A 112,350-nucleotide genomic window follows, 5' to 3' on the forward strand; every position below is an offset into this window, starting at 1 on the left:
GCGCTGCTCCCCTGTGGACATAGTTCGATCCAAAATCCCCGCGATATAGATGGGATTCGGTGTGGGATCTGTGAGATGGAATTTGCGAAAGACGAGGTACGACAATGAGCGACGACGAGAACAACATCGACATTAGCTTGAACAATCTGGTAGCAATGGGGCTGACCCCGGCACGAGCATATCACTATCACCGAGTCGTCGTAAAGGGACAAAGTCCGGAACAGGTAGCCGAGCTACGGGATTGTACCCCCGAGAACGTCACGCGAAGCCTCGAATACGTTCACGACTATTTGCAAGATCTAATCGAACCACTCGAGGACGACGATGAGTAGTGCCGGCGAGCCGAGCAGACAGACCGAGATTGATGGCCATCGTGATGATCTCGAGGCGCTGGCTAAGTCGGATAATCCAGCGGCAGAAATAGCGAAGGCGATTCTCCGAACGGCCGACAAGAGCTAGGAAACACTCTTGTTTTTGGTTCTGTATGCTATATCAGTTATACAGGCATGACTCTCGACGTAGATCCACCGAACCCACCTGAGCTATCGTTCGTAGATCCGAACGAGTACGAGGATGCAACAGTCAGCGCGGATGATCCGAACGAGATCGATTACCGACGCGAGGAGTTGCAGGACTTTTTAGAACAAGGAGCATGGAAGAAAGCGTTCGAGGAATGGCGTGTGGACTCCGATCTCAGCGAGGAAGAGTTTAGAATTTCTACCGATCTCGGTTTGTTTAGCGAGTTTGACTTCTTTTGGGATTCGTTTGCTGATCGTGTTGGCTATCATGCGCCCGGTATACCAGAGGATTGGCAAGAGCGAGACTATCACGATAATCTCGATTCGTGGGGGAAGGTATCTTCGATCAATGCAGAAATAACCGAGTTAGGCCAGATAGTTTGCGACATTTTGAAAGAAGAATATATCGAGTGGGAATCCGATTACGAACCACCGGACGATCTACCTGATTTCTAACGACAGCTAGCAGTAGATAGCAGGTGTTTCTTCATCCGAGATTTTCCTAAAACTCGCGACAAGTACAGGCCAAGCAGGTAACGAAAAAGAATCAATATTATTAGTCCAGTCGCAAAGTCTGCTGCCTGATTGGGTGTGTCACCAATATCATTACACCAACGATATATTGCGAAATAGCTTATGGATACTGGAGTAGTGCATTATAGCGTGAAAACCCAAGAACTCATCCACCTTCATTCGTTGCTCCTCGAAACACGTGAGTACCTTGAACGAGAGGGCAATGTGCCATACGGTGCATTTGATTCCTACGATGCACAACCGATTCGTCCGTCCCATATTCATCGCCAGAAAGACGCACACATGAACGCAATTCACCTACTATTGGACGGGTTCAACCAATCCCTTCAGACGCACCCTCCACCAGCCACGTAACACCTCCCTGAATATGCTATATTCCTATAATATGACACCTACTGTTGAAGAGGCATCTGGCCGTGGTGAATTGAACGCTGTTGTAATAGATAATCCAAGTTCCGTCGATGAATGCATTCTTTACCCATCGAACGCGACTGACAAAGAACTCGAAACGATGTGGATTCTCGCCAAGGAGGGTGATTATACCTCACTGAAGGATAGTCAATGAGAATCAACATAGAAGGGAAGAAGAGTCGGTGAGATACAAAATTGGCACCGTACTGTTTCCAAAGTACCTATCAATTTCACCAAAAGGGAGTGGGATTTAGACAATTATAGTGAAAAATCAGTATATCACTCGCATTTTATCTTATTTATATCGGATTGGTAATATGTCTCATTAAGACCATCAGTCATAGTCTGTTGAGTGAAGAGCGTTTGTCAGTACAAGCAGTAGCAGCGAGAAACACAAAAGTGAGTTCCTACTAATCGTGTCCATGGCAATTGAAGCGTCATTTACTGTCTCGCAACCCGAGTTCCCTTTGAGTGCAGTTTTTGAACAGTTGCCAGACGCAACTATTGAACTGGATCGCGTTGTCCCAACGGACGATGCTGTCATACCGTACTTCTGGATTCACGCGGAGAATGTTGGGGACCTCACAACGGACTTGAGTGGTGACAAGGGGGTTGAGGAGTTCAAAATAATCGACGAATTAGAGGAAGAGATGCTCATCCGTATTAAATGGAACCTCAACTACGAAAGTATTCTAATCGCAATCGTCAACACTAATGTCACACTTCTCTCTGGACTGGGAGAACAGGAGAACTGGACATTTGAAGTTAGGAGTAGCGATCAAGAGAGTATCTCCGAATTTCAATCGTACTGCCGGGAGAATGATATCCCCATTGAACTCACCCAACTCCATGCACTCTCGCCACTCAAATCAGATCGGGCGTTCGATTTGACCGATGGACAACGATCAGCGTTGATACTTGCCTACTCACGAGGGTACTTTGACTCGCCGCGAAAGGCCACTCAAGACGATATCGCCAACGAACTTGATATCAGCCGGCAGGCGGTTTCATCGCGTTTGCAGCGCGGTCTTCGACGGCTTGTAGCAAGCACTCTGATAACGACTCAAGAGTAAGTCGTAGACCTCATTTAAACAAATTGCGCGAGCAAAACTCAGCGTCATCCGAGTGGGCCCTCTCTATTCGGGTGATGAATCCCTCCCAAGAAGAAATCGGTGCTGTCGAGGTTGTAGACTCAATGAACAACGTGGAGTTCGATGTAGATGCGAATATCTTCCGAGCAGAATACGACAGCAGTCGTGATCAGCCGAGTCTTGCAATAGTTGCTGTGGTAGCGGCTGCTTCCAATAGAGATGCCATTGAACTGTCCCCTCTTCATTCCGCGATTGATACAGAGACTCTCGATAATCTTCTGTCGAAGACAACTACTGACGACGAGAAAAATACCTGTCTCTCTTTTTCGTATGAGGGATTTGCTGTGACCGCATTTAGTGAGGGAACGATTGAGGCCAGCCCGATAGAGAACACGTAATCGGAAGTGCGTATAAGTGATTTACAGGTGGTCGCGGAACGGTTCCAGTTGGCTAAGTTTCTCCGTCGGCTCAACGATTTTCCGGTTCGAGTCATAGTTGACGACTCCTTTCTCCTCTAATTTTGGAATGTGAACGTGATGCAATGATATCTGAACCTGTTTCACCCGTTCGCTGGGGATTTCGGTTATTTCTGCGTCCTGCTCCTTTTCGACAACCTCGTTACGAAGATCAGTGATAGTTAATGGCCGGTCGTGAGTGAAGAGGAGATCAAGAATTGCACGGCGACGTTGGTGAGAGATCAATTTAAGGAGTTCATCTACCGAAGTCTCCTCTACTGGCAGGGGCATTTCCTCACTTTGAGATTCCCCATTCTCTCTGGTTTTGTCTCTCATTGTAGTCCGTGGACAAAGTACAGGCATCAGTGCGTATAAAGTTCCTGCCCGCATAGCTTGAAAACATATTTTGATTATGTGGGTGAATGTACTTTTCGTTCGGTTCGCACACGTAGTTACAGTCACCTCTTCCAGTTTCATATCCTGTTCTGGATAAAATATAATATTATTAACCACTATTAGAATAATGCTCGAGTAGCGGGGGACTTGTCCCAGAAGAAGTCAAAGCCAGCGAAGAGATCGAGGTCCCGCGCGATCCCGTACTCCCGGTCCTCGAGATCGGTGTCGGCGCGCCACTCGTCGAACGCCTCCGTCCAGGCTCCCTCCTCGAGGAAGGCCTGTAGCTCCTCGCGGCGGTAGTCGATCTCCTCGCCGTCGGCGCTGATGGTCGCGTCCTCGTACTCGTTGGGGTCGACGAACTCCAGTTCCGGCGGCTCGGGGGGCTCGACCTCGAGTGTCATATCCGGCCGTAGGTCGGGTTCCCGGATAAGAATTCCCACCGCGGTCGGTTTCGAACCGGGAAGCGACCGAGCCCGCGGCCACGCGGTCGGTCGCTACTCCCAGGTATAGCCGAACTCCTCGCCGTCGCGGTGGATGTAGTCGGTCTCCAGTACCTCGCTGACGATCCACCCCAGCGACTCCAGTTCCTCCTCGATGGTCTCGATGTCCACGTCGTCGAGATCGTCGTGAGCAGCGACCGCGTCCGTCGGCACCGACGGAACTCGGTAGCCGACGTCTTCCGCCGACTGGTTCCAGTAGAAGTCGAACGCGTCGAACAGCCCGTACTCTCGGACGAGCCGGAACTCCCGGTCGGTCAGGGACGTCTCCCGCGCCCACTGGCTGAAGGCGTCCTCCCAGGCGCCTCCCTCGAGGAAGTCGGCAAGCGCCTCGCGGCGGACGTTGTCCCCGGTTCGCTCGTCGGGTTCCTCGACGGCGTCGTAGTCGCCGAGGTGCTGGGAGCCGTGAAGCGACGGGGGATCGGGAACCTCGACATCGAGTGACATACTGGGCTTACGTCGAGTATCCGGATAAGGATTCCCCGCCGTCGACTACCCCCAGAGCGTTCCGAGCAGTCGACCGGTTCCCCAGCCGAGTAGCCCGACCGCGAGGCCGACGGCGACGGTCGCGACGAGCCACGTCCGGGGGTCCGAATCGAACCGGGAGACGCCGACGGCCGCCGACGCCAGAAGGGCCAGCACCGCGCCGACGGGGGCGGCGAGACCGAACAGCATCCCCTGCGGCAGGCACTGGCCCGCATATCCCGTTCCGGCTGCAACGAGGAATCCGAGGGCGGGAATCGCGTACAGAGCGAGTTCCGACAGCGCGTGGTACCCGCTCGCGTCGACGGTTCCGGTCACGTAGGCCAGACGCAGTCCGCCGGCGATCGTGCCGCCGGCGAGTGCGAGCAGCGTCCAGCGGAGCGCGACGAACTGGAAGCGATCGCCACCGAGTAGTACCGAGGGGACGGCCGATGTCACGGGGCGGACGACGGCCGCTAGCCCGATAATCCTACCTCAATACTCCTCTGTGAGAGACGCTGACAGTCGATCCGGTACGGAGCGATATTATAAAATTACGTTACAGTCCCAGATGGAAGATGATCCGGATCATGGACGCGAAAGATCCGACACGATTCGGGCGGCGCGGATTCCTCGCATCGATCGCGAGCAGCGGCCTGCTCGCTGGACTCGTCGGCGTGGGAAGCGCCGCGAGCGACGACGACGCGGGGCCGGTGACCGTCTCCGGTCGCCGCATCCACAAGTACCGACCGGACGGCGACTTCTTCGAACACGAACAGCGGTTCGTCAGCCCCGAGCTTCGGGACTACTACGGGAAAGCGACGCTGGTCTACGACGAGGGAACGATCCACCGACGTGCCGTCCCCGACGAGTACACCGACCCCGATCGCGCGTTCACCCTGAACTATCGCGACACGGCAGTGATCGGCCGGTTCCGGGAGTTCGATCGACTCGAGACAAAACAGCGGGACGCGGGAAGCGCGGACGCGGCGGTCGGGACGGCGTCGATCCCGGACTACACCGGACCGCTGTACGTCTACAACTCCGACGTGGACAACCCACAGGAGGAGGACCTGGGCGAGGCGACCGGCCCGATCAATGTCGGCTGGAACCGCGACCTCGATCGCGACGCCGCGTCGATCAACTCGCAGATGGAGTCGTGGGGGTGGACGTCGCTGTACGCCGGCAGCCCCGGCGACAGATACGTCATCATGGACGAGGACGCCTCCCTGCCCTACGTCACGAAACAGGACGAACACATCGTCAAGGGGCTGTCGACGCCGACGACTCAGTACCACGTCCGCGCGTACGACCTCCCCCAGTACGAGGAGGAGAACATCGCGGTCGCCGGCCAGGCGCACAAGGATCCCGTCCTCCACGACGGCCCGCCCTGGAACTTCGCCGAGGCCCGCGACGCCGCCTCGAGCGCCTGGGACGACAACGGGTACTCGACCGTTTTCCACTACGTCGAGAACGGCGAGGGATACGACACCAGCGACGGGTTCTTCGATCAGGTCCGGGCGGACTGATCGCGGGCTGTCTGCCGGTCGCGGCCGACCTGCGATCGCGGTCCCGTACAGTTATTTCAGCCGCCACACAACTAGCGCGTATGGCCAGCGGAAACGCCGGCGGCCGGGAGTATTCCCTCGTCGAACTGTTCGCCATGAAGTTCGTCCTGGCCGACGTCCTCATCATCGCTTTACTGCTGTTGGCTGGACCGATCTACGCCATTCTAGCTACTGCCGTGATCGTCCTCGGGGGACTGCTCCTGTGGTATCTCGCCGAGGGTGGGGGCGACGAGCCCGCCGTTTCCGAATCGTCCGCCTCGGCCGCCGAGTCCGATGCGGCCGCCGCTGAAACCGACCCCGTGACGACCTTACAGGAGCGATACGCCGCCGGCGAACTCTCCGACGCCGAGTTCGAGGCGAAGCTGGACCGACTGCTCGAGGCCGACGAACGGGCTGCTGATGCCGACGTCGAGACGGCGGACCTCTCACTCGAGCGCGAGCGCTGAGGCCATCCCAACACTCAATCGCCGGCCGGTCCTAGGGACGGCCGATGACCGACTACGAGGCGGCGATCCTCGACGTCGACGGGACGATCGTCCGAGGCGAGGAGTTGCTCCCCGGCGCGACCGACGGCTTACGCACGCTCGAGGCCGCGGGCTGTTCGCGACTGCTCTTCTCGAACAACCCGACGCGGGGAAGCGATCACTACCGCGAAACGCTTGCGCCCCACGGAATCGATGTCGATCCCGAGACCGTCCTCACCTCCGCGACGGTGTCTGCCGAGTACCTCGCCGCCACCCACCCCGGCGAGCGCGTCTATCTCGTCGGCAGCGACCGTCTCGAGTCGATTCTCGAGGACGCGGCCGTCGAGTTGACGACCGAGCCCGACGAGGCCGAGGTCGTGTTGGGTTCGTTCGACGATACCTTCTCGTATGGCACGCTCTGGTCGGCCCTGCAGGCGCTCGAGGGAGACGTGCCGTTCTACGGCACCGACCCGGACGCGACGGTTCCGATCGACGACGGCGAGATTCCGGGTTCGGGCGCGATGATCGCCGCGATGGAGGCCGTCGCCGGCCGCGAGCCCGACGCGATCCTCGGGAAGCCCTCGTCGGTCGCGGCCACGGCCGCGATGGACCGGCTCGCGGCCGACCCCCGGAACACGCTGGTCGTCGGCGACCGGCTCGATACCGACATCGCGCTGGGGAATCGAGCGGGGATGGAAACTGCACTCGTCCTCACTGGCGTCACCGATCGGGCGGACCTCGCCGACGTCGGGGCCGACGCCGAACCCGATCACGTCCTCGAGTCGCTGGCCGCCGTCGACACGCTTCTCTGAGACGATCTGTCCCAATTTGCCGGTCCAACCGCAGGGTGGTCGCGGTTGCGCGGGAGCGACTTCCGGCGGGCCGTCTGCGACGCCTCGGGAGGTATATTTATCCGTGACTGTATCCATGTACGACACATGAAAGAACGAATCACAGCAGTGTTGTTGCGCGCTCGATACGCGGCCATCGGTGCAGCCGTCGGTGCAGCGATCGGCGGACTGTTCAGCCGCAACGCCGCGAGTACGGGCGGTGCGATCGGCGGGCTCGTCGGCGCGACCGTCGCCGACACCCGCGGCACGCTCGAGGGAACCCTCGAGGACCTCGGCGAACTCGACCCGCGGTCGACCGACGGCAGCGAGGAGTAACGCGACCGGGACGGTCCTCGTTTCGGGGACCCACGGACCCGTTTTTCGTTCGCGCCGGATAGCGAACGGCGTTGTCACCGCGTGATAGACGAGTGTGGAGAACCGAAACCGGAACTGGTTTCGGCCGCCCGGCTCAGTCCGCCCGGCCCAGATCGTCCGCCAGCGCTTCCTGTCGGAGCTGTTCGCCCTCCTCGGTACTGACGGTCAGTTCGGGGACGGTCGTCGGCGTGTTGTCGTCGTCGATCGCGACGTAGACGAAGTACGACTCGGTAGTCCGTTCGCGCTTGCGGGTCTGGAGGTTCTCGCGCTCGGCGATCAGCCGGACCTTCACGCTCGAGGTCCCGGCGTCGTAGACGTAGGCGGTGATGTAGGCGGTATCGCCGACCGGGATCGGTCGCTCGAAGTTCATCTGGTTGACGCGGGCGGTGACACACATCTCGCCGGCAAACCGCATCGCCGACATCGCGCCGACTTCGTCCATCCACTTCATCACGTTGCCCCCGTGAGCGACATCCAACATATTGGCGTGGTTCGGCTGGACCATCTCCCGGTTCTCGATTACCGTCTCCATGAGGTCCGTCATCGGCGGACGTTTTCCCACGGCGACAATCAGTCTTACTCTCGGCGGACCGCGGACGACTCGAGCGACGTGTCGCCGGTTCCGGAGCGCTCATCGTAGATATTTTACAGGGGTTCGTGGTCCGATACTGGTAAAAGTCGCCGCCGAGTTGGGGCGAGTAATGAGCGATGCAGGCGAGGCCGACGTGCCGGAGCCGCCCGAGCCACCCGACCGCGAGCGTGGCTCCGTCCAGGTTCTCGGGACGGCACACGTCTCGCAGGCGAGCGTCGACGAGGTACGGGACACCATCGAGCGCGAGCGACCGGACGTGGTCGCGGTCGAACTCGACGAGGGCCGGTACAACCAGATGCAGGGCGGCACGCCCGACGACGTCGAGGCCGAAGACCTGCTCTCGGGCAACACCGTCTTCCAGTTTCTGGCCTACTGGATGCTGTCGTACGTCCAGTCGCGGCTGGGCGACCAGTTCGACATCGAGCCCGGGGCCGACATGCGTGCCGCGATCGAGGCCGCCGAGGAACACGGCAGCGGCGTCGCCCTGGTCGATCGCGACATTCAGGTGACGATCCAGCGGTTCTGGAGTCGGCTCACGTTCACGGAGAAGCTAAAGATGGTCGGCGGCCTCGCGCTCGGCATCACCGATCCCCGGACGCTCGGGCTGACGTTCGGCGCGATCGGCGGCCTGCTCGTCGGCTTTCTGGTCGCCGCGTTTATCGCCCCGCTGCTCGGGGTCGGTGACGTCTTGCTGCTCGGGATCACCGACGCCGCGACGCTGCAGTACGCCGGCGGTGCCGCCATCGGCGCGCTGGTCGGTGCCGTCGCCGGCCTGCTCGTCCTCCCGCCGCTCGAGTCGGCCGAAGCGTACACCGGCGGTCTCCTCTCGGGGTTCTCGATACGAGTCCTCGGGGGGATCGCCCTCGGCGTCGTCGCCTGTCTCGGGCTGGTCGCGACCGACACTTTCGTCGGCCCCTTCTCGGCGGCAAGTGTCGAGAGCGCCGGCATCTATGCGGTCCGCGGGAGTTCCGGAATGCTGGCGGGGCTCGGCGTCGGCGTCACGATCGGGGCGGTCGTCGGCCTCTTCCTCGACGCGGCCGGTGCCGACGTCGAGGAGATCGACGAGATCGATATCGAGGAGATGACCGACGGCGACGTGGTCGCCGCCATGATGGAGGAGTTCCGGCAGTTCAGCCCCAGCGGCGCGAACGCCCTGATCGACGAGCGCGACGCCTACATCGCATCGCATCTCAATGACCTTCGCGAGCAGGGGTACGACGTCCTCGCGGTCGTCGGGGCCGGCCACAGAGCCGGCATCGAACGCCACCTCGCGAACCCGGCGGAGATCCCCTCACGGGAGTCGATCTCGGGGACTGCCTCGAGTCGCCGGTTCTCCCCGCTGAAGATCCTGGGCTATCTCGTCATGGTCGGCTTCCTCGCGTTCTTCTTCCTGCTCATCATGGCCGGCGTCAGGAACGTCTTCCTGCTGAAGGTGTTCGCCGCCTGGTTCCTCTTTAACGGGATCTTCGCCTTTACGCTGGCGCGGTTGGCCGGCGCACGCTGGACCAGCGCGGGCGTCGGCGGCGCGGTCGCGTGGCTGACGAGCATCAACCCCCTGCTCGCGCCGGGCTGGTTCGCGGGCTACGTCGAACTCAGACACCGGCCGGTCAACGTCCGCGACATCCAGACGCTCAACGAGATCGTCGACGACACCGAGCGGCCGATCGACGAGGCCATGTCGGCGATGTTCGACGTGCCGCTGTTCCGGCTGATCATGATCGTCGCGCTGACGAACGTCGGGAGCATGATCGCGACCTTCCTGTTCCCCTTCGTCGTGTTGCCGTGGCTGGCCGGCCCCGAGATCGGCGGCGTCGACGCGCTGATGGGCGAACTGTTCGAGGGGGCGAAGAACAGTCTCGAGCTGCTCCGGGGGCTGCTATGAGCCACCGAACGCGGGCCAGTTCCGAGCCCGAACTCACGTTCAGCGACCGGGAGCAACGCGATCTCGCGATCGCATGGGTCACCCTCAGCGTCGCCTTCGCCCTGATCTTCGCGCCCGTCCACCGGGGCGAGGCGGTCGGCCTCTTCCTCACGATGGTCGTGTTGAGCCTCGTCACGGTCGGCGTCGCCTTCCTGCTTCACGAGATCGCCCACAAGGTCGTCGCGGTCGAATTCGGGCAGGTCGCCGAGTTCCGGGCCGACTATCAGATGCTGTTTCTGGCGCTTATGGGCGCGCTCGTCGGCTTCCTCTTTGCCGCGCCCGGGGCCGTCTACCACCGGGGCCGGATCACCCAGCGGGAGAACGGACTGATCTCGCTCGCGGGACCGGTGACGAACCTCCTGCTTGCGCTACTCTTTCTCCCGCTGATGGTCTTCCCGACCTACCTCGGGACGATCGGCCAGATGGGCGTCGGGATCAACATCGTACTCGCCGCGTTCAACATGATCCCCTTCGGTCCACTCGACGGAAAGTCCGTCCTCGAGTGGCACAAAGGCGTCTTTGCGCTGGTGTTCGTTCCCAGCGTGTTGTTGGCGGCGATCATCATCTTCTACGTCGGACTGTTCTGAGCTGCCGACGGCTCGCTCGAGCGGACCGGTGATCTTTTGCTCGCCCCGGGAGGTCGTTGAGACATGACCGACTCAGCCGACGACGCGGACGACGAGGGGCTCACCTACGCGGAGACGGGCGTCGACATCGAGGCCAGCGAGGACGCGACCGCGGCCTTGCTCGAGGCCTTCGGGAGCGGCCTGCGGACCGAGTACGCTGGGATGATCGACATCGGTGACCGGTATCTGGCGCTGGCGACCGACGGCGTCGGGACCAAGCTGTTAGTCGCCGAAGCCGTCGAGGACTTCTCGACGATCGGGATCGACTGCATCGCGATGAACGTCAACGACCTCGTGGCCGCGGGCGTCGAGCCCGTCGCGTTCGTCGACTACCTGGCGATCGACGAACCCGACGAGGACCTGACCAACGGGATCGGCGAGGGGCTCGCGGTGGGGCTCGAGCAGGCGGATCTCACGATGCTCGGCGGTGAAACGGCAGTCATGCCGGAGGTCGTCAAGGGGTTCGATCTGGCGGGCACCTGTGCCGGCCTCGCGGCCAAAGACGAGATCTTCGCCGGGGAGGCCGCGGCCGGCGACGCGCTCGTCGGGTTCCCCTCGAACGGCATCCACTCGAACGGGTTGACGCTGGCCCGCGAAGCCGTCACCCGCGACCACGAGTACACCGACGCGTTCCCGCTGGACCCCGAGACGACGATCGGCGAGGAACTACTGCGGCCGACCCGGATCTACACCGATCTGCTCGAGCCGATGCGCGAGTGCGGTGTTCGGGCGGCGGCCCACGTCACCGGCGGCGGCTGGACGAACCTGCTGCGGATGGGCGAGTACGAGTACGTCGTCGACGATCCGCTGCCGGCCCAGCCGATCTTCGAGTTCGTTCAGGAGGAGGGCAACGTCTCCGACGAGGAGATGCACCGTACGTTCAACATGGGCACCGGCTTTGTCGTCGCGGTTCCTGAAGACCGGGCCGCCGACCTCGTCGCCGAGACCGACGGACGGATCATCGGCCGCGTTACGGACGGCGACGGCGTCGAGATCCGCGGCTGCTCGCTGTCCTGAACTCGGGCGGACCGTTCGAAAAGCGCGGCGGTGTCTCCGGATGGGCGGGAAGACGCGGCACGGACGACACGAAATCAGGGGACCGACGGACGGCCGTGACGGTCAGACCGCCTGAACGGGGATGTCGGTGTGTCGCATCACCCGGTCGGCGACGCTTCCGAGCGGCGTTCGTCGGTCGTCAGTCGCCCCGCGTCGCCCCATCACGATCAGATCGGTGTCACGTTGTTCCGCGAGTGACGTGATCTCCTCCCAGGGGAGCCCCCGGTGACACTCGCGGTCGACGTCGAGTCCCCGACCGCGGGCCCGGTCCGCGATCTCCTCGAGCATTTCGATGGCCTCGTCCTCGACTTTCACGTGTTCGATCTCGGTACTACCCAGTGCCGGCGGCCGTCCGTGCCGGCGTTCGTCGACGACGTAGAGCAGCACGACGTCTGCGCCGTAGTTCTCGGCGAGGCTTAACCCCTGCTCGACCCCGCGGTTCGCCTGTTCGCTTCCGTCGGTCGGAATGAGGATCGTATCGTACATCAGCTATCACTCATCTGATGGTTCGACGGCAGCGGTGGTAAAACTAGCAGCCGTTCTCAGTACGTCGAAACCATCCTCGACGTTCCTACCCCCGACAGCCGTCGTTCACTCTGTGGCAGTCCGACCGAGCGGGACTCCCCGGCGCGGTCGGAATCCCCGTCAGCCGAGTGTTCCTGTCACCGGTCCGCGTCGCTCCCCGTGGCCGTCGCCGCACGAACCGTCTCGTACTCCGCGTCGCTGTAGGCGATGAACCGGACATCCGCGAGTGAGTCGGGGTCGTAGCGCTCGAGTGCCGCACCGATGATCGCGGCCCCGTCTGCGAGGTCGAAGCCGGCGACGCCACAGCCAAGCGCCGGGATCACGAGCGAGCGACAGCCCAGTTCGTCGGCCGTCTCGAGGCTGTTGTACGTCGCGTCTCGAATGCTCTCGGCGGTCGCCCGTCCGTCCCCGCCGTGGGGCATCGCGGCGGCGTGGATAACGTAGTCGGCATCGAGGTCGTAGGCGTCGGTGACCGCGACGGCACCGAGGTCGACCGGCCCCTTCGCCATGGCCGCCTCGTTGATCTCCTCGCCCGCCCCGCGCCGGAGCGCGCCGGCGACGCCCGATCCCATCCGGAGGGTCGTCCCAGCGGCGTTGACCACGGCGTCGGCTGACTGTGCGGCGATGTCTCCCTGAACGACCTCGTACTCCATATTCGGGCGTTCCGGATCGAGCGCAATGAAACTGACCGTGGGTGCGAGGTGGGCTCGACTCAGTCGGTCCGGCCCCACTCCGGGCCCGCCGGCTCGGTCGGGAGGTCGGCGTCCGCGATCCCGTAGAACTTCTCGCGGCCGACCGGGGAGCGCAGTCGGACGACGCAGGTGTAGTCCGTGACCGAGAACGCCGTTACCGTTCGTGCGGACCGGCGGTGTTCGAGCGCGAAGAGCCGCTCAGCGTCGGCCTCGACGGTGACGCGGTTGCCGAGCGACCAACTCAACGACTCGATGCGGCCGGTATCAACATCGAACAGGTGAGCGATCAGTTCGCGACCGCGCCGGTCCCGTGCCCCCTGTGATCGATCCCCGTGTAAGCTCATGAGAACAACGTTTCACTCGAGCATGAAAAAGGACACTATATTCGCGTGACGGTACTGTGGTCGTCCAGAAACGCTACGATAGGCCGCCACAGCGTCGAATTCTCGATCGCGTTCGAGACCGGGAACCGATCGCTCCGCTCCCGAGATCTTAGGCCGACCAAAACCTTTTTAGATTTAGGCTCACCTAACTCCTCGTGATGGACGTACCCGCCCGCAGGGAGGAGCCCGAACTCGACGAGGACCAGGAGGAACCGGCGGCGGTCGTGACGAGCCACGAGACCCGCCCCGGAAAGACCGTCTTTACCGAACGCGACAACAGCGACGGCTGGATCGCGACCGATCTGACCGTCGACCTCGAGCGGTGAGATCGGCGACGCCCGGAACCGACCGAGGCATCACCTGCTGATCGCTCTCCGCCGTTTTCCTCTCCGAAAAAACCGGTTCGCAGTCCGATAACCGCCGCCACGATGTGCCGCCGTCAGTGCGTCGCTTCCTCGAGGACCAGCGTATCGTCTTCGAGGTAGTGTTCGAAGTGGTGGCCGTCCTCCTCGAGGTCGACGAGGATCTCCCGGAGGATCTCGGCGGTGGCGTGGTCGCCGAGGTTCTCCGCGAGTTCGATGCTATCGCGCATCGACTCGATGATGTCGCCGTACATCTCGAGGTCGTTCTCGAACATCGTGCGGACGTCGTAGACGTCCTCGCCCTCGAACTCGACGGTGGCGCGCTCCTCCTGGTTCGCCGGCCCGGAGACGGGGACGCCACCAAGCGCCTGCGCGCGCTCGGCGATGATGTCCGCACCCTCCTCGACGTGTTCGTAGGCCTCCTCGAGGAACTCATGGAGCGGGAGGAACTCCGCGCCTTCGACGGTCCAGTGGTGCTTTTTGAGCTGGTGGTAGAGGACGTAGGCGTTAGCCAGTTCCGTGTTCAGTGCGTCGACGATCTGTTCGGCCTTCTCCTGCTCGAGGCGAAGCTCGTTCTCCTCGACGGTGTCGGCCGACTGGCGAACGGTCTTTTGGGTACTCATCCTACTCCCAGGTACGGACGCGTTCCACTTAAAGACTTCCCTTGAGAAAACATTTCTTTGGTATACCTAAAGATCTGTTTTTGATTAGGGCACTACGATTCCCTCAGTAGCTACGAAACGTATCATCGAACGACACCGTCAAGCGAATCTCTATTTTTTCGAGCCTGAGTAAACATTTTCAGTGGGGAGGGCGAATGGACGCGTATGGCAACCGGAATCGCACAGCGGCGGGAGCGGCTCTACGTCGACGGCGAGTGGATCGAAACCGAGAACGCACTGTCGGTCTCGGACCTCGCCGACGGCGGGGCCTTCGCACAGGTAGCTGCCGCGGGGCCGGACCACGTACGCACCGCACTCGAGGCCGCCCACGAGATCAAACCGCGCATGCGGGAGACGACCGTCGTCGAGCGCGCCGAGTGGTGCGAGACGATCGCCGACCGGCTCCGCGAGCGCGAGGAGGAACTCGCAGAAGTGATCGTCCGCGAGGCGGGCAAGCCGATCTCGTCGGCCCGCGGCGAGGTCGGGCAGGCGGCCGAGCGGTTCGACCGGGCGGCCGAGGAGGCGCGCACCATCGTCAGCAAGGGCGAGTACCGCGAGGGCTCGACGGCGGGCCACGAGGGCTGGCAGGCGATCGTCAAACACGAGCCGATCGGTACGGTGCTGTGTATCACCCCCTACAACTATCCGCTGGCGACGACGGCCTTGCAGGTCGCGCCCGCGATCGCAGCCGGTAACAGCGTCCTGCTCAAGCCCGCGAGCAAGACGCCGGTCTCGGCCGCGATCCTCGCCGACGTCATCGCCGACGTCGACGGGATCCCCGACGGCGCGTTCAACTTCGTCCCCGGCGAGGCGAGCGAGATCGGCGACCTGCTGGCCGGCGACGACCGCGTCAACGCGATCGCGATGACCGGCTCCTCGGGCGCGGGCAAACACGTCGCCCGCGAGAGCGGGATGGTCAACCTCCACATGGAACTGGGCGGCAACGCCCCGGCGATCGTCTTCGATGACGCCGACCTGACCGACGTGGCGGGGGACTGCGCCAAGGGCTCGTTCAAGTACGCCGGCCAGCGCTGCTCGGCGATCTCGCGAGTGCTGGCCCACGAGTCGGTCCACGACGAACTGGTCGACCTGATCGACGGCCAGATGGACGCCTGGCAGGCCGGCGACCTCTTCGACGAGGACACCGCCGTCGGCCCGCTCATCAGCGAGGACCAGGCCGACTGGGTCGCGGAACTCGTCGAGGACGCCGTCGAAAAGGGCGCGGAGATCGTCCGCGGGGGAAGCCGTCGCGCTCCCGAGGGCGTCCCGGACGAACTCGCCGACCAGTTCTTCGAGCCGACGCTGCTGGCGAACGTGCCCCACGACGCCCGCATCGTCGACGAGGAACAGTTCGGCCCCATCGCCGCGATCACCACCTTCGAGGACGAGGCCGAGGCCCTCGAGATCGCGAACGGGTCAGACCTCGCGCTCGACGCCGCGGTCTTCACCAGCGACTACAAGCGCGCGATGCGGATGGCCGAGCGCATCGACGCCGGCGCGGTCCGAATCAACGGTGCGCCGAGCCACGGGCTGGGGGACGTGCCCTTCGGCGGCAACAAGGACTCTGGCATCGGCCGCGAGGGACTGGACGCCTCCATCCACGCGATGATGCGCGAGAAGAGCATCGTCCTCTGAAACGCGGTCGGTCGCGCTCGAGGGCCGATACCACCGCCGCCGGTCCCGCTCAGAAGGCGTACTCGTACGACGCGACGACGGCTTCGGCGTCCTCGTTGACGCCGACGACGATCAGTTCGCCCGACGCACCGGCCTCGTACTCGAACGTCACCTGCTCGCCGACCGCGGTCAGTTCGGCGCTGTTCCCGTGATCGTCGCTGAGTTCGAGCCGATCGACGTCGTCGCTCGAGTTGTAGGTCACGGACACCGTTCGGTCGGACCGATCAGAATCGAACGCTACGCCCGCCCGGGGCTTGGACGGCTCGCTCCCGTAGCCGGCGAACAGATTGGTGTATTCGTACTCCGCAGTCGGAACGGTCCGCGTCGCCACGACCATGTTGCCAGCGGTTTCGACCGTTGCGTCCTCCACGCCTTCCCACTCGCTTTCGAACGCGTCCCTCTCCGCAACGTCGGCAGAGACAGCGACCTCCGCATAGGTCGTCGTCTCCGTGCCGAGCGACCACGAGAAGGCGACCCCCCGCCCGTCGTCGGTCCCCTCGTACTGGCCCCAGCAGAACGTCGCGTCGGCGATGCGCTCGACCAACGAGGCGACGTTCTCGCTCGCCTCGACCCGCCGATCGGTTCCCTCGACACCGGCCGCGAGGATCGACTCGAGATCCGCGCCGTCGGCCGGACTCACGACGAGTGTCTCCTCGGAGACAGCTACCGAAACCCCGTCGCGCTCGAGGGTCTCGAACGCGCCGACCGAGGCGTCACCGTCCGTCTCGAGCGCGTCGGGGTCGAACGAGCCGCTGACGACCACGTTACCGACGACGCCCTTCGAACCGAACCGGAGGACGGCGTCGATCGCGTCCGTCCCGTCGGCGGCGTCCTCGACGATCCCGGCGCTGTCGCCGTCCGGCAACGTCGGGACGCTCTCGATGACGGACGCCTGCAGGGCGTCCTCGTAGGTCTCGAGCGCGGTGAGATCGCGGTAGTGAAAGAGGAGCGGATCGGTCCCTCCGGCGGGAATCCACCGCTCGAGCGGTGTCGACGCGGACGAGTCGCCGGCCTCGGCCGGTGAGTCGGCGTCGTCGTCCGTTCCCTCGTCATCGTCGTCTATGCCGAGACAGCCGGCACCGAGCGCCGCAATCCCCGTTCCCGTCGTCACGAGTAGTTCCCGTCGGTGAGTGTGTTTCATACTGATTATATTTGGTTGAAACCTCCGGCATATATAGCTGTTCGATCGCCCTGCCTCGAGCGCAATCGGGCCAAACGGGGACGCCGAAGGAGTTACCGGTACCGGTGGTGGAGAGTCGGCCATGTCCCGTGACATCCTCGTGGCCGGCGAAACGCTGATTGACTGGATTCCCGAGCGGTCGGGCCCGCTCGAGGAGGTCCCCGGCTTCGAGCGCCGACCCGGCGGTGCGCCGGCGAACGTCGCCGTCGCGCTCGCCCGCCTCGAGGACCCGCCGCTGTTCTGGACCCGGGTCGGCGATGACCCGTTCGGTCGGTATCTCGAGCGGACGCTGGTCGACCACGGTCTCCCCGACCAGTTCCTCGAGCGCGACCCCGCGGCGAAGACGACCCTCGCGTTCGTGACCCACGACGAGACCGGCGAGCGCGAGTTTACCTTCTACCGGGACGGGACCGCGGACACCCGCCTCGAGCCCGGGCGGGTCGACGATGCGACGCTCGCGAACTGCGAGTGGGTCCACGCCGGGGGCGTGACGCTTTCGAGCGGTTCCGCGCGTGAGGCGACGCTCGACCTGCTCGAGCGGGCCGCGGCCGCCGACTGTACCGTCTCCTTCGATCCAAACCTGCGGAGCGAACTGTGGCCCGACGAGGGGGCGTTCGCAAGCGTGGTCGGCGATGCGCTCGCTTACGTCGACGTCTGTCTCGCGACGGGGCCGGAACTGGCGGCGCTGGGATACGAGGGCGAGTCCGCGACGGCGATCGCGCGGGCGGCGGTCGAGCGGGGGCTGGTCCACACGGCGGTCGTCACTCGGGGCGCGGCGGGGGCTGTCGCCGTCGCGAGCGCGGACGCACCGTGGCCGGCGGCGACGGTCGAGCATCTGGGATTCGCAGTCGAGACGGTCGACACCACGGGTGCGGGCGACGCCTTCGTCGCCGGCGCGATCGCCGCCCTGCGAGACGGCGACGACCTCGAGGCCGCGGTAACCGTCGCGAACGCAGTCGGGGCGCGGGCGACTACCGCTGCCGGTGGGATGACGGCGTTGCCGACCCGCGCCGAGGTCGCCGCGCTGCTCGAGGCGGAGTGAGCGCCGGCGCCGTGTGGTTGCAAGCCGGAGTGGTATCCGAGTTTGCGTCGGACAACGAGTATGGGTATCAACGTCCGCGGTGCGGTCCCGTTCGCGAAGTCGGTTGTGACGGGGATCAGCGAGAAGAACGTGACGTTCATGGCCGCCGGTATCGCGTATCAGGCATTCATCTCGCTGATCCCGTTGCTCGTCCTCGTGTTCTTCCTCGTCGCCTTCGTCGGGGACGAGGCGCTGGCCCAGCAGGTGTCGTCGATCACCGAGGGCTTTCTCCCCGAGAGCGGACAGGTGATGCTCGAGCAGGGGATCGAGGGCGACACCGGCAGCGTCGGGACGTCGATCATCGGACTCGTCGCGCTCCTGTGGGGGTCGCTGAAGATCTTCCGGGGGCTGGACACCGCCTTCTCGGAGATCTACGCGACGACCGACGAGAACTCGCTGGTCGATCAGCTCCAGGACGGGGCCGTCGTCTTCGGGGCGATCGGGATCGCGCTGGTCGCCGCGGCGCTGACGACCATCGTCTTCGCCGTCTTCCCGACGATCCCCTTCCTCGGGCTGTTGAACCCGCTGTTGCTCGTCGTCGGGCTGACGCTCGCGTTCCTGCCGATGTACTACCGCTTTCCCGACGCCGACCTCTCCGTCCGGCAGGTGCTGCCGGGCGTCGTCGTCGCCGCGGTCGGCTGGGCGCTCCTCCAGTCGCTCTTTCAGGTCTACGTCGCCATCTCGAGCAGTTCCGACTCGGCCGGCCCGATCGGCGCGATCCTGCTCTTGCTCACGTGGCTGTACTTCGGCGGGCTGATCCTGCTGGTCGGGGCCGTCGTCAACGCGACGCGCTCGGGACACCTCGAGATTGCCCCCGATGGGATCGAGGCCGAATCCCGCGAGGGCATCCCCGAGGACGCCGAGCGCGAGCCGTTCGTCGACGACGGCCGACGCGAACGCGAGCGCCTCGAGGCGCGACTGGCCGCCCTCCGGCGGGAACGGGACCAACTTCGGAACGATCGAAAGGCCCAGCGCAGTCGTCGCTACCGGCTCGAGGACCGCGTCGACGCCCTCGAGGCGAGAATCGAGAGTCTCGAGACCGAAAACCGCGACCTCGACGCGGAGAACGAACGGCTGCGGCGCGAACTCGCGGCCAGCCGCGGCTCGTCGTGGCGGGGGCGGCTGCGGGGCGTGCTTTCGCGAGTCCGAACGCTGAACGTCGGCGTTCTCGAGGACCGGGGCAAATAGGGCCGACGGCTGGGGCCACAGTTCGAAAGTGACCGCCGTCTCGGTCCGGACTGACCGATCCATATTGCGGTGGCGCGCGCTGTCGGCCGTCCGAACGATAGTGAGGGTGGCCGATGACACTGCGCGAGGGATGAGCGAGTGAGCGAAGCGAACGAGCGAATCGGCTGGGGAGGGTGTGGTCTCTCCCCACTGCCACGATAGCAGGATACCGGTTCCGACGTTCGCGGTCCAAAACACCACTCAGCCAGTCGTATCGGAGATTCGAAGGCGGAGTCGAGACGCATTAGTGGCTCCCCGCCCCACCGCAACCCGTGTCCCATCCAGTCCGGGCCGCTCGCCGCTACGTCCAGCGCGACCACGCGTCGATCGTCAGCGGGATCGACGCCTGTGCCGACGCGGTCGCCGAGCCCTGGGATACCGCCCGCACCACCGACGCCGACGCCGTCGCCGACGGACTCCACCGGGCGCTCGAGGAGACCGGCATCCTCGAGTCCCTGCCCGGCGTTCTCGCCGGTGCCGTCGACGCGACCGGCCACGAACTGCAAGCCCGCCCCGTCGCGGGGCCGCCCTACGTCGTCGTGACGAGCCGCGGCCCCGTCCTCCGGGCGACCATCGATCCCGGGCGACTGGTGATCCGCTTCGACGCCTTCGAGGTCGTTCGCGATTCCGAACCGGGTCACCCGCCCGCCTACCGCCGCCGCGACGGGGTCGAACTCGCCGTCTCGCTCGAGTGAGACGGTTCGCTGTACCGATGTACCGGTGCGACCGCGACACGGCTTGCGGTGGCACCGGAAATGACGTACAGCGGACCGTCTGACCGACGCGACGCTCACCGCCCTCGATTCGCACCGTCCGCGACTCGACGCTAGTAACTCAGATCGCTATTCCACCACGATTTGTTAACAGACGTCGTCACCGACGCCGCCTGTTAATAACTTTGGCCAGTGGGATAATAACTCTTATACCCCGACGGACCGACGTTCGGGTATGAAGCTGACACGACGCGCGCTGGTGAAAGCGGGAGCCGGTGCGGTCGCGACGGGTGCTGTTGCCGGCTGTCTCGACGATATCGACCCGGCGAGCGCCGAGACCGACGACGGCTACGCCGCCTTCTTCACGCTCTGGGACTGGGCCGAACAGGTCAGCGGCGACGCGATCGACTTCGAGAACCCGGTCGGCACGGGCGAGGCCGGCCACGGCTGGCAACCGAGCGGGGACCTCACCCGGAACGTCGCCGACACCGGGGCCTTCGTCTACCTCGATACGCCCGAGTTCTCGTGGGCGCAGGACCTCGCGGCGACCCTCGAGGCCGACTACGACACCGTCGCCGTGATCGACGGCCTCGAGGGACTGGAAGACCGACTCCTCAGGTGGGGCCACGAGGTCGACACCGGAGGTCACGACGGGAACGATCACGACGAGACCGAAAGCGACGACCACGAGGGCCACGATCACGACGAGACCGACTACGACCCCCACGTCTGGCTCGATCCCGTCATCGCGGGGGAGATCGTCGACACGATCGCGACCGGGCTGGCCGACGCCGATCCGGACAACGCCGACACCTACGAGGAAAACGCCGCGGCGTACGTCGCCGACCTCGAGTCGCTGGACGAGCGACTGCAGGATCTCTTCGAGTCGGCCGATCGTCGGACCGCCGTCTTCGCCGGCCACGACTCCTTTACCTATCTGCAGGAGCGATACGGGTTCGAACTGCACACGCCCGTCGGCGTCTCGCCACAGGAGACGCCGTCGTCTGGGGAGATCTCCGAGACGATCTCGCTCATCGACGACGAGGGGATCGAGACGATCCTTTACGATCCGTTCGAAGCGCCCACCGACGAGTACCCACAACTCGTCGAGACGCTGCTGCGGGACAGCACGGCGACCGACGCGATGCCGTTGAGTCACCTCTCGGGGACCCTCTCGGCGTGGGAAGACGAGGGGTGGGGGTACCGCGAGCAAATGGAAGAGATAAACCTCCCCGCGCTCAGAGAGGTATTAGACGCACAGTGACCGTCGTCGACCTCGAGAACGTGACCTTCGCCTACGGCGAGCAGCCGGCCGTTCGCGACGTCTCGCTGACCGTCGCGGAGGGCGATTTCCTGGGACTGATCGGCCCGAACGGCTCGGGCAAGACGACGCTGCTCCATCTCATGCTCGGGCTGCGCAGCCCCGATAGCGGCTCGATCGAGCTGTTCGGCGAGCCGGTGTCGTCGTTCGAGGAGGGCGAGCGGATCGGCTACGTCTCCCAGCAGGCGACCAGCGGCGGCGGCTCGATGCCGGTCACCGTCCGCGAGGTCGTCACCATGGGCCGGTTCGCCCACGCGGGCCACGGCCGACTGACCGACGCGGATCACGCGGCCGTCGACGACGCCCTCGAGACGGTCGGCATCACCGACCTCGCGGACCGACAGATCAACGCGCTCTCGGGCGGCCAGCGCCAGCGGGCCTACATCGCGCGGGCGCTGGCCTCCGAGGCCGACCTGCTGGCGCTTGACGAGCCCACCGTCGGCGTCGACGCCGAGTCCCGCGACGCCTTCTACCAGCTGCTCGAGTCGCTCAACGAGGACGGAATCACGATCATCCTGATCGAACACGACATCGGCGTGGTCACCGACCGGGCGAGTCGGATCGCCTGTATCAACACCGAACTCTACCACCACGGTGACACGGAATCGTTCGTCGAAAGCGACGCGTTGACCGAGGCCTACGGCGCGAGCGGCCAGGTCGTTCACCACCACCACTGACGATGTCGACTCGCTCTTCCCTTCGCCGACGGCTCGAGCGTATCGGGATCGGTCTGACCGCGGTTCTGGCGGTGGCGATGGTCGGCCTGCTGGCGATCGATGCGCTCCGTTCGTATCCGGTCGTGGACGTGATCTACGAGCAGGCCCGGATCGCGGGCTGGTGGCTCGATCACTACCTGGAGACGAACGTCTTCTACCATCCCTTCATGTGGCGCTCGATCGCGACGGGGATCCTGATCGGCGTCGTCGCGCCGCTTGTCGGGACCTATCTCGTCCACCGCGAGATGGCCCTGATCGGCGAGACGCTGGCACATACTGCGTTCGCCGGCGTTGCCGTCGGGCTCGTGGTGAGTTCGATGACCGGCTGGAGCGGCTCACTGATGCTCGTCGCACTGGTCGTCGGCATCCTCGGGGCGCTGGGCGTCCAGTGGCTGGCCGAGCGGACCGACACCTACGGTGACGTCCCGATCGCGATCATGCTGACCGGGAGCTTCGCCGTCGGCACGCTCATCATCAGCTACGGCCGCGGGATGACCGGGTTCAACGTCGAGGGCTATCTCTTCGGGAACATCTCGGTCGTCACCCCCTCGGGGGCGCGGCTGATGGCCGTCATCAGCGTCGTCGTCGTCCTCGTCACCGTCGCGACCTACAAGCAACTGCTTTTCATCACCTTCGACGAGCAGGCCGCCCGCGTCGCGCGACTCAACGTCACCTGGTACAACACCTTACTGATCGTGATGACGGCCGTCGTCGTCGTCGGCGCGATGCAGATCCTCGGCGTGATCCTCGTCGCCGCGATGCTGGTCGTTCCCGTCGCGACCGCGACGCAGGTCGCCCACAGCTTTCGCGAGACGCTGACCCTGTCGATTCTCGTCGGCCAGGTCGCAGTCATCGGCGGCTTCGCCCTCTCGATCTCGCAGGGGCTGCCCACCGGCGGCTCGATCGTCGTCGTCGCGATCGCCTGCTACCTGCTCGCAATCTTCGCCTCGAGTCGCTCGACGGCCGCGATCTCGACGCACTGAGCCCGTTCACGAACCGGATTTCGCGCGCACCTCGTCGACGAGCTGTGCGAGCGCGCCGACGCCGGAACAGAGGATGCCGATCGGAACGAGCAAGAGCCCGATCCCGAGCCCGTATCCGGGAACGAAGACGTCGAACACGTGCGCGATCAGCATGGGGACGATCAGCACGACGACCGAGAGGCTCCCGACGACGGCCCCGGTCGTGAGCAACTGTCGCGACCGTTCCGTCGGTTCACGGACGCGGTCGACGAGGAACAACAGCCCCGCCTCCGCGAGCGCGAGGACGCCGACGACGACACACAGTAGCACGAAGAGTCCGGTGAGGCCCGCCGCGAACCCGTCACCGGGCGGGTTTTCCGGGATCGTTTCGACGTACAGTACCGCGGTCACGAAACTGAGGACGGCCAGCAATGCGGTGATGGCGGCGATCGGTCGGGAACGTGGCTGAGACATCGGAGAGACATAAGTCTATTCGACATATCGAACTGATAACTGTACCGACCCGGTCGGTCTCGATGTATCGCCCGCTCGAGACACGGCATCGATTCCGACTCGGGAGACCGGCCCGAACACGGTCCGTCACCAGGACTCGAGTCGGCTTCGACCCCGGTAATTACGTCGTCCTGTGCCGATACGTTCGTATGCGCAGTCGATCGACCGGCGTCCTCACGAGCGCGGTCCTCGCGTTCGCCGTCGGCTACGTTCTCTGGCCGCCCGGGTACGTCTACTGGACTCGAGTCGCGGACGTACTGGGTGAGCCGCTGTCCCTCGCGCTCGTCGCGTTACTCGCCGCGGCCGGCGGCGCGGTCGCCACCCTCCGTCTGGCGGTCCCACTCGCCGAACTCGTCGCCGGCAGTGTACTCGCCTACGCGGTCGGACGGTCACCCCACGACGATGAGCCACCAGTTCCGGCCGCCCCGAGTGAGGGTCGCCTCTCGAGCGCGGCGTTCCGACGCCCGGTACCGGATGGCGGGAACACGCCATATGCTTAACACGCTACCCGGACAACCATCGAGCGATGGGACGGTTATCCGCACTCTTCGATCCCGAGACCGTCGCCGTGGTCGGCGCGACCGACCGCGAGGGCGCGGTCGGCCGGGCGATCCTCGAGAACCTGCGAGACGGGTTCGATGGCGAGGTCGTTCCGATCAACCCCTCGCGCGAGACGGTTCTCGGACTCGAGTGTTACGAGGACGCGACGAGCGCGCCGCCGATCGATCTGGCGGTGGTCGTAGTACCGCCCGACATCGTCATCGAGGCGATTCGGGACGTGGCCGACGCCGGTACCGAGAATGTCGTCGTCATCACGGCCGGCTTCTCGGAGACGGGCGGCGAGGGTGCCGAACGCGAACGGCGACTGCGCGAGATCGCCGCCGAACACGACCTCAACGTCGTCGGCCCGAACAGCCTCGGTATCATGGCCACCGAAAACGGGATGAACGCCACTTTCGGCCCCGAAGACGCCCGGGAGGGCTCGATCTCCTTTATGAGTCAGTCCGGGGCGTTCATCACCGCCGTGCTGGACTGGGCCAACGAACAGGGGATCGGCTTTCGAGACGTCGTCTCGCTGGGCAACAAGACCGTTCTCGACGAGACGGACTTCGTCCGCGAGTGGGGGTCGGATCCGAACACCGACGTCATCATCGGCTACCTAGAGGACATCGACGACGGGCAGGGCTTTCTCGAGGCCGCCCGCGAGGTCACCGCCGACACCCCGATCGTCCTCGTCAAGTCCGGCCGCACCGATGCCGGCGCGCAGGCGGCCTCCTCACACACCGGCGCGATCGCCGGCAGCGAGCGGGCCTACGAGGCCGGCCTCGAGCAGGCCGGCGTCCTCCGGGCACGGTCGGTCCAAGAACTATTCGACTCCGCGCGGGCGCTGGCCGGCCTGCCCGAACCCGAGTCCGATGGCGTCGCCGTCGTCACCAACGCCGGCGGCCCCGGCGTCCTCACGACCGACGCCGTCGGCGACTCGACCCTCGAGATGGCCAGCTTTGCCGACGAGACGATCGATCGACTCGCCGCGGCGATGCCCGACGAGGCCAACGTCTACAACCCGATCGACGCGATCGGTGACGCCGACGTCGAACGGTTCGGCGAGGCCTTGGAGATCGCCCTCGAGGACCCCAACGTCGGTAGCGCGGTCGTCGTCGCCGCGCCGACCGCCGTTCTTTCCTACGACGACCTGGCCGAGACGGTCATCGAGAAGCTCGAGACCCACGATACGCCGGTCGTCACCTGCCTGATGGGCGGCAAGCGGGCCCGCGACGCCGAGGCGACGCTGCGCGAGTCGGGGATCCCGAACTACTTCGATCCCTCGCGGGCGGTCTCTGGACTCGACGCGCTCGCGCGGTTCCGGGATATCCGCGAGCGGACGGTCGACGAACCGGCGACGTTCGACGTCGACCGCGAGCGCGCCCGCGAGATCCTCGCCCGGACGAAACGCCGCGACGACAACCGCCTCGGCGTCGAGTCGATGGAGTTGCTCGAGGCCTACGGGATCCCGACGCCGCGGAGCGAGATCGTCGACGATCCGGACCGCGCCCGCGAGGTCGCCGAATCGATCGAGGGTGATGTCGTCATGAAGATCGTCAGCCCCGACATCTCCCACAAATCCGATATCGGCGGCGTCAGAGTCGGCGTCAGCGACGCGGACGTCGCCGACACCTACGAGGACGTGGTCGCACGGGCGCGAAACTACCAGCCCGACGCGACGATCGTCGGCGTCCAGATCCAGGAGATGCTCGATCTCGAGGCGTCGACCGAGACGATCGTCGGGATGAACCGCGACCCGCAGTTCGGTCCGCTCGTCCTGTTCGGGCTCGGCGGTATCTTCGTCGAGATCCTCGAGGACACGTCGGTTCGGGTCGCCCCGTTCGGCGAGGCCGAGGCCCGCGAGATGGTCGACGAGATCCAGGCCGCGCCGCTGTTGCGCGGCGCACGCGGCCGCGAGCCGGCCGATATCGACGGCGTCGTCGAGACGATCCAGCGGCTTTCACAGCTGGTGACCGACTTCCCGTCGATCCTCGAACTCGACATCAACCCGCTCGTGGCGGGCCCCGATGGCGTACAGGCGATCGACCTGCGGCTCACGGTCGATCCGGACGACCTCGACACGACAGACCCATGACCGATCCAGACTCCGTTCCCACGACCGCTGACAGCGAGACGACCACCGACACCGACGACGCGACCACCGCCGTTCGCGGCGACCCCGACACGCTGCTCGTCAGTTCGCTCGAGGCGAGCGCCGGCAAGACGGCGATCACGCTCGCGCTGGCCCGCCTCGCGGCGGCCGACGAGGGCGACAGCGTTGGCTACATGAAACCCAAGGGGACCCGCCTCCAGAGCAACGTCGGGAAGACCTTAGACGAGGACCCGCTGCTCGCCCGCGACCTGCTCGAGTTGGCGGCCGAACTCCACGACCTCGAGCCGGTCGTCTACTCGCCGACGTTCATCGAGCAGGCGATCCGCGGCCGCGAGGACCCCGACGAACTCCGCGAGCGGGTCCAAGAGGCGTTCGAGACGCTTGCGGCCGACCGCGACCGCATGTTCGTCGAGGGCGGCGGCCGCTACGACGTCGGCGGCATCGTCGACCTCGCGGACCCCGACGTGGCGGAACTGCTCGACGCCCGCGTCCTGCTGGTCGCCCCCTACGAGATCCCCGCGGACGTCGACGATATCATCGCCGCCGCCGACCGGTTCGGCGACCGGCTCGCCGGCGTCGTCTTCAACGGCGTCTCCGACGCGGCCTACGACGGGCTCGAGACCGACGTCGTCCCGTTCCTCGAGGGACGGGGGATTCCGGTCCACGGCGTCCTCCCGAGCGAGCGGGAGCTATCGGGCGTGACCGTCGCGGACCTGGCCGACGAACTCGGGGCCGAGACCCTCGTCGCGGACGGGGCCGAAAGCTACGTCGAGCGCTTTACCGTCGGCGCGATGGGGGCCGACAGCGCCCTGCGACACTTCCGCCGGACGCGAGACGCCGCCGTCATCACCGGCGGCGATCGAGCCGAGATCCACACCGCGGCGCTCGAGGCCCCCGGCGTCCGCTGTCTCATCCTCACCGGCGGTCACCGGCCCTCGAGCGCGATCACCGGGAAAGCCCGGGAGAAGGGCGTCCCGATCCTGTCGGTCCGGACGGACACGCTGACCACCGTCGAGCGCGCGGAAGACGTCGTCCGGAGCGGCCGGACCCACACCGCCGACACCGTCGACCGCATGCAGCGGCTGCTGTCGGACCATGCCGACGTCGACTCGGTTCTCGAGTAGAGCCGGGGAACCGAGCCGTTTCCCGCCACTGGTCGCGACTGCTCGGCGATTCGCTTTTGTCGCTGGCTGAAGTCGCCCCCGTACGGATGACTGACGTTACCGTTTCTCACGCTGAGGCGGAGCAGTACGCGACCGTCGCGATCGACCGACCCGATACGGGCAACGCGATGTCGCCGGCCGTTATCGCTGATCTCGGAGACCGCATCGAGGCGACCGCGGCGGACGACGCCGTTCGATCGATCGTCGTTACCGGCACGGGCGGGACGTTCTCGGCGGGGGCCGACGTCGACGTCTTCGCCGCTCGAGCCGACGACCCCGATGCCGTGATCGATTACCTGGACTCCTTCTCGGCGCTGTACGCCCGCATGGAGGCTGTGTCCGTCCCGATTATCGGGCGGGTGAACGGTCCTGCCTACGGTGGCGGCTACGAACTCGCGATGGCCTGTGATCTCAGGATCGCCGCGACCGACGCGACGCTCTGTCCGGCCGAGATCAGGATGGGGGTCGTCCCGCCGTTCGAGCGACTCTGTCAGGAACTCGGCGAGGGACTCGCCCGGGAACTGTGTTTCACCGGTGGTGTCCTCGAGACCGAGGCGGTCGCCGACACCGATCTCTTCAGCCGCGTCGTCGCCCCCGACCGCCTCGACGACGCGGTCCGCGACGTGGCCAGTCGAATCGCCCGGCGGAGTCCGAACGCGGTCGCGCAGACGAAGCGGGCGATGGTGCGACACCGGGCCGACGAGATCGCCCGCGGACGGGCGTATCGGCACGCGCTCGACGAACAGTGCGTGCGCCATCCGGACTTCGTCGAATCGATCGCCGCCTTCCGCGAGGGCCGGGAACCCGACTACGAGTGACGACGGACTCGAGTCGTCGCCGTCGGGTTCGCTGCGGTGACTGTCACGTCTGACCAAGAATTAAGAGTCCGCCACGCATGCACCCTGACATGGACGACACACCCCAAGAGATCACCTCCCTCGTCGGCCGCGAGGTCTACTCGAACAACGGCGTCTTCGTGGGCGAGGTCGAGGATCTCCGACTGAACATCGACGGCGAGGCCGTCTCCGGCCTCGCACTCGCGAACCTGAACAGCGAACTGTTCGCCGAGGAAGCCCGGACCGGACAGGGCATCATCGTCCCCTACCGCTGGGTCCGCTCGGTCGGCGATATCATCCTGATCAACGACGTCGTCGAACGGGTTCGCGAACCGGACGAGGAAGAAGACGAACTGCTGGCCTGATCGGATTCCGTTTCGCGGCGCTTAGCTCCCGTTCGAGCCTTCGCTCCCGCCGCCCTCGACGCCCATCGCGTCGAACAGCGTCCGTTTGACTGCTTCTTCGGTCAGCTCGAGTAGGGTATCTCGCGTGTCCTCCGAGATCTCGATCCCGGTGAAGATACCAAGCGGGATCTCCGCGCTGGCTTGCGTCGAGTGGCCCGCGGTCTCGCCCATCTCGCCGTAGGCGTCCTCGAGTACCTTCCCGATGTTGATGCGGATGTCCTTCGAGCGGCCGGCGAGGAAGATCGTCTCGTCGGCGATCCCGAAGACCGCGGTCGTGGTCACGCCCTCGAGGTTCAGCAGGTGGCTGGCGGCCTGGGTCAGTGCCTCGCGATCGCGGACGATGCCGGCGTTGGAGATGAGGTGACTCCCCTGAACGTCGCGGTTGGTGATCGCCTCCGCGAGGACGTCGAGGGTTTCGGGTGACATCGACGGCGACTCGACCTGTTCTAGGGTGTCGTGGTTCGCGAAGGGGTAGAGATAGGCCGCGGCGGTCAGGTCGGCAGGGGTGGTGTCGCGTTTGAAATCCAGGGTCTCCGCGCGGATGCCGTAGAGCAAGGCGGTGGCGACCTCCTCGGAGACGTTCATGTCGAACTCCTGGATGTACTTCGTCATGATCGTCGACGTCGAGGACATGTTCGGCCGAATGTCGACGAACTCGGGTTCGGACTCGGATTCGGACTCGTTGTGGTCGATGACGATGTCGACGGGCAGTTCCATCTCGCCCGCGGTGCCGTGATCGACCAGGGCGACGGTGTCGTAGACCGATTGGTCCTCGATCTCGTCCCACTGGACCAGATCGATCCCCAGCAGGTTGACGAACGCGCGGTTCTCCTGGTGGCCCACGTCACCCAGATAGATGATGTCCGACTCGATGCCGAGGTGGTCGGCGATCGCCTGCAGGGCCGCCGCCGACGCGATCGAGTCCGGATCGGGGCTGTCCTGTGTGACGATCGCCAGCCGCGTCGCCGTCTCCTCGACGAGATCCGCCAGCTTGCCCGCGTTGTACTCGAGTTCGCCCGATTCCAGCGCCCGCAGGGCGGATTCGGCGATCACCGAGGAGGGGTTGATGACGATGTCGGCCCCGAGTTCGGAGAGTTCGTCGCCGGAGACGGGGTCGCTCGCGCGTGCGACGACGAACTGACTGTCGTCGGCCGCGCGGATGTGTTCGACGGCGCGTTTGTTCGATTCGACGTCGGAGGCCAGAATGAGGACCACGTCTCGATCGGCCACCAGTTCCGCGGCCTCCGGCTCGCGGATGTCGGCCCGCCGGGCGTCTAAGTCCTGATCGCGCAGCGACTCGACGCGGCTCTCGTCGCGGTCGATGATCCGCACGTCCTTACCCTGTTCGACGAGTTCCTCCGCCACGGCGTATCCCACGCTCCCGCAACCCAAGATAGCGTAATCGGAGATGGACGAAATCGTAACCCCCGTACTCATTGCCCGAGTGGTCGGACCCACCGCACTTAACCCTCCCGAAGAGTGGTACGTCCTGAGAGCCGACCTGCACGACTCGAGGGATGTACGCTCGTGGATCACTGCCACGGCACCGACCAAGGGAAACGTATTTGAAGGACCGACGGAAAGTCGGAGGTACAGGGCCGGTAGCTCAGTCCGGCAGAGCGTCTGACTCTTAATCAGACGGTCGCGTGTTCAAATCGCGCCCGGCCCGCTTTTGCGACGAACACTTTCGTGAGGAGCAAAGCGGCCAGAGCGATTTGAACTAGACGAGTCGCAGCCCGTAAGCGAGCGCAGCGAGCGAACTGGAACGTCTCGGCGTAGTTCATAATCGCGCCCGGCGACAGCGACTCGAATCCGTGTACGCCGATCGAGCGGGAATCACAACTCCGCGTAGACGGCCGGCTCGTCGCCGGAACGGAGTTCGTACACCTGCCACGTGCCGCGTTTCTCGCCGCCCATTCCCGGAGACCCCGACGGCATTCCCGGCAACGCGATCCCGGCGATCTCGGGTTCGTCCTCGAGCAGCGTGGCGACGGTCGCGGCCGGGACGTGACCCTCGACGAGGTAGCCGTCCAGTTCCACCGTGTGACAGCTCCGAAGGTCGGCGTCGATCCCGCGGTCGTCTTTCACCGCCGTGAGATCGTTCGCGACGACGGTCTCGAGGTCGGTCTCGAGGGACGCGTCGAGATGCTCTCCGTACGAATCACAGCAGCGACAGTTCGGGCCCTTGTACATCGTCGCGGTAGTGGCCGGAATCGGTTCGTCCGGCGTCCGTTCACCGGCACCGTCGGTGAGACACCCAGCGAGGGCGAGCCCGATCGTACTCGCACCGGCCGTCAGCAGCGTCCGTCTCGACGTATGAGTCACGGGTACTCGGACCGTCGCGCCGCGGGTTCGTTTCCGTAGTGGTCGTTCCAGACTGGTGGGAACCGGTCTATAAGACGACCCGCACCGTACTCTCGAGCCACGATGACCGTCACCTACGAGGGACTCGAGTTCGAGCGACCCGGCCACGCGAGCGTCCGCATCGAAACTGACGACGGGACCGTGATCTACGTCGATCCGTGGGGCGAGGTCCTCGCGGGCGAACCCGCGGACGGCGACGTGGTCTTTGTCACACACGACGACATGGACCACTACGACGCGGCCGCGATCGAGGCCGTCGCGGGGCCGGACGTGACCGTCGCGGCCTACGAGGAGATCGACACTAGTGACCTCGCGTTCGACGTCGTCGACCTGCCCTACGAGGGCGAGGCGACCGTCGACGGGATCGACGTGCGGACGGTGCCGGCGTACAACGACCCCACGGGCGACCACGTCGACGAGGACGGGAAGCCGTTCCACGCAGATGGGGAGGTGATCGGGGTAGTGCTTGCCCTCGAGGGGACGACGGTGTTTTTCCCCTCGGACACGGACTTCCTGCCCCATCACGAGTCGGTTACGGCCGACGTGTTCGTCCCGCCGATCGGTGGGCACTTCACGATGGATCGCCACGAGGCCGCCGCCTTCGCCCGGAGCGTCGAGCCCGAGTTGGTCCTGCCCGAACACTACGACACGTTCGACCCGATCGAGACCGATGCCGAGACCTTCGCCGACGACCTCGAGGCCGACGGGATCCGGGTCGAACTGTTCTGATCGGCCGTCGTCTCACTCGGTCGCGTCGGACGGATCAGGCGCGGGTTCGTCGGCCATCGCCCGGAGATGCTCGAGCAGGAGGCCGAACCCGTCCGGTTTGATCCAGGTGGTGACGGCACCCTCGTCCTCGAGTTCGGCCAGGAGTCGGTCCTCGTCGCGGACCGGCACCGAGAACTCGACGGGCTGGTCGAACCGATCGTCGTTGCCCTCGATCAGGCGCTGTGCCTCCGCGAGTTCCCGTCGGACGTACTCGTAGGCGTGCATCGACTCGGTGTCGTCGCCGACGACGAACCGGCGGGTTCGCCCGTCGTCCAGCCGGAGTCTGACGACGCCCGACTCGATCCGGCCGTCCGCGAGGTACTCGGTCAGGACGTCCTCGAAGAAGCCGGTGGTCATTCGATCGCCGCGGGGTTTCGACTCGGAACTGTCAGACGTCATGGTCTCAACTATCTATTACCTTATAAATGGCTGTACCGACGAATCCTACGGGCTGGGAACCGAAATCGAACGCTACCGATCAAAATGGAGTTTAGAGGGCATAAGGAGCAGGTTTTCGCCGGGAGTTCGACATGCTTTCACGACTGAAAAAACCCGCTACGAACATCTTCCCGTGACCTCTCGCGAACTCGAAACGTTGCTGCCGGGTTATAGGTGTGGGTCCCAGACGTTCGACCGGAGAGGTGCCCAGTATGTCACGATCCGAGTCACCGGCCGAGTCGGTTGCGGAACACGAGGAACGAATCAAGCGTCACTTGAGCGCTTCGAGGGAGATCGCGGAGACCTTGGAGTTCGATGACGACCTCAGTTTCGAAATGGGGTTGCCCAGTCCGGGCCGCCGGACGTTCATCAAGACCAGCGGCGTCGTCGCGGCGTCGGCTGCGCTGGCGGGCTGTGCCGGCGACGATGACGATGACGATGACTCGTCGGACGACGGGGAGTCCGACGGAGAGACGCCGTCGGCCGAGCGGAGCGAAACCGTCCAGTTGGCCGCCAAGCAATACGAGTTCGATCCCCAGGAGATCCGGGTCCCACCGAACACGGAACTCACGATCGAGTTCACGCAGTCGACCTTCGAGGAGAACGAGGACTTCGCGATGCACACGTTCTACCTCGAGGACCCCTACGACGTCGGGCCGGTCGAACTGCCCGAGAGTACGGACGACGAAGTCATCGATTCGGTAACGTTCGTGACCGACGAGGAGGGGACCTTCGACTTCGAGTGTTCGGTCTACTGCGGGGACGGCCACGCCCAGATGAACGGGCAGCTGTACGTCGTCCCCGAGGGTGAGTCCGTCGACGAGGTGGACTTTACCGACATGGAGACGCTGACGGAGCGCCACGAAATCCTCAAAGAGGAGAGCGAACTGGCCCAGGAGCCCAGCCACGACCTCGACCTGCGCGATATCATGGTCGTTACCGAGCGCAACAACGGCTCGGTCGCGATGATCGATACGGTCAACGACGAGTTCATGGAGCGGGTCGAGAACGTCGGGAAGGCGATCCACGTCCACGACTTCCACCCCGACCTGCCGGAGCAAACGCGCGAGGGCGCGTACGTCTACACCCAATCTAGACAGGGTGAGATGTACAAGATCGATCTGTTCGATTTCGAGCGGGTCGCCGTCGCCGACGCCGGGACGGACGCCCGGGACATCGCCGTCTCTCGGGACGGGGACTACGTGATCGGCGGGTTCTACAACCCGAACCATCTGGTCATCTGTGACGCCGAGACGATGGAGCCGATCAAGCGGATCCCGACCCACACCGTCAACCCGGACGGTGAGAGTCTGGGGAGCCGCGTCTGCTCGCTGTACGACGTCCCCGAGGAGGGACTCTTCCTCGCGGGGCTGAAAGAGGGCGGCGAGGTGTGGCTCATCGACTACACGCAAGACGAGTTCCCGGTCGTCGCGACCATCGAGTGCGGGCGTACCCTCCACGACGGCTTCTTCACGGAGGACGGTCGCTACTTCATGATCGCCTCGCAGACGGACAACCAGATGGACATCATCGACACGCAAGAACGGAGCCACGTCGCCGCGATCCCGATGGACGGGGTTCCCCACCCCGGCCCGGGCGCACTGTATCCCGACGAAGACCTCGCCTTTACCACCCACGCCGGTGCGCCGAGCGTCGGCGTCTGGAACACCGAAACCTGGGAAACGGAGGAGATGATCGACGTCAGGGGCTCCGGGCTGTTCATCCGGAAACACGAGAACAGCGACTACGTCTGGGCCGACGTCATCCTTACCGACAGCGAGGACGACGCCTACGTCTATACCATCGATCCCGAGACCCTCGAGGTCGATCAGGAGATCGACTGTAGCCAGTGGGGTGCCGCGGCCGCGATCCACCCCGAGTTCAGCCGCGACGGCGAGAAGGTCTACATTAGCGTCTGGCAGGGCGAGAACGAATCGATCCTCGTGTTCGATCCGAACACGGGCGAGCTGCTGACCCAGATCGAGGGCCTGCTGGCACCGACCGGCAAGTTCCTCGGCGTCCGCGCGGAGGGGCACTGACTGCGATCGACCGTTCCCACAGGCACATGTCCGATACCAGTAACGCGACCCCGCGAACGCGGACGGACCGACGACCGGCGGGACCGCTCGCACTCGTCAAGCACCTCCGCGGGGAGGGGCTGACGGTGATCGACGCGGCTACCCACGAGCCGCTCGGCCGGATCGGCGACGGCCGCCAGCCACACGCGCTGGCCGTCCGTCCCGGCGGCCGCTGGGCGTACGTCCCCTACATGGGGTCGAACGCGCTCGAGATCCTCGATTGCTGGACGCTCTCCGTCGCGGACCGCGTCGACGCGGTCGGGACTGCGCCCGTGGGAGCGGTGCTGAGTCGGACGGGACGGTACCTGTTCGTCAGTACCTACGGCGGGCTCCCGGGCGACGACCGCCCGGGGCTGGCCGTCTTTCGGACGGCGGGCGAGCGGATCGAACCGGTCGCCGAACTCCCGATCGGGAAGGCCGCTGGCCTCGCCGTCGGCGCCGGCAACGACGTGTGGGTCGCGCTACGAGACGACGACGAATTGCTCCGGATCGGCGCAACGCCCCCGTTCGACGTCCTGGATCGGTTCGCGGTCGGTGCCGGGCCACAGGACCTGGCCCACGAACCGACCCGGGGATTGCTTGGCGTGAACAACGCCGACGGGGACAGCGTGACCTTCGTCGACACGCTCGAGGCGACGGTCCTCGGGACGGTCCCGGCCCCGAACCCGAGGGGCGGGACCGCCGTCCCGGGCAGCGACCGCTGGGTCGTCGGAGACACGGAGGACGACGGCCTCACGGTCGTCGACCTCGAGTCGGTCCGCCGCGGCGAGACCGATGCGACAGCCACGGATCGCGTCTCGCTGGGAACGCCCACGGCCTTTCCCGACGTTACCCCCGATGGGTCCCTGCTCGCCGTCGACGCGTACGACGACGACCGCGTCGCGTTCCTCGACCCCGCGAGCCTGGACGTCGTCGCGCGCGTCGAGACCGGGTCGACGCCGCGTCACCCGCGATTCAGCGCGGACGGCCGGGTCTGTTACGTCCCCAGCGTCGACGCCGACACCGTGACCGTCGTCGACGTCGACGGCGTTCGAGCCGGCGACTCCAACCCGATCGCGGCGACCATCGACGTGCCCGACGGGGCGGCCCCTGCGGGCTGTTTTCGTACCGATAGAGGGAGCTACCAATGACACCAGACACCGACACCGCGAGCGCCCGCTCGTCCGGTGTGCCGACGATCGTCAAAAACGCCGCCAGCAGCCACTTCAGCGCGGTCGATCTCGCCGCGGGCGAGGTCGTCGCGGACCTCGGAGAGGGCCGATACCCGCACACGGCGCTGTTTCACCCGACCGAGCCGGTCGCGTACCTGTTGTACATCGCCAGCGCCCACCTCGAGGTGGTCGACCTCGACCGGCTCGAGACCGTCCAGCGCATCGATCGGCTCGGGACGATGCCCGTCGGGAGCGCGCTCGGTCCGGACGGCGACGTGCTGTTCGTCGGGACCGCAGTCGACCTGCCGGCGTCGTCGGATCCCGGCGTCCTCGCGTTCGCGATCGGCGAGGACGGCCGGCTCGAGCCCGCGGGAACACGGCCGCTCTCACGGAGTTCCGGGATGCGAATCGGGCCGGACGATCGGCTCTACGTGGGCCAGAAGACGGAAAACGAGATCGCCGTCCTCGGTGCCGATCCCGGGCTCGACCTCGAGGCCGAGATTCCGGTCGGCGCGGAGCCACACGACCTGTACGTCCTCGCGGAGGGGCTGGTGGTCGCCAACCACGCCGGCGGGTCGTCAGCCTCGTTCGTCGACCCGGCCACGGAGCGGGTTCGCTGTACCGCCGAGACGGGAGTGGACCCTCACGGGTTCGCCGTCGCCGACGGGCCGGACTACCGGTACGGCCTGTTCCCGGCCCGCGAGGACGACCGCGTCGCCGTCGTCGACCTCGAGGCGGTCGCGGCCGGCGACGACTCGCCGACCGAACGGCTGCTCGAGGTCGGGACGACGACCGGCTTCGCCGCGACGACGCCGGACGGCCGCTACGCCGTCGTCGACTCCTACGAGGAACCGTTCGTGACGATGCTGGACCTGACCGACCTCACCGTCGCCGGCCGCGTGGAAGTCGGTGGCGAACCGCTCCACGTCGTCTTTGGGCCCGACGGCCAGGAGTGTTACGTCGGGAACATGGAACGGACCGATCTCGCAGTACTCGACACGCGGCCGCTGGCCGACGATCGGCCGACGGACGTTACCGTCGGCCGCCGGATCGACGGACTCGGCGCGAAACCGAGCGGCATCTTCCGCCCGGAGGTGGACCAATGATCGATCTCACACGACTCATCAGAGGACTCGACAACCGACCGGAACAGATCCGATACGAGAAGCGCCACGCGAGCGACGCGCTCGTTCCGCTGGTCGTCTGGAACACGACCCCCGCCTGTAACCTACAGTGTAAGCACTGCTACTTCGGGGCCTGCGACGAGCGCGACAGCGAGGAACTGTCGACGGCCGAGGCCAAATCGTTCATCGACTCGCTGGCCGCGGTGAACGTCCCGGTACTCGTGTTCAGCGGCGGCGAGCCGTTCTTCCGGGACGACATCGCCGAACTGACCCGATACGCGTCCGAGCAGGGGATTCGGCCGATCGCCTCGAGCAACGGGACCTTCCTCACCGAGGAGCGCGCACAAGCGGTCGCCGACGCGGGGATGCAGTACGTCGGCGTCTCGCTTGACGGCGTCGGGGCGACCAACGACGAGTTCCGCGGCGTCGACGGCGCGTTCGAGCGGGCCCGGAACGGGCTCCGCAACGCTCGCGACGCCGGGATGGGGACCGGCATCCGGTGTACGATGACCGAGGGGACTGTCGACGACGTCCCCGACGTGATCGACCTCGCCGTCGAGGAGGGGATCGACCGGGTGAACGTCTTCCACCTGATCTACTCCGGGCGCGGCGGGGACATCACCGACGCCGACCTGTCGTTCGAACGCACGCGGGCGGTCGTCGACGCCCTCTACGAGCGCACCAAAGCCCTCGCCGACACCCACCCGGATATGCAGATTCTGACCGCCGGCAACTACGCCGACGCGGTCTATCTCTACCACCGGATTCGGGAGGACATGCCGGCCCACGCGGACCGGGCTCGAAAGCTCCTGTTCGACGACGGCCCCGGTCGCGTGGTCAAGAACGGCGACGCCGGCCCCAAGGTCGTCAACGTCGACCACCGCGGCGACGTCCACCCGAGCATGTTCCTCTCGCAGTACACGCTCGGGAACGTCCGCGAGCGCCGACTCGACGAGATCCTCGCCGACAGCGACCTCTGGGACGAACTGGCCGAACCGACCGACCACCTGAAGGGGAAATGCGGCCGCTGTCCGTGGAAGGAGGTCTGTGGCGGGAACTCCCGAGCCCGCGCCGCGGCGGTCCACGACGACCTCTGGGCCGAGGATCCCCGGTGTTATCTCACCGAGGCCGAGTACAGCACCGACGAACTGCCGACCGATCACGCGCCACCGGTCGACGCGACCGCAGCGCTCGAGTAGGCCCATGTACGCCCCCGATTTAGCGCCCCCGGATGCGCGGACCGAGCCCGAGCCGTCGCCGGCCGCGGCGGTGCCGAAGAGCGTCCGCCGACTCGCGTGTTACCGGCTCGACCACGAGAGCCGCTCGGCCAGGGAACTGGGTGCGGTCGCTCCGGACGACCCCGTCGCCGCCGCCCGGCGGATCGCGGCCCACGACCGCGTCACCGAGGCGGTCGTCCTCTCGACGTGCAACCGCGTCGAGGCGTATCTCAGCACGCGGACGCCCGCCGACCGGGACGCGGGGCTCGAGGCCGCACGCGAGGCACTGGGCGATCCCGACGGCGCACGGACCGAGACCGGACTCGCAGTCGTCGAACACCTGTTCCGGGTCGCCTGCGGCCTCGAGAGCGCTGTCGTCGGTGAGGCACACGTCCTCGGCCAACTCCGGCGGACGTTCGATGCGGCGCTCGAGGCGGACCTCGCCGGCGGCGTGGTGACCCGGGCCGCGGACGCGGCCGTCTCGGTGGGGCGGCGCTGCCGCGACGAGACCGACATCGACGAGGGGACGGTCGGCTACGGGAGCGCGACCTGCGAGGCCATCGCCGACGCGGGTGGGGTCCCGGACCGGCTCGTCGTCGTCGGTGCCGGCGAGATGGCGACCGAAGTGGCCAGCGCCGCCGGCCACCGCTGGGACTGCCGCGTCGACGCCGTCAACCGCTCGGCCGCGTCCCAACTGCCGACCGACGACGGCCGGTACTGGCCGCTCGATGCTCTCGAAGCCGCACTTTCCGACGCCGACGCGATCGTAACGGCGACGGGCGCGCCGGACCCGGTGGTGACGCTCGAGGCAATACAGGGGGTCGCGTCCGAGACGCCGGTCGTGGACCTGGCGACCCCGCCGGACGTCGCCAAACCCGTCCGCCGATCGGCCGTGCCGGTCGTGTCCCTCGACGCGATCCAGCGCCGGATCGCGGCCGCCGTCGCGGGTCGGCGGGCGGCGGTGCCGGCGGTCGAGGACGCGATCACTGACGCGGTCGCGGCCTTCGTCGATCGGGAACGCGAGAACCGTGCCGAAGACACGCTTCGCGAACTCCACCGGACGGCGGCCGCGATCCGCGAGAGCGAACTCGAGCGGGCCCGTGACCGGCTCGCGAGCGGGGCCGACGCCGAGGCGGTCCTCGAGGACTTCGCGAGCGCACTGACCGGATCGCTGCTTGGCACGCCGACTGAGCGCCTCCGGGCGGCCGCCCGCGACGGCGACGACGCGGTCATCGAGGCCACCCATCGGTTGTTCGACCTCGACTGCGAGGGGTCGGAGTGACTGCGGGCGCTGGTGTTCGCGGCCGCCGGTTACCGCGGGCGGGTCGTCGGAAGGGTGGGCCACGCATTCTCGCCCCCACTTGAAGACCCCTCATTAGCGGGATTCTGGCGGTAGCGTCCCCAACGCGTGGGAACAGGCGGACCGGGTTAAAGAATCGAGTAGCAACGCCGTCATGTATGCTATCGAAACGCTCCGCCACACGAGGTGGTCGACGATGAGTCTCTCGCGTCGCGATTTCCTGGCGGCTGCCGGGACGGGGACGGTCGGTGCCCTGCTCGGCTCCGCGTGGGGAGCGACCCAATCCGTCGACTCCATCACACAGGTCGACAACCCGCTCAAGGCCTATCCCAACCGTGACTGGGAGGAGGTCTACCACGACATCTACGAGTACGATTCGGTCGATTGGACCGTCTGCCACCCCAACTGTACGCAGTCGTGTGCCCTGAACTTCTACATGAAAAACGGGGTCCCGATCAGGGCCGAACAGATCTATCACGAGGAGGAGGGCAGCCCCGGTCCGGGCGGCCCCGGCGGCTACGAGGAGGCGGGGGTCACCCGCCACTGGAACCCGCGCGGTTGCATGAAGGGGCTGACGTTGCACCGTCGGACGTTCGAGCCCAGCCGGATCAAGTATCCCATGGTCCGCAAGGGGTGGAGCCCCGACGACCCCAACCCCGAGGGCCGCGGCGAGGACGAGTTCGAGCGCGTCTCCTGGGACGAAGCGATCGACCTGATCGCCGAGAAGATGGCGAGTCTCGAGGACGAGAAGCGGTTCCACATCTTCAACGCGATCAAGTCCGACGGGCTGATCACCCGCCACGGGGCCGGCCGGCGGCTGGCCTCGATCTTCGGCGGCTGCGAGTGGACCGAATACGACTGGTACGCCGACCTGCCGCCGGGTCACGTCATCACGACGGGCTATCAGACCAGCGACGCCGACGCGTCGGCCTGGCGGGCCGCCGACTACACGATCATGCAGGGGAAGAACCTGATCCACAACAAGCTCGCGGACAACCACTTCCTCCAGGAGACCCGCGAGCGCGGCGGCAAGATGGTTGGCGTCTACCCCGACTACTCGCCGACGGTCCAGAAGTGCGACCGCTGGCTCCCCGTCCGCCCGGGCAGCGACCCCGCCTTTGCCCTGGGCGTCGCCCACGTCATCATCGACGAGGAACTCTACGACAAGGAGTTCATGCGGAAGTTCACGACCCTGCCGCTGTTGATCCGGCAGGACGACGGGAAGTACCTCCGCGCCCACGAGGTCTTCGAGGACCACGAGCCGCCCGCCGAGGACAGCGAGCAACGCCACGAGGAAAACGACTGGGGCGACTTCGTCGCCCTCGACGAGAACGGCGATCCCGTCTCCGTCACCCGCGAGGAGGTCGGCGAGGAGACGCCCGCGACTCCCCAACTCGAGGTCGACACCGAACTCGAGCTGGCAAACGGCGAGTCGGTCGGCGTCCACACCGACTTCGTCCGCCAGAAGTCGAACATCCTCGAGAACTACGATCCGGAGACGGTCGAGGAGATCACGACGATCCCGGCCGACGGGCTCCGGACGACCGCCCGCGAGTTCGCCGACGCCGAGAAGGCCCAGTGGTTCACCGGTGAGGGGATCAACCACTGGTTCCACTCCAACGACTCGCTCCAGCGGACGATCTTCTTCATCCAGTCGATGCTTGGCAACATCGGCGAGCGCGGGGCCGGCTACTACAACTACTCCGGCCAGTACAAGATCGAGCTGCTGGACGGCTACCCCGAGTACGTCAACCCCGACGGCAATGCAGCCCACGGGATGTATCCCGGCTACGCGTTCGCGTTCTTCGGGGGCGAACAGCTCGACGCCCACGAGATCCGCGGGGACTTCGACCGCGAACTCGACCTCGTGCCACAGGGCGACGCCGAGGAGCCGGTGATGCCGACCAACGCCGAGTCGTACACGATGTCGAAGCCCACGATCCTGTGGACGATGAACTGCAACCTCCTGAACCAGACCAAACATCAGGAGCACGTCATCGAGAACTTCGTCAAACATCCGGACACGAGCAACGAACTCTCGATCGTCTCGGACATGCACATGACCTACTCCGCGCGCCACGCGGACATCGTGCTCCCGGTCCCCTCCTGGCTCGAGTGCGAGTATCCCGACATCACGGTCGGCCCGGAGAACCCCTTCATCCACATGGATCACGGGGTCATGGACCCGATCTACGACACGAAACAGGACGGCGAGGCCGTCGCGATGGTCGCGGAGAAGTTAGATGAGAAGATCCCGCCGGAGGAACGGAACGTCGACTCCTACCGAGCGTACTTCGAGAAGTTCCTCGACGACGACAAGGACGTCCGCGACTACATCCAGCAGACGCTCGACGCGGGGATGACGACCCGCGACATCGACGTCGAGGACATCGAGGACGGTCCCGAGCGGCTCCAGCTGAAGACGTATCCGCGGATCCCGTTCTACTCCCAGATCAACGAGGACCGGCCGTTCTACACCAAGACCGGCCGGATGGAGTTCCACAAGGAGGAGGACCGGTTCCTCGAGCTGGGCCGGGACGATCTCGACCACATCGAGAGCCCCGAAGGGACGCCCTACGGGGTGAACAAGAAGTGGGACGAGGCGAAAGACGAGGAGAACCCGCTGTATCACGACGAGGAGTACCAGTTCTACTACAACACGCCCCACCCGAAGTACCGGACCCACTCCTCGTGGGGGATGACCGACTGGAACCTGATCTGGTCGTCGCGTGACTTCGGCTCGACGAACGCCGATCCCGAGGGGACCGAGCGGCTAGTTGATGACTTCTCGTTCCCGCAGGGCGAGGGCGAGACCGAGGAGACCCCGCCGCTTGGCGAGGCGTTCGTCGAGATGCACCCCGAGGACGCCGCGGACATCGACGTCGAGAACGGCGACTACGTCCGGATCACCGGCAAGCGCGGCGACCTCGTCGTGCGCGTGATGGTCAGCGAGCGCCAGCGCCCCCGCTCGGCCGGCGACATGGGCCAGCTGACCATCTGGCACGGCTGGTGGCCCCAGCACTTCCCCGACGACGAGGAGCAAGGCGACGGCGTCAAGGGATACAACGTCACGACGAACATCTGGCTCGACCCGGCCCAGGAGACCGACGACCTCGTCCACAAGTCCGTCTTCGGCGATCCGAACATCTCCGAACACGTCGAAGACGACATCGTCTGGAAGGGAGCCGAACTCGAGCACGGCTACGAGGAGACCGTCTGGGCACCGACGGGAACGAACCGCGACGACCTCGTGGAAGTCGAGAAATACGAGGAGGCGGACTGGTGGCCCGGCGACGCGCGGAAAGACGAACTGTTCCAGGACTACGTGAGCGGATCGCTGCAGGGAGGTGACAGCTGATGCCGGAGACCTACAACCCACAACTCGGCCGCGAGCACAGCTACCCCTACGAACACCGCGAAGAGGAACGCGACTGGCACTGGGGGATGATCATCAACATCAACCGGTGTATCAACTGCAACACCTGCTCCTTTGCCTGCAAGTCCACCTGGACGAGCGGGGAGGGCGAGGAGTACATGTGGTGGATGAACGTCGAGACCGAGCCCTACGGCGGCTACCCGATGGGCTGGGACATGCGCCTGCTCGACGACTTAGGCGAGAACGAGACCATCTTCGAAGCCGCCGAGGACGGCGAGGCGGCCAAGGGCTACATCGCCCAGAAGGAAGAATGGGAGTACCCCGCCCTGGGCGACGACCAGGTCCACGGCGAGTACCCCACCGGCGACGTCGTCGAGAGCGACCTCGAGGAAGACGAGTACCACGACATGTGGCAGTTCTACCTGCCGCGGCTCTGTAACCACTGCAAGAACCCCGCCTGTCTGGCTGCGTGTCCGCGCAAGGCGATCTACAAGCGCGAGGAGGACGGGATCGTCCTGCTCGACCAGGAGCGGTGTCGGGGCTACCGCAAGTGCGTGAAGTCCTGTCCGTACCACAAGCCGATGTACAACCCCGAGACGGGCGTTTCGGAGAAGCCGGTCGGCTGTTTCCCCCGTATCGAGGAGGGCAACGTCCCCCGCTGTGTCTCCTCGTGTATCGGGAAGACGCGCCTGCACGGCAACATCAACCGCGGTCCCGACGCCGGCCACCCAGGCGGAAACACGTCGGCGGCGGCCGGCCGGAGCCCGGTCAACTACCTCGCGAAGAGCGACGAGAAGATCGCGCTCCCGCTGTACCCGCAGTTCGGGACCCGGCCGCAGGTGTTCTACATGCCGCCCTACCACGTGCCGCCGGAGTTCCTCACCCAGATGTTCACGCCCAACACCGAGGACAAGCAAAACGAGTGGCCAGGCAGCACCTTCGAAGAATCGGTCAAGATCGTCCAGGATCGGGTCCGCAACCCGAGCCACCACACCCTCGGCATCCTCCAACTGTTCGGCGCGACCACCCGCCTCATCGAGACCTACACCGTCAAAGAACACCGCGTGAAGGGGTGGGACCGCAAGGGGAACAAGGTCGTCGACATCCCCTTCGAGGAGGAGATGGAGGTCCGCGAGGGCGAGATGTGGACTAATCAGCCATAGATCAATGACACCGAACGACACACCCGATTCCGAGTACCACGCCGCGCGGGCCACCCTCTACTGTGGCGCTGCCGCGGCGTTTACCTATCCGAGCGAGGAGACAGTCAGCGAACTACTCGATCCCGCGGCCCGCGAGGGGATCGAACGCGCCGCCGAGACCGTCGGCGTCACCGAGGAGGCGATCACGCTGCTCGAGGCCCTCGAGGAAACCCCGGCGGAGGACCTGCAGGTGGCCTACAACAACCTGTTCGGCCTCCCGAGCGACGACGGCACGTACGCGGTGATCCCCTACGAAGCCCACTACACGACCCGCGACGAGATCAGCAGCGAGCAGCGCCGGATCGCGACTGTCGTCGGGCTGCTGGAGGAGTTCGGACTCGAACCCAGCGACGACTTCGCCGAGCGACAGGACCACGTCGCCGCCGAACTCGAGTTAGCGCAAGTTCTGGCTGGCCAGCGAGCGGTGGCACTCGAGTCGGACGAGCCGGTCGCGGCCGAGCGGGTCGCGAAGGCCGAGGCGACGGTGCTTGCCGATCACCTCGTCGAGTTCGTCCCGGCGCTGGCACATGACCTGCGGCAGGCGACCGACGAGGACGCCTACGTCGCCGCGGCGGACCTCGTCGAGGAGTTGGTGACCTACGACAACGGGCAACATCCCGAGCCGACCGTCTCGGCGGAGGCGGCGAGCGGAGGTGAGGCTCCGTGAGCGCCCGCACCGAGATCGGGCCGATCTCGATCGAACACGACGCTGCACGCGGCGCAACGAAGCTGGCCGCGGTCGTGCTGTGTCTCGTGCTGGTCGTTCAGGTCGCGGTCGTCGCGGTCCTGACGATCGGCCCGCAGCCGATGGACTCGGTGGACTCGGTGCCCGCGGAGCCCGACGCCGACGCGTGGGACGATGCTGACACCGAGACGCTGTCGCTCGACGCCCAGCAGATGGCGACCCCCTACGGCGGCGGGAGCATCGACGAAGTAGACGTCCAGGCCGTCACGAACGACACGCACGTCGCCTTCCGTCTGGAGTGGGAGGACCCGACCGAGGACACCGAGATCAACGAGCCCAACGCCTACAGCGACGCCGCGGCGGTCATGCTCCGCAGCGGGAGCGAGCCGCCGATCGTCATGGGCGCGAACGGCGACCCGGTCAACATCTGGTACTGGCGCTCGAGCTGGCAGTTCTCGGAGTCCGATCCGGGCGGCGACATGTACGCGTATCCGCATCCGGACGACCGGACGAAGCCGGGACAGGCGGCGGGGAACCCGCTCTCACAGTCGAGCTACACCCGATACGGGCAAAACTACTACGCGACCGGGTACGGCTCGCTGACCCACGCGGAGACCCAGCCCGTCTCGGCCAACGGCGAGCGGACCGACGACGGCTGGGCGGTCGTGTTCCAGCGCGAACACGACGCCAGCGGTGAGTACGACGCCGAGTTCGAGGACAGCGAACAGATGTATCTCACCTACGCCGTCTGGAACGGCAGCGCGGATGAGGCGAACGGCCAGAAGTCGCTGTCGTACCAGTATCTGACGCTGGATACCGACGACGGCACGCTCAGTGCGGCCGACGACGAGAGCGACGACGGCGACACCGACGCGAGCGACGGCGGTGCGGTGGCCAGCGTGACCGAGACGGCCGGCTGGCTTGCCAGTTCCGCGACTAACTGGCCCGCCGTGACGCTGCTCGCGACGGTCGCCGCGTGGCTCGTCAGCTACTGGAGGCTCCGAGAATGACCGACTACGCGAACCGAAGTGCCCGCGGCCGGGCACCCGACGACGACGAGGCAACGCTTCGAAACCGGCTCGAGTCCGATCGGGAACGCGATCGCCGACGCGGGGCGCTCGGGCTGGTCGATCCGGCCGCCGACGACGGGCTGGAACCGGCGACCATCGGAGCGCTGGCCGAGCGGGCGACCGGCGACAGCTCCGAGGACGTCCGACAGTTCGCCGTCGAAGCCCTCGGACTCGCCGCCAGTTCGGGCGACGCCGAGCCGGCCCACGAGGCGATCCGGGCGGCGCTTTCCGACGACCACGAGTGGGTCCGTTCCGAGGCCGTCGTAGCACAGTCGCGGGCCGAACCCGGCAACGAAGAGCCGCTTCGGGCGGCCCTCGAGGACGACAGCGGCTGGGTACGGCGCAACGCCGTCATCGCCCTCTCGAAGACCGGGGCGGCCTCCCAGGAGCTGTTGATCGAACGGATCAAGAACGATCCCCACTCCGGCGTCCGGGAGTACGCGGCCGACTACCTGCGGGAGTACGCCGACGAGATCGAAGACGCGGTCCGGATCCTCGCGGCCGTCCTGGCCCGCGATCCGGAGGCGTTCGTCCGCGCCAAGGCCGCGACCAGCCTCGGGGATCTCGGCACCGACCGCGCCGAGGCAGTCCTCGAGCGCCACGGACTGAACGACCGCAGCGACGACGTCCGTCGGTCGGCAAAGCGGGCGCTCGCGACGGCCCGCGGCGTCGACCCCGACCAGATCGATGCCGGACTCGAGGACGGCGCCGCGCCCGGCGGCGGGCCGGGCTCCCGACGGGAGCAACAGGGCCCCGGCCCGAGTCGGGGGCCGGCCGGCTCGATCGACGGCCTGACACAGGGACAGCGTGATCGACGATGACCTACGAACTCGACAGCACACCCACGGGCGAGGAACCGCACGCGACCACCGACTCGGAGTCGGCCCACGATGACGACGGCTGTACGACCGACGGCAGCGCCGCCGGCGGTCTCGAGGAGTCACTCGGCGTGACGATCCCCGACGATCACGTCGGCGCGTTCGTCGCGCAGGCGTTCGAAGACGTCGAGCGCTCGACCGAGTGGGAGGAAGCGATCGATGCCGTCGTCGCCGACGAGGCCCGCGACGCCTGGAACCGACTCGAGCCGCGGAAACAGGTGATCGAGCTGTTGAAGATGGCCGATCAGTTCGATCGGAAAGCGACCGCGCTGCTCGAGGAGATCCCGCTGGACCGGGGTGGCCTCGACGACGACCTGCGCGAGCAGTTCGACGACGCAAAGCGGCTCCGTCGCAACGCCGACGTCGTCCGGGACGGCATCGCGGCGGGCTACGCGGAGGGCCGAGTGAGCGACGACGAGTTGGTCGACGCCGTCGAGACCTTCGAGTTCGATACGGCGGCGATCGCCGAGCGCGAGGACGCGTTGGACGACGTTGCGAACGCGTACAACCTCGATTTCCGCCCCTACGGCGGGACCCTGATGAACGAGCGCGACCCCGACGACGACGCAGAAGAATTCGAGGCCTGGTAACATGGCAAAAGACGATATCGTTCCCGACGAGGTACCGACCGACGACCTCGCGGCCCGCGTCCGCGAGGGGCTGCGCGCCGTCGACGACCCGGATCTGGGGACCGACGTCCTCGAGTCCGGGCTGGTGACCGACGTCTCGGCCGAGGGCGGGGCCGTCCGGATCGCCGCCGATCTCGCGGGGTTCGACGAGCCGACGGCCGAGGACGTGACCGAGGCAATGCGCCGGCGGGCGCTGTCGACGCCCGGCGTCGAGCGGGCGACCGTCGAGGGTGAGTCGACTGGCGCGGCAGACGATGACATCGACGGCGCGGCCGGCGTCGACACCGTGATCGCCGTCGCCAGCGCCAAGGGCGGCGTCGGCAAGACGACGGTCTCGACCCAGCTCGCCCGGGCACTGGCCGCCGATCCCGACCGCGACGTCGGGATCTTCGACGCCGATCTCTACGGGCCGAACGTCCCGGAACTACTGGACCTCGAGGGGCCGGTGTCGGCCAACGCGGACGGCGACGCCGAGCCGATCGAGGCCGGTGACCTCACCGCGATGAGCGTCGGGCTGATCGCCAACGACGAGCCGCTGGCCTGGCGGGGCGCGATGGCCCACGAGGCCGTCAGCGAACTGTTCGAGGACACCGCGTGGGGCGACCTCGATACGCTCGTGATCGACCTGCCGCCGGGGACCGGCGACATCGTCCTGACGGCGCTGCAGTCGCTGCCGATCGACGGCGCAGTGCTTGTGAGTACGCCACATCCGACGAGCGTCGGCGACACGTCCCGCAGCGCCACGCTGTTCGAGGAGAACGGCGTCCCGCTGCTGGGTACGGTCGTCAACATGCGCGGGTTCAGCTGCGAGTGTGGCCGCGAACACGACCTCTTCCCAGAGACTGACATCGAGGCCGAACTCGATCAACCCGTCCTCTGTGAGTTCCCCTTCGACGAGCGCGTTCGGGACTTCGACGACGTGCCGCCAGAGGCCCGCGAGTTGGCTGGGGCCGTCGACGAGCGACTCGAGGCGGTCGGTGACCTTTCGGTGCCCGACCACGCACTGGACCTGCGCGGGCTGCCAAAGCGGATCCGCCACGAGCAGGCCACCGAGGAGTTCCGCGCGACCGAGCCGGGCGAGACGTTCTACCTGATCAACGACCACGACCCGTCGCCGCTCGCGAACGAACTCGTCTCGGCGGTCGACCGGGAGGGCGCGCCCGGCGACGCCTTCGCGGAGTATCAGGTCCGCAGGCAGGCACCCGACGAGTGGGTGATGGCCGTCGCCCGGTAGCCGAGTCTGGCGTCGCTTCGGCGGCGGTCCGAACGGGGCTTGTATCCACGTCCGAAACGAACTCGTATGAATCAGGACTCGAGACTACGGGTCGTCTGTCTGGCGGGCCCGAGCGACGCGGGGAAGACCTCGCTCGTCGAGCGACTGGTCCCGCGACTGGCCGCTGACGGCCGCGTCGCGACGGTCAAGTCGATCCACCACGACATCGAGATCGATACCCCGGGAACCGACACCCACCGCCACCGGAGCGCCGGTGCCGAAACCGTCGTCGGGGTCACGCCCGAACTCACCTTCGACATCACGGCCCGCGGGAAGCGGAACCCGCCCGAGCCGACCGTCGACGAACCGCTGCTCGAGACCGACGACCCCGAACTGCGGGCGCTCTCGCGGACCCTCGAGCGCCTCGCCGGTCGGGGCTACGACACCGTGATCGTGGAGGGCTTCGCCGACGCATCGGTCCCGACGATCCTCGTCGGCGATCGCGACCCGGAAGCGGTCGGCGGGACCGTCATCGGTCGCGGCGACGACCCGATCGACGACCTCCTCGAGTCGATCCGCTCGCTCGAGGGGCTCGCAGTCCCGGCGGGCGGCGGACGAACGGACGAGCCGGTTGACTGACCGGGAGACGGCGGTCGGCTCGCCGACTCGATGGAGCGGTCAGAGCCGGCGGGTTCGTAGTCGCCGTCCGCCCCGCCGGCATCGCGTAACCATATTCAATTGTTTTCCCACGGAATAGGAATGGAAACCAGTTTTCTTTGTACGGCCGTTCGAAGGGAACGCATGCGCAGTCACGACGGCAACGGGACGGACCCGACGAGCCGTCGGGAGCTACTCGCTACGGCCGGCGGCCTGACGGCGGGACTGGTCGGGACGGCGGGCTGTCTCGGTGCCACCGACGAGGTCCGCGTCCTCGCCGCCGGCAGCCTGGCCAGCGCGTTCGAGAACGGGGTCGGTCCGGCCTTCGAGTCCGACGCCGAGTTCGGCTACGCGGGCGAGTACTACGGGACCAACGCCGTGTTGCGACTGGTCGTTGATGGAACGAAGCACCCCGACGTCGTGATCGGGGCCGACGCCGCCCTCCTCCGGGATCGGCTCTATCCCGATCACGCCGACTGGGACGTGACGTTCGCGGCCAACGAAGTCGTCATCGCGTACGCCCCGGAGACCGCGCTGGGCGAGCGCCTCGCGGCCGGCGAGCCGTGGTACGACGTCTTCGCCGACGCTGACGAGGGCGAGATCGCGATCAGCGACCCCGACGTCGACCCGCTTGGCTACCGGGCGCTGCTCCTGTTCGAACTCGCCGAGCGCGAACACGGCCTCGAGGGGTTCCGGACGGCGATGGCCGACCGCGTCGCCCACGTCGCCGACGAACCCAGACTGCTCGCCGGACTCGAGAACGGCGACCGGGCCTGTGTCGTCGCCTACCGCAACATGGCGGTCGAGCGCAACGCGGCCGTGCGGCGGCTGGATGACGCCTACAACTTCGGGAGCCGCGCGAACGCCGACCGGTACGCGCGGGCGAGTTACACCACCGAACGCGGCCACACCGTCACGGGGTCGCCCGTCGTCTACAACGCGACGATCCCGGCCGATGCCGACGATCCGGACGCCGGTCGGGCGTTCGTCTCCTTCCTGCTCGAAAACGAGGGCCTGCTGACCGATCACGGGCTGCGGGTGGATGATGCCATCCCCCAGTTCCACGGCGATCCACCGGAGGAGATCGCGCCGTGACCCCCCCGAACCGCGAGCCCGAACAGGTGTCGGGCCCCGATCGCAGTCACGAGGACACCTCGGACCGCGGGCCCGAGCGCGCGTCGGACGCCGACCGCGAGCGCCGGACCGCCTCGAGCGGCGGCCGCGGCTGGTTCGGCGTCGATCGACCGTGGACTTCCGGCGGTCTGGCCGTCCCCACGTTGCTCGGGACGGTGTTGCTCGCGTACTTCGTCGTCCCCTTCGCGGCCTTTCTGTTCCGGAGCCGGCGAGTCGACGTCGTCGCCGGGCTCGCCGATCCCGCGGTCCGCGATGCGATCGCGACGTCGCTGCTGACGGCACCGGTCTCGACGGCCGTCGCGACCGTCTTCGGCGTGCCGCTGGCCTACGTCCTCTCGCGGGCCTCGTTCCGCGGGAAGCGACTGGTCGAGGCGCTGGTCCTGTTGCCGCTGGTCGTCCCGCCGATCGTCGGCGGCGTCATGCTGTTGACCGTCGTCGGCCGCTATACGCCGATCGGCGCTGCGGCGGCGGCGATCGGAGTGCCACTGACCGGCAGCGCCGCCGGCGTCGTCCTCGCCCAGACGTTCGTCGCCGCGCCGTTTCTGGTCGTCACCGCCCGTGCCGGCTTCGACGGGGTCGACCCCCGCCTCGAGGAGGCCTCGCGGACGATGGGCTACGGCCGACTGCGGACGATACGACTGGTTTCCCTGCCGCTTGCCCGCAACGCCATCGCCGCCGGGATCGTCCTGACGTTCGTCCGGGCGATCGGCGAGTTCGGCGCGACGATGATGGTCGCGTACACGCCGCGGACGATGCCGACCCGGATCCGCGTCGCCTTCATCGCTCGCGGGATCGACGCCATCGTCCCGATCGCGATCGCCTTGCTCGCGATCGCCGTGGTCGTCGTCGTGGCCGTTCAGTTGCTGGTCGGCACCCCTCGTCGGGGCTGATCGGCGGCGGTGGCGGCGCTCTCGACGAATCCGAACGAAAACAAATCAGATCGCGTGTCATTCGCTCTAACCGCTTCTAAGTGCTTTGGAAGTGCGGTTATGGACATCGTCGCTGTACGGAGAAACGAGACTCATGACATCCATCGCAGACATCGAGATCCCGGCTGACGGCACCGGAACCGGTCAGCTGTTCGAGGCCGTCCCCTCCCTGACGTGTGAGATGGAGCGGGTAATCGCCTCGAGCGGGCACGGCCTCTGGCTGGCGGGGCCCTCCCAGTCCGAGATCGAAGCGGCGCTCGACGAGGCCGACGCGATCGGAACGTACTCCCAGATCAGCAGCGACGAGGACCGCTGGCTCTACGACATCGAGTTCGAGCCGGACACGGTCGACCCCTTCGAGATCGTCCTCGAGGAGGGGGGGACCGTCCTGAGCGCCTCGGCCTCGGACGGCACGTGGCTGCTCAGCATTCGCGTCGTCGACCGCGAGAGCGTGAGTTCGCTCTACGACCGACTCGACGACAACGACGTGACGCCGACGATCGTTCGCCTGTTCGACCTCGCGGAGGAGAGCCACTCCCAGTGTGGCCTGACGGCTCGCCAGTACGAAACGTTGGTCGCGGCCATCGATCACGGCTACTTCGAGATTCCCCGCGAGGTCTCGATGCAGGAGCTCTCCGAGGAACTCGGTATCTCCCACCAGGCGCTGTCCGAACGGCTACGCCGGGCCTACCGCGCGCTCGTCACCGCCGAACTCAACGTGACCGAGGAAGACGCCGCCGCGCCGCCGATCCCTACGAACTGATTCCACTCCGACCGCGTCGTCCCGTGACGGCCGACTCGATGTTTTCAACCGCCAGCAGCAGCGAGATCGCCGTTCGAGTGGCGACCTCGAGCGCGCGACCACCGATCCGTGCGCCTCGAGTGACGCTACACGACCGCGAACCGCCCACAGTTACTATCCGGGGGGCCCATGTGTGGCGCATGCGAATCACTGACGATGACGGCGTGTTGCGACTCACGTTCGACCGACCGGACGCGCTCAACGCGATCACCGGAGAGGCGGCCGTCGAACTGGCCGACGCGATCGAGGACGCGACCCCCGCGGAGTACGACGCGATCGTCCTCACGGGCGCGGGCGATGCGTTCAGTGCCGGCGGCGACCTCGAGATGCTGGCGGAGACGCCCGACACCTCACAGGACGCCTACGAGGAAGTCACCGCGAGCTTCGGCCGCGCCGTCGAGGCGATGCTCGAGTGTCGAGTGCCGATCGTCGCGAAGGTAAACGGCGACGCGATCGGTGCCGGGCTCTCGCTCGTCGCCGTCTCCGACATCGCCTACGCGGCCGAGGACGCGACCTTCTCCTGTGCGTTCGTCAGAGTCGGGCTCGTCCCCGACACCGGTGGCACGGTCATGCTGCCCCACATCGTCGGCCTGCGGGCGGCCAAGGAACTGGCCTTCACCGGCGAGTTCTTCGACGCCGAGCGAGCGGCCGACCTCGAACTGGTCAACGAGACGGTGCCCGCCGACGAACTGGACGCTCGCGTCGCCGACACCGTCGACGCGCTCGCGGCCGGCCCGACGGAGACGATCGGGCTGATGAAACAGGCCATGCACGAGAACCTCGGGCGCTCCTGGGACGAGGCGCTTGACTACGAGAACCTACTGCAGGCCCAGGCCCGGACGTCCGAGGCCCACGAGGAGGGTGTCGCCGCCCTTCTCGAGGACAGGGAGCCGGAGTTCTAACCCGCCCGAAGGCGGCTGCGGACCGGTTCCGTGCCTCGAACCGACCGCAAGCACCCGCAAGCACCACCGCCTTGCCCGAATCGACCGTCAATCGAACCGCAATGTCCCCACAGTTTACCGACGACGACGTCGGCAAAGATGTCGTCAACGACGCGGGCGACGAGGTCGGCATGGTCGTCGACGTCGACCACGGCACGGCCCACGTCGAACCCGACCCCGGCATCACGGACTCGATCAAGGCGACGCTCGGTTGGACCGACAGCGGCGAGGATACCTACCCGCTGCAGGAAGCCGCGGTCGGTCACGTCACCGACGACGCGATCCACCTCGAGGGCGACCGCTCGAGCGGTCGCTCGGCCGGGACGGGCGGCACCACCGACACGGACCCCGACGTCGGGATGACGGATACCGGAACGGGCGATGCCGACACGGAGCTGACCGGCTCCGACACGGACACCGGGACAGGCGAAACCGAACCCCACTCGAGAACCGGTGGTTCCGGGACGGAGAGCGACCGCGGCATCGATCGGGACGAGGACGACATCAGCGGGGCCGACGACGAAGGGGCGGTCCGTCGCGACGAGGACGACCCGCTCATGGACGACGATGACGATGACGGGCTGATCGACGACGACGATGACGACCGCACCAGCAGCACCCGCTAATATCGGTCCGCGTTCCGCCCGCCCACGAAGCCGGCCGTCTATCGGACGGTAATGACGACGAGCGTTTTCTCTTCAGTCGTTCGACAGCGTCGCTCTCGAGTATGACTCACCACTGCCGGGTGCCCGCGGCCGTTTCGCGAGCCACGAGCCGCGAGTTCTCACGCCGGCGGGGAACTCACTCCTCTTCCGGCGGCTCGTCGGTAGCCGCCCGCTCGGTCGGCGGCCGGGGCTGGTCGGGCGGCACGTCCGTGTCCGCCATCCCGCGTCGCTCCGACGACCGATCCGGTTCGGTCCCCTCGCCGCGATCGATACCGCCCTGCTCACGCTCGCCCCGATCGGTGTCGGCCCGTCGTGCGTACTGATCCCGAATCCGACCCTGCTCGGTCCGTCCCGGTCCCGGCCCCGACTGTCCGCCCTCCGTCGGTCGGTCGCCCGCTCGAGCGGCGTGTGATCGATCGCCGCCCGCCATCGACTCGCCGGACTGGCCGTGTCCCCGCTGTGAGTCGGCCGTCGGTCGTCGCTGCGGTTCTCGCGGCTGTCCCTGCGGTCCCCGGTCGGTCCCGGTCGACGACGGACCCCGCTGGGACTCCTGTGGGTCCCCGGTTTCGCCCCCCTGTGGCCGCCCCTCGGTCACTCGAGAGCCCTCCGACGGCGACGGATTCGGCGCGGCCGACAGGGGCCGCTGCTGGTACTCGGCCGTCCCCGTCGATTCGCCGCCGTATTCCTGTGGCGTGACCCATTCCCCGGTCTCGGGATATGCCTCGCCGGGTCGGGCGGACTGCTGGGGCCACTGTGACTGGGAGCGACCGCTTGAGGCTTGTCGGCCGCGTTGCTGTTGGTTCGATTGCTGTCCGGCCATCGACTGGAACGGGCGTTGCTGGCCGCTCATGGGCTGTTGGGGCGACCGTTGCCCGCCGGTGGGCTGCCGGTCGGTCGGCGGTCGGTTGCCTCCCATCGACTGCTGACTCGGCTGTGGCTGCTCGCCTATCGACTGGTTGGTCGGCCGCTGGCGTCGCTCCATCGTCCCGCCGCGTTCGCCGCCTCCCTGCTGGCCCTGATACGCCTGCCCGCTCGAGTACCCCGTGCCGGCGACGCCGGGGGTTCCGGGATGGGTGACCGCCCGGGTTCCCGCTTCCATTGCGTCTTCCATCTCCGGCACGATCGCCTCCATCCCCTCGAGATAGCGCTCCATCATCGAGGCGGTGAACTGCGGCCCCGGCGCGCTCTCGAACATCGACTGGGTCATCTCCATCCCCTGTCGCTGGGCGCTTTCACCCCACTCGAGGGCACTCAGTGTCATCTCCGCCATGTTCCGCTGGAGGTCGATCAACCGCTCCATGGTCTGTTGACTCCGTTCGATCGTCGACTCCGCCATCCGCTCCCTATCCGTGGAGTGCTGGCTCTGGTGGTCTCTCATCGTATGCACCTGAGGACGCGGTTACCGTCGGCGCTCCTCGGTCACGGGAGAGCGCGACCGAGACGCAAATAAAGGGCGGCGTCAGTTCCGATCCGAAGCCCGACCCCAATCGTTCGTAACTCCGAAACTCCGGCGACTGGCGACGTAATCGCGAACGGCCGGGAGACGCGACTAGTGTGGCGTAATAGCGTCCAACGGTGCTGTACAAACGCGTAATAGTTCGTTAGGAGTGGCGGGCCGAGCGTCGTCGCCCCTCTGACTCGAGCGGAGTCGCCGGTTACGCGTCCGGATCGCCGGGTTCGCCGTGGGTCACGCCCTCACGTTCGTCGGCCTGCATCCGGCGCAACGCGGCGCGGCCCTTGCTCGCGTCGTAGCCGAAGAAGACTCCCTCGGCGTACTCCTCGGCGACCTCGAGGGCGTGAATCAGGTTCTCGACGTCGACGTTTACCGCGTACAACTCGATATTAAAGGGCGTCTCGAGGGCGCTCTCGAACCCCTTCGCGATCGTCTCGAGCCAGTAGGTCGTCCCGTAGGCGGTGTCGTACAGCGGGACGACGAACTCGTCGACGTGTTCGGCGACGGCCTCGAGGTCGATGCCGGCGCGCTCGTAGAGGTGGCCGGGATAGGGATCGGGATACAGCGTCATGTAGACGGTCCCGGGGATGCGGTCGGCGGCTTCGGCGACGAAATCCGTGATGACGCTCGCCCGCCAGTCCATGCGGTCGTCGTACTCGCTTTCGGCGAATGCCTGCTCGCAGACGCCACACCGGCAGTATTCCGCGCGGGGAAAGCCGATGTCGTCGAGGCGAACGTCCTCGTTTTCGGCGACGCAGTCGTCGATGACCTCGAACAGGCCCTGCCGGTAGTCCTTACGGGAGGGACAGATATACGCCCAGTCGAAATAGGACCGTTCGCGGTCGGCCGGCCGACCCATGTCGTCGACGGGGACCAGCGACGGGTCGGCGTCGGCGGCGGCGTTGTCGCCGAAACACGAGACCATGTTCACCCCGTCTTCGATCGGTTCGGCGGACCGGCCGGTCACGTCCTTGACTTCGTAGAAGCCGCGGTCGAACTCCGGCCACCGTACTTCCTCGGCGTTACGGGTGACGACGCCGTACATACCTCAGTGTCCGGCCCCGCACCCGTAAGCCGTTCGGAATCGAGCGCTATTCTTCGGTCGGTTCGTAGTCGACTTCGACCTCCGAGGAGCCGCCGAAGGCGACCTTGTAGAGGACGGCGATGACGAACAGGGCGAGTACGACTTTGACGGTACGTGACATGTACGGGGGAGAATACGCCCGGCGAATACTTAGGTATTCTGGATAGTGATCCGGACGTGAAAATCCGACGCCGAGCGGGCAGCGGTTACGTCTCGATCAGCGAGGCGATTTCCTCGCGGACGATCGTCTCGCAGTACGAACAGCGGACGCCGTCCTCGAGGACGGTAAACCGTGAGGTAACGGGCTCGTCGCCGGTCGTAATACAGCCGGCGTTGGGACACGAGAGGACACCTTCGACGACGTCGGGGCGTTCGACACGGTGTTTCTCGACGACATCGTAGTCGCGGACGATGTTGATCGTCGCGTCGGGCGCGATCAGCGAGAGGACGTCGACCTCGTCCTGGCTGAGTTCGCGACCCTCGACCTTGACGATGTCCTTGCGTGCGAACCGGTTGGAGGGAACGTTCATCCCGACCGAGACCTCCTCGCCGTTGGTCCCATCGATGCCGAGTATCGCGAGGACGTTTAGTGCCTGTCCGCCACGGACGTGATCGATGACGGTCCCGTCACGGATCTTGCTGACCCGCAGTTCGTGGTCGTCGTTGCCGTCGTGGTGGTCGTGATCGTCACTCATCGGTCTCACCTCGAATCCCCCGGTCGTCGCTCAACAATAGGTCCAACAGCGCCATTCGGACCGGGACGCCGTTGTGCGCCTGGTCGAAGTAGGCCGCGTAGTCGGTGTCGTCGATCTCCGGGGCGATCTCGTCGACCCGTGGCAGCGGATGCATCACGGTCAGGTCGTCGCTTGCGGCCTCGAGGGTCTCGGCGTCGATCTGGTACTCGCCGGCGACCTTCTGGTACTCGTTCTCGTCGGGGAACCGCTCGCGCTGGATCCGGGTCACGTAGAGGACGTCCAGCGAGGGCAGGACCCCCTCGAGCGACTCGTGTTCTTTGATCCCCGTTCCGTCCTGTCGCTGGTGGAGGTCGTAGACGACCTCGCGGGGCAACTGCAGACTCTCCGGGCTAATGAAGTGTTGCTGGGTCTCGAAGTTCGTCAGCGCGTGGGCCAGCGAGTGGACGGTCCGGCCGTATTTGAGATCGCCCATGATGCCGATCGTCAGGTCGTCCAGGCCGGCGTTTTCCCGGATGGTGTAGAGATCGAGCATCGTCTGGGTCGGGTGATGACCCGCGCCGTCGCCCGCGTTCAGCAGCGGGACGTCGACGAACTCGCTGGCCATCGTCGCCGCCCCCTGCTTGGGATGGCGCAGGACCAAGGCGTCGGTATAGCCCTCGATGACACGGACGGTGTCGGCCAGCGTCTCCCCTTTCTTCACGCTCGAGGATTCGACCGAACCCATGTCGACGACGTCGCCGCCGAGCCGTTTCATCGCAGTCTCGAAGCTCATCTTCGTCCGCGTACTCGGCTCGAAAAAGAGCAATCCAAGCAGCGTGTTCGCGTGGCGATCGGCGACCGCCGACGGGTCGGCGTCGATCTCGGCCGCGCGGTCGAGTACCGTCTCGATGTCCGGCCGCGAGAGTTGTTTGCTCGTGATGAGGTGATCGTGGCGCATTCGTTCGTGTAGGCTGTGGCGTGCCCCTTGAATCTCTCCATTCGACGACGGGCCCCGAACCGGTCGGGAGACGCCCGCGTCGGCGGTTGTTTTCGAGTCAGTAACCTAAGGAAAAGTGTTATACAGATACTACAGCAATTGGTCACAACTGTATGGTCGGCCGGCTAGACACTGGGATCGACGTCCTCGACCGGAAACTCGACGGTGGGCTCCCCCCGGGGTGTATCGTCGCGTACACCGCCGAGCCGGCCAGCCAGTCCGAACTCCTCCTCTACGAACTCACGGCCGCCCGCGGCACGCTGTATCTCACCACTGAGCGCGACGACGACGCCGTCCGTCACGCCATCGAGACCTCGCCCTCCTCGGTCGGCAGCCCGACGGTCAGACACGTCAGCGGCGAGGACACCCTCGAGGAGGCGACCCGACTCATCGGTGCCTTGCCCGACGGCGCGAACCTCATCATCGACACGATGGACGTCCTCGAGCGCTGCGACACCGACGAGTACATCGAATTCCTCAACGAACTCAAGTCGCATATGCTGGAGACGGGCAGCATCGCCGTCCTCCACTGTCTGAAAGGAGAGGACGAGCCGCCGAACCGATCCCGGACCTACCACGCCGCCGACGCCGTCTTCGACCTGCGGACCGAGATTTCGGGGACCGAACTCGAGAACCACCTCACGATCCCGAAGTTCCGCGGCGGGAGCCAGCCGACCGACGCGATCAAGCTCGAGTTGACGGAGGAAGTGGCGATCGACACGAGCCGCGATATCGCCTGAGTCCAGCTGCCCGGCCGATTCCGTTACCCCTCCTGTGTGGGCATCGTACTGTACCTCGGCTTCGCTCGTCGATTCGACACGCCGCCCTCTCTTCGGCGGTTACGCGCGCAAAAAAGTCGATCCGCACATGCTCGTTGTCCGTCGGTAACGACCGGTGAGCGGTCGGGTCCGCAGCGTCGGCTTACTCTTCCGCGCCTTCGAGTTCGTCGACGATCTCGTCGGCGTCGACGTCGGCGTCCTCGAGGGCTTCCTCGATGTCGCCGCCGCCCATGCCGCCCATGCCGCCCATCATACCGCCCATGCCCATGCCACCCATGCCGTCGATGACTTCCTGGACGATGACGCGGTCGACGCCGACCTTCTCGATGATGTCCTGCCCGATCTGCTGTTTGCCCATCATCCACTGCTGGTTCATGGTCATCTGGGGCGTGGCCTCGAGGTAGAGCGTCTCCTTCTCGACGGTTTCGGTCTCGAACTCGGGCTCTGCGTCCTCGTCGTCGTCATCGGGTTCGACGGGGACCTCTTCCTCGACCTCGTCGGTCTCGATCCAGAGTTCGGGCTCCATCCCGAGGTACATCTCGAACAGGCCGGCGGCCTGCTGTTCGCGGTCGTCGACTTCCTCGACGATCGTGTACTCGTACTCGACGTCCTCGCCGGCAAGCGGGTGGTTGAAGTCGACGCGGGCGCGGCCGCCGATGATCGTGCTGATGTAGCCCTGCTGGCCCTCGATCTGCACGTTGGCACCGGGGTAGCGGTCGTCCTCGTCGATCTTCTCGGCGCTGACCGTCTGGACGTCGTCGGGGTCGTATTCGCCGAAGGCGTCCTCGGCGGGGACGGTCACGGTGCCAGAGTCGCCGGGCTCGGAGCCGACGATGTCGTCCTCGACGGCCTCGAAGATGTGGCCCTCGCCGACGACGATCGTTCGGGGCTTGAACTCCTGGCCCTGCTCGTCGACGCCCTCTTCCTCGGCGACCTCGGGGTCGGTCGTGTCGACCAACTGGTCGTCCTCGACGGTGTAGGCGGTGTACTCGAGTTCGACGAAGTCGCCGGTCTGGAGTCCGTCGGCGGCTTCGTCGGCTACTTCTTCGTCGACGTCATCGGCCTGCTCGTCTAGCTCGGCCTCTTGTTCCTCGGTCATACGTTGTACGTCCGGCCGTCTACATTTAAGTACGACGTTTTCGGGCGAGAGCGACCGATACTTACGATCCCCCCGCGTCGACTCGAGCATGTACGAGGTCGAAGCAAAGGTCCCCGCCGACCTCGCGGCCGTCCGTGAGCGGCTCGTGGCCCTCGAGGCGACGCCCGAGGGTGCGGTCGTGCAGGTCGATACCTACTACGACGCGCCCCATCGGGCGTTCGTCGAGACCGACGAGGCGTTGCGGATCCGGTCGGAGCGACCCGAAGACGGCGAGGCGGAGACCCACATTACCTACAAGGGGCCGCTCGTCGACGACGAGTCCAAGACCCGCGAGGAGGTCGAGACCGCCGTCGCGGACGGCGAGAAGGTCGATGCGATCCTGACGAACCTCGGCTTCGAGCCCGCCGCGACGGTCCGGAAAGAGCGCGAGCGGTTCTCGCTCGAGGGGTATACCGTCACCCTCGATTCGGTCGCCGACGTCGGCGACTACGTCGAGGTCGAGACCGAACTCGAGTCCGAAGCCGAACTCGAGGCCGCCCGCGAGGGGGCCTACGACGTCCTCGAGCGGCTGGGGCTGGATCCCGACGAGCAGCTCCGAACGTCGTATCTCGGCCTGTTGCTCGAGTCCTGAGAGAGTGCGAAAGCGACGCCGGCGAATCCATAACTTACAGGCATTTTACGGCCCGTATCTGTTTCCGCAAGTTATACGAACGCGGTCCGTCAAGAACCGCCAATGAGCGAGCGGAACATCCGTATCGAATCCATCGACCGGCAGGCGGTCGAGGATCAGGAGGTCGAAATCGTCGAACGAAAGGGAATCGGTCACCCCGACTCCATCTGTGATGGCATCGCCGAGAGCGTCGCCGGGGCGCTTGCCCGCGAGTATCTGGACCGCGTCGGCGAAGTGCTGCACTTCAACACCGACGAGACCCAGCTCGTCGCGGGCGAGGCCGCGCCCGCCTTCGGCGGCGGCGAGGTCGTCGACCCGATCTATCTACTGATCGTCGGCCGCGCGACCAAACACTACGAGGGCCAAACGATCCCCGCCGAGACGATCGCCCTGCGAGCCGCACGGGAGTACCTCGAGGAGAACATCCCCCAGCTGACCGTCGGCGAGGACGTCGTCGTCGACGTCAAACTCGGGGAGGGCAGCGGCGACCTGCAGGAGGTCTTCGGCGAGGACGAAGTCAGCGTCCCGATGGCAAACGACACCAGCTTCGGCGTCGGCCACGCGCCGCTGACCGAGACGGAGCGGATCGTCCTCGAGGCCGAGCGACGGCTGAACGGCGAGTACTCCGACGAACACCCCGAACTCGGGCCGGACGTGAAGATCATGGGCAAACGCGAGGGCGACGAGATCGACGTCACCGTCGCGGCCGCGATGGTCGACGAGTACGTCGCCGACCTCGACGAGTACGTCGAGGCCGTCGAATCGGTTCGCGAGTTCGTCGACGGCGTCGCGCGCGACCACACCGACCGCGCGGTCGACGTCCACGTCAACACAGCCGACGACTACGACGAGGGCTCGATCTATCTCACGGTGACGGGCACCTCCGCCGAACAGGGCGACGACGGCTCCGTCGGTCGCGGCAACCGCGCCAACGGACTCATCACGCCGAACCGCTCGATGTCGATGGAAGCGACCAGCGGCAAGAACCCGGTCAATCACATCGGGAAGATCTACAACCTGCTCTCGACGGCGATCGCCGAGGAGGTCGTCGGCGAGGTCGACGGCATCCGCGACCTGCGCGTGCGACTGCTCTCCCAGATCGGCCGGCCGATCGATCAGCCCCACGTCGCCGACGTCCAGGTCGTCACCGACGACGGCGTCTCGGTCGCGGACGTGGAGGACGACGTCGCGGCCATCGTCGACGCCGAACTCGCCGACGTCACCGGAATCACGCGCAGCGTGATCGACGGCGAACTCTCGACGTTCTGATCGGGCCTCGATCCGAACTGCGACCCAGTCCCGGAACCGATAGCGCCACGTCGGATGGGTGACGTTTTGTCCACGGATCGCGTGCCGTCCGGTAATGGCCCTCCGCAAGCCGTTCGACGAGCGCGCGGCAACCCACCGGGTCATCACGCGGCAACCGTCCGGCGTCGCCGATGACGACGAGACCGGCTGGATCACCGTCGAGAACCGCGTCGTCGACGCCGTGGCGTCCTTGGGGACCGCAGTCCATCTGCGTCTCGAGGACGGGGCGGCTTCCCGATTGGACCCCGACGGGCGATTGGAGCGCGTCCGCGGACCCGATCGGGTTCTCACGGGTTCTGGACCGGAGTATCGGGCGACGCTCCCCGGCGACGCCGGCGTCGTCCGGTCGGTGCTGGCCGTCGATCCGGACGATACCGACGTGTGGGTCGATCGCGTGTTCTCCCTCGAGGAGTTCGTCGTCCGTACCGACGCCACGTGGTATTATCGGTCGGTTCCCCATCACGCCCATATTCGAGAACTGCACGCGGACGGCTGTGACGCGCTCCTGCAAGCCGTCACCGACGCACTCGAATCGATTCCTCGCTCGACCGTCGTTCCGGTCGACGGACTCGTTACGTGGCGATCGAACGGCGACCGGTACGAACTGTCGTGGGACGTACTGCGCCGGCGTGAGAGAGACGCCGATCGAGACCGCTGGTCGGCGTTCGAACTAGATCGACTCCAACGCGTTCGTCCCGTCCCGAACCGCGAGGAACTCGTCCTCCGGTGGGCTCCGTCGGCCGCGGATACGTGGCCGCGCCGGATTCTGCGGTACCTGCTCGATCCCGAATCGGTGGCTCCCCCGACCCGAATCGCGTTCCCCGACCGAGACACGATGCGCGCGGCTACCGACGCCCTGAGGAAGCTGCGGGAACGTCTCGAGTATTCGTACGTGATCGCCGACTCCGAGAGCGAGCAGGGCTGACCGCTCGGTGCTACCGGCCGAGAGCCGCCACGTCGGGTGATCACCGGGTTCGACAGACCCTTTGGCGACGACAGTGTGTAACACTGATAGCACGTTACGAATCGGCATCCCTCGAGAACGATCATCCGTGAACCTCCCCTCAAGCGGTTCGAATCGCGTGGTCTACGCCGTCGTCGCGAGTACCTTCTTCGTCGGCTTCGGTGGCGGCGTCGTCTTTCCCATCCTGCCGAACCTCGGCGAGGTACTCGGCATCTCGGCGTTTATGGTCGGCGTCATCCTCTCGGCCAACCGCTGGACGCGGCTGGTGGCGAACGGGCCGGCCGGCGCGCTCGTCGACCGGATCGGGACCCGGAAACCGTTCGTCGCGGGGCTGGCGATCGAGGGGGCCGCGACTGCGGGCTACGTCGTCGCGATCACGTCGTCGGTGCCCGAGTTCTGGTTCGTCCTCGCGCGAGTCTGCTGGGGCGTCGGCAGCGCCCTCGTGTTCGCGACGGCCTACACCATCACCGCCGACGTCAGCGACGCCGGATCGCGGGGCGAGAGCATGGGGATCGTCCGCGCCGGGATCACGTTCGGCTTCCCCGCGGGCATGGTACTTGGCGGGATCGTCAGCGAGGTCTACAGCAACGCGACGGCCTTCGTCCTCGCTGCCTGCTTCGCCGGGCTGGCGAGCGTCATCGCCTACTTCATCGTCCCCGAGACCCACGTCGACAGCCCCGACGCCTCGATCAAGCCGTGGGACCTCGAGACCACCCTCCCCGCGCTGACCGTCGGCCTGGTCAACTTCGGGCTCTACTTCGCGTACTTCGGCGTCCTCTTCTCGACGCTCGTCTTGTATCTCGACGCGGAGTCGACGGTCCTCACCCTCGAGTTCGCCGGCGTCGGCCTCGAGTACGGCGAGCAGGGGACCTCCGGGCTGCTGATGGCCGTCTCGGCGCTGTCGGGCGCGCTCTTTACCATCCTCGGCGGAAAGATCAGCGACGCCGTCGGGGCTCGCGTCCCGGTGTTGCTCGTTTTCCTCGTGACGAGTTGTCTCGGATTCGCCGTCCTGACGCTCGCGCCGTCGCTCTCGATCGTCGTCGGGGCCTGCGCCCTGATCGGTGCGGGACAGGGTGGCGTCGGCGGTCCGCTGACCGCACTCTTGGCCGATCTCACGCCCGAGGACCGAATGGGGCGGGCGATGGGGACCAACAACGTCTTCGGCGACGTCGGCGGCGCGGTCGGCCCGCTGATCTCGCTGCCCTTCGCCGAGGCGATCGGCTTCGACGTGCTGTACGCGCTCAGCGCGACCATCCCGCTGCTGGCCGGTGCGATCCTCGTTGTCGGGATCTACACCTACACCGGCAGCCTGAGCCCGACGGTCGAGGAATCCATCGTCTGAGACCGTCCGCGACTCGTCGGGATCGCTCGAGGCCGAGACGTACCTCGCAACCCCCTTATAGCTCCGATCATCTATCACAGTCCATGCACCCCCCGGGAGCCGACACCGTCCTCGTCCGTCACGGGGACGTCAACACCAAGAGCAACACCGTCAAGCGGTACATGGAGGACCTCCTCGCGGAGAACCTCGAGGCCCTCCTGTCCGCGCGGTCGATTCCCGGCGAGGTCGAGCGCCGGTGGAGCCGGCCGCTGATCCACACCGAGAGCGACGCCGTCGAGGCCGCCACCGACGCCGCGACCGACACCTTCGGTGTCGTCTCCGCCAGCCCTGCCCTGACCACCAGTACGGAGAAAGCACGGATCCTCGAGGCCCTCGCGGAGACGGCCCGCGAACACTACGACGGCGGGACGTTCGCCGTCGAGGCCCGCCGAGCGGACAAGAGCCTGCCCTACGACAGCGAGGACCTCGCCCGCGAGGCGGGCAACGCCATCTGGGCGGCCGTCGAGGACGAGTTCGAACCCGACGTCGATCTCGACGATCCCGACCTGACCTTCGGCGTCGAGGTCCGCGAGGACGCGGCCTTCCACTACCTTGAGCAGCGCGATGGCCCGGGCGGGCTCCCGCTGGGTTCCCAGGAGCCGGTCATCGCCCTGGTCAGCGGCGGCATCGACTCGCCGGTCGCGGCCTACGAGATGATGCGCCGCGGCAGCCCGATCGTCCCGGCCTACGTCGACCTCGGTGACTACGGCGGGATCGACCACGAGGCCCGCGCCATGGAGACGGTCCGGCTCCTCTCGGACTACGCGCCGAACTTCGATATGCAGGTCTACCGGATCCCTGGCGGCGACACGGTCGACCTGCTCGTCCGGCAGATGGAACAGGGCCGGATGCTTTCCCTGCGGCGTTTTTTCTACCGGGCCGCCGAGACGCTGGCCGAACGCGTCAACGCCGACGGCATCGTCACCGGAGAAGCCGCCGGCCAGAAGTCCAGCCAGACCGTCCGCAACCTCGGGGTCACTAGCCGCGCAACCCGGCTCCCGATCCACCGCCCGCTCCTGACGTGGGACAAGCAGGACATCGTCGCCCGCGCCCGCGAGATCGGTACCTTCAGCGACTCGACGATCGACGCCGGCTGCAACCGCGTCACCCCCGATCAGGTCGAGACCAACGCCCGCCTGAAGCCCCTGCTCGAGCACGAACCGGACGACCTGCTCGAGCGGGCCGAAGAAGCGGCGAAAAACGCGACTCTGGTCGAACCCTGAGTCGGCTTCGAACCGCCCGTTTTCCCGCCGCTCGTAGACACCTCACCTACCCACGGCCGGGTGGGACTGGAATGGGCTGGCGCGCTTTCGTAGTCGTGGCGTCTCCGACAGCAGATTTACTCGTGTCTTCATCGCAGAGAAGCCGAAACCCCCATTACGCCGTCGGACACACCACGAACCAGTGACCCGCGTCTGTCTCATCGGCGAGGCCGGGAGCGACCTCCAGTACGAACTCCTCTCGCGGGAGACGGCCCGCGAGGCGCTCGCGACCTACGACTTGGAGCGGCCGTTCGAGAACTCGCTGGCCCTGCGGACGGTCAGCGTCGGGGCCGCCGTCTCGCTGCTGAACGACCTGAACTGGTACTGCACGCGGTTCGTTGACGAGGCGTTCGTCCAGGAACCGAGCATCAGCGACGACGAGTGGCTCTCGCGAGCGCTCGCGACGCAACTCCGGAACGGCGAGGCAGACGCCGACGAGACCGGCGAGTTCTGCAAGATCTACGGCCTCGAGCGAGTCGCCCCTGCCGTCGAGGACGAGGGCACCGAACCCGATGCGGCGGCCTCGAGCGGGGACGACGAGTCAGCGGCCGCGAGCGAAGGTGAAGAAAACGGAGCCGCTGCAGCCTCGAGCGGAGCCGGCGGGGAACCAACCTATCGGCTCGTCGAGCCGCTGTACGTCCGGCGAACGGACGGTGATCTTCCGGAGTACGACCTCCGGGACGTCGCGGAGACGCTGGTCGTTCGTCTGACCGAGACGGAATATACGCCGTAGCGGGGCCGTCGTTCGCTCGAGCGGTTACGAGCCGTCCTCGGCCGTCCCGTCGTCCGACTCGACGCTCGTACTCTCCGACGCGCTGGCGCTGTCGCTGCGCATCGAGGCACCGCTGGTATTGCCCTCGTGATCGACGACCGTCGCGGAAAGCGCCGTCAGCGGCTTCGATTCGAAGGTCACCCGAACGAGCCGGCCGACGGTCGTGATCACCGGGGTACAGGCCTCGTTCTCGTCCGCCGTGTCCCGTACACCTGCCTCGAGGACGAGTTCCTTGTCGGCGCTTCCGTCCGTCCCATCGCTACCGGTCTCGCCGTCGCCGCCGGTACTGCTGCTACTGGGTTCGTCGTCGCCGTCGGTCTCGCTCCCGTCGTCGGTTTCGTTCCCCTCGTCGGTCTCGTCGTCCTCGATCGGTTGGACATCGATCGACTCGAGGACCAACTCGTAACAGGGGTTCGGTGCCTCGGACTCGAGCGAGACCAGGATCGACGTCTCGAAGTCGGTGTCGTCGACGAAGCTGGCGAGGGGGTCGACGTTGGAGAGCGTACGCGTCTCGAGCCACTCGGTCGCGTCGTCGGCGTCCCGGACGAGGTCGACAGATGACGTCTCCGTATCCGTGGAGAACTGGTAGTTTTGTGTCTCGTAGCCGGTCACCTCCTCGGGGAGGTCCTCGCTTCCGTCGTCCGATCCGGGGTCGTCTTCGCTGGGATCGTCACTCTCGTCGTTGTCGTCGGGCGAGTCGTCGGTCCCGTCGGCGATACAGCCGGCCGAGAGCGCGAGCAATCCTGCAGTGCTACTCAGTAGCGTCCGCCTGGAGGGGCGTGTCATTGTACCTGACCGTACGAAGGGGTACCTAAAGGCGGTTCGGCTAGGTCAAAGAATCATTTTTACCAGACCGATTCGGGGAACGGGTCGACGAAGACACGACGAGCCGGGCGAAATCGCGCTGCTCGAGCCGGTCAGTCGAAGAGACCGGTCGAGAGATAGCGCTCGCCGCTGTCCCAGAAGACCGTGACGACGAGCGGGCAGTCATCGACCTGTCCGCCGTCGGTCTCGGGCGAGGCCGGTTGCGTGCCCTCGTCGAACGCCGTCGGGACTTCGGGACACTCGAGGGCCGGATCGGCGATCTCGCGGGCGACCCGCTGGGAGACGAGACTGGTCGCGCCGCTCGATTGGCCCACGAGGATTCCCTCTTCGCGCGCGAGGCGGCGACACTCCGCCTCGGCGTCCTCGAGCGCCACCGTCTCGACGCGATCGAGCAGGTCGAGATCGAGGTTGTCGCTGACGAAGCCCGGCCCCATCCCCTGAAACTCGTCGTTGCCGGATTCGCCGGTCGAGAGGACGGCGTTTCGTTCGGGTTCGACGGCGACGATCTCCATCTCGGGGTACTCCTCGCGGAGTCGTCGGCCGATCCCCGAGATGGTGCCGCCGGTGCCGACGCCGGCGACGAAGGCGTCGATCTCGCGGTCGCCGACCTGCTCGATGATCTCCGGCCCGGTCGTCTTGTAGTGGGCCTCAGGGTTCGCGGGGTTCTCGAACTGGCCGAGCTGGACCGCACCCTCGGCCTCGAGTTCCTCGGCGCGGGCGCGGGCGTCCGCCATGTCGCCGTCGACCAACTCGAGGTCGGCCCCGTAGGCCGCCATGACCTGCTGGCGTTCCTTCGATTTGTCCGACGGCATGACGATCGTCAGGTCGTAGTCGCGGGCGGCCGCGACGAGCGCGAGGCCGATCCCCGTATTGCCGCTCGTGGGTTCGACGAGCCAGTCGCCGGGTTCGATCAGCCCGTCGCGTTCGGCGGCCCGTACCATCTCGCGGGCCGGCCGGTCTTTGGCCGAGCCGCCGGGATTGAACGATTCGATCTTGGCCGCGACCGTCGCGCCCTCCGGCGAGTCGACCTGGACCAGCGGCGAGCCGATCGTGTCCAGGATACTCCCTTTCATTGACCCACAATATGGATTCGAGACGTAAACCCGTGCTGGACAGAGGCAGGACGTGCCGGCTACTAGAGGGTGGACCTACAGATGCGCTTTATTCGTCGTACTCGTGGTCGACCGCCTTGAACGCATCTTCGGCTACCTCGAGGGCGCGTTCGATTTCGTCCTCGGTGTGGCTATACGCAGTAAAGAACCGCTCGCCTTGCGGCGGAATGCCGAAGAGAACTCCGCGAGCAGCGGCCTCGACGAACCAGTCGTTGAACTGGTCGCCGTTTGCGCCGAACAGATCACGGAACCCGTCCAGGTCGTCATCCATCATGAGGACCTGACCCGCCGAACCGATGTACTCGACGTGGGCGGGAATTCCGACGTCGTCGATGACTTCCTGTAACCCATCGAAGAGCAGTTCCCCTTTTCGATCGATGTCGGCGTAGACGTCCTCCTCCTCGAGGACCTCGAGAGTCTTTAGCGAGGCGGCTGCCGAGACAGGGTGGCCGTTGTACGTTCCACCGTGGAACGCCGTCGTCTGCCAACTCTTTTGTGCGTTGGATTCTTCCGGTGGGATAATCTCGTTCATGATTTCGGCCGTTCCGCCGAATCCGGCCATCTGATATCCCCCGCCGACCGCTTTCGCGAACGTCGTCATGTCCGGTTCGATCCCGAACCGCTCTTGGGCGCCACCCGGAGCGAGACGGAAGCCGGTCATGACTTCGTCCCAAATCAGGACGATGTCCAACTCGTCCGTCAGGTCACGTAGGAATTCGTGGTAGCCGTCCTGCGGTTTCAGACAGCCAGCTGAAAACATAACCGGCTCGATGATGACTGCGGCTAAGTCATCGGCGTGTTCTCGGAGGATTTCCTCCGTCGCTTCCTTATCGTTGAAGGGGAACGCGACAGTGAGATCGCTGATTTGGTCTGGAATTCCCGACCCGTATGACACCGTATTCGGCCGTTTTTCGTCTCCCAATGCGTCTTCGTCAGCGAGGACGCTCTGGAGAAGATAATCGTGTGCACCGCCGTAGCCACCTTCCGGTTTGGCGATCTTGTCGTTGCCAGTATACGATCGAGCTACGCGGAGAGCGTGCATGGTCGCCTCCGAACCGCTGTTTGTCAAACGGACCTTCTCGATACTGGGAACCCACTCGACGATTTTTTCCATCAGTTCGATACTGATGACCTGTGGAGTGGCGGTTAGATCAGCCCTCTCTGCTTGTTCTTTCACTGCTTCGGTAACAGCAGGGTGATTGTGACCCAAGATTTTGGGACCAAGAGCCATCAAGAAGTCGAGGTATTCGTTCCCGTCGACGTCGTAAACGTACGATCCTTCCGCGCGATTCACGTAGATCGGATACGGATCGAAATGTCGCACGTTGGATTCGACACCGAGCGGCGTCACTTGCTTCGCACGTTCGAAAAATTCCTTGTTACCCTGTGTGCGTTCACGGTACAGTTCTTTGTGGTCGAGATTGTCCAGGTCCATACGCGTTATCTGGGCCCAAATATAATAAAACTTTCTTATATAGGATATTGAACGAGTAATAGGGTTTTAGTTGCACTCTGTTCAAACGAGATGATCGGCTACGGCCAGACGGATCGAGGGCCGACTAACTAGCTCTCTGAGATGCGTCAGTCATCACCGGCCTCCAAGCTATGCGTTTCGTGATTCGTGACGGTAGCCGAGATGTTCTTTCGCCTCGCGTCCCATCCCGAGAGGAAATAAACGATACCGGTCAGGAGGACGCTCCCAACGAGAAGTAGTGCGACGGCTGCCCAGATCGAGCGTCCCCAAATGGGGGAACCGTATCCCCACGTCAGGAGTAAGACCGTGGAAACTGCGACGACGGTGAGCGCGTAGTAAACCTGCGTTCGGACGTGGTCTATCAGGTCCGCTCCGGTGAACGTCGCTGCAAGTACTGTCGTTGGAGCAACTGGCGAAGAGTGATCTCCGAAGATGGCTCCTGAGAACGTTGCGCCGACGACGACAGCGACCATCGTGTGACTGGCGGTAAGCTCCCAGGCGAGCGGAACTGCGATGGGAGTCAGAACCGCCATAACGGCCCAAGAGTCGCCCATCGTAAACGCCATGAACGATCCAATCAGCAGAACCACGATGGGGAGCGTTTCAGGCGTCAATACCATCGTCGCGTACGTTGCAACGTATTCGCCAGTTCCCAGCTGTTCGACGACAGAGCCAATAGTCCACGCCAGCACGAGGATCGTCAGCGGCGTCAGCATAATCTTAAATCCTTTCACGGAGGTGTCCACGCTCTCCCCGACTGACATATAGTCGTAGAAGTATGCGTAGTACCACGTCGACCCGACCATAGCGAACGAACCAACGACGATGGTGAAAATGTAGTTCGCATTGATCAGTATCTCTCGCAGTGTTCGTCCAGGTTCGTATCCCGTTATGATTGCACCGACCGTGACGACACCCAGAAGAACGAGGACGGGAACAAAAAACGTCCGGAGCATTCTCGGCGCTCCCTCGATGGGCTCTCCCAGTTCTCCTTTTATGTCCTGCATCGGCTGCGCCTTTTCCCCGTTGACCTTCCCGGTTTCACGGGCACGATGTTCCGCGGACAGCATCGCACCGAAGTCGCGCTGGGTGACCACGATAATCCCGACCATGACGATCGCCAAGATAGAATACATGTTGAACGGGATGGATTTGATAAATATTAAGAAAGAAGACGGGACTTCACTGGCCGGAATATCCGTTGCTTCGTAGCCGGTGTTGATCATTGACATCTGGAAGGCGACCCACGAAGATAATGCAAGAGTCGAAACCGGCGCGGCCGTAGAGTCGACAATATAGGACAGCTTTTCGCGAGACATATTAAGCTCGTCCGATATGTCTTTCATCGTCGTCCCAACGATCGCCGCGTTGGCGTAATCGTCGAAAAATAACCCGATTCCCATTAGCCACGCTGCCAGACCGGCTTTTCGTTTGCTATCGACGTACTCAGTGACCTTCTCTGCGGCGGCGAGTGTCCCACCCAACTTCCAGATCATCGCAATAGCGGAACCTAAGAACAGAACTAAGAGGATGATCTGCATGTTGAACACGCTTTCACCGACTGACTCCGAGATCCACTGAAGCGCGTCGATCGAACCCCAGAATCCAGCGATAATGATACCAACGACAATATTGAGCGGTTCGTAGGACGGGAGTCCGACCCCGCTAAAGAGACTTGCGGCGAGATCGACCCCGTCGAAGTAGCGATAAATCGCGCCTCCGGACCAGACACCTAAAAACAGCCCGATAATCGCTTTCCGAGTTTTGATGGCGACACCGATCGCGAGTATCAGTGGCAACAGAGACCATGCACCGTATGTCGTGGCTGACATGGTCCAACATATGAGAGTTTCACACTATATAGTTTACTACTAGCGCACAATATGTGGCCTATATTCTACAAACCCGATCCAATTTGAACAGTATACAACATCGGGGCGGTCGGGGCCGTCCCTCCACGACTTGCTTCGTCCGTCAAGCGCCGATGGGGCCGACGGTGATCGTAGTACGACACCAACCGTTCGATCGTCCTCTCGAGTCCTCGTCCGCTCGTCCACCCCGGAACCGTCCGATCCGAATTTGACGGTGGGGAACCCCGTTCGACGCGTTTCGGTCGATATCGTTGGGCCGTCCGGATCGACTCGAGGGCAAGCAGTCCGAGAACCGGATCGGCCGACGAGAAACCCGACGACGGGGAAACCGTGTTTCTCGCGGTGGTCCACTCACTTCTCGAACGGACAGCGCCCGACGTTCCTCATGCCCGCACCACATAGGCGGGAGATTTCCGACACAGTACCGCTGCCATCGATTTCTATTTCACCCTCATTATCGACCCAGAGTCAACTTAATAGGAGAATTATGAACAACGTTTAATAAGATTGGAAGCAATCACACCGTGTATGGATAACGAGGAATCCCACGGAGAGATCCGGCAGCGACACCGCCGCGCGATCGACGAAGCAACTGCGGAGATCACCTTCGGCGCTTGGATTGACGGCGAAACGCGATCGGCAAGCACCGGGGAGACCTTCCGGACGACGGACCCGGTGATCGACGAAGCGATCGCGGACGTCCCACGATGTACCAGCGAGGATATCGAGACTGCCGTCGACGCTGCACAATCCTCTTTCGAGGGCGAATGGGGCGATATTGGAGTTTCCGAACGGTCCGCGCTACTGAACGAGTGGGCCGAGGAACTTTCGGCACACCGTGACACACTCGGTCTTCTCGAGAGTCTCGATACGGGGAAACCGCTCGAATTCGCAAAAGAAGAAATCGACGGGGCAATCGCTTTCCTCTCGTATTATGCGGATATCGCGCGGTCACACGGCGGAAAACAGATTCCCGTTGACGGGGATTCTCTGGTGTATACACAACGCGAACCCTACGGAGTTTGTGGACAGATCACGCCGTGGAACTTCCCCCTCTATCTTCTATCGTGGAAAGTCGGCCCCGCGCTAGCGACCGGGAACACCGTCGTGATAAAACCCGCAGAACTCACACCGCTGACTGCTCTATACGCTGCTCAACTGTCCGAGGGCATTCTTCCTGACGGCGTTTTGAACGTCGTTCCCGGATACGGCGAAGAGGCCGGCGCTCCACTGACGGAACACGAAGACGTTCGCAAGCTCGCGTTCACTGGCGAGGATCTGACCGGGGAGACGATTATGAAGGCAGCCGCGGCCAACATCACACCGGTGACGCTCGAACTCGGTGGGAAGAGTCCCATGATCGTGTTCCCCGATGCAGATGTCGAAACCGCTGCCGAAGCGGCCGCGGACGGCATCTTCTACAACACCGGCCAGGCGTGTGACGCCGCGTCGCGTATCCTCCTCCACGAGGACATTAAGGCGGAGTTCACGGAGGCGTTCCTCGACCACGCAGCCGACTACACCGTTGGCGATCCCCTCGAAGAGGGGACCATGATGGGCCCCCTGGCACATCAGGGCCAGTACGAGAAGGTCACGGACTATATCGAACTCGGGACGGAGGAAGGCGCAACCTTACTGACTGGGGGGAGCGCTCCAGACGATCCGGACCTCGAGGACGGATGGTTCATCGAGCCGACGATCTTCGACGACGTCAGTAACGATATGAGAATTGCACAGGAGGAGATCTTCGGACCAGTCGAGTGTCTCCTCACGTTCTCCGACTACGACGAAGCGATCGAGATGGCTAACGATATCGAGTACGGTCTCGCGGGATACGTGATCACCGAAAACGCATCCCTCGCCCATCAGGCTGCTTCGGATATCGAAGCTGGTCTGATCGCAGTTAACAAATACCCCGGCGATGACCTCGGTGTTCCGTTCGGCGGGTACAAACGCTCTGGAATCGGCCGTGAATGCGCTGAAGAAACGCTCGATCACTATACGCAGACGAAAACGGTCAACATGCGACTCGACGAGCCCGAGCTATAGCGACTGCGTCCGACAGCCACGATTCCGTCTTTTCACGGCTCAGTATACCGCTATTCGAGCAGGGAGTCGATTGCGGGGGATATCGGTTGCTTTCGTGTGGTCAGAAATCGAGCCAACGGCCGGATGGCGAAGCGTGGATTCGAGTCGTACTCCCCCGATCGGCGTTCGTTCAGGGACAGTCCCGGCAACGTCACCAAGGCGGGGCCGCCACGGAACGCGGGAGCCGACAGTCGGCACCTGAAAATACGCGCGCTGGGATCCCTGCCGAAGCAATCAGTCAATACACACATCGCGCTTCGTTCGAGGCGGGAGTTGTCCAATAACTGTACTTCCAATAGTGCCGATCAGTGGGACGGACCCTCGAGCGAGTCTCCCGTCGGAAACACCGCCGTTAAGCCCACCGACCGACAAGTCGTGCGTATGAGTCTCGAGACCATGCGGCCGAACCCCACGTGGGACGCGGCGTCCTACGAGGAGGCGGTCGAGACGCTCGAAGCGCACAACGACGAACTGGTGTACAAGATCTGGGGCGGCGACTGGTGCAAGGACTGTCGCGCCCTGCTGCCCGATTTCGGTGCGGCACTCGAGGCAGCCGAGGTCCCCGACGACCGTATCGAGGAGGTCAACGTCGATGAGGACAAGCAGGGACCGGGCGTCGAGGCGTACGACATCGAGTTCATCCCGACGATCGTCGTCGAGACCGACGACGGCGAGGAGATCGTTCGGTTCGTCGAGGAAGAAGACGTGCCGCCGGCAGTCTGGCTGGCCGACCAACTCGAGAACGAACTCGCGTAACGAGGGCGGGTGCGGAGTCGGTCGAATCGTCCGTCTCGGTCGGGAGTCCCCGATACTGACTGCGAACCGACTGTACGACAGCCCTAGAACGGACTCCCCGATTCGTCGGCGGTCGGCTCGGCCGAACCGACGTCGGCGGTGTTCTCGCCGAGCCACTCGAGCGCCTCGTCCACGTCGTGGGTCGGCGGTGAACACGTCCGATCGCGACAGACGTACAGCGTCGGCTCGCCGTCGCGGGCCTCGCGGCCGGCCCAGATCGGGGGCGCGTCCGCGAGCCCCAGCGTCTCGAGCCACGTCTCGAGGCCCGCCTCGGTCGGCGGCCGCAACGCGAACAGCCGATCGGGCAGGTACCGCGACGCGAACGCCTCGCGCCACTCGGTCGGCAACTCGTCGGCCGCGACGGTCACCTCGAGCGCGCCGGCCGCCAGTCGATCGGCGGCGAGACACAGCGTCGCGTGTTCGAGCGCGTTTGCCTCGAGTTTGTTCGCGTGCGTCTCGAGGACGGTCGCGGCGATGTCGCCGAACTCGCTCGCTGCGAACTCGTCGAGGGCAAGCAGCGTTTCGACCGCCACGCCGGTCGACGAGGGCGTCGACTGGTCGCCCAGTTCCTGCGGTCGCGTCACGAGCGACTCGCCGCTCTCGGGCGTGAAATAGAGCGTTCCGCGGTCGGCATCCCAGAACTCGGTCTCGATGACCCGGGCCAACTCGAGCGCGAAGGCGAGATGGTCGATGTCGCCGGTGGCCTGATAGCAATCGAGTGCGCCCCGCGCGAGGAAGGCGTAGTCCTCGAGGTAGCCGTCGACTTTGACGTCGCCACCGTGAGACTGCGTCTCACGAGCCTCCGAGCGCGGCTCGGAGACATCTTTGTAGCGCCGCGAGAGGCGCTGGCTCTCGTCGTCCCAGAGCCGATCCCGGACGAACTCGAGGGCGTCGACGGCGGTTTCGGCGTACTCGTCCTCGCCGAGTACCAGCGCCGCCTCGGCGTAGGTCGAGATCATCAGCCCGTTCCAGCCCGCCAGTATTTTCTCGTCGCGGTCCGGCCGGGGCCGCTCCTCGCGGGCCTCGAACAGCCGCTTCCGGGCCGAGTCGAGTCGCTTCAAGACCTCGCTCTCCGCGAGGTCGAACTGCGAGGTCAGCTCAGACACCCGGGCGATACGGTTGGGCTGGTTCTGCCCCTCGAAGTTGCCCGATTCCGTGATGTCGTACCGGGCACAGAACAGCGAGGCGTCGGTCTCGTCCGCGATGACGTCGTGGACCTCCTCGGGGGTCCAGACGTAGAACGCGCCCTCCTCGCGCTCGCCCGTTTCGGGATCCTCGCTCTGGGCGTCGAGGGTGCTGAAGAAGCCGCCCTCATCGTGGGTCAGCTCCCGATCGACGAACGCCAGCGTGTCCGCGACGGTCTCGGCGTAGCGGTCCTCGCCGGTGAGCTGGTAGCCCGCGAGGAAGGCCCGTGGGATCTCCGCGTTGTCGTAGAGCATCTTCTCGAAGTGAGGGACCGTCCAGTCCCGGTCGACACAGTAGCGATGAAAGCCGCCGCCGACGTGGTCGGCGAGTCCACCGGCGGCCATCGCGTCCAGCGTCTCCTCGAGTACCTCGCGGTACTCCTCGCGGCCGGTGCGGTCGTACGTCCGCGCGAGGACGCGCAGCCGCGAGGGCTGGGGGAACTTCTGCCCGGTCCCGAAGCCGCCGTACTGGCGGTCGGCGCTCCGGAGGACGGCGTCGGCTGCCGCCTCGAGAACGTCGCTCGAGGGTGGTTCCGCGGCGCCGCCGGCGTCGACCCCCGCGGAATCCGGCGTCTCCTCGAGGCGGTCTGTCGCGGCGTCGGTCCACTGCTGGGCGCGGTGTTGCATCTCCTCGCGGTCCTCCTCGCTTTCCCAGGAGTCGCTGATCCGTTCACAGAGGTCCAAAAACCCGGGCTGGCCCCGCTTGCCCTCCCGCGGGAAGTAGGTCCCGATGAAGAAGGGCTTGCCCTCGGGCGTGAGCCACGCCGAGAGCGGCCAGCCGCCCTGTCCGCGGACGAGCTGGCAGACGGTCATGTAAATGCTGTCGACATCGGGACGCTCCTCGCGGTCGACCTTGATCGGGACGAAGTTCTCGTTGAGTACCTCGGCGACGGCCTCGTCGGCGAAGCTCTCTTCCTCCATCACGTGACACCAGTGACACGCCGAGTAGCCGATCGAGAGGAAGATAGGCACGTCGCGCTCTTTCGCGGCCTCGAGGGCCTGTTCGTCCCACGGTTGCCAGTTGACGGGGTTGTCCGCGTGCTGGCGCAGGTAGGGGCTTTCCTCCTCGTCGAGCCGGTTGCGCCGTGTCGGGTCGGTCATGGCTCGCTTTACGGCCGGCCGCTGTAAAAGGCCGGCGTGCCCGCCGCTCGTTGGCGACTGACGGACGGCATCGCTATCGGAGCCACTGAAACGATTCACCTACCGATCACGACTCGCTCGCGCAAACATCTCCAGTTCGGAGCCCGATACCGACCGGCTCCGAAACGGTGCCGCTGCCTCCGTTCGCGGCCCCGCGCTGGACGTGTCGGATTCGGATCAGGGATCGTCCGATTCAGAACCGTCGTCGAAACCACCGCGACGCATCACGTCCGACGGATCGAACGGGACGAGGGCCCCGGCGATTTCGCCGCTGGGATGCGCTTCCGTATGAACGTTTACGTACGCCTCGCCGGCCTCGAGCTTGCCGAGCAGATCGTCGACGGTCTCCGATTCGGCCTCCGACACGCGTCCCTCCGCGACGGCCTCGTCGGTGATCGTCCCGGCGTCCAAGATCCCGGAGAAACGGCCCTCCTCGAGGCGCTCGTCCTGCGTCAGGAAATCGTACAGCCAGACGGCGATCGGGCCGAGGGTCTCGTCCTCGTGAACGTGGCCCATAAACGCGTTCTCGAGGTTCGAGACCTGGAGAACGAACTTCAGCCCGTCCTGACGTTCCTGGACCAACGCCGTTCCTCGTGCGTCCGTCTCGACCCCCTCTCGGGGCTCGAGAGTGGCGACGAAGAGGCCGGAGGGGGAAGACTGCTGGCCGTCTCCGGGGTCGTCACCGTGGTTCCCGTCGCCGTTACGGTGGTCCTCGGCTGCTGCGACGCCGATACCGGTCGTACCGGCACCGAGAAGGGCGAGTCCTTTCAGCGCTGTCCGTCGAGTGGAATCGGGTTCGTGCATCGCGTTGGCACCTCCCGGCAACGAACGACGTGGGACACCATAGTACTCACACACCGACGCGATACGTCCGACAGTAATCCGACGGTCTCCGCGCTGCAATCGCCCGTTTATCGCCGTCTGCGGCCAGACGGGCCACTGCGGTGACCGAACGGCAAACTGAAGACCGGATCCGTCGGTCTCGAGGTCGCTACTGCGTCTTTTCCTGCAGCAGTCGTCGGAGTACGAGGTGGAGAACGCCACCGTTCTCGACGTATTCGACAGCCATCGGCGTGTCGACCTGTGCGGTGACCTCGAACTCGGTGACGGTGCCGTCGTCGGCTTCGGCGGTCACGGTCAGCTCGGCGTTGGGCTCGAGGCCGTCCTCTAAGCCCTCGATTTCGAAGTACTCGTCGCCCTCGAGGCCGAGTTCCTCCCAGCCCTCGCCGTCCTGGAACTGCAGGGGCAAGACGCCCATGCCGATGAGGTTGTCACGGTAGATCCGCTCGTAGCTCTTGCCGATGGTCGCGCGGATACCGAGCAGGTCGGTCCCTTTCGCGGCCCAGTCACGGCTCGAGCCGGTCCCGAGTTCCTCGCCGGCCATGACGATCAGCGGCGTGTCTTCCTCGCGGTAGCGCTCGGAGGCTTCGAAGACGGTGGTCTCTTCGCCGGTCGGGTGGTGGACGGTGTAGCCACCCTCCTTGCCGTCCAGCAGTTCGTTTTTGATGCGGACGTTCGCGAAGGTACCGCGCATCATGACCTCGTGGTTCCCACGGCGCGAGCCGTAGGTGTTGAACTCGTAGGGTTCGACGCCGCGCTCTTTGAGCCACTGGCCGGCTGGCAGGTCCTCGCCGAACGGTCCAGCGGGGCTGATGTGGTCGGTCGTGACGGTGTCACCGAGCGTCAACAGTGCACGCGCGTCCTCGACGTTGTCGACGCCGGGTTTCTCGAGCGGGAAGTCCTGGAAGAACGGCGGCTCGCGGATGTACGTCGATTCGGGGTCCCAGTCGTAGACCGCGCCGGTCGGTGCGTCGAGTGCCTCCCAGCGCTCGTCGCCCTCGTAGACGCTGGCGTACTTCTCCTCGAACATCTCCGGGGAGACGCTGTCGTGGATCGTGTCGCGGATCTCCTCGGTGTCGGGCCAGATGTCCTCGAGGTAGACCGCCTCGCCGTCGTCGCCGGTGCCGATCGGCTCGTTCTCGAGGTCGATATCCATCCGTCCCGCGAGGCCGTAGGCGACGACCAGCGGCGGGCTGGCGAGATAGTTAGCCTTGATTTTCGGGTGGATACGGGCCTCGAAGTTCCGATTGCCGGAGAGGACGCTCGTCGTCCAGAGGTCGTGTTCGTCGATGGCGTTCTCGATCGGCTCCGGGAGCGGCCCGGAGTTCCCGATACAGGTCGTACAGCCGTAGCCGACGACGTGATAGCCCAACTCCTCCAGATCGTCGAGCAGCTCCGCTCGCTCGAGGTACTCCGTGACGACGCGGCTCCCGGGCGCGAGGCTCGTCTTGACGTAGTCGGGCACCTCGAGTCCCCGTTCGGCCGCGTTACGGGCCAGCAAGCCGGCACCGACCATCACGGACGGGTTCGACGTGTTCGTACAGGACGTGATCGCGCTGACGAGGACGTCGCCGTGACCGATCTCGATCTCGGTGCCGTCCTCGAGTTCGACGGGTACTTTCTCGTCGAGCGGGAGTCCCGGTCCAGCGTCGGTCGCGTCCGCCGCGCTCGCGCCGCTGCCGTCGCCGATCGCCGGCTCGCCGCCGGGACCGATGACGCCCTCCTCCTCGAGCAGGGCCGGGAAGTGGTCGTCGAGGTCGCCCATCGGGATTCGGTCGTGGGGTTTCTTGTGGCCCGCGAGGCTGGGTTCGACGTCGCCGAGGTCGAAGTCGACGGTCTCCGTGTACTCCGGTTCCTGTTCGCCGAACAGCCCCTGTGCCTCGAGGTACTCGCGGACGAGTTCGATGTGGTCCTCGTCGCGGCCAGTGAGTTCGAGGTACTCGAGGGTCTTTTCGTCGACGGGGAACATGCTGATGGTCGAGCCCTGTTCGGGCGCCATGTTCGAGATGGTCGCCCGGTCCGCCACGGAGAGTTCCGAGACGCCGGGACCGTAGAATTCGACGAACTTGTCGACGACGCCGACCTCACGGAGCCGCTCGGTAATGTGCAACACGAGGTCCGTCGCGGTCGCGCCGTCGGGGAGGTCGCCCGACAGACGGACGCCGACGACCTCCGGCAGGCTCATGTTGATCGGCTGGCCGAGCAGCGCGGCCTCGGCCTCGATACCGCCGACACCCCAGCCGACGGATCCGATACCGCCGATCATCGGGGTGTGGCTGTCCGTGCCGACGAGCGTGTCGGGCACGAGCCACTGCTCGCCGTCGACTTCGCGCTCGTGGACGACGCGGCCGAGGTGTTCCAGGTTGACCTGGTGGACGATCCCGGTTCCCGGCGGGACGACGTTGAACTCGTCGAACGCCTGTTCGGCCCACTTGATCGCACGGTATCGCTCCTCGTTACGTTCGTACTCGATTTCGACGTTCTTCTCGTATGCGTCGTCGCTGCCGAAGTGGTCGACCTGGACGCTGTGGTCGATCACGAGGTCACAGGGGACTTCGGGTTCGACGACCGTCGGGTCGACGCCCTTGCGATCGGCCGCGGAGCGCAGCGCCGCGAGGTCGACGACCGCCGGCACGCCAGTCAGGTCCTGCAGGACGACCCGCGAGACGGTAAACGGCACCTCGGCGTCCGGAACGTCGGGTTCCCACGAGGCCGCCGCCCGGACGGCGTCGTTGTCGATCGTCTCTCCGTCGGCGTTACGCAGCACCGACTCGAGCAGGATCCGGATGCTCACCGGCAGTTTCTCGAGGTCACAGAGCCCCTGCTCCTCGAGGACCGTGAGATCGGCCATCTTGTACGTCTCGCCGTCGTGTTCGAACTCCCGGATCGCGTCCGAGAAATCGTCGGTTGCCATGACCGGAATTGGGGCCCCCGTGATTTGAATCCGTCGAGAACCGCAAGTATGTCGGCCTGGACCCGTTATTTGTCGGTGTGCCGGTTGACCACTGCCGGACGGTGGCAACGGGAGCCGCGAGTCGCCGGGACGGATCAGTCGGGGAACGAATCGACTCGGAGTCGGCCACGACAGCTCCGAATCGGCTGTGTGACACCCGTCGCGTTGACACGAACGTACGCGAATCGGCTCCTGCAGAGTCGTCTCACCGACTCGTCGAGTGCCGGGGTGAAACGGGCCGTTTCTTCGAAACGATGGCGATCGCCGGCTGCTCTATCGTCCAAGACCGGGCGCTCGACCGAACGTGGACTCGGCATCGGCTTGGGCTCTCGTCTACGGAACTCCGCGTCGAGAGCGACGGCTGGAACCGTTACCGACTGTGAACAAAAGGGAGTAAATCGAAAAACGGGCGGTTTAGTTGCCGCCGCCGTTACCGCCGTCGGTCTCGTTGCCGCCGCCCATCCCGTCGTCTTCTTCGTCCGCCGCGGGTTCGCCGCCATCGCCGCCACCGCCGGTTTCGCCGGTTTCGCCGGGGGTGGCCTCGACCAGGCCCAGCTCGGCGTTGCGGAACTCTCCGTCGGTCCCCATCGTATCGCTGTCGCCGGCACTGAGGTCGACGTCCTCAGTCATCAGGTGACCGAGCGACGGGGCGGAACCGCCCATGTCGTAGTTGATGATGTAGACGTCCCAGTCGTCCGGGGTGTCGAACTCCTCTTCCAGACCGAGCTCGCTGAACAGTTCGTCCTTCGTTCCGTCGTTCAGCGCCGAGGCGACGGTGAAGTCCACGCCCGGCTCGTAGTCGTCGTTGGGCACGACCACGCTTCCCGAGCCGCCGTCTTGGGCCGTCGCAGTCCCCGCACCAGCAGTTCCGAGCGCTACCGCACCTGCGGTGAGGGCGCCTTTTTTCATGAACGATCGCCGCGAGTCGCCGAATAGTCCGTTGTCAGTTTCTTCTGTCATGTCTCTCACTCTGAGTCCCCTGTTCGGGGTAGACGTTCCTTGGCCCGATTTTCGCATAAGTCGGAACCATCGTTTCACACTCTATTTCGAATTTTCTACGAACAGACCCGCTAATACGGTATTTAGTGGCCTATTTCGCCGGGTTACGGGACGCGGCGGGGAACCTATCAGAAATGATTGTTTATTCATCGCAACGGAATTCCGATGGCGTCGTTCGGTTTCGTTAAACCCCGTCACGTGTGAGGTTGTGAATGACACCTCACTGGGTGCCGGTCACCGTCGTTCGTTCCAAGAGTCGACGGCGATAGCGCCGCCCTCTCGTGGTTTTGCGATAGCGAGTGGCGACCTGAAACTGACCATATAGCGAAACAAACGCTTTCCGTGGACTGTTCGGCAGGAAGTCAGCAGCCGCTACTCCTCGCGCTTCGTGACTGTCCGTACTGGGTCCCCGATCACGACCGCTCGGACTGTTCACGGTCGTAGCCGTCGAACGTGACTACTGTGGGCTCGAGTGCAGAGGCCGGTGACAGGGCCAGAGGTGCGAACTGGCCCGCGAGAGGCGGTGTCCGGGATTCCGCTCGTGTATTGTCACGCGTCGTGAACGCGGTCCCGCCACGCCCCCCTCATACGCCGCTGCCATCGACCAAACCCGGATTACGGCGATAGACGCGGGTCAGAAACAGCTGTGTGACGGTTCCGACGGCGCTACTTCCCTTCCCGACGCGCGTACTCGAGGAAGGAGAACCCGTCCCGATCGTCTCGGGAGACGACGGTCCACTCGGACCGGTCCCACTCCGGAAAGGAGGTGTCGCCCTCGGGGTCGTCGTGGATCTCGGTCACGATCAGCCGGTCGAGCGCGGGCAGGAACTGTTCGTAGACGGTCGCGCCGCCCGCGAGGAAGATCCGGTCGGCATCGTCGTGGCGCTCGCGCGCGGCCGTCTCCGCCCGCTCGAGGGCCGACTCGAGATCGTGGGCGACCACGGCTCCCTCGGGCGTCTCGAGGTCCCGGCTCGTCAGGACGACCGTCGTCCGGCCGGGCAGCGGTTCGCCGAGCGTCTCGAGGATCCCCTCGTAGGTCACCCGACCCATGATGACCGGGTGGTCCATCGTCGCCGCCTTGAAGTGCTGGAGGTCCTCGGGAACGTGCCACGGCATATCGCCGTCCTTGCCGATGACGCCGTTGTCGGCGACGGCGACGATGCCGACGAGTTCGCGGGCGGGCTCGAGGGCGGCTGCCGCCTCGGTCACGTCACGGTCCTCGCTCATTCGGCCACCGAGAACTCGATGCCGTCGTGGGACTCGTACTCCCGAAGCTCGACGTCCTCGTAGGACAGCTCGTCGATCGAGACGTCGGCGACTGCGAGCGTCGGCCGTTCCAGCGGCTCCCGCGAGAGTTGCTCGAGCAGGCCGGGGACGTGATCGAGGCGTTCGTCACCCTCGGCCTCGGCAGGGGCTTCGGACTCGAGCCAGTCCTTGACCTCGAGGTAGTCCGCCCGCTCGTCGACGTCGGCCAGTCGGGACTGGAGGGCCTCGAGGTTGTCGGCGTACCAGTCGCCCCGGTCGCCGCGGCCGCAGTAGACGTGCGTGTCGACGACGGTGTGCGCGAAGGTGCCGGGCTCGAAGCCGGTCTGCTGGGCGATGACTTTCGTCAGAAGCGCGTAGGCCGCGATGTTGAAGGGGATCCCGAGCGCGGTGTCGCCCGATCGCTGCGTAAGATGGCAGTTCAGGCGGTCGCCCTGGACGTTGAAGACAAAGGAGTAGTGACAGGGCGGCAGCGTCGAGACAGCGGCGTTGGCGGGGTGCCAGGCGTTGACCACCAGTCGCCGGGAGTTCGGCGAATCGGAGAGCGTGTCGATCACGTACTGCAACTGGTCGAAGGTCCGCCGGCCGTCCGCTTCTTCGGTGACCCACTGCTGGGTCTCGTCGGGCCAGGACTCGCCCTCGAGGCGGGCGTCGTCTTCGGGGACCGGGAACCGCCGCCAGAAGCGGCCGTAAGCGGTATCGAGCCGGCCCTCGTCGTCGGCCCAGGCGTCCCAGATCTTGGTCTCCTCACGGAGGTCGCGGATGTGTTCCTCGCCGGAGAGATACCAGCAGACTTCATGCAGCATCGAGTTCCAGCGGTAGCCGTCCATCTCCTTGGTCGTGAGCAGGGGATACCCTTCCTGCAGGTCGACCTCGTAGTGTTCGCTGAACGACGAGATCGTGTCGACGCCGGTCCGGTTGGGCTTGTGGGTACCCTCCGAGAGGACCGTGTCGACGAGATCGAGGTACTGTCGCATTGCTCGTACTGTGCGACCGGACGACTATAATAACGCACGATCCAGAACCCATCGCGCTGGGAACAGGATCGACGAGGGGTCGGTCGTCGTCGGCCGCTTTGCGTGGCTCGCGTCGGTCACGGGCGACCGTTTCGCGGACGGGACGGTGCGGGCGTGATTTCAGTGCCCCAGCGTTCGCGAACGAACGGTCTCGAGCGTATCGCGTTCACCGAACGGATAGTTTCGAATACCGGTCTGATTCGTCTCGGTCTCGGTTATGCGATACGTGACGGTATACGTGAACGCCTCCGACTCGGCGGGGGCGTCCGTCACCTCGAGTCCACCCCTGCATTCGAGGCGGACGGAAAACCGGTCCGCCACCGTCTCGGAGACCGAGGTCGCAGTACACTGGGTGCGTACGCTCTCGTCAAAATCCAGCGTGTGATTGTGGCTCGCGATGACATCGTTGTAGAGACGAGTCTCTTCGTACTCGATCCCGTAGTCAGCGGCACTCGTCGCGTTCAAATCCGCCGGCCGTTCCGGCGCGACCGGAACCCGTTCAACGTGGACGGGATCGGCCGCCGACGCGTCACCGTCTAATACCATACTCGCCCCGAGGACGAGTCCGACGAGTACGACGGCGACGACGTATACCGTGACGATTACCGCTGTTGTCCGCATCTATTTCCGGACTCGAGAAGAAGAAGTATAATCGTTTGTATAGCTGAAATCACGACTGTGCCCACCTCCGCTGAACGGGCTGCACAGTCGTTCCCGAGACGGACGCTTCCGTATCGATCGGCTCGGGATCCATGTGATGGGCGCAACCCCTTGGGAAACCGTTCGTCCCCGGTCGATTCACCGGCGGTCCGATACCCGCCGCCGATCCGAACGTTCTGTTCGGACTGACGCTCATTAATAGCGATCGAGTAGTTCTAGAACGTTCTAACGCGCTACAATCGTGGTTCGGATTTTAGTGCCAGCGCGGCGACCACTCCGATAGTGACCCGCGAGCGGTTCGGCCACGACGAGCGGCGGGGCGATATCGTCTGCTGGCTACTGACGGCCGTCGTCGCCGTCGACGGGCTCGAGGGCGTTTTTCGCGACGTGCCGCTCTGGGGCGGGTTCGAGCTGTTCATCGTGGCCGTGGCGTCGATTCCGGCGGTCGCGACCCGCGACTGGACCGCGACGGTTCCCTGGCCGCTGATGGCGATCGCGGCGTTCGCCGCGGTCGCCCGCGCGGCCGGCGCGTCGTTCGAACCCGTGGCGTATCTCGCCATCGCGACGCTCGCACTGGTCGTCGTCGCCGAACTCGAGGCGTTCACCTCGGTCGAGTTGAGCCGCCGGTTCGCCATCGTCTTCGCGGTGATGACGACCCTGGCGTTGCAGGCGCTGTGGACCGTCGTCCAGTTCTACGCGGACCAGTGGCTTGGGACGGCGTACCTGCGATCCCAGACCGAACTCCAGTGGGACTTCGTCGTCGTGACGGGCCTCGGCCTCGTCCTCGGCGCGCTCCTCCAAGTGTACTTCGCCCGGTTCGAGCCCGCGGGCGGCGTCTCCCGAAACGGAACGGGGTCGCCATGACGCTCGGCGACGTGCTGGGGCTCTCGGACGCCCAGGAGCGAGCGATCACGCGGGCCCTGCAGCTCGTCTTGCTCGTTCTGGTCGGGTACGGCCTCGTGACGGGGGAGTTCACGGTCGCGACGACGGCAGCGCTCGCGCTCGCAGTCACGCTCCTGCCGGCGCTGTTGCGCCGGGAGTATGGCTACTCGATGGATCCCGGACTCGTCTGCTGGATCGCCGTCGCCGTCGTCCTCCACACCGCCGGCTCCCTCTGGCTGTACGTCGAGTTCCAGTGGTACGACGAGATCACCCACGCGGTCTCGGCGACGATCGTCGCGGGCGTCGGCTACGCGGCATTCCGGGCGCTCGAGTTGCACTCCGACGAGATCGACGTCCCGCCGGCGTTCCGGTCGGTGTTCATCGTCGTCTTCGTCCTCGCCGCCGGCGTCGTCTGGGAGGTCCTCGAGTTCGCGTTCGGCGGGCTGGTCACCGTCTACGGGATCGACGACATCGTGACGGACTTCGTGTTCAACGCCGTCGGCGCGGTACTCGTGGCGATCTGGGGGACGGGATACGTCAGCGGGCTCGTCGGCTTTTTCCGACGACGGCTCCGCGCCGACGGCCGGTAAGGGGATACAGACTGAGACGAGGGCGAGCGACGACTCGTTCGCGTCGAGTATCGGTCGATAACCGAGGCGGGGTGCCGCTGACCCTGCCCACGAACGTGGATACTTCCGGTCACGGAAAGAGCAACGCTTACAGGTTCGTGCGTTCCGCTATCGACCATGCGAGAGAACGTGCTGCTGATCGGGGGCGGCGGCCGCGAACACGCCATCGCCCGCGCGCTCGAGGACAGCGAGGCCGACCTCTACGCCTGTGCCGGCAACAAGAACCCCGGCATCGCCCGGATCGCCGCCGGGTTCGAGACGCTCGAGACGACCGATCCCGAGGCCGTCGTCGACTACGCCGAGGCGGTCGACGCGACCATCGCCGTCATCGGTCCGGAAGCGCCCCTCGAAGCCGGCGTCGCGGACGCACTCGAGGCCGCGGGCGTCTACCCGTTCGGCCCGAAAGAGGCCGATGCCCGTATCGAGACGGACAAGGCCTTCCAGCGGCGGTTCATGGCGGAAAACGACATTCCGGGCTGTCCCGACTTCGAGACCTTCGACGACATGGACGCGGCGTGTGACTACATCGACGAGTACGACGGCGATCTGGCGATCAAGCCCGCTGGCCTCACCGGCGGCAAGGGCGTCAAGGTCATCGGCGATCAGGTCACCGCCGAGGAGGGCAAGGAGTACATCCGCGACGCCGACTACGACCGGATCGTCCTCGAGGAACGGCTGATCGGCGAGGAGTTCACGATCCAGGCGTTCGTCGCCAACGGCGAGTTCCGGACCGCGCCCGCGGTGCAGGACCACAAACGCGCCTACGAGGGCGACGACGGGCCGAACACCGGTGGGATGGGCAGCTACGCCGACGCGACGCCGGAGCTGCCGTTCATGACCCCCGAGGACTACACCGACGCCGTCGAGATCATCGCGGCTACCGTCGACGCCCTCGAGGACTACCGCGGGATCCTCTACGGCCAGTTCATGCTGACCGAGACCGGTCCCCGCGTCGTCGAGTTCAACGCCCGCTTCGGCGACCCCGAGGCGATGAACACCCTGCCCGTCCTCGAGACGGACTTCCTCGAGGTCCTCACCGCGGCGCGGGACGGCGAGGCCCCGCCCGAACTCGACTTTGCCGAGCAGGCGACGGTCTGTAAGTACGCCGTCCCCGACGGCTATCCGACCGATCCCGAAGCCGGCGCGAAAGTACAGGTCGATGAAGAGAGCGTGGCGCGGTCGGTCCGCGCCACGGAAAACTCGAGCGGCGATGAGCCGCGAGAGAGCGCCGGCGACGCCCTGCTGTACTACGCCAGCGTGGACGAGCGCGACGACGGCATCTACACGACCACCTCGCGGTCGTTCGCCGTCGTCGGGACCGCCGACTCGATCGCCGCGGCCGAGGAGATCGCCGAGGACGCGCTCGCGGTCGCCGGCGAGGAGGGACTGCGGATCCGCCACGACATCGGCAAGGCGGACCTCGTCCAGAAGCGAATCGATCACGTGAACGAACTCCGCGGCGAGTAGCGATCGTCCCTGTCTGGACGGAGAGAGACTACTCGAACGGATTCGTTGCCGTCGTGACACGAGTGATCCCGTCGACCGCATCGAACCCGTCGTCGAACGAGTAGAGGAACTCGAGTTCGCGGCGGCCCATCGACGCCGCGATGACTGCATCCGTCAGCGAGAGCGATTCGTACTTTCGGAACAGCGATCGTCCGGCGTCGATATCGCGTTTCGGCGTATGGACGATTTCGAACCCACTGCTTTCGATGATCGCGTCGAGCGTCCGTACAGCGACGTCATGTTTCCCCTTTCGTTGGAGGTAGTTGATGACCTCCTCAAGGACGTCGCTCAACACGTATGCAGTCGGGAGGGTTCCGTGATCGACCGCTCTCGAGATGGCAACCGCACGGTCGTGGTTTTGGTCCCGCGATAACCGAGCGGCGATGAGAACGTTCGCATCGACGACGACTCGAGCCATTAGGAGTCTCCGGGGATGAGGTCGTGATCGTCGGCCGCATCGGTTTCCTCACCGATATCAACGGGGTCGAGTTCGGAAAACGCACCGTACCGTTGCGTTACAACTTCGACGGAGAGGGTTCCGTCTTCGGTGACGCGCCAGCGGATTTTGTCCCCGGCTTCGATATCGAGTTCGCGTCGGACCGCTGCCGGAACCGTGACGGAATAGCTGTCGTTTATGGTCGTTTCGTCCTCGATCCGGTGTGACATACCCGACTCTACGCGGTCAGTTAGGAAATAATTTGCCTCCTAATTTTCAGGTGATCGAGTGCGGCTTCCAGAAACGTGACCGATTCCGACCCGGGCTTCAGGACGCGGCCTCATCGATCGCCTCGAGCAACAGCTCCATCCCCAGCTCGATCTCCCGCTTGTCACGTCCAGCGGCGGCAGCAGTCGCAGCGTCTCGTAGCCCAGTCTAACTCAACAGCCCACGTCGGAACGCCGTCTCGAGGACCGTCTCACGTCGATCCGCCGATGCTCGGTCTCAGTTCAGACGACGAGCAGTACGGACGCGAGCGCACCGCCGACGAGCAAGACGGTGCTGTAGGCCGCGACCCGGTTGCGAAAGCCGTCGTTCGTCGATGTCGCGGCCAACAGGGCCTTGACGACGATGCTCGAGACGGTCGCGAGCAGGATGGCGATCGTCGCCTCGGCGGGCCCGAGCTGGCCGCCCCGGTAGAGGACGACCGCCGAGGTGGTTGCGCCGGCGCTCGAGACGAAGCCGCTGGCGACGGCCGTCGCGTAGAAGCCCAGCGTCCCGAACCACGTCTCGGCCAGCGATCCGAAGACGAGGACGACGAGAAAGACCGCACCGAACCCGAGGGCGTTTTTCAGCGAGAAGGGGCTCTCGAGTTCCATCGGTCCGGACTCGCTCCAGTCGGCGGTCGCGGCCGCGACGGCGAACGCGAGGACGATGACGGCCCCGAGCGGAACGATCGCCTCGAGGAGGATCCCGGCCTCGCCGCCGGCGGTAAAGCCGACTGCGATCGCGAGGTTGCGGGCGGCCATCGCGGCGTTGGCCAGCAGGATCGCGGCGACGGCGTAGGAGGCCGCCTCGGGGCGCTGGTCGACGTGGTCGAGCATCGTCCCGACGACGGCCGTCGAGGAAGCCAGCCCGCCGAAGAAGCCGGTGATCGCGATCCCGCGGCCGCCGTAGGTCGAGACGATCGCGTAGTTGGCGATGCCGATCCCCGCGACGGCGACGACCATCAGCCAGATGACCTGGGGCTCGAGCGGGATGGTGATGCCGGCGACTTCGGGCTCGTAGGTCGCCGGGAGGAGCGGATAGATGACGAACGCGAGGATGGCAAATTCGGTCGTCGAGCGCATCTCCTCGCGGGAGAGCCCCCACGCGAACTCGTGGAGTTCCCGCTTTAACACCAGCAACAGCGACGAGAGGACCGCGACAGTGACCCCCTCGAGGATGAACCCGGCCGCGACTAACACGCCGACGCCGTAGGCGACGAGCATCGATACCGAGGTCGTCAGCGAGAGGCCGGTTTCGGCCGGCTCGCCTTCCATGAGGCCCTGGACGGCCAGCAAGACCCCCTGGACGATCACCAACAGACCGCCCAGCAGGAGCAGGCTCTCGCCGACGTCGCCCTCACGGACCAGCACGGTAAAGACCGCCCCGAGCAGGCTGATCAGGGAAAACGTCCGAATGCCGGCGGCCTTCTGTGACCACTCCCGCTCGAGCCCGAGGAACATCCCCAGCGCGCCGGCCAGCGCGAGCCGGACGACGGTCTCCTCGAGGGGTGCGTTGGCGAGTTGCAACGGGACCTCGTTCACTCCCGACCGTTCACCGTGGTTGCATATAAGCGGCCCGCCGGCGTCGACGGCGGCTCGGTGGCGGTTCGATGCGCTGTGACCGACTGGACGGTGCGACGCCGAACCGGATCGAGAACGCGCTACAGGTCGACGTACTGGGACTCCCAGTCACGGCGTGCCTCGAGTTCCCGGCGGCCGCGCCGTGTGAGCGTATAGAAGTTCGTTCGGCGGTCGCGCCGGCCCTTCTCGACGAGCCCCTTGTCGACGAGGGTATCGAGGTTCGGGTAGAGGCGGCCGTGATGGATCTCCTTTTCGTAGTACTGCTCGAGTTCCTCTTTGATGGCTAGTCCGTGTGGCTCCTCCTCGCCAGCGATGACGTAGAGCAGGTCACGCTGAAATCCTGTCAGGTCGTACATTGGGGAAGTACCAATCGCATTTACTGTCGAATTTTAATAAGGCTATCGGGTCGTTTCGAGCGAAAGAGTCGTATTACCAGTGAACGGAGTCGTTTCGAGTGACCGGGATCCATAACTCCGGTGACGCATCGTCCGGCAGACCACACATAACGAGTGGGTCATGTTTACAGTACAGCTATTATATTTCCGTACAATTATATTGGCGAGAACGGTGCCCGAGCAGTCGTTTTTCGACAGACGAGAGACTGGCCAGTAGTGTCCGAATCGATGCGTCAGGACTAGAACAATCGTCTCGAAACAGGAAAGCAGATCGCGTGACGGAAAAATGTCACGCGATCGCTTGCCGCCCTGAATTGGTCCCCGCTGACGCTTCGGCCCTCCAAGCGAAGCGTCACGTGGAAGATTCCGTTGTGTCTACTTAAATGTAACGACACGGCTCGGCGGCGTCGACCGAGAAGCCACGCCCGGCCGCGATCAGATGTGTTCTTCCTCGAGGACCCAGCCGATCGCGCGCTTGTAGTAAGTGAACATCTCCTCGACGCCGTCGTGGCGCATCTCGTCGCTCTCGAGGTGTTCTGTGAGGAACTCGTACTGCTCGCGGATTTCTTCTTCGTCTCGCATACCAGTCACTACCGACCGAGAGGGGAAAAAAGCCGGCACGTACTCGACTCACACTGGCGTCGATCGCTCGACCGGTGGGCGCGGTTCGCTTAGGCGTCGTCGCTTTCGGTGGCGTTCTCGTCGCCGCTTTCGGTCTCGTTTCCGGTTCCGTCGTCCTCGGTGTCGGCGTCGCCGAACGCGAGCGTGACGTCCGCGTCGTCGCCGTCGATCTCGACGTCGTCCTCGGTTTCGTCGCCCTCGTTCTCGGCGGAGACGGTGTACTCGCCGTCCTCGAGGTCCTCGAACTCGACCTCGCCGTCACCGTCGGTCTCGTCCTCCATCGGGAACGCCGTGCCCTCGCCGTCCGTGGTCGTCTCGTTGCCCGTTCCGCCGTTCGGTCTCGTTATCGGACTCGTTTTCCATGCCACCGGCGTCGGTTTCGTTCTCCGACTCGTTGCCTATCGCATCGTCCGTCCCGTTGTCCGACTCGTTCTCCGTTCCACCGGCCTCGTCGTCCATGTCGCCCATACCGGCCTGCTCGAGCGTGACGGTCGCGCCTTCGACCGGGCCGTCGTCGCCCTCGACCGTGACCGTCAGCGTATACGTGTCGTCGCCGTTCCCGTCGGTGCCCGTCCCGTCGTCGGTATCGTTCGTCTCGTTGCCGTCGCCGGGACCGCTGTTCGCACAGCCGGCCAGCGCGGCGACGCCTGCGGTTCCGCTTGCAGTCACGAACGTCCGTCGGGTCAGTCGCTGTTGGGACATATCCGTTCGTTGGACGGTCTCCTCGATCCGGATGTGGCCTGCACCTGCTAGCCGTTAATTGCCTCTTGAACGCCACCCAGGGAACGATGACGGTCATCGGTTTCGGAACCCAACAGTCCGTTGTGAGACGAAACTGACGCCAGCGCCACTACCCGCCCGACAGCACTGAACCGATTCGGTGGTGCGGGACTGTACGCGAGTCGGGTCCGGTGGGCCTTTTGCGGTCCCGACCCTACCACGGCGTATGAAGATCCGGGGCGAGCGCGAGTGCAAGGAGTGTGGGACCCGCTGGTCGTACTACGAGACGGGTAGCGTCGGCTGTCCGGCCTGCGGGAGCCTCCGGAGCGTCGGCGTCGACGAGCGGACCGAACACACCGACTTGCGCGTGTCGTTCGACCTGACGCCGGTTCGAAACGCCATCGACGAGGCCGACACCAACGACCTCGCCGAGCGGGCCGGCGAACGCTGTCGCGAGTACGTCCGCCGCCGCGGGTTCGTCAACGCCGGTACCCTCCGGGACCTCGACGACACCTACCTCGCCGCGGCCGAGTTACTCCACGTCGCCGACATCGTCGGCCGGGAGATCCGCCTCGAGGACCGCGAGGAACTGTACTTCCTCGCCCTGCTCCGGGACGCTGATCAGGGCGAGCGGCCGCCCGTGGAGGACGTTCCATCAACGCTGCGGGCGGCCCGTGGGCTCGCCTACGCCGACGCCGTCCGGGAGTACCGACGCGACGTTCGCACCTGGGCCGCGGACCGCGACCTGACCGCCAGCGAACGGCAGGCCCTCGAGACGCTTGGCGAACACGTCAAGCGGATCCGGATGCTCGATGGCGACGTCGAGCCCCGAACCGCCGAACGCCTCGTCGAGGCGACGCGCGACCTGGCAAACGGGCTCCGCGGCGACGAGTTCGCCTTCTCACAGGCCCAGGAGCGACTGGACGCCCTCGAGTGACGCGGGCCGAACCCGATCGGGTCGCCGACCGCATTCGGGCACTGCCGGCGACCGCGTCGAAGACCGAATCGAATGGCGGCCGGCAACAACCGTCGGTCCGAATCTTTTCATTCTTATAGGATCCCCCAATTATTGCCAGACGAACGCAGCGACGGCCCTGCCCGAACTCGCTCTCCCGGTGTCGACCGCCGGTTCGAACCGGCGGCCGGTCAGGAACCGACCCTCCGAGATCGGATCGGAACGCGCTCGGTCTGTCGATCCCTCCCCGCTGGACGAGCCGACTGTCGGCACCTGAGACGGCGCTCGAGCGGCACGGAACGAACGGACGCGGCCGTTCGCTGCAATCGACTATGTCACACGGATCACCAGAAGAGCAGACGGAGTCGAACGGCAGTCGTATCGGCAGCGAGCAGACGACGGGCGACGGACCGTCGCCGTACGTCCCCGCCGGACGGAGTGTCGCTGAACTCACGATCAAGGCAGTCCTGATCGGGCTCGCGCTCAACGTGGTGATGCTGACCGCGAACATGTACCTCGGGATGCGCTCGGGGATGACGATCAGTGCCTCCATCCCGGCGGCAGTCATCAGTATGGGCGTGTTCTACGGGCTCCGTCGGATCGGCATCGGCGGGACGATCCTCGAGAACAACATCGTCCAGACGATGACCTCCGCGGGCGAGGCGCTGGCGGCCGGCGTCATCTTCACGATCGCCGGCGTCACGTTCCTCGATCAGCCGATCAACATCGTCAACACCGCGGTCGTGGCGATACTCGGCGGCCTGCTCGGGGTCCTCTTTATGATCCCGATGCGTCGGTATCTCATCGTCGACAAACACGAGGAACTCCCCTATCCGGAGGGGACCGCGTGTGCCGACGTCCTCGAGGCCGGGTCGCGCGGCGATGAGGGAGTGAAGCTCATCTCCGTCGGGTTCCTCGTGGGCTTTGTCTACATGTGGCTGGCCAACGGGATGGCCGCCTTCCGGACGACGATCCAGACGGCGTTCTCCGCGGGCGAGACCGACGGGTTCGCGATCGGCGGGGACTTCACGCCCGCCCTGATCGGTGTCGGCTACATCATCGGACCCCGGATCGCCGGCTACGTCTTCGGCGGCGGACTGATCTCTTGGATGATGCTGATCCCGCTTTTGATCACGGGCGGGTTCGTCCCGGAGTCGGCCGCGGACGCGGCACTGATGGTGCAGGCGAACGAGGTCTGGGACGAGTACATCCGCTACGTCGGTGCGGGGGCGATGATCGTCGGCGGATTCTACGCGGTCGTCTCGATGCGGGGGACGATCGCCGACGCGCTCGGCACCGCCGCGGCGGAGATCCGTGACTCCGGATCGGATGCGACCGCGGACCGCAAACGAACCCAGCGGGACCTGCCGATGAAGATCGTCGTGGGCGGCGCGATCCTGATCGCGCTCGCACTGGTCGCGGTCCCGCAGGTCCAGGTCGGCCTGCTGGGCGGGTTCATTGCGGTGATCGCCGCGTTCCTCTTCGTCGCCGTCTCGGCCTATCTCGTCGGGGTCGTCGGTAGCTCTTCGAACCCCGTCTCGGGGATGGCCGTCGCGACGATCCTGATCGCCGCGCTGGCACTGCGATCGACCGGTGTCACCGACCCCGTCGTCGTGCTGGTGACCGCGTCGGTCGTGGCCATCGCCGCGGCAGTCGCGGGCGACACATCACAGGACCTCAAGACGGGCTACCTCCTCGGGGCGACGCCCCGGAACCAACAGCTCGCACAGGTGATCGGGATCGCCGTCTCGGCGCTGTTCGCCGGGTGGGTCCTGTCCTTCTTCGATCAGGCCTACGGGATCGGGAGCGAGACCATTCCCGCACCGCAGGCCGGGATGATGGCGCTGATCTCCGAGGGCGTCCTCACGGGCTCCGCCCAGTGGGGGATGATCCTCATCGGTGCCGTCTTCGCGATCGTCCTGATCCTGATGGACGTCCCCGTCCTGCCCTTTGCAGTCGGGATCTACCTCCCGATCACGCTCGCGACGCCGATCTTCCTCGGCGGCCTGCTCCGGGCCGGAATCGACCGCTACGTCGCGCGACGCGACGACGAGGACGGCACGCTCGCCGAACACGCGACCTCGAGAGGTCGGATCGTCGCGGCCGGGCTGATCACCGGCGAGGCGATCATGGGGATCGTCATCGGCGCGCTCTATATCACCGGGACCGGAAACGCCGACGGCGCGCCGTTCCCGCTCGGCCTCGAGGCCGGGACGCAGTCGATCCTCGGCGTCGTCGCGCTCGTCGCGCTCGTCGGGCTCTTCACCGCGAGCGTCCTCTGGAACGCACCCAACACCGAGGCGTCCGACCAGTGATCGAGCCCGACACGACGACCGAGAACGTCGCCACATGACCGAACACGGCCCGACCGCGGTTCCGAGACGCGACGCCGACGACTGGGAGGTAACGACCGTCGATGGCGAGCCACGGGTCACGATCCACTGGACGAAGCGGCCACACAACCGGCTCGATCGGTTCCTGTTCGATCTCCTCGGGACCGATCGGGAGCGGGAACTCGAGCTAGATCCCGTCGGGACGACCGTGTGGCGACACTGCGACGGCGACCACACCGTTGCGGAGATCGCCGAGCGCGTCGCGGCGTCTCACGACGCCGACCGTGTCGCTCCCGTCGACGAGACGCTCGCGCACTTCCTCATGCAACTCGAGGAACGGGGCCTCGTCCGGTTCGAAGCGAGCGGAGCGCCCGGGGAGTGAGTCACGCCGGACTCGACGGGATCGTCGACCGGGAAAAAGACTGTCAGCGAATCGACCTGGACCCGTTCAGGGAAGGTCGACGTCGACGTCTTCCTGCAGGCCGGCGGCTTTGACAGTGTTGTACAGCAGCATAGCGCGGGTCATCGGCCCGACGCCGCCGGGGACAGGGGTAATCGCGCTGGCTTTTGCCTTGGCGCTCTCGAACTCGACGTCGCCGACGAGTTCGTATCCCTTGTCGTTGTCAGCGTCGACCCGGTTGACGCCGACATCGATGACGACCGTGCCCTCAGAGAGCATCGACCCGTCGACGAGTTCGGGGACGCCGGCGGCCGCGACGACGATATCGGCGCTGCGGGTCTTTTCGGCGAGGTCGTCCGTGCGGGAGTGACAGACCGTCACCGTCGCGTTGCCGTCGTCGGCCTTCTGGATCAGCAGGTTCGCCAGCGGCTTGCCGACGATGTCCGAGCGGCCGACGATCGTCACGTCCGTGCCCTCGGTGTCGACGCCGGCCGACTCGAGCAGTTTCTGTACCCCGTGGGGCGTGCAGGGACGGAACCGGGCGTCGCCGGCGACGAGTCGGCCGACGTTCTCGGGGTGGAAGCCGTCGACGTCCTTCGCGGGATCGACCCGGCGGATCACGTTGCGGTAGTCGACGTGGTCCGGAACCGGGGCCTGCACGATGTAGCCGTGGACGTCGTCGTTTTCGTTGAGGTCGGCGATGGTGTCGAACAGTTCCTCGGGCGGGGCGTCGCCGTCGACGTCGACGTGGTGGCTCTCGATGCCGACCTCCTCGCAGTCGCGCTGTTTCATGTTCACGTAGGTCTGGCTCGCGGGGTCGTCGCCCATGAGAACGGTCGCCAGTCCCGGCCGCGCGTCCGCATCGGCGAGTCGCTCGATCGACTCGGTCAGCTCGTCTCGGATCTCGCTCGCCACGGCGTTGCCGTCGATGATCTCGGTCATTACTCGAGTGGGCGGCCGCGAGACTCATTAATCCCCGGATCCGTGCCCAGAACGAGCCTAGAACCCTCCCGAATATGCACGTTCGTGAACACTCCTCAGAACCGCTCATCGAGGAACGACCGGATCGCCTCGTTCGTCTCGTCGGGCCCCTCGAGGTTCGAGGTGTGGCCAGCCTCCGGGATCAGTTCCATCTCGGCGTCGGGCAGTTCCTCGAGCATCGGTTCGGCCTGTGCGGGTGCGATCGAGGGGTCTTCCTCGCCGTGGACGATCAGGACCGGCACGTCGATCTCCGAGAGCCGGTCGGTCACGTCCTCGCGGCCGAGCCACGAGTTGAGTTCGTAGTGGACCGCTCGGCCGGGATAGGTGGCCCAGCGATCCACCCACGCCTCGACGAGTTCGGGGGTTTCCTCGTGGGTCGTCTCGCCGAACAGTTCGGCGGTCGAGCCCTCCGCGATCTCGCGGGGCATCGGCTCGAGGGTGTCCTCATAGGGTTCGACGAGAGCCTCGTACTCCGCCCGCTCGTCCTCGGGATGGGGTGTCGCCATCGAATCGATCAGGATCAGCCCGTCGACCCGCTCGGGATACTCGAGGGCAAAGCGCAGCCCCATGAACCCGCCCATCGACATGCCGGCGATGACGGCGCTGTCCTCGCCGATCCCGTCGAGCAGTGCGTCGCAGTCGTCCGCGAGATCCCACAGGTCGTACCCCGGCGCGTACCGGTCGGTCCGGGCCCGGAGGTCGTAGGCGACCGCCCGGTACTCGTCTCGCAGCGCCTCGAGCTGGGGCGCGAACATCGTCCGGTCCATCAACGTCCCATGGGCGAAGACGACGGGCTGTCCCTCGCCGACATCGGTCGTGAGCGCGTCGGTTCTGGTGCGGTACATCGCCGTCGCCGTTTCATCACTCATGCTACCAACCCACATTAGTAAGTGACAAAAGGTATTCGGTCCGACGCGATCCCGCTCGAAACGGACGGCGGCCGGCGACGCGAGGGCGAGTACAACGCGGTCGCGGATCTCGACAGCCTCGAGCCTGCAGGAAGAACGCGCCGAAAAACGGGAGAACGGTGGTCGAGTCCGGATCGACCGAGTCGACGCGGTCGTCGACTACTCGTAGAGCGGGTTGGCGTCGCAGAGGGTCGCGACCTCGGCGCGGACGTCCTCGATGACGGCTTCGTCTTCGGGAGCGTCGATGACACGGGCGATCAGATCACCGACTTTCCGGCAGTCGTCCTCGTCGAAGCCGCGAGTCGTCAGCGCCGGCGTGCCGGCGCGGATCCCACTGGGGTTAAACGGCGAGCGCGTCTCGCCGGGGACGGTGTTCCCGTTGAGGACGATGCCGGCCTCCTCCAGGGCCTCCTCGGCGTCGCCGCCGGACGTGTCGGGATGGCTCTCGCGCAGGTCGACGAGGACGAGGTGATTGTCGGTTCCCTCCGAGACCAGCGAGAAGCCGTTCTCGGAGAGGCTCTCACCGAGCGCCTTCGCGTTCGCGACCGTCTGCTCGGCGTACTCGGTGAATGCGGGCTGGAGCGCCTCCTTGAAGCCGACGGCCTTGCCGGCGACGTTGTGCATCAGCGGGCCGCCCTGGCCGCCGGGGAAGACGGCCGCGTCGATGTCGTCGGCGTACTCCTCGTCGCACATGACGATGCCGCCGCGACCGGCGCGGATCGTCTTGTGGGTCGAGCCGGTGACGAAGTCCGCGATGCCGACCGGCGAGGGGTGGACGCCCGCGGCGACGAGTCCGGTGATGTGGGCGATGTCCGCGAGGTGGTAGGCGCCGACGTCATCGGCGGCCGCCTGGATGCGTTCGAAGTCGATCTCGCGCGGGTAGGCGGAGTAGCCCGAGACGATGATGTCGGGGTCGAACTCGGCGGCGTGGTCCGCGAGGTCGTCGTAGTCGATGTAGCCCGTCTCCGGGTCGACTTCGTACTGTTCGACCTCGTAGAGCTGCCCCGTGAAATTCGCCGGGTGACCGTGACTGAGGTGGCCGCCGTGGTTGAGATCCAGCGACAGGATCTTGTCGCCGGGCTCGAGCATCGCGAAGTAAACCGCCTGGTTTGCCTGCGTGCCCGCGTGGGGCTGTACGTTGACGTGGTCGGCACCGAACAGCTCCGTCGCGCGTTCGATTGCGAGTTCCTCGACTTCGTCGGCGTACTCACAGCCGCCGTAGTAGCGCTCGCCGGGGTAGCCCTCGGCGTACTTGTTGGTCAGGGCGCTGCCCTGCGCGTCGATGACGGCCTCACTGGCGTGGTTCTCGCTGGCGATCATCTGGAGTGTCTCGCGCTGGCGATCGACCTCGCCCTCGAGTGCGTCGGCGACGGCGGGATCGACGTCCCGTACCTTGTCGTGGTCCATGTTCGAAGTGGGGACTGGCGGCCGCATAAGTGTACCTTTCCTCGGTAATACGCGCCGCAATACCGGCTGCCGGCGACCGGCCCCTGCCCTTCGACCGGCCGGGTTTGTGACGATATCACGCCCCGATACAACTAACTTGTCGGAGTGACATTCAGCCAACTGAATGATAGAGTGGGCGGTAGACGGCGACACCCTCCACGTCACCGACGCGGACAACGCCGAGCTGACGGTCACCGGTGACGAACTCGTCGTCGACGGCTCCGGGGAAGACATCCCGCGCCCGGTCGACGACACCATCGTCGTGACGACTGACGAACTCCGGTTCCCGCACGCGGTCGTCTACGCGTTCTCGGTTGGCGTCGAGGACGGTCACGAACTCGACCCCAGCGGCGAGCCCCTCCCGTTGTCCCCCGACGAGTACGTCGTCGATATCGATACGGAGATCAAGTCCTATCTGCGGTTCTCGGGGGCCGCGACGATCGCGAAGACCGACGATTACGAGGAGATCGTCGTCTCCTTCCCCGAGCGAACTCGGGTCATCCTCGGAGTCCGGTGCCGACACGAGTTCCCCGCCGGAACGATCACCGTCCCCGACTCCCCGCCGGCGATCGCGGAGGCCATCACCCACATGGCCGGCTCGCACAAAACCGACGGCCCGGATCGGAGCTATCCGACGCTCCGGGGCCACCCCTCGTTGATCGAACGCGGGACCGAACTCAAGATTCCCGACTGTCTCCGGGTCGCAACCCCTGATCACGGGATCGAACTCGTCGTCCCGCCCGACTACGAGTCGCTGTTCGTCACGGCACCGCTGGCGTACTACTTGCAGGCGACCGTTCGGACGACCGACGAAGTCCTCGGAACCCACACCGGTGCGGCCCCCAACCGACCGCGGCTCCGCATTCCCGACCGGGGGATCGACGTCGAACTCGCCACGATGCCCGACCTCGAGGGCGACGTCGAGCGGCTGCTCCGAAAGACCTTCTTCCTCGATTGCCTCGTTCGCAACGTCGGTCCCTACGGGACGGCCCTCGCGGAACGCAGCCTGCTCGAGGCCCTCGAACTCGACGCCGAGCGCCTGTACGACGCCGATCCGCGGGAGCGTCTCGCCGCGTATCTCGACGTGCCCTACGCGGCGATCAAGCATCGCCTCCCCGACTGGCATCTCTCGACGTACGTCGCGCCCGAGTACGACAGCGTCGAGACCCTGCCGTTCCTGCTCGACCGGCTGAGCATGGTCTACACGCCTCGGACCTCCGAACTCGAGGGCCAGGAGCTCGTCGAGCGCTCGCTCGCGGACTTCTATCGGGGCGGCGATCCCGGCCCGGCGCGGCAGATGCCGTCGGCCAAGTCCAGGGCCAGCGGTGGACAGGTGGCCTCGGTCGACATCGTCAAACCCGACCTCCGTAACGGTCGCACGCACGGCTGGCTCGCCGACGGCGTCCCGATCGACGTCTTCAAATCCGCTCCCGAGGCCTACCACAACCGCCTCGAGTTCCTCGAGCGGGCCAGCGACGCGACCTCGATCTGTGTCGTCCTCAACGACCCGGAGATGGCCGGCGAACACGACGACGTCGCGGCGATCTACCGCCGGCGCTCCGAGGAGTTGTCGATGGACGTCACCGTCGCGGAGTCGCTCGGGACGGCCGAACTCGCCCGTGTCTTCGAGGACGACCACGATTTCGTCCACTACATCGGCCACTGCGAGACCGGCGGCCTGTGCTGTCCCGACGGGACGCTTTCGGCCTCGAGCCTCGATCGCTGTAACGCCCAGACGTTCTTTCTCAACGCCTGTGGCTCCTACTACGAGGGCCGGTCGCTGATCGAGAAAGGCAGTGTCGCCGGCGCGGTTACGTTCACCAAGGTCCTCAACGATCACGCCGTCAAGGTCGGCTCGACGTTCGCCAAACTCCTCGTCCACGGGTTCAGCATCGAGCGCGCGATGGGACTGGCTCGACGACGCATCATGATGGGCAAGGACTACGCCGTCGTCGGCGACGGCACCCACTCGCTGGTCCAGGGCGAACAGCGGCTCCCGACGACCGCGACCCTCGAGGAACTCGAGGACGCAAGCGAGAAGGAGTACCTGCTGACCGTCGACTGTTACTCGACCCGGGCGACCGGCTCCTACTACTTCCCCCACACCGAAACCAACGACTACGCCTACCTCTGTGGGAACGAGTCGAGTTTCACGCTCACGGCGTCGGAACTGGTGACGATGCTCAAAGAAACGGAGGCGTCGGTGATCTACGACGGGGACATCTACTGGTCGACGGAACTGTGGCCCCGCTTCGATCGCTGACTCATACGGTCTCCTGTCCGTCACTGCCGGTGGGACCGCGACCCGCCCTGCGGTCCCACCGGGACAGCAAACCGTATCAGGGTCCGCCGTACGTACTCACGCGCTTTGCTTCGAGGGCCATCGCCGGCGGCGATCGGCCACGAACGGTTCCCACCGTGGTTCGACCCCGTTCGGCCAGCTCGTGAACGACCCGCCACAGCCGATTGCGTGTAACTGCCATACGATACTGTAATACATCGATGCGTGTATATAATTATTGCCGACAGTATTCAACCCCATAATAAGACGCGGTACCGATCGGGCCGGCATCGCGACCACCGCTGCCCCTGCCCCCAGTTCCACCCGGAAGTCGACAACGACCATCCGTATTTCGTCGGCGAACTAACGGGATATGGGACAAAAATTACCGGTTCAGGCGCGCAGCCAACTGTTCTGCTGTGCAAACGGCCACCAAAATTAAGTACCGAGCTATCGATTACTTCTGTATAGGCATGACCTCGAATTTACTTAACCACCAGATTGACGATATCCTCGAATCCGTCCTCGGGGATGTGACCGGGGACGTCTACATGGTCAACCCCTCGCGGGACGCCATCGAGGAGTTCGTCTCCGTCGCGACCGCTTTCGACGACGACCTGCCGTCGGTACACATGCTGGCCGACGAACGTACCCTGAAAGACGTCATGGACGACTTCATCGTCGCCTCGAACGCCGCGGACCTCATCAGCGAGGGGGCACTCGTCCTGCGGACGCTCGAGGAGACGCCCGAGAACTCCTTGCTCGTCAGCGAGGACCGGGTCGTCGCCATCGTCCACGCCGGCGACCGCGTCGGCGGGCTCGTTACCGACGACGAGAGCTTCGTCGCCGATACCTACGACACCTACGCCGACCGCTGGGCCGACGCCAGCGACTTCAACCTCCGGACGCCCCCGATTACGGATGTCCGCGAGACGCTGGCCGACGAGATTAGCCCCGAGGCCGAAGAAGACTTCACCGCAATCTTGGACTCGCTCGAGACCGCCCGCGGCGACGGTGATGGCCTCGACGAGGTCACCATCTCCCTGCTCGTGGCGGCCAAGAACGAAGCGCTGCTGTACGACATCAGCAAGTGGGGCGAGGACGTCGGGATCGCCTCCAAGGCGACGTTCTCCCGGACGAAGACCAAGCTCGAGGACATGGGCCTGATCGACACCGAGAAGGTCCCGATCGACGTCGGCCGGCCGCGCCTCCGACTGAAGATCGGCGACGAGCGCCTCGGCGAGGCCGACAACGGCCAGCTCGCGACGGTCGCACAGTCGATTCTCAACTAGCGAAATTTTGCTCTGCGGTCTATCGCGCTGGCGGCTCTGCCGCCAGCGCGATGTCCCTCGGCAAAATTTCGATCAAAAGCACTCCTCCCTCCGTTCGTTCGTCCTTTCAGTCCTCACTCACATCGGTCGTCGGCCCGCTCGCTCGGCCTTCGGCCTCGCTCGCGGTCGGTATCGGGTAGCGGCCTGCCCTCCCCCGAGTCCCGCGCCCTCACGGTCGTTCGGGCGCGCTCCCGGCCATGTGATTCTGTACGCCCCTCAGTAGCGGACTGGGAGTCAGTTCCGGCGGGGCGTACGGTCGGCAGATACATATCCGCCGTGATTGTAGTGTCGGCCCAGTGTGACGATGGACACCCAGCAGCTCTATGTCGTCGGTCTCGTACTGGGACTGATCGGAAGTCTCGTGACTGTCGTCAGCCTTGTACTCGCTGGGTTCGTGACTACCGCGGTTATCGGGATCGGAGCGACGTTCGCCTTCGCGGTCAGTCTTGAAAACATCTTCTCGAGGACGGATTTCGATCGGGAGCATTCGTTGAGTTACCGCATTGTCAACTGGGGCGGTGCCGTCATCGTGGTCGCTCTCGGTCTCCTGATGCTCACAGTGGGGCTCGTCTCTTTCAGGACGTTCGTGTGACGGGGATTCCGTCATCGGCTGATTGTCACCCTCGTCTGCTGGGACTTTCAGCTACGGCTTGGGACTACCGAACAATCTCTCTAAGATCGAATTCCGTATTCGATCGGTCGGTCGTCGCATGGCGCAAACCCCAAGTCGACGCCGTGAGACGGTTCAAATATGTACGAGGCCGTCCGCGCCCATCCCGACGGGAAGAGTACGGTCGCCCGGGTCGCCAAACGGGCGGCCGACTACGGCTACGAGGGCGTGGTCGTACGCAATCACGACGGGTCGCGTGCGGAGTACGATCCCGAACGGATCGAGTCGGAGTACGGGATCGACATCGTCGCAGGCGTCGAGATCAAAGCCGACGACCCGCAGGGCGCAAGCGGCGCGGTCGGGAACCACCGCTCGTCGGACACCATCGTCGCCGTTCACGGTGGGACGAACCGACTGAACCGCTTCGCCGTCGAACAGCCCAAAGTCGACGTCCTCTCGCATCCGATGCGTGGCGACGGCGACGTCAACCACGTGCTGGTCAAAGCCGCCGTCGAGAACGGCGTCCGTCTCGAGTTCGACCTCTCGGGGGCTCTCAGAGAGAGCGGCGGCCACCGCGTTCGAATCCTCCAGTCGCTGCGAAAACTCCGGGAGATCGTCGCCCACTACGACGCACCTTACGTCGTCAGCGCCGAGCCGACCTCGCACCTCGAGTTACGAGCGCCTCGCGAACTGCAAGCCCTGGGCGAGCAACTCGGCTTCTCGAGCGAGTTCGTCGAAGACGGCCTCGCCGAGTGGGGTCGACTGGCCGAGCGCAACCGCCACGTCCACTCCGAGTCGTTCATTGAGCCGGGGGTCGAACGGGGCAGGTATGAAGAGGACGCTTGAGGAACACGCCGCCCGGTTCGACGAGAAAGCCGGCGAGTACGACGACTCGAAATCGGAGGAGTACCACGCCTGTGCGAACCTCGTCGTCGAACATGCCGCGCCCGCGGCCGACGAGGTCGTCCTCGATCTCGCGACCGGGACCGGTGCGATCGCGCTCGCCATCGCCCCCGACGCCGATCGCGTGGTCGGCCGCGACATCAGCGACGGGATGCTCGAGGAGGCCCGCGAGAAGGCCGCCGACGCCGGACTCGAGAACGTCGAATTCGGCCACGGCACCTTTCGGGAGCCCGACTACGACGGCCCCGTCGACGTCGTGACCTCGAACTTCGCCCTGCATCACCTCTCCGACGAGGAGAAACGGGAGGCGATCGCGGTCATCGCCGACTTAGAGCCCCGGCGGTTCGTCCTCGGGGATGTGATGTTCTTCGGCGAGCCCGACCCCGACGAGCCCTTCTACTCGCCCGAAGTGGACGACCCCGCGACGGTCGGCGTCCTCGCCGATGCCTTCACCGACGCCGGCTTCTCGCTGACCGCGGTCGAGCGCGTCCACGACCAGGTCGGCGTGCTGGTCGCCGAGCGGAGCCCGACGGCGGGCGTCGACGCGGCGACCGAGGAGTCATGAAGCACCTGCCGAAACACCTCCGGCCGCGGTGGCGGTACCTCGCGGTCGAACTCGAGACCTGGCCCGACGAGCGAATCGGCCGGCGGTCGTTCCAGCGCGAGTTGTGGTACGCGGGCCAGAACCTGCTGGGCGATCCGGGCAGCGCCGACGCCGACCTCTCGGTCGTCCGTTACGACTTCGCCGACGGACGAGGGGAGGCGATCGTCAAAGTCCGTCGGGGCGAGACCGACCCCGCTCGGGCGGCGCTGGCCTGTCTCGACGAGGTAGACGGCGCGCCCGTCGGGGTCGCCGTCCGCGGTATCAGTGGCACGATCCGTGCCGCTGAAGAAAACTATTTACGGCGACGCGGGCAAGATTCGGAGGAGAGAAACGTCGTGTTCGGGAACGAAGAGCGAGTCGCCGTCCGCCGGGACAGCGTGGGGGACGTTCGACTCGATGAGGCGTTCGTGGGCGCGACAGACCTCGACTACGATTTAGCGTGATACTATGCAGGGACAAGCCCAACAGCAGGCGTACGACCGCGGCATCACGATCTTCTCGCCCGACGGCCGACTCTACCAGGTCGAGTACGCTCGCGAGGCGGTCAAGCGAGGTACGGCAAGCATCGGCGTTCGAACGCAGGACGGCGTCGTCCTGGCGGTCGACAAACGAGTCCCCTCCCCGCTGCTCGAGGACTCGAGCGTCGAGAAGATCCACAAGGCCGACGACCACATCGGCATCGCCAGCGCGGGCCACGTCGCCGACGCTCGCCAGCTGATCGACTTCGCGCGCCGCCAGACGCAGGTCAACCAGCTGCGCTACGGCCAGCCGATCGGCGTCGAGACGCTGACCAAGGAAGTCACCGATCACATCCAGCAGTACACGCAGGTCGGTGGCGCTCGCCCGTTCGGCGTCGCGCTGATCGTCGGCGGCATCCAGAACGGCGAGCCGCGCCTGTTCGAGACCGACCCCTCGGGGACCCCCTACGAGTGGAAGGCCCTGGCCGTCGGTGCCGATCGGGGCGACCTCCAGTCCTACCTCGAGGAGAACTACGACGAGGAGGCCGACTTGGACGGCGGCATCCAACTCGCGCTGGACGCGCTCGCGTCGGTCAACGACGGCACCCTGCTGCCCAGCGAGGTCGGGCTAGCGACCGTCGACGTCGAGACCGAGACCTTCGAGCAGTTCGATCAGGACCGGATCGCCGACCACCTCGAGGAGAACGACCTCCTCGATACTGGCGAAGACGAACCGGCCGAGGACGACGAGTAACCGACCCGCCGCGGTCCGTTTTCGATGCGTTTTCCAGTGTCGACCGACCCGTCACGAGCGACGCGACAGAGCGCGGACACTGCCGAACGGATCGGAGCCGCGCCGAATCGTGGCCGGATTCGGGGCGCCTATCGGGAAACACTCTTTTCACTGGCGGCGGAACCGTGTGATATGATTTCGCTCGACGAGGCAGTGACGGCGCGACTCGAGTCCCACGGGGCGCGCTTCGAAGTGTTAGTCGACCCGGACGCGGCACTGGAGATCAAACGCGACGAGTTCGACGGCGAGTTGGAGGACGTAATCGCCGCCGAGGACGTCTTCGAGGACGCCTCCCGCGGTGACCGACCCGCGGAGGCCGACCTCGAGAAAGTCTTCGACACCACGGAGCCCCTCGAGATCATCCCCGAGGTCATCAAGGAAGGGGAGATCCAGATCACGGCCGATCAGCGCCGCGAGATGCAAGAACAGAAACGCAGGCAGTTGATCGATACCATCACGCGCAACGCGGTCAACCCGCAGATGGACAACGCGCCCCATCCGCCCGAACGGATCGAAAACGCCCTGGAGGAGGCCGGCGTCACCGTCGATCCGATGGAACCGGTCGAACAACAGGTCGACGACGCCTTGGACGCCCTGCGGCCGGTGATCCCGATCCGGTTCGAGGAGGTCACCGTCGCCGTCAACGTCCCGGCCGACTACGCCGGCAGCGCACAGGCCAAGATCCGCCAGTTCGGCGACTTGGAGCGCGAGGAGTGGCAGTCCGACGGCTCGTGGATCGGGGTCCTGACGTTCCCGGCCGGCATGCAAAACGAGTTCTACGACCTGGTCAACGAACACACCAGCGGCGAGGCCGAAACGGAGATCGTCAAGGACAAAGGCGACCTGAAGACCCGCTGAGCGGGCGAGATACGGTCGGGTTCCCGCCGTGTCGCTACCCTCGCTTGTAGCCGATCAGAAAGCCGCTGGTGAAGCCGACGCCGATCGACAGCGTCGAGACGGCCGACTCGAGCCAACTCCCCGTGCGGTCGCCGGACGAGAGCAATCCAGCGGTGAGGCGCTCGTAGTCGACGGTAACGATCCCTTCGGACTCGAGAAAGCGAAAGGCCATCAGTTCGACGCCGACGATGATCGCGAGCAGCTTTGCGATCTTCTTGGCGGCGTACCCGATGAGGCCCCCGACGAGCGCGCTGGCCCCGAACTCGAGGCCCAGCGTCGTCGGATCGAGAGCTAGCATGTGGGCGTCCATTCGAGTCGGCTCGCATGACTGTTTCGATCAGCGAGGGCGTCGGAACCGGCTTTCGGGCCGGGACAGGCCAGTTCGTAGCGGGAATAGGTCCGCCGAGCGGGCGATCGCGGGACGGCCCCGGGCACGGGATTCAAGACGATCGGTCGCGTACGGGCGAGTATGTGTCACGTCCGCCCGCGCCACGCAACGGAGGTGTTCGGCCGGCATCGTTAGCGTTGCCGGGACCACGCGGCGGTGTCCATACCGCCCTCGAGTTAGTCGTTTCTCGACGGCGACCGTCGGGGCCGACGAGCCGCGCCGCTCGAGCGATCGCGACCGATCACGGCCGCGCCCGGGGACCACACAGCTACCCGCATGAACACGATCATCGCCAAACGCGTCGACTCGGGAGCGCCCGACACGAGCGAAATCCGAGACCTGGCCCGCGCGGCGGGGTATACCGTCGTCGGTGAGGTCACCCAGTCTCGCCGGGCCGATCCGGCGCTCCAGATCGGCGAGGGGAAAGCCGAGGAACTCGCGGCGCTGGTCGAAGAGACCGACGCGGCGACGGTAATCTTCGACAACCGACTGGGCCCCTACCAGACGTACAACCTCGGGCAGCTCCTGCCGGAGGGGGTCGAGGTCATCGACCGCTTTACCCTGATCCTCGAGATCTTCGGGCAACGCGCCCAGACTCGGAAAGCACAACTGCAGGTCGAACTGGCCGAACTCCGGTACGAACTCCCCCGGGCCGAAGCCAAGACTAGCCTCGCCAAGCGCGAGGAACACCCCGGGTTCATGGGGCTTGGCGAGTACGACGAGAGCCGCGAGCAGGACATCAAGGCCCAGATCAGCCGTATCAAAGACGAGTTAGAGCGGATCGAACAGACCGAACAGCAGCGTCGGGAGCGCCGGCGCGATTCGGGGTTCGATCTGGTCGCGCTCGCGGGCTACACCAACGCCGGCAAGTCGACTCTGCTCCGGCAACTCGCGACCGACCTCGCGGTCGAGGAGAACGAGGACCTCCACCGGGATCTGGATCCGACCGCCGAGTCACAGGACAAGCTGTTCACGACGCTCGGGACGACCACCCGACGCGCCGACATCGACCGGCGCGACGTGCTGGTGACCGACACCGTCGGGTTCATCAGCGACCTGCCCCACTGGCTGGTCGAGTCGTTCAAGTCGACGCTCGATTCGGTCTACCGGGCGGATCTCGTCTTGCTTGTCGTCGACGTCAGCGAACCGATCGACGAGATCCACGAGAAGCTCGTCACCTCCCACGATACCCTCTACGAGCGCAACGAGGCCCCGATCGTGACCGTGCTGAACAAGATCGACCAGGTCGACGACGCGGAACTCGCCGAGAAGCGCGAGGCGCTGTCCTCGCTCGCGCCGAACCCGGTCACGGTCAGCGCCAAGGAGGGGTTGAACGTCGACGGCCTGCTCGAGCGCATCGAGCGTGAACTGCCCGACTGGGAGGCCGAGCGATTGCTGTTGCCGATGACCGACGACACGATGAGCGTCGTCTCGTGGCTCCACGACAACGCCCACGTCAACGAGGTCACCTACGGCGACGAGGACGTCGTCGTCTCCTTCGAGGCCCGTCCCGCGGTGATCTCGCAGGCGCGCTCGCGTGCGAGCGAGTTACGGACGACCGCGGCCGAGTCCGCCTGACCGACGGGGTTCGACAGCATCGGACATGCGGGCCACGGCGGTGGCATCGATTCGATCGGAGAGGGGGAACGTTATGTCGCTCGAGTGCCACCGCACGGTCGATCTCGAATGGCGGACGATGCGTCACGAGGCGACGATCCACGGGCCTTCTACGACGAGTATGGGACCCGTGAGTGGGACCGTCTGGAGGGCCGACTCGACGGCCGGCTAGAGTACACTCGGACGATCGAAACCCTCGAGGAACACCTCCCGCCGTCGGGCCGCGTACTCGACGCGGGCGGCGGCGCGGGACGGTACAGCATCTGGCTGGCCGAACACGGATACGACGTGACGATGGTCGATCTCAGCCCCGGACAACTGGCCGTTGCTCGAGACCGGATTCGCGAGCGCGGCGTCGAATCCCGAATCGAACTCGCTCAAGGGTCGATCACGGATCTCGGACTTGCCGCGGACGCGTTCGACGCCACGTGCTGTCTCGGCGGTCCGCTGTCCCACGTCATCGACGAGGCGGAGCGAGCGCGGGCCGTCCGGGAACTGCAGCGCGTTACTCGGCCCGACGCCCCGGTGTTTGCGTCCGTCATGGGCCTGCTCGGCGCCGTTCAACTGTATCTCGTTACCGGTCACAATCTCGAGGCACTCCCCGACCTCCTCGAACACGGCGACTACACGTCACGGCTGGTCGACGCGTACAGCTACGAGAACGAGTTCACCGCGACGCATTTCTTTCGGCGGGCGGAACTGGAATCGCTCCTGTCCCGGAACGGGCTCTCCGTCGTCACCACGACGGGGCTGGAAGGCCTCGCGTCGCCGCTGCACGACGACCGGCTCAGGAGTGCCCTCGAGGACGCCTCCGACGAGGAACTGGCGGCGCTCGAGCGGACGGTTGGGCGGACCGGCGACGATCCGGTCGTAACGGATCTCTCCGTCCACATGCTTGCCGTCGCCGAGGCGTAACCCGGTCGAGTCCCCCGCGACTCCCGGTACCATCCCGACTTCCAATCGTTGACACGAACCCCACCTTATAAATCCCTCACTCGAGTCCAGTAAGATATGGAACCGGTTGCAATCATCGGCGCCTCGATGACCCAGTTCGGGCAACGCGAGGGGGAGTGGATCCAAGACCTCCTCGCGGAGGCCGGGATCGAGTGTCTCGAGGACGCGGGTGTCGACGCCGACGACGTCGAACACCTGTACGTCTCGAACATGGCAAGCGGCGAGTTCGAAGGCCAGACCGGCGTGCCAAACGCCCTGGCCCACGACCTCGACGCGATGCCGGCGTACACGCAACGAGTGGATCAGACCAGCTCGAGCGGCGGTGCGGGGATCTACGCGGCCTGGCAGTCGGTCGCCAGCGGGGCCAGCGACATGACCCTGCTCGTCGGCGGCGAGAAGATGACCCACAAGACCACGGGGGAGGCCACCGACGTCATCGCGTCGCTGACCCATCCCGCGGAGTACAAACACGGCGTCACGCTGCCATCCTTCGCGGGGCTGACGGCGCGACACTACTTAGAGCGGTTCGACGCGCCCCGCGAGAGCCTCGCGAAGGTGGCGGTCAAGAACCACAAAAACGGCGTCGACAACCCGAACGCGCAGTTTCAAAAGGAGATCGACGTGGAGACGGCCCTCGAGTCGCCGATCGTCGCCGACCCGCTGCGGCTGTACGACTTCTGTCCGATCACGGACGGCTCGGCGGCGCTGATGCTCTGTCCCGAGTCCGTCGCCAAGGAGTACACCGACAACTACGCCCTCATCACGGGAATCGACGGCGCGACGGACACCCACGTCGTCCACGAGCGCGAGGACCCCACCGTCATGGGCGGGGTCGTCGAGAGCGGCAACGGGGCCTACGAGATGAGCGGTCGCGGACCGGAAGACATCGACGTCGCGGAACTCCACGACATGTTCACGATCCTCGAGTTCCTCCAGATGGAGGGGCTGGGCTTCGCCGAGCAGGGCGAGGCCTGGAAACGCGTGGAAGCGGGGGACACCGAGCGCGACACCGGTGACCTCCCGATCAACACCTCCGGCGGGCTCAAATCGAAGGGCCATCCGCTCGGAGCCAGCGGCGTAGCACAGGGCGTCGAGATCTACGAACAGGTCGTCGGCGAGGCCGGCCCCCGACAGGTCGACGCGGACGTGGGGCTGTGCTGTAACGTCGGCGGCTTCGGCAACTGCGTCATCACCACCATCATGGAGGCAGCACAATGACGATGGACGCGACCCGCTACGACGACGGCTCGATCACCTACCCCGGCCACCCGCGCGGACCGGGCGGCTCGGAGCCGGTCGAAACGATCGACCTCAGCGAGTACACCGCCGAGGTCGTGACCTGGACGACCAGTACCGCGACGCCGCCGGGCGTCCGCGAACCCAACACGCTCGCGATCGTCGAGTTCGAGGTAGATGGCGAGACGGTCCGCGCGATCGGCCAGGCGACGACCGACGACCTCGAGACCGGCGACGAGGTCCGGCCGGTCCACGTCGACGAACTCCGCGAACCCGGCGCGGGCATCAGAGAGCCCGAGAGCCAGTCGTGGGACGGCTACCGGTTCGAACCGGTCTAATTCGCCAGTAGCGCGGGTTCGTTTTTCCGAACACGGAGCCATCCCGATCATCCAGCGTGCGGTGGCGCGCGCTGTCGACTGACCGAACGACGGTGAGGGCAGTCGACGACACTGTGCGAGGGACGAGTGAGCGACTGGAATGAGCGAACGAGTCGGCTGGGGAGGGTGTGGCAACTCCCCGTTGCCACGATAGCAGAACACTTCTTCTCCCCATTCATGGCGGGCGGTCCCGTGGAAAAACGCGTCCGCAAATTCCGCCCTCAGTTCTCGTCGCTCGAGCCGTCGGCCGTTCCGTCGGCGTTTTCGCCCCCGCTCGGGCCGTCGTCCCCGCCGTCGCTCGAGGAGCCGTCAGTCCCGTCCGACGCGTCCGAATCACCGTCGCTCGAGTCGCCCTCGCCGTACTGATCCCGCAGCGTCTCGAGTTCGGCGTCGACGTCGACGGCGGGGTCCGGGTCGCCGTCGGTGCCGTCCCGACCACCGTCGTCCAGCGGCCCTTCTTCGATATCGATCGTGACGCCGCCCGCACCGTCCGATCGGTCCCGATCGGCCGCCTCCGGGTCCGTCTCCGCGGCCGCCCGAAGTCGGCTGTCGACGTCGTCGCGGAGGTCGCGGGCCTCCGCGAGGAGGTCACGGGCCTCGTCGTCAGCAGGCAACTGCCCCGACGAGGCGGCCCGCTGGAGTTCCGAGAGAACGGTATCGAGGCTGGACAGCGTCGTCTGGCGGAGCCGATCCGCCTGCTCGCCGGTCGACGCGGCGGCCGTCTCGGTCCGATCCCGGACCGCCCGCTCAGCGCGGACGACTTGCAGCCCGCGCTGGAACGCCTCGAGCGCGCGGACGCTGGTCTCGAGGACGGCCAGCGCCGCGGGGATCGCGACCTCGTCGGTCACGCGCAACAGCTCCCGCGGCGTCGGCGGCCGAAGCCGCGGCCGGCGCGGACCCGATTCATCCAGTTCCGCTCGGAGCGCGTCGATGGTCCGCGTCAGTTCGCGAACGGCATCGACGAGTTCGTCCTCGTGGTCGGCCATACGATACCTACGGCCGCCAACACGAAAAGTCGGGCGGTCGCCCACCGCTCGAGTGAACCCGTTTGTTGGCACCGGAACGCCACCGCGTGCTGCTCGCGTCGGTTTCGGCTCGGAAGCATCGACGAGGGCGCGGGAGCGCCCGATGGGTAGCGTCGTCGAACGGACTGTCTCTTTGGCCAACAGCAGCTAACGCGAACCGCGACGGGACGAGAACGACCGACGGTGTGACGGCGCGACGACGCCATCGACGATCCAAGCGTTTTTAGCTACCCTGCCCCCTCTACCCGGTGTGCGAATCGAGAACAGTTTCATTCCCGTTCACGGCGTCGGAGAGACCACCGAGCGCCGGCTCTGGGAGAACGGTGTGACCCACTGGGACGAGTTCGACGGCAGCGTCGTCGGCTCGACGCTCGCGGCACGGATCGAGACGTTCATCGAGGAGGGCCGGGCCCACCTCGAGCGGGGCGACGTCTCGCCGTTCGCCGAAGCGCTGCCGGCCGCGAGCCGCTGGCGCTGTTACGAGAACGTCAGCGACGAGACCTGCTTTCTGGACATCGAGACGACCGGCCTCGACGCCTCCTGTGAGGACGTGACGACCGTCAGCCTCTATCGGGGCGGCGAGACGAAGACCTTCGTCAAGGACCGCGATCTCACGGCCGCCCGCCTCGAGCGGGAACTCGACGAATCGGCCCTGCTGGTCACGTTC

The 112,350-nt window shown here is 65.6% G+C and carries 113 protein-coding genes, 1 tRNA gene and 2 pseudogenes (1 of these 116 only partly in view); 74 read left to right on the forward strand and 42 right to left on the reverse strand.

All coding sequences use genetic code 11. The features are described from left to right. The first annotated feature begins 104 nt into the window (after positions 1-104). From ACERIM_RS00005 to ACERIM_RS00030, 6 genes are all read left to right on the forward strand, one after another. Positions 105-332, forward strand: a complete 228-nt coding sequence (locus tag ACERIM_RS00005) for a hypothetical protein (protein WP_373630623.1) — start codon at positions 105-107, stop codon at positions 330-332. Continuing rightward, entirely contained in the window at positions 325-459 is a 135-nt protein-coding gene (locus ACERIM_RS00010; protein WP_373630624.1) for a hypothetical protein, read from the forward strand. Before ACERIM_RS00005 ends, ACERIM_RS00010 begins: the two co-directional genes overlap by 8 nt. Positions 460-506: 47 nt before the next feature. Next, entirely contained in the window at positions 507-974 is a 468-nt protein-coding gene (locus ACERIM_RS00015) for a hypothetical protein (protein WP_373630625.1), read from the forward strand. A 180-nt stretch (positions 975-1,154) separates the two neighbouring features. Then, positions 1,155-1,406: a UPF0058 family protein gene (locus tag ACERIM_RS00020; RefSeq protein ID WP_373630626.1), complete on the forward strand. Its 252-nt coding sequence runs from the start codon at positions 1,155-1,157 to the stop codon at positions 1,404-1,406. Positions 1,407-1,885: 479 nt separating this feature from the next. Further along, entirely contained in the window at positions 1,886-2,536 is a 651-nt protein-coding gene (locus ACERIM_RS00025; RefSeq protein WP_373630627.1) for a helix-turn-helix domain-containing protein, read from the forward strand. A gap of 74 nt (positions 2,537-2,610) precedes the next feature. Then, positions 2,611-2,952: a HalOD1 output domain-containing protein gene (locus tag ACERIM_RS00030; protein ID WP_373630628.1), complete on the forward strand. Its 342-nt coding sequence runs from the start codon at positions 2,611-2,613 to the stop codon at positions 2,950-2,952. 21 nt (positions 2,953-2,973) lie between these two features. On the opposite strand, the gene ACERIM_RS00035 is transcribed toward ACERIM_RS00030, so the two are convergent. From ACERIM_RS00035 to ACERIM_RS00050, 4 genes and pseudogenes are all read right to left on the reverse strand, one after another. Then, positions 2,974-3,345, reverse strand: a complete 372-nt coding sequence (locus tag ACERIM_RS00035) for a hypothetical protein (protein WP_373630629.1) — start codon at positions 3,343-3,345, stop codon at positions 2,974-2,976. A 209-nt stretch (positions 3,346-3,554) separates the two neighbouring features. Further along, positions 3,555-3,806 (reverse strand): annotated as a pseudogene (locus tag ACERIM_RS00040) (hypothetical protein); the annotation flags it as partial. A gap of 93 nt (positions 3,807-3,899) precedes the next feature. Continuing rightward, positions 3,900-4,349 carry a hypothetical protein gene (locus tag ACERIM_RS00045; protein WP_006648792.1) on the reverse strand — a complete coding sequence of 150 codons (450 nt, stop codon included), beginning with the start codon at positions 4,347-4,349 and terminating at the stop codon, positions 3,900-3,902. A gap of 45 nt (positions 4,350-4,394) precedes the next feature. Beyond that, on the reverse strand, positions 4,395-4,823 hold the full coding sequence (locus tag ACERIM_RS00050) for a hypothetical protein (protein ID WP_006648793.1): 429 nt from the start codon (positions 4,821-4,823) through the stop codon (positions 4,395-4,397). A 119-nt stretch (positions 4,824-4,942) separates the two neighbouring features. Between ACERIM_RS00050 and ACERIM_RS00055 the strand changes: the two genes are divergently transcribed. The 4 genes from ACERIM_RS00055 to ACERIM_RS00070 all read left to right on the forward strand — a co-directional run bounded on the left by ACERIM_RS00055 (position 4,943) and on the right by ACERIM_RS00070 (position 7,562). Further along, a complete protein-coding gene (locus ACERIM_RS00055) occupies positions 4,943-5,893 on the forward strand; it encodes a hypothetical protein (RefSeq protein WP_373630630.1) in 951 nt (316 codons plus the stop codon). A gap of 80 nt (positions 5,894-5,973) precedes the next feature. Continuing rightward, on the forward strand, positions 5,974-6,378 hold the full coding sequence (locus tag ACERIM_RS00060; protein ID WP_373630631.1) for an SHOCT domain-containing protein: 405 nt from the start codon (positions 5,974-5,976) through the stop codon (positions 6,376-6,378). A 44-nt stretch (positions 6,379-6,422) separates the two neighbouring features. Continuing rightward, entirely contained in the window at positions 6,423-7,208 is a 786-nt protein-coding gene (locus tag ACERIM_RS00065) for an HAD-IIA family hydrolase (protein WP_373630632.1), read from the forward strand. 126 nt (positions 7,209-7,334) lie between these two features. After that, positions 7,335-7,562, forward strand: coding sequence for a hypothetical protein (locus ACERIM_RS00070; protein ID WP_373630633.1), 228 nt, complete (start codon positions 7,335-7,337; stop codon positions 7,560-7,562). A gap of 133 nt (positions 7,563-7,695) precedes the next feature. Here ACERIM_RS00070 and ACERIM_RS00075 read toward each other — a convergent pair whose 3' ends face one another. Continuing rightward, the gene (locus ACERIM_RS00075) at positions 7,696-8,145 is read right to left on the reverse strand and encodes an acyl-CoA thioesterase (RefSeq protein ID WP_006648798.1); all 450 of its coding nucleotides are present in this window, start codon (positions 8,143-8,145) and stop codon (positions 7,696-7,698) included. Between the two features lie 157 nt (positions 8,146-8,302). Here ACERIM_RS00075 and ACERIM_RS00080 point away from each other — a divergent pair, with 157 nt between their 5' ends. The 3 genes from ACERIM_RS00080 (at position 8,303) to purM (ending at position 11,757) form a co-directional block, all read left to right on the forward strand. Continuing rightward, positions 8,303-10,075 (forward strand): TraB/GumN family protein, encoded by a 1,773-nt coding sequence (locus ACERIM_RS00080; RefSeq protein ID WP_373630634.1) that lies wholly within the window; start codon positions 8,303-8,305, stop codon positions 10,073-10,075. Further along, positions 10,072-10,701, forward strand: a complete 630-nt coding sequence (locus tag ACERIM_RS00085; RefSeq protein ID WP_373630635.1) for a metalloprotease — start codon at positions 10,072-10,074, stop codon at positions 10,699-10,701. Before ACERIM_RS00080 ends, ACERIM_RS00085 begins: the two co-directional genes overlap by 4 nt. A gap of 63 nt (positions 10,702-10,764) precedes the next feature. Then, a complete protein-coding gene (purM, locus tag ACERIM_RS00090) occupies positions 10,765-11,757 on the forward strand; it encodes a phosphoribosylformylglycinamidine cyclo-ligase (RefSeq protein ID WP_373630636.1) in 993 nt (330 codons plus the stop codon). A 102-nt stretch (positions 11,758-11,859) separates the two neighbouring features. On the opposite strand, the gene ACERIM_RS00095 is transcribed toward purM, so the two are convergent. The 3 genes from ACERIM_RS00095 to ACERIM_RS00105 all read right to left on the reverse strand — a co-directional run bounded on the left by ACERIM_RS00095 (position 11,860) and on the right by ACERIM_RS00105 (position 13,357). After that, positions 11,860-12,282, reverse strand: coding sequence for a universal stress protein (locus tag ACERIM_RS00095; protein WP_006648802.1), 423 nt, complete (start codon positions 12,280-12,282; stop codon positions 11,860-11,862). 176 nt (positions 12,283-12,458) lie between these two features. Further along, complete coding sequence (locus tag ACERIM_RS00100) at positions 12,459-12,974, reverse strand: macro domain-containing protein (protein ID WP_049964308.1); 516 nt, start codon at positions 12,972-12,974, stop codon at positions 12,459-12,461. Positions 12,975-13,033: 59 nt separating this feature from the next. Beyond that, on the reverse strand, positions 13,034-13,357 hold the full coding sequence (locus ACERIM_RS00105) for a hypothetical protein (protein WP_006648804.1): 324 nt from the start codon (positions 13,355-13,357) through the stop codon (positions 13,034-13,036). 197 nt (positions 13,358-13,554) lie between these two features. On the opposite strand from ACERIM_RS00105, the gene ACERIM_RS00110 reads away from it, so the two are divergent. Further along, positions 13,555-13,722, forward strand: coding sequence for a hypothetical protein (locus ACERIM_RS00110; protein WP_006181622.1), 168 nt, complete (start codon positions 13,555-13,557; stop codon positions 13,720-13,722). A 113-nt stretch (positions 13,723-13,835) separates the two neighbouring features. Here ACERIM_RS00110 and dpsA read toward each other — a convergent pair whose 3' ends face one another. Further along, positions 13,836-14,381 carry a DNA starvation/stationary phase protection protein DpsA gene (gene dpsA / locus ACERIM_RS00115; protein ID WP_006181623.1) on the reverse strand — a complete coding sequence of 182 codons (546 nt, stop codon included), beginning with the start codon at positions 14,379-14,381 and terminating at the stop codon, positions 13,836-13,838. A 204-nt stretch (positions 14,382-14,585) separates the two neighbouring features. Between dpsA and ACERIM_RS00120 the strand changes: the two genes are divergently transcribed. Then, entirely contained in the window at positions 14,586-16,055 is a 1,470-nt protein-coding gene (locus tag ACERIM_RS00120) for an aldehyde dehydrogenase (protein WP_373630637.1), read from the forward strand. 49 nt (positions 16,056-16,104) lie between these two features. On the opposite strand, the gene ACERIM_RS00125 is transcribed toward ACERIM_RS00120, so the two are convergent. Further along, a complete protein-coding gene (locus tag ACERIM_RS00125) occupies positions 16,105-17,235 on the reverse strand; it encodes a hypothetical protein (protein WP_373630638.1) in 1,131 nt (376 codons plus the stop codon). Positions 17,236-17,356: 121 nt separating this feature from the next. Between ACERIM_RS00125 and ACERIM_RS00130 the strand changes: the two genes are divergently transcribed. The 6 genes from ACERIM_RS00130 to ACERIM_RS00155 all read left to right on the forward strand — a co-directional run bounded on the left by ACERIM_RS00130 (position 17,357) and on the right by ACERIM_RS00155 (position 23,315). Beyond that, a complete protein-coding gene (locus ACERIM_RS00130) occupies positions 17,357-18,316 on the forward strand; it encodes a carbohydrate kinase family protein (RefSeq protein WP_373630639.1) in 960 nt (319 codons plus the stop codon). 60 nt (positions 18,317-18,376) lie between these two features. Continuing rightward, positions 18,377-19,543 carry a YhjD/YihY/BrkB family envelope integrity protein gene (locus ACERIM_RS00135; RefSeq protein WP_373630640.1) on the forward strand — a complete coding sequence of 389 codons (1,167 nt, stop codon included), beginning with the start codon at positions 18,377-18,379 and terminating at the stop codon, positions 19,541-19,543. 311 nt (positions 19,544-19,854) lie between these two features. After that, complete coding sequence (locus tag ACERIM_RS00140; protein WP_373630641.1) at positions 19,855-20,277, forward strand: hypothetical protein; 423 nt, start codon at positions 19,855-19,857, stop codon at positions 20,275-20,277. 253 nt (positions 20,278-20,530) lie between these two features. Continuing rightward, the gene (locus tag ACERIM_RS00145) at positions 20,531-21,559 is read left to right on the forward strand and encodes a metal ABC transporter substrate-binding protein (protein ID WP_373630642.1); all 1,029 of its coding nucleotides are present in this window, start codon (positions 20,531-20,533) and stop codon (positions 21,557-21,559) included. After that, positions 21,556-22,293 (forward strand): metal ABC transporter ATP-binding protein, encoded by a 738-nt coding sequence (locus tag ACERIM_RS00150; protein WP_373630643.1) that lies wholly within the window; start codon positions 21,556-21,558, stop codon positions 22,291-22,293. Before ACERIM_RS00145 ends, ACERIM_RS00150 begins: the two co-directional genes overlap by 4 nt. 2 nt (positions 22,294-22,295) lie before the next feature. Beyond that, entirely contained in the window at positions 22,296-23,315 is a 1,020-nt protein-coding gene (locus tag ACERIM_RS00155) for a metal ABC transporter permease (protein WP_373630644.1), read from the forward strand. Positions 23,316-23,321: 6 nt separating this feature from the next. Here ACERIM_RS00155 and ACERIM_RS00160 read toward each other — a convergent pair whose 3' ends face one another. After that, on the reverse strand, positions 23,322-23,768 hold the full coding sequence (locus ACERIM_RS00160; RefSeq protein WP_373630645.1) for a hypothetical protein: 447 nt from the start codon (positions 23,766-23,768) through the stop codon (positions 23,322-23,324). 188 nt (positions 23,769-23,956) lie between these two features. Here ACERIM_RS00160 and ACERIM_RS00165 point away from each other — a divergent pair, with 188 nt between their 5' ends. The 5 genes from ACERIM_RS00165 (at position 23,957) to ACERIM_RS00185 (ending at position 28,827) form a co-directional block, all read left to right on the forward strand. Further along, positions 23,957-24,307 (forward strand): hypothetical protein, encoded by a 351-nt coding sequence (locus tag ACERIM_RS00165; protein ID WP_373630646.1) that lies wholly within the window; start codon positions 23,957-23,959, stop codon positions 24,305-24,307. A 26-nt stretch (positions 24,308-24,333) separates the two neighbouring features. Then, positions 24,334-26,445, forward strand: coding sequence for an acetate--CoA ligase family protein (locus ACERIM_RS00170; protein WP_373630647.1), 2,112 nt, complete (start codon positions 24,334-24,336; stop codon positions 26,443-26,445). Continuing rightward, complete coding sequence (locus ACERIM_RS00175; RefSeq protein ID WP_373630648.1) at positions 26,442-27,587, forward strand: phosphotransacetylase family protein; 1,146 nt, start codon at positions 26,442-26,444, stop codon at positions 27,585-27,587. The genes ACERIM_RS00170 and ACERIM_RS00175 overlap by 4 nt, the downstream gene beginning before the upstream one ends. Positions 27,588-27,673: 86 nt before the next feature. Then, entirely contained in the window at positions 27,674-28,444 is a 771-nt protein-coding gene (locus ACERIM_RS00180) for an enoyl-CoA hydratase/isomerase family protein (protein ID WP_373630649.1), read from the forward strand. An 89-nt stretch (positions 28,445-28,533) separates the two neighbouring features. Further along, positions 28,534-28,827, forward strand: a complete 294-nt coding sequence (locus ACERIM_RS00185; protein ID WP_006181638.1) for a PRC-barrel domain-containing protein — start codon at positions 28,534-28,536, stop codon at positions 28,825-28,827. Positions 28,828-28,848: 21 nt separating this feature from the next. On the opposite strand, the gene ACERIM_RS00190 is transcribed toward ACERIM_RS00185, so the two are convergent. Further along, positions 28,849-30,303 carry a DHH family phosphoesterase gene (locus ACERIM_RS00190; protein ID WP_006648818.1) on the reverse strand — a complete coding sequence of 485 codons (1,455 nt, stop codon included), beginning with the start codon at positions 30,301-30,303 and terminating at the stop codon, positions 28,849-28,851. Between the two features lie 158 nt (positions 30,304-30,461). On the opposite strand from ACERIM_RS00190, the gene ACERIM_RS00195 reads away from it, so the two are divergent. Next, positions 30,462-30,535 (forward strand) — tRNA-Lys (locus tag ACERIM_RS00195). Positions 30,536-30,702: 167 nt separating this feature from the next. Here the strand turns inward: ACERIM_RS00195 and ACERIM_RS00200 are convergent. Continuing rightward, positions 30,703-31,191: a DUF411 domain-containing protein gene (locus ACERIM_RS00200; protein ID WP_373630650.1), complete on the reverse strand. Its 489-nt coding sequence runs from the start codon at positions 31,189-31,191 to the stop codon at positions 30,703-30,705. Positions 31,192-31,293: 102 nt separating this feature from the next. Between ACERIM_RS00200 and ACERIM_RS00205 the strand changes: the two genes are divergently transcribed. Next, positions 31,294-31,959 (forward strand): MBL fold metallo-hydrolase, encoded by a 666-nt coding sequence (locus tag ACERIM_RS00205; protein WP_373630651.1) that lies wholly within the window; start codon positions 31,294-31,296, stop codon positions 31,957-31,959. A 12-nt stretch (positions 31,960-31,971) separates the two neighbouring features. Here ACERIM_RS00205 and ACERIM_RS00210 read toward each other — a convergent pair whose 3' ends face one another. Next, positions 31,972-32,397: a hypothetical protein gene (locus ACERIM_RS00210; protein ID WP_373630652.1), complete on the reverse strand. Its 426-nt coding sequence runs from the start codon at positions 32,395-32,397 to the stop codon at positions 31,972-31,974. Between the two features lie 251 nt (positions 32,398-32,648). Between ACERIM_RS00210 and ACERIM_RS00215 the strand changes: the two genes are divergently transcribed. The 18 genes from ACERIM_RS00215 (at position 32,649) to ACERIM_RS00300 (ending at position 53,448) form a co-directional block, all read left to right on the forward strand. Continuing rightward, positions 32,649-34,475: a cytochrome D1 domain-containing protein gene (locus ACERIM_RS00215; RefSeq protein WP_049964323.1), complete on the forward strand. Its 1,827-nt coding sequence runs from the start codon at positions 32,649-32,651 to the stop codon at positions 34,473-34,475. A 26-nt stretch (positions 34,476-34,501) separates the two neighbouring features. Further along, positions 34,502-35,644, forward strand: a complete 1,143-nt coding sequence (locus tag ACERIM_RS00220) for a hypothetical protein (RefSeq protein ID WP_373630653.1) — start codon at positions 34,502-34,504, stop codon at positions 35,642-35,644. Next, complete coding sequence (locus tag ACERIM_RS00225) at positions 35,641-36,771, forward strand: hypothetical protein (protein ID WP_373630654.1); 1,131 nt, start codon at positions 35,641-35,643, stop codon at positions 36,769-36,771. The genes ACERIM_RS00220 and ACERIM_RS00225 overlap by 4 nt, the downstream gene beginning before the upstream one ends. Next, positions 36,768-37,988, forward strand: coding sequence for a radical SAM protein (locus ACERIM_RS00230; protein WP_373630655.1), 1,221 nt, complete (start codon positions 36,768-36,770; stop codon positions 37,986-37,988). Before ACERIM_RS00225 ends, ACERIM_RS00230 begins: the two co-directional genes overlap by 4 nt. A 4-nt stretch (positions 37,989-37,992) precedes the next feature. Next, entirely contained in the window at positions 37,993-39,288 is a 1,296-nt protein-coding gene (gene hemA / locus ACERIM_RS00235) for a glutamyl-tRNA reductase (RefSeq protein WP_373630656.1), read from the forward strand. A gap of 214 nt (positions 39,289-39,502) precedes the next feature. Beyond that, positions 39,503-42,664, forward strand: a complete 3,162-nt coding sequence (locus ACERIM_RS00240; protein WP_373630657.1) for a molybdopterin-dependent oxidoreductase — start codon at positions 39,503-39,505, stop codon at positions 42,662-42,664. Next, positions 42,664-43,845 carry a 4Fe-4S dicluster domain-containing protein gene (locus ACERIM_RS00245; RefSeq protein ID WP_006648828.1) on the forward strand — a complete coding sequence of 394 codons (1,182 nt, stop codon included), beginning with the start codon at positions 42,664-42,666 and terminating at the stop codon, positions 43,843-43,845. Before ACERIM_RS00240 ends, ACERIM_RS00245 begins: the two co-directional genes overlap by 1 nt. 4 nt (positions 43,846-43,849) lie before the next feature. Beyond that, positions 43,850-44,551, forward strand: coding sequence for a molecular chaperone (locus tag ACERIM_RS00250; RefSeq protein ID WP_373630658.1), 702 nt, complete (start codon positions 43,850-43,852; stop codon positions 44,549-44,551). Continuing rightward, positions 44,548-45,579: an ethylbenzene dehydrogenase-related protein gene (locus tag ACERIM_RS00255; RefSeq protein WP_373630659.1), complete on the forward strand. Its 1,032-nt coding sequence runs from the start codon at positions 44,548-44,550 to the stop codon at positions 45,577-45,579. Before ACERIM_RS00250 ends, ACERIM_RS00255 begins: the two co-directional genes overlap by 4 nt. Further along, entirely contained in the window at positions 45,576-46,460 is an 885-nt protein-coding gene (locus ACERIM_RS00260; RefSeq protein WP_373630660.1) for a HEAT repeat domain-containing protein, read from the forward strand. The genes ACERIM_RS00255 and ACERIM_RS00260 overlap by 4 nt, the downstream gene beginning before the upstream one ends. Continuing rightward, a complete protein-coding gene (locus ACERIM_RS00265) occupies positions 46,457-47,107 on the forward strand; it encodes a hypothetical protein (protein WP_373630661.1) in 651 nt (216 codons plus the stop codon). The genes ACERIM_RS00260 and ACERIM_RS00265 overlap by 4 nt, the downstream gene beginning before the upstream one ends. A 1-nt stretch (position 47,108) precedes the next feature. Further along, positions 47,109-48,380 (forward strand): P-loop NTPase, encoded by a 1,272-nt coding sequence (locus tag ACERIM_RS00270; RefSeq protein WP_373630662.1) that lies wholly within the window; start codon positions 47,109-47,111, stop codon positions 48,378-48,380. Positions 48,381-48,446: 66 nt separating this feature from the next. Next, positions 48,447-48,998 carry a molybdopterin-guanine dinucleotide biosynthesis protein B gene (gene mobB, locus ACERIM_RS00275; RefSeq protein WP_373630663.1) on the forward strand — a complete coding sequence of 184 codons (552 nt, stop codon included), beginning with the start codon at positions 48,447-48,449 and terminating at the stop codon, positions 48,996-48,998. 162 nt (positions 48,999-49,160) lie between these two features. Beyond that, positions 49,161-50,111: an extracellular solute-binding protein gene (locus tag ACERIM_RS00280; RefSeq protein WP_373630664.1), complete on the forward strand. Its 951-nt coding sequence runs from the start codon at positions 49,161-49,163 to the stop codon at positions 50,109-50,111. Positions 50,112-50,137: 26 nt separating this feature from the next. Next, positions 50,138-51,040, forward strand: a complete 903-nt coding sequence (locus ACERIM_RS00285) for an ABC transporter permease (protein WP_373631381.1) — start codon at positions 50,138-50,140, stop codon at positions 51,038-51,040. Between the two features lie 133 nt (positions 51,041-51,173). Next, positions 51,174-51,842: a helix-turn-helix domain-containing protein gene (locus ACERIM_RS00290; protein ID WP_006648837.1), complete on the forward strand. Its 669-nt coding sequence runs from the start codon at positions 51,174-51,176 to the stop codon at positions 51,840-51,842. A 179-nt stretch (positions 51,843-52,021) separates the two neighbouring features. Further along, positions 52,022-52,783, forward strand: coding sequence for an enoyl-CoA hydratase/isomerase family protein (locus tag ACERIM_RS00295; RefSeq protein WP_006181660.1), 762 nt, complete (start codon positions 52,022-52,024; stop codon positions 52,781-52,783). A gap of 101 nt (positions 52,784-52,884) precedes the next feature. Further along, positions 52,885-53,448, forward strand: a complete 564-nt coding sequence (locus ACERIM_RS00300) for a hypothetical protein (RefSeq protein ID WP_373630665.1) — start codon at positions 52,885-52,887, stop codon at positions 53,446-53,448. 175 nt (positions 53,449-53,623) lie between these two features. Here ACERIM_RS00300 and ACERIM_RS00305 read toward each other — a convergent pair whose 3' ends face one another. The 4 genes from ACERIM_RS00305 to pyrB all read right to left on the reverse strand — a co-directional run bounded on the left by ACERIM_RS00305 (position 53,624) and on the right by pyrB (position 57,656). Next, positions 53,624-54,865, reverse strand: a complete 1,242-nt coding sequence (locus ACERIM_RS00305; RefSeq protein ID WP_373630666.1) for a hypothetical protein — start codon at positions 54,863-54,865, stop codon at positions 53,624-53,626. A gap of 277 nt (positions 54,866-55,142) precedes the next feature. After that, positions 55,143-55,985, reverse strand: a complete 843-nt coding sequence (locus ACERIM_RS00310) for a hypothetical protein (protein WP_049964340.1) — start codon at positions 55,983-55,985, stop codon at positions 55,143-55,145. Positions 55,986-56,230: 245 nt separating this feature from the next. Continuing rightward, positions 56,231-56,719 (reverse strand): aspartate carbamoyltransferase regulatory subunit, encoded by a 489-nt coding sequence (pyrI, locus tag ACERIM_RS00315; protein ID WP_006648842.1) that lies wholly within the window; start codon positions 56,717-56,719, stop codon positions 56,231-56,233. Next, positions 56,712-57,656, reverse strand: coding sequence for an aspartate carbamoyltransferase (gene pyrB, locus ACERIM_RS00320; protein WP_006648843.1), 945 nt, complete (start codon positions 57,654-57,656; stop codon positions 56,712-56,714). The genes pyrI and pyrB overlap by 8 nt, the downstream gene beginning before the upstream one ends. Positions 57,657-57,808: 152 nt before the next feature. On the opposite strand from pyrB, the gene ACERIM_RS00325 reads away from it, so the two are divergent. Beyond that, entirely contained in the window at positions 57,809-58,435 is a 627-nt protein-coding gene (locus tag ACERIM_RS00325) for a hypothetical protein (protein ID WP_006648844.1), read from the forward strand. Between the two features lie 181 nt (positions 58,436-58,616). Here ACERIM_RS00325 and ACERIM_RS00330 read toward each other — a convergent pair whose 3' ends face one another. Then, on the reverse strand, positions 58,617-59,573 hold the full coding sequence (locus ACERIM_RS00330) for a peptidylprolyl isomerase (protein ID WP_373630667.1): 957 nt from the start codon (positions 59,571-59,573) through the stop codon (positions 58,617-58,619). A gap of 88 nt (positions 59,574-59,661) precedes the next feature. Between ACERIM_RS00330 and cyaB the strand changes: the two genes are divergently transcribed. The 6 genes from cyaB to ACERIM_RS00360 all read left to right on the forward strand — a co-directional run bounded on the left by cyaB (position 59,662) and on the right by ACERIM_RS00360 (position 65,891). Then, on the forward strand, positions 59,662-60,204 hold the full coding sequence (cyaB, locus tag ACERIM_RS00335; protein WP_006648846.1) for a class IV adenylate cyclase: 543 nt from the start codon (positions 59,662-59,664) through the stop codon (positions 60,202-60,204). A 102-nt stretch (positions 60,205-60,306) separates the two neighbouring features. Continuing rightward, positions 60,307-61,512 carry a methionine adenosyltransferase gene (locus tag ACERIM_RS00340; protein WP_373630668.1) on the forward strand — a complete coding sequence of 402 codons (1,206 nt, stop codon included), beginning with the start codon at positions 60,307-60,309 and terminating at the stop codon, positions 61,510-61,512. 94 nt (positions 61,513-61,606) lie between these two features. Further along, a complete protein-coding gene (locus ACERIM_RS00345) occupies positions 61,607-62,476 on the forward strand; it encodes a hypothetical protein (RefSeq protein ID WP_373630669.1) in 870 nt (289 codons plus the stop codon). Between the two features lie 127 nt (positions 62,477-62,603). Further along, positions 62,604-63,857, forward strand: a complete 1,254-nt coding sequence (locus ACERIM_RS00350; RefSeq protein WP_373630670.1) for an MFS transporter — start codon at positions 62,604-62,606, stop codon at positions 63,855-63,857. A gap of 83 nt (positions 63,858-63,940) precedes the next feature. Beyond that, a complete protein-coding gene (locus ACERIM_RS00355; protein WP_373630671.1) occupies positions 63,941-65,119 on the forward strand; it encodes a tRNA sulfurtransferase in 1,179 nt (392 codons plus the stop codon). Positions 65,120-65,300: 181 nt separating this feature from the next. Then, complete coding sequence (locus tag ACERIM_RS00360; RefSeq protein WP_373630672.1) at positions 65,301-65,891, forward strand: DUF5804 family protein; 591 nt, start codon at positions 65,301-65,303, stop codon at positions 65,889-65,891. Between the two features lie 24 nt (positions 65,892-65,915). Here ACERIM_RS00360 and ACERIM_RS00365 read toward each other — a convergent pair whose 3' ends face one another. From ACERIM_RS00365 to ACERIM_RS00380, 4 genes are all read right to left on the reverse strand, one after another. Further along, the gene (locus ACERIM_RS00365) at positions 65,916-66,716 is read right to left on the reverse strand and encodes a hypothetical protein (RefSeq protein ID WP_373630673.1); all 801 of its coding nucleotides are present in this window, start codon (positions 66,714-66,716) and stop codon (positions 65,916-65,918) included. A gap of 131 nt (positions 66,717-66,847) precedes the next feature. Next, entirely contained in the window at positions 66,848-67,828 is a 981-nt protein-coding gene (locus tag ACERIM_RS00370) for a PLP-dependent cysteine synthase family protein (protein WP_006648853.1), read from the reverse strand. An 88-nt stretch (positions 67,829-67,916) separates the two neighbouring features. Next, positions 67,917-69,302, reverse strand: a complete 1,386-nt coding sequence (locus tag ACERIM_RS00375) for an aspartate aminotransferase family protein (protein WP_373630674.1) — start codon at positions 69,300-69,302, stop codon at positions 67,917-67,919. Positions 69,303-69,448: 146 nt separating this feature from the next. Further along, positions 69,449-71,173: a Na+/H+ antiporter NhaC family protein gene (locus ACERIM_RS00380; RefSeq protein ID WP_049964353.1), complete on the reverse strand. Its 1,725-nt coding sequence runs from the start codon at positions 71,171-71,173 to the stop codon at positions 69,449-69,451. Between the two features lie 567 nt (positions 71,174-71,740). Between ACERIM_RS00380 and ACERIM_RS00385 the strand changes: the two genes are divergently transcribed. Both ACERIM_RS00385 and ACERIM_RS00390 read left to right on the forward strand, forming a co-directional pair. Further along, on the forward strand, positions 71,741-73,261 hold the full coding sequence (locus ACERIM_RS00385; protein ID WP_373630675.1) for an aldehyde dehydrogenase: 1,521 nt from the start codon (positions 71,741-71,743) through the stop codon (positions 73,259-73,261). A gap of 420 nt (positions 73,262-73,681) precedes the next feature. Further along, positions 73,682-74,056 (forward strand): TlpA family protein disulfide reductase, encoded by a 375-nt coding sequence (locus tag ACERIM_RS00390; protein ID WP_373630676.1) that lies wholly within the window; start codon positions 73,682-73,684, stop codon positions 74,054-74,056. A gap of 83 nt (positions 74,057-74,139) precedes the next feature. Here ACERIM_RS00390 and ACERIM_RS00395 read toward each other — a convergent pair whose 3' ends face one another. The 7 genes from ACERIM_RS00395 to ACERIM_RS00425 form a co-directional block, all read right to left on the reverse strand. Next, on the reverse strand, positions 74,140-76,380 hold the full coding sequence (locus ACERIM_RS00395; RefSeq protein ID WP_373630677.1) for a thioredoxin domain-containing protein: 2,241 nt from the start codon (positions 76,378-76,380) through the stop codon (positions 74,140-74,142). A gap of 216 nt (positions 76,381-76,596) precedes the next feature. Continuing rightward, positions 76,597-77,223: a CHRD domain-containing protein gene (locus ACERIM_RS00400; RefSeq protein WP_373630678.1), complete on the reverse strand. Its 627-nt coding sequence runs from the start codon at positions 77,221-77,223 to the stop codon at positions 76,597-76,599. A gap of 187 nt (positions 77,224-77,410) precedes the next feature. Then, on the reverse strand, positions 77,411-80,173 hold the full coding sequence (acnA, locus tag ACERIM_RS00405) for an aconitate hydratase AcnA (protein ID WP_373630679.1): 2,763 nt from the start codon (positions 80,171-80,173) through the stop codon (positions 77,411-77,413). A gap of 453 nt (positions 80,174-80,626) precedes the next feature. Continuing rightward, positions 80,627-81,121, reverse strand: a complete 495-nt coding sequence (locus tag ACERIM_RS00410) for a calcium-binding protein (RefSeq protein ID WP_373630680.1) — start codon at positions 81,119-81,121, stop codon at positions 80,627-80,629. 756 nt (positions 81,122-81,877) lie between these two features. Next, positions 81,878-82,438, reverse strand: a complete 561-nt coding sequence (locus ACERIM_RS00415) for a dihydrofolate reductase (RefSeq protein ID WP_373630681.1) — start codon at positions 82,436-82,438, stop codon at positions 81,878-81,880. Continuing rightward, positions 82,435-83,451, reverse strand: coding sequence for a thymidylate synthase (thyA, locus tag ACERIM_RS00420; protein WP_373630682.1), 1,017 nt, complete (start codon positions 83,449-83,451; stop codon positions 82,435-82,437). The genes ACERIM_RS00415 and thyA overlap by 4 nt, the downstream gene beginning before the upstream one ends. A gap of 159 nt (positions 83,452-83,610) precedes the next feature. Then, entirely contained in the window at positions 83,611-84,111 is a 501-nt protein-coding gene (locus ACERIM_RS00425; RefSeq protein WP_373630683.1) for a hypothetical protein, read from the reverse strand. A gap of 321 nt (positions 84,112-84,432) precedes the next feature. Here ACERIM_RS00425 and ACERIM_RS00430 point away from each other — a divergent pair, with 321 nt between their 5' ends. The 3 genes from ACERIM_RS00430 (at position 84,433) to purD (ending at position 87,128) form a co-directional block, all read left to right on the forward strand. Next, positions 84,433-85,014, forward strand: coding sequence for a hypothetical protein (locus tag ACERIM_RS00430; protein ID WP_373630684.1), 582 nt, complete (start codon positions 84,433-84,435; stop codon positions 85,012-85,014). Next, on the forward strand, positions 85,011-85,622 hold the full coding sequence (locus ACERIM_RS00435; RefSeq protein WP_373630685.1) for a hypothetical protein: 612 nt from the start codon (positions 85,011-85,013) through the stop codon (positions 85,620-85,622). Before ACERIM_RS00430 ends, ACERIM_RS00435 begins: the two co-directional genes overlap by 4 nt. A gap of 156 nt (positions 85,623-85,778) precedes the next feature. After that, positions 85,779-87,128, forward strand: a complete 1,350-nt coding sequence (gene purD, locus ACERIM_RS00440) for a phosphoribosylamine--glycine ligase (RefSeq protein WP_373630686.1) — start codon at positions 85,779-85,781, stop codon at positions 87,126-87,128. 28 nt (positions 87,129-87,156) lie between these two features. Here purD and ACERIM_RS00445 read toward each other — a convergent pair whose 3' ends face one another. The 6 genes and pseudogenes from ACERIM_RS00445 to ACERIM_RS00470 form a co-directional block, all read right to left on the reverse strand. Further along, positions 87,157-87,585, reverse strand: a complete 429-nt coding sequence (locus tag ACERIM_RS00445; RefSeq protein WP_373630687.1) for a type II toxin-antitoxin system VapC family toxin — start codon at positions 87,583-87,585, stop codon at positions 87,157-87,159. Further along, the gene (locus tag ACERIM_RS00450) at positions 87,585-87,833 is read right to left on the reverse strand and encodes an AbrB/MazE/SpoVT family DNA-binding domain-containing protein (protein WP_373630688.1); all 249 of its coding nucleotides are present in this window, start codon (positions 87,831-87,833) and stop codon (positions 87,585-87,587) included. Before ACERIM_RS00450 ends, ACERIM_RS00445 begins: the two co-directional genes overlap by 1 nt. A gap of 279 nt (positions 87,834-88,112) precedes the next feature. Next, complete coding sequence (locus ACERIM_RS00455) at positions 88,113-89,411, reverse strand: MgtC/SapB family protein (RefSeq protein WP_006648872.1); 1,299 nt, start codon at positions 89,409-89,411, stop codon at positions 88,113-88,115. A 119-nt stretch (positions 89,412-89,530) separates the two neighbouring features. Further along, positions 89,531-89,806 (reverse strand): PadR family transcriptional regulator, encoded by a 276-nt coding sequence (locus ACERIM_RS00460; protein ID WP_006181693.1) that lies wholly within the window; start codon positions 89,804-89,806, stop codon positions 89,531-89,533. Positions 89,807-90,280: 474 nt separating this feature from the next. Beyond that, positions 90,281-90,427, reverse strand: a complete 147-nt coding sequence (locus ACERIM_RS00465; protein ID WP_006181694.1) for a hypothetical protein — start codon at positions 90,425-90,427, stop codon at positions 90,281-90,283. 89 nt (positions 90,428-90,516) lie between these two features. Then, positions 90,517-91,168, reverse strand: a pseudogene (locus ACERIM_RS00470) (hypothetical protein). Between the two features lie 244 nt (positions 91,169-91,412). Between ACERIM_RS00470 and ACERIM_RS00475 the strand changes: the two are divergent. The 3 genes from ACERIM_RS00475 (at position 91,413) to ACERIM_RS00485 (ending at position 94,856) form a co-directional block, all read left to right on the forward strand. Continuing rightward, a complete protein-coding gene (locus tag ACERIM_RS00475; RefSeq protein ID WP_006648874.1) occupies positions 91,413-92,123 on the forward strand; it encodes a hypothetical protein in 711 nt (236 codons plus the stop codon). Positions 92,124-92,473: 350 nt separating this feature from the next. Further along, the gene (locus ACERIM_RS00480; RefSeq protein ID WP_373630689.1) at positions 92,474-94,456 is read left to right on the forward strand and encodes an OPT family oligopeptide transporter; all 1,983 of its coding nucleotides are present in this window, start codon (positions 92,474-92,476) and stop codon (positions 94,454-94,456) included. A 34-nt stretch (positions 94,457-94,490) separates the two neighbouring features. Then, complete coding sequence (locus tag ACERIM_RS00485) at positions 94,491-94,856, forward strand: PqqD family protein (protein WP_006648876.1); 366 nt, start codon at positions 94,491-94,493, stop codon at positions 94,854-94,856. 66 nt (positions 94,857-94,922) lie between these two features. Here ACERIM_RS00485 and ACERIM_RS00490 read toward each other — a convergent pair whose 3' ends face one another. From ACERIM_RS00490 to glyA, 3 genes are all read right to left on the reverse strand, one after another. After that, positions 94,923-95,816, reverse strand: a complete 894-nt coding sequence (locus ACERIM_RS00490; RefSeq protein WP_373630690.1) for a bifunctional methylenetetrahydrofolate dehydrogenase/methenyltetrahydrofolate cyclohydrolase — start codon at positions 95,814-95,816, stop codon at positions 94,923-94,925. A gap of 95 nt (positions 95,817-95,911) precedes the next feature. Continuing rightward, entirely contained in the window at positions 95,912-96,724 is an 813-nt protein-coding gene (locus ACERIM_RS00495) for an alpha/beta fold hydrolase (RefSeq protein ID WP_373630691.1), read from the reverse strand. A 198-nt stretch (positions 96,725-96,922) separates the two neighbouring features. Continuing rightward, positions 96,923-98,170: a serine hydroxymethyltransferase gene (gene glyA / locus ACERIM_RS00500; protein ID WP_373630692.1), complete on the reverse strand. Its 1,248-nt coding sequence runs from the start codon at positions 98,168-98,170 to the stop codon at positions 96,923-96,925. Positions 98,171-98,333: 163 nt separating this feature from the next. On the opposite strand from glyA, the gene ACERIM_RS00505 reads away from it, so the two are divergent. Next, positions 98,334-100,472, forward strand: a complete 2,139-nt coding sequence (locus ACERIM_RS00505) for a hypothetical protein (RefSeq protein ID WP_373630693.1) — start codon at positions 98,334-98,336, stop codon at positions 100,470-100,472. A gap of 76 nt (positions 100,473-100,548) precedes the next feature. On the opposite strand, the gene ACERIM_RS00510 is transcribed toward ACERIM_RS00505, so the two are convergent. Continuing rightward, positions 100,549-100,692, reverse strand: coding sequence for a hypothetical protein (locus tag ACERIM_RS00510; protein ID WP_172704529.1), 144 nt, complete (start codon positions 100,690-100,692; stop codon positions 100,549-100,551). 271 nt (positions 100,693-100,963) lie between these two features. Between ACERIM_RS00510 and tbsP the strand changes: the two genes are divergently transcribed. The 7 genes from tbsP to ACERIM_RS00545 all read left to right on the forward strand — a co-directional run bounded on the left by tbsP (position 100,964) and on the right by ACERIM_RS00545 (position 106,047). Continuing rightward, complete coding sequence (gene tbsP, locus ACERIM_RS00515; RefSeq protein WP_373630694.1) at positions 100,964-101,782, forward strand: transcriptional regulator TbsP; 819 nt, start codon at positions 100,964-100,966, stop codon at positions 101,780-101,782. Positions 101,783-102,125: 343 nt separating this feature from the next. After that, positions 102,126-102,413 carry a hypothetical protein gene (locus tag ACERIM_RS00520; RefSeq protein WP_049964381.1) on the forward strand — a complete coding sequence of 96 codons (288 nt, stop codon included), beginning with the start codon at positions 102,126-102,128 and terminating at the stop codon, positions 102,411-102,413. Positions 102,414-102,572: 159 nt separating this feature from the next. Continuing rightward, complete coding sequence (locus ACERIM_RS00525) at positions 102,573-103,277, forward strand: RNase P subunit p30 family protein (protein WP_373630695.1); 705 nt, start codon at positions 102,573-102,575, stop codon at positions 103,275-103,277. Then, the gene (locus tag ACERIM_RS00530; RefSeq protein WP_373630696.1) at positions 103,261-103,899 is read left to right on the forward strand and encodes a class I SAM-dependent methyltransferase; all 639 of its coding nucleotides are present in this window, start codon (positions 103,261-103,263) and stop codon (positions 103,897-103,899) included. Before ACERIM_RS00525 ends, ACERIM_RS00530 begins: the two co-directional genes overlap by 17 nt. Further along, entirely contained in the window at positions 103,896-104,381 is a 486-nt protein-coding gene (locus ACERIM_RS00535) for an Rpp14/Pop5 family protein (RefSeq protein ID WP_006648885.1), read from the forward strand. The genes ACERIM_RS00530 and ACERIM_RS00535 overlap by 4 nt, the downstream gene beginning before the upstream one ends. Positions 104,382-104,385: 4 nt before the next feature. Beyond that, complete coding sequence (gene psmA, locus ACERIM_RS00540) at positions 104,386-105,150, forward strand: archaeal proteasome endopeptidase complex subunit alpha (RefSeq protein ID WP_373630697.1); 765 nt, start codon at positions 104,386-104,388, stop codon at positions 105,148-105,150. A gap of 171 nt (positions 105,151-105,321) precedes the next feature. After that, positions 105,322-106,047: a ribosome assembly factor SBDS gene (locus ACERIM_RS00545; RefSeq protein ID WP_006181709.1), complete on the forward strand. Its 726-nt coding sequence runs from the start codon at positions 105,322-105,324 to the stop codon at positions 106,045-106,047. A 34-nt stretch (positions 106,048-106,081) separates the two neighbouring features. On the opposite strand, the gene ACERIM_RS00550 is transcribed toward ACERIM_RS00545, so the two are convergent. Then, positions 106,082-106,396: an FUN14 domain-containing protein gene (locus ACERIM_RS00550; protein WP_373630698.1), complete on the reverse strand. Its 315-nt coding sequence runs from the start codon at positions 106,394-106,396 to the stop codon at positions 106,082-106,084. A 354-nt stretch (positions 106,397-106,750) separates the two neighbouring features. Between ACERIM_RS00550 and hflX the strand changes: the two genes are divergently transcribed. The 4 genes from hflX to ACERIM_RS00570 all read left to right on the forward strand — a co-directional run bounded on the left by hflX (position 106,751) and on the right by ACERIM_RS00570 (position 110,619). Next, positions 106,751-108,052 (forward strand): GTPase HflX, encoded by a 1,302-nt coding sequence (gene hflX, locus ACERIM_RS00555; protein ID WP_373630699.1) that lies wholly within the window; start codon positions 106,751-106,753, stop codon positions 108,050-108,052. A gap of 108 nt (positions 108,053-108,160) precedes the next feature. Further along, positions 108,161-109,006: a class I SAM-dependent methyltransferase gene (locus ACERIM_RS00560; protein ID WP_373630700.1), complete on the forward strand. Its 846-nt coding sequence runs from the start codon at positions 108,161-108,163 to the stop codon at positions 109,004-109,006. Between the two features lie 96 nt (positions 109,007-109,102). Then, the gene (locus ACERIM_RS00565) at positions 109,103-110,263 is read left to right on the forward strand and encodes a thiolase family protein (RefSeq protein ID WP_373630701.1); all 1,161 of its coding nucleotides are present in this window, start codon (positions 109,103-109,105) and stop codon (positions 110,261-110,263) included. After that, entirely contained in the window at positions 110,260-110,619 is a 360-nt protein-coding gene (locus tag ACERIM_RS00570; protein ID WP_006648890.1) for a hypothetical protein, read from the forward strand. Before ACERIM_RS00565 ends, ACERIM_RS00570 begins: the two co-directional genes overlap by 4 nt. Before the next feature lie 260 nt (positions 110,620-110,879). Here the strand turns inward: ACERIM_RS00570 and ACERIM_RS00575 are convergent, their stop codons facing one another. Continuing rightward, entirely contained in the window at positions 110,880-111,644 is a 765-nt protein-coding gene (locus ACERIM_RS00575) for a hypothetical protein (protein WP_373630702.1), read from the reverse strand. A 289-nt stretch (positions 111,645-111,933) separates the two neighbouring features. On the opposite strand from ACERIM_RS00575, the gene ACERIM_RS00580 reads away from it, so the two are divergent. Beyond that, a protein-coding gene (locus ACERIM_RS00580) for a ribonuclease H-like domain-containing protein (protein ID WP_373630703.1) crosses the window boundary here: on the forward strand, positions 111,934-112,350 show its 5' portion. The gene runs 336 nt beyond the window's last position; only the first 417 of its 753 coding nucleotides appear in the window; its start codon is at positions 111,934-111,936; the stop codon falls past the right edge of the window.

It is taken from the genome of Natrinema sp. H-ect1 (genome assembly GCF_041821105.1).
GTDB lineage: Archaea > Halobacteriota > Halobacteria > Halobacteriales > Natrialbaceae > Natrinema > Natrinema thermotolerans.

Bases quoted from the DNA above. Each gene is read 5' to 3' on its own strand.
- ACERIM_RS00435 (WP_373630685.1), top strand. From the start codon at position 85,011: ATGACGCTCGGCGACGTGCTGGGGCTCTCGGACGCCCAGGAGCGAGCG.
- purM (WP_373630636.1), top strand. From the start codon at position 10,765: ATGACCGACTCAGCCGACGACGCGGACGACGAGGGGCTCACCTACGCG.
- ACERIM_RS00270 (WP_373630662.1), top strand. From the start codon at position 47,109: ATGGCAAAAGACGATATCGTTCCCGACGAGGTACCGACCGACGACCTC.
- ACERIM_RS00220 (WP_373630653.1), top strand. From the start codon at position 34,502: ATGTCCGATACCAGTAACGCGACCCCGCGAACGCGGACGGACCGACGA.
- ACERIM_RS00230 (WP_373630655.1), top strand. From the start codon at position 36,768: ATGATCGATCTCACACGACTCATCAGAGGACTCGACAACCGACCGGAA.
- ACERIM_RS00490 (WP_373630690.1), bottom strand. From the start codon at position 95,816: ATGACCGAGATCATCGACGGCAACGCCGTGGCGAGCGAGATCCGAGAC.
- ACERIM_RS00005 (WP_373630623.1), top strand. From the start codon at position 105: ATGAGCGACGACGAGAACAACATCGACATTAGCTTGAACAATCTGGTA.
- pyrI (WP_006648842.1), bottom strand. From the start codon at position 56,719: ATGAGTGACGATCACGACCACCACGACGGCAACGACGACCACGAACTG.
- ACERIM_RS00295 (WP_006181660.1), top strand. From the start codon at position 52,022: ATGCGAATCACTGACGATGACGGCGTGTTGCGACTCACGTTCGACCGA.
- ACERIM_RS00245 (WP_006648828.1), top strand. From the start codon at position 42,664: ATGCCGGAGACCTACAACCCACAACTCGGCCGCGAGCACAGCTACCCC.
- ACERIM_RS00355 (WP_373630671.1), top strand. From the start codon at position 63,941: ATGCACCCCCCGGGAGCCGACACCGTCCTCGTCCGTCACGGGGACGTC.
- ACERIM_RS00330 (WP_373630667.1), bottom strand. From the start codon at position 59,573: ATGACCGAGGAACAAGAGGCCGAGCTAGACGAGCAGGCCGATGACGTC.
- ACERIM_RS00155 (WP_373630644.1), top strand. From the start codon at position 22,296: ATGTCGACTCGCTCTTCCCTTCGCCGACGGCTCGAGCGTATCGGGATC.
- ACERIM_RS00375 (WP_373630674.1), bottom strand. From the start codon at position 69,302: ATGGACCTGGACAATCTCGACCACAAAGAACTGTACCGTGAACGCACA.
- ACERIM_RS00165 (WP_373630646.1), top strand. From the start codon at position 23,957: ATGCGCAGTCGATCGACCGGCGTCCTCACGAGCGCGGTCCTCGCGTTC.
- ACERIM_RS00145 (WP_373630642.1), top strand. From the start codon at position 20,531: ATGAAGCTGACACGACGCGCGCTGGTGAAAGCGGGAGCCGGTGCGGTC.
- ACERIM_RS00510 (WP_172704529.1), bottom strand. From the start codon at position 100,692: ATGGCAGTTACACGCAATCGGCTGTGGCGGGTCGTTCACGAGCTGGCC.
- mobB (WP_373630663.1), top strand. From the start codon at position 48,447: ATGAATCAGGACTCGAGACTACGGGTCGTCTGTCTGGCGGGCCCGAGC.
- ACERIM_RS00535 (WP_006648885.1), top strand. From the start codon at position 103,896: ATGAAGCACCTGCCGAAACACCTCCGGCCGCGGTGGCGGTACCTCGCG.
- ACERIM_RS00415 (WP_373630681.1), bottom strand. From the start codon at position 82,438: ATGAGCGAGGACCGTGACGTGACCGAGGCGGCAGCCGCCCTCGAGCCC.
- ACERIM_RS00080 (WP_373630634.1), top strand. From the start codon at position 8,303: ATGAGCGATGCAGGCGAGGCCGACGTGCCGGAGCCGCCCGAGCCACCC.
- ACERIM_RS00545 (WP_006181709.1), top strand. From the start codon at position 105,322: ATGATTTCGCTCGACGAGGCAGTGACGGCGCGACTCGAGTCCCACGGG.
- pyrB (WP_006648843.1), bottom strand. From the start codon at position 57,656: ATGCGCCACGATCACCTCATCACGAGCAAACAACTCTCGCGGCCGGAC.
- ACERIM_RS00020 (WP_373630626.1), top strand. From the start codon at position 1,155: ATGGATACTGGAGTAGTGCATTATAGCGTGAAAACCCAAGAACTCATC.
- ACERIM_RS00190 (WP_006648818.1), bottom strand. From the start codon at position 30,303: ATGAGTACGGGGGTTACGATTTCGTCCATCTCCGATTACGCTATCTTG.
- ACERIM_RS00445 (WP_373630687.1), bottom strand. From the start codon at position 87,585: ATGGCTCGAGTCGTCGTCGATGCGAACGTTCTCATCGCCGCTCGGTTA.
- ACERIM_RS00135 (WP_373630640.1), top strand. From the start codon at position 18,377: ATGGGTATCAACGTCCGCGGTGCGGTCCCGTTCGCGAAGTCGGTTGTG.
- ACERIM_RS00015 (WP_373630625.1), top strand. From the start codon at position 507: ATGACTCTCGACGTAGATCCACCGAACCCACCTGAGCTATCGTTCGTA.
- dpsA (WP_006181623.1), bottom strand. From the start codon at position 14,381: ATGAGTACCCAAAAGACCGTTCGCCAGTCGGCCGACACCGTCGAGGAG.
- ACERIM_RS00160 (WP_373630645.1), bottom strand. From the start codon at position 23,768: ATGTCTCAGCCACGTTCCCGACCGATCGCCGCCATCACCGCATTGCTG.
- ACERIM_RS00560 (WP_373630700.1), top strand. From the start codon at position 108,161: ATGGCGGACGATGCGTCACGAGGCGACGATCCACGGGCCTTCTACGAC.
- ACERIM_RS00205 (WP_373630651.1), top strand. From the start codon at position 31,294: ATGACCGTCACCTACGAGGGACTCGAGTTCGAGCGACCCGGCCACGCG.
- ACERIM_RS00550 (WP_373630698.1), bottom strand. From the start codon at position 106,396: ATGGACGCCCACATGCTAGCTCTCGATCCGACGACGCTGGGCCTCGAG.
- ACERIM_RS00520 (WP_049964381.1), top strand. From the start codon at position 102,126: ATGGACACCCAGCAGCTCTATGTCGTCGGTCTCGTACTGGGACTGATC.
- ACERIM_RS00060 (WP_373630631.1), top strand. From the start codon at position 5,974: ATGGCCAGCGGAAACGCCGGCGGCCGGGAGTATTCCCTCGTCGAACTG.
- ACERIM_RS00300 (WP_373630665.1), top strand. From the start codon at position 52,885: ATGTCCCCACAGTTTACCGACGACGACGTCGGCAAAGATGTCGTCAAC.
- ACERIM_RS00495 (WP_373630691.1), bottom strand. From the start codon at position 96,724: ATGAGTGATGAAACGGCGACGGCGATGTACCGCACCAGAACCGACGCG.
- ACERIM_RS00370 (WP_006648853.1), bottom strand. From the start codon at position 67,828: ATGAAAGGGAGTATCCTGGACACGATCGGCTCGCCGCTGGTCCAGGTC.
- ACERIM_RS00225 (WP_373630654.1), top strand. From the start codon at position 35,641: ATGACACCAGACACCGACACCGCGAGCGCCCGCTCGTCCGGTGTGCCG.
- cyaB (WP_006648846.1), top strand. From the start codon at position 59,662: ATGTACGAGGTCGAAGCAAAGGTCCCCGCCGACCTCGCGGCCGTCCGT.
- ACERIM_RS00100 (WP_049964308.1), bottom strand. From the start codon at position 12,974: ATGGAGTACGAGGTCGTTCAGGGAGACATCGCCGCACAGTCAGCCGAC.
- ACERIM_RS00125 (WP_373630638.1), bottom strand. From the start codon at position 17,235: ATGAAACACACTCACCGACGGGAACTACTCGTGACGACGGGAACGGGG.
- ACERIM_RS00465 (WP_006181694.1), bottom strand. From the start codon at position 90,427: ATGCGAGACGAAGAAGAAATCCGCGAGCAGTACGAGTTCCTCACAGAA.
- ACERIM_RS00045 (WP_006648792.1), bottom strand. From the start codon at position 4,349: ATGTCACTCGATGTCGAGGTTCCCGATCCCCCGTCGCTTCACGGCTCC.
- ACERIM_RS00400 (WP_373630678.1), bottom strand. From the start codon at position 77,223: ATGCACGAACCCGATTCCACTCGACGGACAGCGCTGAAAGGACTCGCC.
- tbsP (WP_373630694.1), top strand. From the start codon at position 100,964: ATGACCTCGAATTTACTTAACCACCAGATTGACGATATCCTCGAATCC.
- ACERIM_RS00065 (WP_373630632.1), top strand. From the start codon at position 6,423: ATGACCGACTACGAGGCGGCGATCCTCGACGTCGACGGGACGATCGTC.
- ACERIM_RS00035 (WP_373630629.1), bottom strand. From the start codon at position 3,345: ATGAGAGACAAAACCAGAGAGAATGGGGAATCTCAAAGTGAGGAAATG.
- ACERIM_RS00240 (WP_373630657.1), top strand. From the start codon at position 39,503: ATGAGTCTCTCGCGTCGCGATTTCCTGGCGGCTGCCGGGACGGGGACG.
- ACERIM_RS00170 (WP_373630647.1), top strand. From the start codon at position 24,334: ATGGGACGGTTATCCGCACTCTTCGATCCCGAGACCGTCGCCGTGGTC.
- ACERIM_RS00425 (WP_373630683.1), bottom strand. From the start codon at position 84,111: ATGCGGACAACAGCGGTAATCGTCACGGTATACGTCGTCGCCGTCGTA.
- ACERIM_RS00120 (WP_373630637.1), top strand. From the start codon at position 14,586: ATGGCAACCGGAATCGCACAGCGGCGGGAGCGGCTCTACGTCGACGGC.
- ACERIM_RS00325 (WP_006648844.1), top strand. From the start codon at position 57,809: ATGGTCGGCCGGCTAGACACTGGGATCGACGTCCTCGACCGGAAACTC.
- ACERIM_RS00385 (WP_373630675.1), top strand. From the start codon at position 71,741: ATGGATAACGAGGAATCCCACGGAGAGATCCGGCAGCGACACCGCCGC.
- hemA (WP_373630656.1), top strand. From the start codon at position 37,993: ATGTACGCCCCCGATTTAGCGCCCCCGGATGCGCGGACCGAGCCCGAG.
- glyA (WP_373630692.1), bottom strand. From the start codon at position 98,170: ATGGACCACGACAAGGTACGGGACGTCGATCCCGCCGTCGCCGACGCA.
- ACERIM_RS00075 (WP_006648798.1), bottom strand. From the start codon at position 8,145: ATGACGGACCTCATGGAGACGGTAATCGAGAACCGGGAGATGGTCCAG.
- ACERIM_RS00345 (WP_373630669.1), top strand. From the start codon at position 61,607: ATGGCCCTCCGCAAGCCGTTCGACGAGCGCGCGGCAACCCACCGGGTC.
- ACERIM_RS00030 (WP_373630628.1), top strand. From the start codon at position 2,611: ATGAATCCCTCCCAAGAAGAAATCGGTGCTGTCGAGGTTGTAGACTCA.
- ACERIM_RS00215 (WP_049964323.1), top strand. From the start codon at position 32,649: ATGTCACGATCCGAGTCACCGGCCGAGTCGGTTGCGGAACACGAGGAA.
- ACERIM_RS00070 (WP_373630633.1), top strand. From the start codon at position 7,335: ATGAAAGAACGAATCACAGCAGTGTTGTTGCGCGCTCGATACGCGGCC.
- ACERIM_RS00185 (WP_006181638.1), top strand. From the start codon at position 28,534: ATGGACGACACACCCCAAGAGATCACCTCCCTCGTCGGCCGCGAGGTC.
- ACERIM_RS00175 (WP_373630648.1), top strand. From the start codon at position 26,442: ATGACCGATCCAGACTCCGTTCCCACGACCGCTGACAGCGAGACGACC.
- ACERIM_RS00395 (WP_373630677.1), bottom strand. From the start codon at position 76,380: ATGACCGACCCGACACGGCGCAACCGGCTCGACGAGGAGGAAAGCCCC.
- ACERIM_RS00575 (WP_373630702.1), bottom strand. From the start codon at position 111,644: ATGGCCGACCACGAGGACGAACTCGTCGATGCCGTTCGCGAACTGACG.
- ACERIM_RS00025 (WP_373630627.1), top strand. From the start codon at position 1,886: ATGGCAATTGAAGCGTCATTTACTGTCTCGCAACCCGAGTTCCCTTTG.
- ACERIM_RS00265 (WP_373630661.1), top strand. From the start codon at position 46,457: ATGACCTACGAACTCGACAGCACACCCACGGGCGAGGAACCGCACGCG.
- ACERIM_RS00480 (WP_373630689.1), top strand. From the start codon at position 92,474: ATGTCACACGGATCACCAGAAGAGCAGACGGAGTCGAACGGCAGTCGT.
- ACERIM_RS00290 (WP_006648837.1), top strand. From the start codon at position 51,174: ATGACATCCATCGCAGACATCGAGATCCCGGCTGACGGCACCGGAACC.
- ACERIM_RS00085 (WP_373630635.1), top strand. From the start codon at position 10,072: ATGAGCCACCGAACGCGGGCCAGTTCCGAGCCCGAACTCACGTTCAGC.
- ACERIM_RS00130 (WP_373630639.1), top strand. From the start codon at position 17,357: ATGTCCCGTGACATCCTCGTGGCCGGCGAAACGCTGATTGACTGGATT.
- ACERIM_RS00310 (WP_049964340.1), bottom strand. From the start codon at position 55,985: ATGTACGGCGTCGTCACCCGTAACGCCGAGGAAGTACGGTGGCCGGAG.
- ACERIM_RS00250 (WP_373630658.1), top strand. From the start codon at position 43,850: ATGACACCGAACGACACACCCGATTCCGAGTACCACGCCGCGCGGGCC.
- ACERIM_RS00210 (WP_373630652.1), bottom strand. From the start codon at position 32,397: ATGACGTCTGACAGTTCCGAGTCGAAACCCCGCGGCGATCGAATGACC.
- purD (WP_373630686.1), top strand. From the start codon at position 85,779: ATGCGAGAGAACGTGCTGCTGATCGGGGGCGGCGGCCGCGAACACGCC.
- ACERIM_RS00450 (WP_373630688.1), bottom strand. From the start codon at position 87,833: ATGTCACACCGGATCGAGGACGAAACGACCATAAACGACAGCTATTCC.
- ACERIM_RS00485 (WP_006648876.1), top strand. From the start codon at position 94,491: ATGACCGAACACGGCCCGACCGCGGTTCCGAGACGCGACGCCGACGAC.
- ACERIM_RS00530 (WP_373630696.1), top strand. From the start codon at position 103,261: ATGAAGAGGACGCTTGAGGAACACGCCGCCCGGTTCGACGAGAAAGCC.
- ACERIM_RS00565 (WP_373630701.1), top strand. From the start codon at position 109,103: ATGGAACCGGTTGCAATCATCGGCGCCTCGATGACCCAGTTCGGGCAA.
- ACERIM_RS00570 (WP_006648890.1), top strand. From the start codon at position 110,260: ATGACGATGGACGCGACCCGCTACGACGACGGCTCGATCACCTACCCC.
- ACERIM_RS00410 (WP_373630680.1), bottom strand. From the start codon at position 81,121: ATGAAAAAAGGCGCCCTCACCGCAGGTGCGGTAGCGCTCGGAACTGCT.
- ACERIM_RS00055 (WP_373630630.1), top strand. From the start codon at position 4,943: ATGATCCGGATCATGGACGCGAAAGATCCGACACGATTCGGGCGGCGC.
- ACERIM_RS00505 (WP_373630693.1), top strand. From the start codon at position 98,334: ATGATAGAGTGGGCGGTAGACGGCGACACCCTCCACGTCACCGACGCG.
- ACERIM_RS00475 (WP_006648874.1), top strand. From the start codon at position 91,413: ATGAAGATCCGGGGCGAGCGCGAGTGCAAGGAGTGTGGGACCCGCTGG.
- ACERIM_RS00390 (WP_373630676.1), top strand. From the start codon at position 73,682: ATGAGTCTCGAGACCATGCGGCCGAACCCCACGTGGGACGCGGCGTCC.
- ACERIM_RS00280 (WP_373630664.1), top strand. From the start codon at position 49,161: ATGCGCAGTCACGACGGCAACGGGACGGACCCGACGAGCCGTCGGGAG.
- ACERIM_RS00180 (WP_373630649.1), top strand. From the start codon at position 27,674: ATGACTGACGTTACCGTTTCTCACGCTGAGGCGGAGCAGTACGCGACC.
- acnA (WP_373630679.1), bottom strand. From the start codon at position 80,173: ATGGCAACCGACGATTTCTCGGACGCGATCCGGGAGTTCGAACACGAC.
- ACERIM_RS00460 (WP_006181693.1), bottom strand. From the start codon at position 89,806: ATGTACGACCTGACAGGATTTCAGCGTGACCTGCTCTACGTCATCGCT.
- thyA (WP_373630682.1), bottom strand. From the start codon at position 83,451: ATGCGACAGTACCTCGATCTCGTCGACACGGTCCTCTCGGAGGGTACC.
- psmA (WP_373630697.1), top strand. From the start codon at position 104,386: ATGCAGGGACAAGCCCAACAGCAGGCGTACGACCGCGGCATCACGATC.
- ACERIM_RS00305 (WP_373630666.1), bottom strand. From the start codon at position 54,865: ATGAGAGACCACCAGAGCCAGCACTCCACGGATAGGGAGCGGATGGCG.
- ACERIM_RS00525 (WP_373630695.1), top strand. From the start codon at position 102,573: ATGTACGAGGCCGTCCGCGCCCATCCCGACGGGAAGAGTACGGTCGCC.
- ACERIM_RS00340 (WP_373630668.1), top strand. From the start codon at position 60,307: ATGAGCGAGCGGAACATCCGTATCGAATCCATCGACCGGCAGGCGGTC.
- ACERIM_RS00380 (WP_049964353.1), bottom strand. From the start codon at position 71,173: ATGTCAGCCACGACATACGGTGCATGGTCTCTGTTGCCACTGATACTC.
- ACERIM_RS00010 (WP_373630624.1), top strand. From the start codon at position 325: ATGAGTAGTGCCGGCGAGCCGAGCAGACAGACCGAGATTGATGGCCAT.
- ACERIM_RS00260 (WP_373630660.1), top strand. From the start codon at position 45,576: ATGACCGACTACGCGAACCGAAGTGCCCGCGGCCGGGCACCCGACGAC.
- hflX (WP_373630699.1), top strand. From the start codon at position 106,751: ATGAACACGATCATCGCCAAACGCGTCGACTCGGGAGCGCCCGACACG.
- ACERIM_RS00095 (WP_006648802.1), bottom strand. From the start codon at position 12,282: ATGTACGATACGATCCTCATTCCGACCGACGGAAGCGAACAGGCGAAC.
- ACERIM_RS00365 (WP_373630673.1), bottom strand. From the start codon at position 66,716: ATGACACGCCCCTCCAGGCGGACGCTACTGAGTAGCACTGCAGGATTG.
- ACERIM_RS00110 (WP_006181622.1), top strand. From the start codon at position 13,555: ATGGACGTACCCGCCCGCAGGGAGGAGCCCGAACTCGACGAGGACCAG.
- ACERIM_RS00105 (WP_006648804.1), bottom strand. From the start codon at position 13,357: ATGAGCTTACACGGGGATCGATCACAGGGGGCACGGGACCGGCGCGGT.